General features: G+C 67.3%; 117 protein-coding genes, 2 tRNA genes, 1 other RNA gene and 4 pseudogenes. 69 read left to right on the top strand and 55 right to left on the bottom strand.

Going from position 1 to position 112551, the window contains the following annotated elements; all coding sequences use genetic code 11:
- Positions 1-229 precede the first annotated feature (229 nt).
- Positions 230-1237: a YdcF family protein gene (locus APZ21_RS12260; RefSeq protein ID WP_054813423.1), complete on the top strand. Its 1008-nt coding sequence runs from the start codon at positions 230-232 to the stop codon at positions 1235-1237.
- Here APZ21_RS12260 and APZ21_RS12255 read toward each other — a convergent pair.
- Together APZ21_RS12255 and APZ21_RS12250 are read right to left on the bottom strand one after the other, a co-directional pair.
- Positions 1234-1974: a glucose 1-dehydrogenase gene (locus APZ21_RS12255; RefSeq protein WP_054813401.1), complete on the bottom strand. Its 741-nt coding sequence runs from the start codon at positions 1972-1974 to the stop codon at positions 1234-1236. The two genes, APZ21_RS12260 and APZ21_RS12255, sit on opposite strands and share 4 nt — an antisense overlap.
- 67 nt (positions 1975-2041) lie before the next feature.
- Positions 2042-3442, bottom strand: a complete 1401-nt coding sequence (locus APZ21_RS12250; RefSeq protein ID WP_054813400.1) for a WS/DGAT/MGAT family O-acyltransferase — start codon at positions 3440-3442, stop codon at positions 2042-2044.
- 155 nt (positions 3443-3597) lie between these two features.
- On the opposite strand from APZ21_RS12250, the gene APZ21_RS12245 reads away from it, so the two are divergent.
- Together APZ21_RS12245 and APZ21_RS12240 are read left to right on the top strand one after the other, a co-directional pair.
- Positions 3598-4500 (top strand): metal-dependent hydrolase, encoded by a 903-nt coding sequence (locus APZ21_RS12245; protein ID WP_054813399.1) that lies wholly within the window; start codon positions 3598-3600, stop codon positions 4498-4500.
- On the top strand, positions 4497-5600 hold the full coding sequence (locus APZ21_RS12240) for a PDR/VanB family oxidoreductase (RefSeq protein ID WP_054813398.1): 1104 nt from the start codon (positions 4497-4499) through the stop codon (positions 5598-5600). The genes APZ21_RS12245 and APZ21_RS12240 overlap by 4 nt, the downstream gene beginning before the upstream one ends.
- A gap of 14 nt (positions 5601-5614) precedes the next feature.
- Here the strand turns inward: APZ21_RS12240 and APZ21_RS12235 are convergent, their stop codons facing one another.
- Positions 5615-6166: a glycine-rich domain-containing protein gene (locus APZ21_RS12235; RefSeq protein WP_054813397.1), complete on the bottom strand. Its 552-nt coding sequence runs from the start codon at positions 6164-6166 to the stop codon at positions 5615-5617.
- Positions 6167-6245: 79 nt separating this feature from the next.
- On the opposite strand from APZ21_RS12235, the gene APZ21_RS32930 reads away from it, so the two are divergent.
- The 3 genes from APZ21_RS32930 to APZ21_RS33965 all read left to right on the top strand — a co-directional run bounded on the left by APZ21_RS32930 (position 6246) and on the right by APZ21_RS33965 (position 7975).
- Positions 6246-6650, top strand: coding sequence for a hypothetical protein (locus APZ21_RS32930; protein WP_082393034.1), 405 nt, complete (start codon positions 6246-6248; stop codon positions 6648-6650).
- A gap of 108 nt (positions 6651-6758) precedes the next feature.
- Positions 6759-7751, top strand: coding sequence for a zinc-binding dehydrogenase (locus APZ21_RS12225; protein ID WP_054813395.1), 993 nt, complete (start codon positions 6759-6761; stop codon positions 7749-7751).
- A 62-nt stretch (positions 7752-7813) separates the two neighbouring features.
- A complete protein-coding gene (locus tag APZ21_RS33965; protein ID WP_156371028.1) occupies positions 7814-7975 on the top strand; it encodes a hypothetical protein in 162 nt (53 codons plus the stop codon).
- A 4-nt stretch (positions 7976-7979) separates the two neighbouring features.
- Here the strand turns inward: APZ21_RS33965 and APZ21_RS12220 are convergent, their stop codons facing one another.
- Positions 7980-8411: a nitroreductase family deazaflavin-dependent oxidoreductase gene (locus tag APZ21_RS12220; protein WP_054813422.1), complete on the bottom strand. Its 432-nt coding sequence runs from the start codon at positions 8409-8411 to the stop codon at positions 7980-7982.
- 118 nt (positions 8412-8529) lie between these two features.
- Between APZ21_RS12220 and APZ21_RS12215 the strand changes: the two genes are divergently transcribed.
- The 3 genes from APZ21_RS12215 to APZ21_RS12205 all read left to right on the top strand — a co-directional run bounded on the left by APZ21_RS12215 (position 8530) and on the right by APZ21_RS12205 (position 10228).
- A tRNA-Ile gene (locus tag APZ21_RS12215) sits at positions 8530-8603 on the top strand.
- 97 nt (positions 8604-8700) lie between these two features.
- The gene (locus tag APZ21_RS12210) at positions 8701-9633 is read left to right on the top strand and encodes a tyrosine-type recombinase/integrase (RefSeq protein ID WP_054813394.1); all 933 of its coding nucleotides are present in this window, start codon (positions 8701-8703) and stop codon (positions 9631-9633) included.
- Entirely contained in the window at positions 9581-10228 is a 648-nt protein-coding gene (locus APZ21_RS12205) for an HD domain-containing protein (protein WP_082393033.1), read from the top strand. Before APZ21_RS12210 ends, APZ21_RS12205 begins: the two co-directional genes overlap by 53 nt.
- On the opposite strand, the gene APZ21_RS12200 is transcribed toward APZ21_RS12205, so the two are convergent.
- Both APZ21_RS12200 and APZ21_RS12195 read right to left on the bottom strand, forming a co-directional pair.
- Positions 10216-10686 (bottom strand): NUDIX hydrolase, encoded by a 471-nt coding sequence (locus APZ21_RS12200; protein ID WP_054813392.1) that lies wholly within the window; start codon positions 10684-10686, stop codon positions 10216-10218. The genes APZ21_RS12205 and APZ21_RS12200 overlap by 13 nt on opposite strands.
- Entirely contained in the window at positions 10673-11434 is a 762-nt protein-coding gene (locus APZ21_RS12195; protein ID WP_054813391.1) for a helix-turn-helix domain-containing protein, read from the bottom strand. The genes APZ21_RS12200 and APZ21_RS12195 overlap by 14 nt, the downstream gene beginning before the upstream one ends.
- Positions 11435-11575: 141 nt before the next feature.
- Between APZ21_RS12195 and APZ21_RS12190 the strand changes: the two genes are divergently transcribed.
- The 16 genes from APZ21_RS12190 (at position 11576) to APZ21_RS12120 (ending at position 23387) form a co-directional block, all read left to right on the top strand.
- The gene (locus APZ21_RS12190) at positions 11576-11788 is read left to right on the top strand and encodes a helix-turn-helix domain-containing protein (protein ID WP_054813390.1); all 213 of its coding nucleotides are present in this window, start codon (positions 11576-11578) and stop codon (positions 11786-11788) included.
- Entirely contained in the window at positions 11785-12048 is a 264-nt protein-coding gene (locus tag APZ21_RS12185) for a hypothetical protein (protein ID WP_054813389.1), read from the top strand. Before APZ21_RS12190 ends, APZ21_RS12185 begins: the two co-directional genes overlap by 4 nt.
- Positions 12048-12197 (top strand): hypothetical protein, encoded by a 150-nt coding sequence (locus APZ21_RS33960; RefSeq protein ID WP_156371027.1) that lies wholly within the window; start codon positions 12048-12050, stop codon positions 12195-12197. Before APZ21_RS12185 ends, APZ21_RS33960 begins: the two co-directional genes overlap by 1 nt.
- The gene (locus APZ21_RS12180; RefSeq protein ID WP_054813388.1) at positions 12194-12649 is read left to right on the top strand and encodes a hypothetical protein; all 456 of its coding nucleotides are present in this window, start codon (positions 12194-12196) and stop codon (positions 12647-12649) included. Before APZ21_RS33960 ends, APZ21_RS12180 begins: the two co-directional genes overlap by 4 nt.
- Positions 12646-12996, top strand: coding sequence for a hypothetical protein (locus tag APZ21_RS12175; protein WP_156371026.1), 351 nt, complete (start codon positions 12646-12648; stop codon positions 12994-12996). Before APZ21_RS12180 ends, APZ21_RS12175 begins: the two co-directional genes overlap by 4 nt.
- A gap of 253 nt (positions 12997-13249) precedes the next feature.
- On the top strand, positions 13250-13615 hold the full coding sequence (locus APZ21_RS12170; RefSeq protein WP_054813386.1) for an RRQRL motif-containing zinc-binding protein: 366 nt from the start codon (positions 13250-13252) through the stop codon (positions 13613-13615).
- The gene (locus APZ21_RS12165) at positions 13612-14364 is read left to right on the top strand and encodes a hypothetical protein (RefSeq protein ID WP_054813385.1); all 753 of its coding nucleotides are present in this window, start codon (positions 13612-13614) and stop codon (positions 14362-14364) included. Before APZ21_RS12170 ends, APZ21_RS12165 begins: the two co-directional genes overlap by 4 nt.
- A 2-nt stretch (positions 14365-14366) precedes the next feature.
- Positions 14367-16442: a type IV secretory system conjugative DNA transfer family protein gene (locus APZ21_RS12160; RefSeq protein ID WP_156371025.1), complete on the top strand. Its 2076-nt coding sequence runs from the start codon at positions 14367-14369 to the stop codon at positions 16440-16442.
- 29 nt (positions 16443-16471) lie between these two features.
- Positions 16472-17023: a hypothetical protein gene (locus tag APZ21_RS12155; RefSeq protein WP_156371024.1), complete on the top strand. Its 552-nt coding sequence runs from the start codon at positions 16472-16474 to the stop codon at positions 17021-17023.
- Positions 17024-17025: 2 nt separating this feature from the next.
- A complete protein-coding gene (locus APZ21_RS12150) occupies positions 17026-18621 on the top strand; it encodes a hypothetical protein (RefSeq protein ID WP_054813382.1) in 1596 nt (531 codons plus the stop codon).
- Positions 18622-18643: 22 nt separating this feature from the next.
- Positions 18644-19321: a hypothetical protein gene (locus APZ21_RS12145; protein ID WP_054813381.1), complete on the top strand. Its 678-nt coding sequence runs from the start codon at positions 18644-18646 to the stop codon at positions 19319-19321.
- Between the two features lie 76 nt (positions 19322-19397).
- Positions 19398-19931, top strand: a complete 534-nt coding sequence (locus APZ21_RS12140) for a hypothetical protein (protein WP_054813380.1) — start codon at positions 19398-19400, stop codon at positions 19929-19931.
- Positions 19928-20377 (top strand): hypothetical protein, encoded by a 450-nt coding sequence (locus APZ21_RS12135; protein ID WP_156371023.1) that lies wholly within the window; start codon positions 19928-19930, stop codon positions 20375-20377. The genes APZ21_RS12140 and APZ21_RS12135 overlap by 4 nt, the downstream gene beginning before the upstream one ends.
- Positions 20374-21159: a DUF2637 domain-containing protein gene (locus APZ21_RS12130; protein ID WP_082393032.1), complete on the top strand. Its 786-nt coding sequence runs from the start codon at positions 20374-20376 to the stop codon at positions 21157-21159. Before APZ21_RS12135 ends, APZ21_RS12130 begins: the two co-directional genes overlap by 4 nt.
- Positions 21160-21254: 95 nt before the next feature.
- Entirely contained in the window at positions 21255-21710 is a 456-nt protein-coding gene (locus APZ21_RS12125) for a hypothetical protein (RefSeq protein WP_054813377.1), read from the top strand.
- Positions 21711-22868: 1158 nt separating this feature from the next.
- Entirely contained in the window at positions 22869-23387 is a 519-nt protein-coding gene (locus APZ21_RS12120; RefSeq protein WP_156371022.1) for a restriction endonuclease, read from the top strand.
- Positions 23388-23716: 329 nt separating this feature from the next.
- Here the strand turns inward: APZ21_RS12120 and APZ21_RS33955 are convergent, their stop codons facing one another.
- The 9 genes and pseudogenes from APZ21_RS33955 to APZ21_RS12080 form a co-directional block, all read right to left on the bottom strand.
- Positions 23717-23884, bottom strand: a complete 168-nt coding sequence (locus tag APZ21_RS33955) for a hypothetical protein (RefSeq protein WP_156371021.1) — start codon at positions 23882-23884, stop codon at positions 23717-23719.
- A gap of 45 nt (positions 23885-23929) precedes the next feature.
- A pseudogene (locus APZ21_RS32925) lies at positions 23930-24752 on the bottom strand (ISL3 family transposase); the annotation flags it as partial.
- Positions 24753-24856: 104 nt separating this feature from the next.
- Positions 24857-24961 (bottom strand): annotated as a pseudogene (locus APZ21_RS36305) (HNH endonuclease); the annotation flags it as partial.
- Between the two features lie 247 nt (positions 24962-25208).
- On the bottom strand, positions 25209-25523 hold the full coding sequence (locus tag APZ21_RS12105; protein WP_054813374.1) for a hypothetical protein: 315 nt from the start codon (positions 25521-25523) through the stop codon (positions 25209-25211).
- Positions 25524-25533: 10 nt separating this feature from the next.
- A complete protein-coding gene (locus APZ21_RS12100; protein WP_054813373.1) occupies positions 25534-26994 on the bottom strand; it encodes a hypothetical protein in 1461 nt (486 codons plus the stop codon).
- Positions 26991-27281, bottom strand: coding sequence for a WXG100 family type VII secretion target (locus tag APZ21_RS12095; protein ID WP_054813372.1), 291 nt, complete (start codon positions 27279-27281; stop codon positions 26991-26993). The genes APZ21_RS12100 and APZ21_RS12095 overlap by 4 nt, the downstream gene beginning before the upstream one ends.
- 33 nt (positions 27282-27314) lie before the next feature.
- A complete protein-coding gene (locus APZ21_RS12090; RefSeq protein WP_082393031.1) occupies positions 27315-27647 on the bottom strand; it encodes a WXG100 family type VII secretion target in 333 nt (110 codons plus the stop codon).
- A 122-nt stretch (positions 27648-27769) separates the two neighbouring features.
- Complete coding sequence (locus tag APZ21_RS12085; protein WP_156371019.1) at positions 27770-28231, bottom strand: hypothetical protein; 462 nt, start codon at positions 28229-28231, stop codon at positions 27770-27772.
- Between the two features lie 14 nt (positions 28232-28245).
- Positions 28246-29019 carry an IS5/IS1182 family transposase gene (locus tag APZ21_RS12080; protein WP_054813369.1) on the bottom strand — a complete coding sequence of 258 codons (774 nt, stop codon included), beginning with the start codon at positions 29017-29019 and terminating at the stop codon, positions 28246-28248.
- A gap of 253 nt (positions 29020-29272) precedes the next feature.
- Here APZ21_RS12080 and APZ21_RS12075 point away from each other — a divergent pair, with 253 nt between their 5' ends.
- Complete coding sequence (locus APZ21_RS12075) at positions 29273-30208, top strand: MBL fold metallo-hydrolase (RefSeq protein ID WP_174553644.1); 936 nt, start codon at positions 29273-29275, stop codon at positions 30206-30208.
- Positions 30209-30434: 226 nt separating this feature from the next.
- Here the strand turns inward: APZ21_RS12075 and APZ21_RS12070 are convergent, their stop codons facing one another.
- Positions 30435-32249, bottom strand: a complete 1815-nt coding sequence (locus APZ21_RS12070; RefSeq protein ID WP_054813368.1) for a CocE/NonD family hydrolase C-terminal non-catalytic domain-containing protein — start codon at positions 32247-32249, stop codon at positions 30435-30437.
- A 302-nt stretch (positions 32250-32551) separates the two neighbouring features.
- Between APZ21_RS12070 and APZ21_RS12065 the strand changes: the two genes are divergently transcribed.
- Positions 32552-33796: a vWA domain-containing protein gene (locus tag APZ21_RS12065; protein ID WP_054813367.1), complete on the top strand. Its 1245-nt coding sequence runs from the start codon at positions 32552-32554 to the stop codon at positions 33794-33796.
- Here APZ21_RS12065 and APZ21_RS12060 read toward each other — a convergent pair whose 3' ends face one another.
- Complete coding sequence (locus tag APZ21_RS12060; protein WP_054813366.1) at positions 33797-34087, bottom strand: hypothetical protein; 291 nt, start codon at positions 34085-34087, stop codon at positions 33797-33799.
- Between the two features lie 222 nt (positions 34088-34309).
- Between APZ21_RS12060 and APZ21_RS12055 the strand changes: the two genes are divergently transcribed.
- The 3 genes from APZ21_RS12055 to APZ21_RS12045 all read left to right on the top strand — a co-directional run bounded on the left by APZ21_RS12055 (position 34310) and on the right by APZ21_RS12045 (position 36939).
- Positions 34310-34603: a hypothetical protein gene (locus tag APZ21_RS12055; RefSeq protein WP_054813365.1), complete on the top strand. Its 294-nt coding sequence runs from the start codon at positions 34310-34312 to the stop codon at positions 34601-34603.
- A 331-nt stretch (positions 34604-34934) separates the two neighbouring features.
- Complete coding sequence (locus APZ21_RS12050) at positions 34935-36164, top strand: cytochrome P450 (protein WP_054813364.1); 1230 nt, start codon at positions 34935-34937, stop codon at positions 36162-36164.
- 37 nt (positions 36165-36201) lie between these two features.
- On the top strand, positions 36202-36939 hold the full coding sequence (locus APZ21_RS12045; protein WP_054813363.1) for a TetR/AcrR family transcriptional regulator: 738 nt from the start codon (positions 36202-36204) through the stop codon (positions 36937-36939).
- An 84-nt stretch (positions 36940-37023) separates the two neighbouring features.
- Here APZ21_RS12045 and APZ21_RS12040 read toward each other — a convergent pair whose 3' ends face one another.
- Positions 37024-38817, bottom strand: coding sequence for a TerD family protein (locus APZ21_RS12040; RefSeq protein ID WP_275426200.1), 1794 nt, complete (start codon positions 38815-38817; stop codon positions 37024-37026).
- A 134-nt stretch (positions 38818-38951) separates the two neighbouring features.
- On the opposite strand from APZ21_RS12040, the gene APZ21_RS12035 reads away from it, so the two are divergent.
- The gene (locus APZ21_RS12035; protein ID WP_054813420.1) at positions 38952-39446 is read left to right on the top strand and encodes a hypothetical protein; all 495 of its coding nucleotides are present in this window, start codon (positions 38952-38954) and stop codon (positions 39444-39446) included.
- On the opposite strand, the gene pabB is transcribed toward APZ21_RS12035, so the two are convergent.
- A complete protein-coding gene (pabB, locus tag APZ21_RS12030; RefSeq protein ID WP_054813361.1) occupies positions 39443-41533 on the bottom strand; it encodes an aminodeoxychorismate synthase component I in 2091 nt (696 codons plus the stop codon). The genes APZ21_RS12035 and pabB overlap by 4 nt on opposite strands.
- An 89-nt stretch (positions 41534-41622) precedes the next feature.
- On the opposite strand from pabB, the gene APZ21_RS12025 reads away from it, so the two are divergent.
- From APZ21_RS12025 to APZ21_RS12010, 4 genes are all read left to right on the top strand, one after another.
- Positions 41623-42678, top strand: a complete 1056-nt coding sequence (locus APZ21_RS12025; protein ID WP_054813360.1) for a phosphotransferase family protein — start codon at positions 41623-41625, stop codon at positions 42676-42678.
- Positions 42679-42920: 242 nt separating this feature from the next.
- Positions 42921-44051, top strand: coding sequence for an NDMA-dependent alcohol dehydrogenase (locus tag APZ21_RS12020; protein ID WP_054813359.1), 1131 nt, complete (start codon positions 42921-42923; stop codon positions 44049-44051).
- Positions 44052-44261: 210 nt separating this feature from the next.
- A complete protein-coding gene (locus APZ21_RS12015; protein ID WP_054813358.1) occupies positions 44262-45092 on the top strand; it encodes a serine hydrolase domain-containing protein in 831 nt (276 codons plus the stop codon).
- 97 nt (positions 45093-45189) lie between these two features.
- Complete coding sequence (locus APZ21_RS12010) at positions 45190-45726, top strand: DUF3145 domain-containing protein (protein WP_054813419.1); 537 nt, start codon at positions 45190-45192, stop codon at positions 45724-45726.
- 181 nt (positions 45727-45907) lie between these two features.
- Here APZ21_RS12010 and APZ21_RS12005 read toward each other — a convergent pair whose 3' ends face one another.
- Positions 45908-46558 (bottom strand): class I SAM-dependent methyltransferase, encoded by a 651-nt coding sequence (locus APZ21_RS12005; protein WP_204249092.1) that lies wholly within the window; start codon positions 46556-46558, stop codon positions 45908-45910.
- 188 nt (positions 46559-46746) lie between these two features.
- Positions 46747-47691 (bottom strand): alpha/beta fold hydrolase, encoded by a 945-nt coding sequence (locus APZ21_RS12000; RefSeq protein ID WP_156371017.1) that lies wholly within the window; start codon positions 47689-47691, stop codon positions 46747-46749.
- Positions 47692-47721: 30 nt separating this feature from the next.
- On the opposite strand from APZ21_RS12000, the gene APZ21_RS11995 reads away from it, so the two are divergent.
- Positions 47722-48597, top strand: coding sequence for a sigma-70 family RNA polymerase sigma factor (locus tag APZ21_RS11995; RefSeq protein ID WP_054813356.1), 876 nt, complete (start codon positions 47722-47724; stop codon positions 48595-48597).
- 160 nt (positions 48598-48757) lie between these two features.
- Here APZ21_RS11995 and APZ21_RS11990 read toward each other — a convergent pair whose 3' ends face one another.
- A complete protein-coding gene (locus APZ21_RS11990; RefSeq protein ID WP_054813355.1) occupies positions 48758-49069 on the bottom strand; it encodes a hypothetical protein in 312 nt (103 codons plus the stop codon).
- A gap of 321 nt (positions 49070-49390) precedes the next feature.
- Here APZ21_RS11990 and APZ21_RS11985 point away from each other — a divergent pair, with 321 nt between their 5' ends.
- From APZ21_RS11985 to APZ21_RS11975, 3 genes are read left to right on the top strand one after another with little or no spacing between them, the layout of a single operon-like run.
- The gene (locus APZ21_RS11985) at positions 49391-50455 is read left to right on the top strand and encodes a trypsin-like peptidase domain-containing protein (RefSeq protein ID WP_082393028.1); all 1065 of its coding nucleotides are present in this window, start codon (positions 49391-49393) and stop codon (positions 50453-50455) included.
- Between the two features lie 4 nt (positions 50456-50459).
- On the top strand, positions 50460-53804 hold the full coding sequence (locus APZ21_RS11980) for an SUMF1/EgtB/PvdO family nonheme iron enzyme (protein WP_162240331.1): 3345 nt from the start codon (positions 50460-50462) through the stop codon (positions 53802-53804).
- 2 nt (positions 53805-53806) lie between these two features.
- A complete protein-coding gene (locus APZ21_RS11975; RefSeq protein WP_054813352.1) occupies positions 53807-54667 on the top strand; it encodes an AAA family ATPase in 861 nt (286 codons plus the stop codon).
- Positions 54668-54730: 63 nt separating this feature from the next.
- On the opposite strand, the gene APZ21_RS35085 is transcribed toward APZ21_RS11975, so the two are convergent.
- Entirely contained in the window at positions 54731-55465 is a 735-nt protein-coding gene (locus APZ21_RS35085) for a hypothetical protein (RefSeq protein ID WP_204249091.1), read from the bottom strand.
- Between APZ21_RS35085 and APZ21_RS11970 the strand changes: the two genes are divergently transcribed.
- Entirely contained in the window at positions 55451-56812 is a 1362-nt protein-coding gene (locus tag APZ21_RS11970) for a hypothetical protein (protein WP_204249090.1), read from the top strand. The genes APZ21_RS35085 and APZ21_RS11970 overlap by 15 nt on opposite strands.
- Positions 56813-56889: 77 nt before the next feature.
- Positions 56890-57174: a hypothetical protein gene (locus APZ21_RS11965; protein ID WP_156371012.1), complete on the top strand. Its 285-nt coding sequence runs from the start codon at positions 56890-56892 to the stop codon at positions 57172-57174.
- 171 nt (positions 57175-57345) lie between these two features.
- Here APZ21_RS11965 and APZ21_RS11960 read toward each other — a convergent pair whose 3' ends face one another.
- Together APZ21_RS11960 and APZ21_RS34710 are read right to left on the bottom strand one after the other, a co-directional pair.
- Positions 57346-57699 (bottom strand): DUF4870 domain-containing protein, encoded by a 354-nt coding sequence (locus APZ21_RS11960; RefSeq protein ID WP_239476590.1) that lies wholly within the window; start codon positions 57697-57699, stop codon positions 57346-57348.
- 398 nt (positions 57700-58097) lie between these two features.
- Positions 58098-58307, bottom strand: a complete 210-nt coding sequence (locus tag APZ21_RS34710) for a hypothetical protein (protein ID WP_054813348.1) — start codon at positions 58305-58307, stop codon at positions 58098-58100.
- 222 nt (positions 58308-58529) lie between these two features.
- On the opposite strand from APZ21_RS34710, the gene APZ21_RS34705 reads away from it, so the two are divergent.
- Positions 58530-58787 (top strand): hypothetical protein, encoded by a 258-nt coding sequence (locus APZ21_RS34705; protein WP_054813347.1) that lies wholly within the window; start codon positions 58530-58532, stop codon positions 58785-58787.
- Positions 58784-59092, top strand: a complete 309-nt coding sequence (locus tag APZ21_RS11945; protein ID WP_162240330.1) for a type II toxin-antitoxin system PemK/MazF family toxin — start codon at positions 58784-58786, stop codon at positions 59090-59092. Before APZ21_RS34705 ends, APZ21_RS11945 begins: the two co-directional genes overlap by 4 nt.
- A gap of 18 nt (positions 59093-59110) precedes the next feature.
- On the opposite strand, the gene APZ21_RS11940 is transcribed toward APZ21_RS11945, so the two are convergent.
- The 4 genes from APZ21_RS11940 to APZ21_RS11925 all read right to left on the bottom strand — a co-directional run bounded on the left by APZ21_RS11940 (position 59111) and on the right by APZ21_RS11925 (position 60916).
- A tRNA-Val gene (locus APZ21_RS11940) sits at positions 59111-59182 on the bottom strand.
- A gap of 31 nt (positions 59183-59213) precedes the next feature.
- Positions 59214-59678 (bottom strand): peroxiredoxin, encoded by a 465-nt coding sequence (locus APZ21_RS11935; protein WP_054813416.1) that lies wholly within the window; start codon positions 59676-59678, stop codon positions 59214-59216.
- 72 nt (positions 59679-59750) lie between these two features.
- A complete protein-coding gene (locus APZ21_RS11930) occupies positions 59751-60173 on the bottom strand; it encodes a DUF3052 domain-containing protein (protein WP_054813415.1) in 423 nt (140 codons plus the stop codon).
- 185 nt (positions 60174-60358) lie between these two features.
- Positions 60359-60916, bottom strand: a complete 558-nt coding sequence (locus tag APZ21_RS11925; RefSeq protein WP_054813346.1) for a hypothetical protein — start codon at positions 60914-60916, stop codon at positions 60359-60361.
- Between the two features lie 312 nt (positions 60917-61228).
- Between APZ21_RS11925 and aceE the strand changes: the two genes are divergently transcribed.
- The 7 genes from aceE (at position 61229) to APZ21_RS11890 (ending at position 70210) form a co-directional block, all read left to right on the top strand.
- A complete protein-coding gene (aceE, locus tag APZ21_RS11920; RefSeq protein WP_371852372.1) occupies positions 61229-64024 on the top strand; it encodes a pyruvate dehydrogenase (acetyl-transferring), homodimeric type in 2796 nt (931 codons plus the stop codon).
- Positions 64025-64035: 11 nt separating this feature from the next.
- On the top strand, positions 64036-65370 hold the full coding sequence (locus APZ21_RS11915) for a PucR family transcriptional regulator (protein WP_054813344.1): 1335 nt from the start codon (positions 64036-64038) through the stop codon (positions 65368-65370).
- A 128-nt stretch (positions 65371-65498) separates the two neighbouring features.
- A complete protein-coding gene (locus APZ21_RS11910) occupies positions 65499-66413 on the top strand; it encodes an ACP S-malonyltransferase (protein WP_054813343.1) in 915 nt (304 codons plus the stop codon).
- 121 nt (positions 66414-66534) lie between these two features.
- Positions 66535-66834 carry a meromycolate extension acyl carrier protein AcpM gene (gene acpM, locus APZ21_RS11905; RefSeq protein ID WP_054813342.1) on the top strand — a complete coding sequence of 100 codons (300 nt, stop codon included), beginning with the start codon at positions 66535-66537 and terminating at the stop codon, positions 66832-66834.
- A 10-nt stretch (positions 66835-66844) separates the two neighbouring features.
- Entirely contained in the window at positions 66845-68095 is a 1251-nt protein-coding gene (locus tag APZ21_RS11900) for a KasA/KasB family beta-ketoacyl-ACP synthase (protein ID WP_054813341.1), read from the top strand.
- A 110-nt stretch (positions 68096-68205) separates the two neighbouring features.
- Complete coding sequence (locus tag APZ21_RS11895) at positions 68206-69639, top strand: acyl-CoA carboxylase subunit beta (RefSeq protein WP_054813340.1); 1434 nt, start codon at positions 68206-68208, stop codon at positions 69637-69639.
- Between the two features lie 100 nt (positions 69640-69739).
- Complete coding sequence (locus APZ21_RS11890) at positions 69740-70210, top strand: winged helix-turn-helix transcriptional regulator (RefSeq protein WP_054813339.1); 471 nt, start codon at positions 69740-69742, stop codon at positions 70208-70210.
- Between the two features lie 7 nt (positions 70211-70217).
- On the opposite strand, the gene APZ21_RS11885 is transcribed toward APZ21_RS11890, so the two are convergent.
- Entirely contained in the window at positions 70218-70661 is a 444-nt protein-coding gene (locus tag APZ21_RS11885) for a hypothetical protein (RefSeq protein ID WP_054813338.1), read from the bottom strand.
- 153 nt (positions 70662-70814) lie between these two features.
- Complete coding sequence (locus APZ21_RS11880) at positions 70815-71510, bottom strand: nitroreductase (protein WP_054813337.1); 696 nt, start codon at positions 71508-71510, stop codon at positions 70815-70817.
- 170 nt (positions 71511-71680) lie between these two features.
- On the opposite strand from APZ21_RS11880, the pseudogene APZ21_RS36180 reads away from it, so the two are divergent.
- Positions 71681-72277: pseudogene (locus tag APZ21_RS36180) on the top strand (Eco57I restriction-modification methylase domain-containing protein); the annotation flags it as partial.
- Between the two features lie 1110 nt (positions 72278-73387).
- Here APZ21_RS36180 and APZ21_RS11870 read toward each other — a convergent pair.
- From APZ21_RS11870 to APZ21_RS11855, 4 genes are all read right to left on the bottom strand, one after another.
- A complete protein-coding gene (locus APZ21_RS11870) occupies positions 73388-74008 on the bottom strand; it encodes a TetR/AcrR family transcriptional regulator (RefSeq protein WP_054813336.1) in 621 nt (206 codons plus the stop codon).
- Positions 74009-74184: 176 nt separating this feature from the next.
- Positions 74185-74421, bottom strand: a complete 237-nt coding sequence (locus APZ21_RS11865) for a hypothetical protein (protein WP_239476589.1) — start codon at positions 74419-74421, stop codon at positions 74185-74187.
- 128 nt (positions 74422-74549) lie between these two features.
- Positions 74550-75104 (bottom strand): gamma carbonic anhydrase family protein, encoded by a 555-nt coding sequence (locus APZ21_RS11860; RefSeq protein ID WP_054813335.1) that lies wholly within the window; start codon positions 75102-75104, stop codon positions 74550-74552.
- Positions 75101-76084: a GlxA family transcriptional regulator gene (locus tag APZ21_RS11855; protein WP_054813334.1), complete on the bottom strand. Its 984-nt coding sequence runs from the start codon at positions 76082-76084 to the stop codon at positions 75101-75103. The genes APZ21_RS11860 and APZ21_RS11855 overlap by 4 nt, the downstream gene beginning before the upstream one ends.
- 71 nt (positions 76085-76155) lie before the next feature.
- Here APZ21_RS11855 and APZ21_RS11850 point away from each other — a divergent pair, with 71 nt between their 5' ends.
- Positions 76156-76923, top strand: a complete 768-nt coding sequence (locus APZ21_RS11850; RefSeq protein ID WP_054813333.1) for an MBL fold metallo-hydrolase — start codon at positions 76156-76158, stop codon at positions 76921-76923.
- Positions 76924-76975: 52 nt separating this feature from the next.
- A complete protein-coding gene (gene ald / locus APZ21_RS11845; protein WP_054813332.1) occupies positions 76976-78091 on the top strand; it encodes an alanine dehydrogenase in 1116 nt (371 codons plus the stop codon).
- A gap of 24 nt (positions 78092-78115) precedes the next feature.
- Here the strand turns inward: ald and sigJ are convergent, their stop codons facing one another.
- Both sigJ and APZ21_RS11835 read right to left on the bottom strand, forming a co-directional pair.
- The gene (gene sigJ / locus APZ21_RS11840) at positions 78116-79075 is read right to left on the bottom strand and encodes an RNA polymerase sigma factor SigJ (protein WP_054813331.1); all 960 of its coding nucleotides are present in this window, start codon (positions 79073-79075) and stop codon (positions 78116-78118) included.
- 88 nt (positions 79076-79163) lie between these two features.
- Positions 79164-79586: a PPOX class F420-dependent oxidoreductase gene (locus tag APZ21_RS11835; protein WP_054813330.1), complete on the bottom strand. Its 423-nt coding sequence runs from the start codon at positions 79584-79586 to the stop codon at positions 79164-79166.
- Positions 79587-79661: 75 nt separating this feature from the next.
- Here APZ21_RS11835 and APZ21_RS11830 point away from each other — a divergent pair, with 75 nt between their 5' ends.
- Positions 79662-80594, top strand: coding sequence for a cobalamin biosynthesis protein (locus APZ21_RS11830; RefSeq protein WP_054813329.1), 933 nt, complete (start codon positions 79662-79664; stop codon positions 80592-80594).
- On the opposite strand, the gene APZ21_RS11825 is transcribed toward APZ21_RS11830, so the two are convergent.
- Both APZ21_RS11825 and APZ21_RS11820 read right to left on the bottom strand, forming a co-directional pair.
- Entirely contained in the window at positions 80591-81451 is an 861-nt protein-coding gene (locus APZ21_RS11825) for an SURF1 family cytochrome oxidase biogenesis protein (RefSeq protein ID WP_054813328.1), read from the bottom strand. The genes APZ21_RS11830 and APZ21_RS11825 overlap by 4 nt on opposite strands.
- Positions 81451-81951 carry a low molecular weight protein-tyrosine-phosphatase gene (locus tag APZ21_RS11820; RefSeq protein ID WP_054813327.1) on the bottom strand — a complete coding sequence of 167 codons (501 nt, stop codon included), beginning with the start codon at positions 81949-81951 and terminating at the stop codon, positions 81451-81453. Before APZ21_RS11820 ends, APZ21_RS11825 begins: the two co-directional genes overlap by 1 nt.
- Before the next feature lie 44 nt (positions 81952-81995).
- On the opposite strand from APZ21_RS11820, the gene cobC reads away from it, so the two are divergent.
- From cobC to APZ21_RS11790, 6 genes are all read left to right on the top strand, one after another.
- The gene (cobC, locus tag APZ21_RS11815) at positions 81996-83039 is read left to right on the top strand and encodes an Rv2231c family histidinol phosphate aminotransferase CobC (RefSeq protein WP_054813413.1); all 1044 of its coding nucleotides are present in this window, start codon (positions 81996-81998) and stop codon (positions 83037-83039) included.
- A 73-nt stretch (positions 83040-83112) separates the two neighbouring features.
- Positions 83113-84237, top strand: a complete 1125-nt coding sequence (locus APZ21_RS11810; protein ID WP_054813326.1) for a Nif3-like dinuclear metal center hexameric protein — start codon at positions 83113-83115, stop codon at positions 84235-84237.
- A 139-nt stretch (positions 84238-84376) separates the two neighbouring features.
- Positions 84377-85021 (top strand): hypothetical protein, encoded by a 645-nt coding sequence (locus tag APZ21_RS11805; protein ID WP_054813325.1) that lies wholly within the window; start codon positions 84377-84379, stop codon positions 85019-85021.
- A gap of 150 nt (positions 85022-85171) precedes the next feature.
- Positions 85172-85909: a zinc ribbon domain-containing protein gene (locus APZ21_RS11800; protein ID WP_054813412.1), complete on the top strand. Its 738-nt coding sequence runs from the start codon at positions 85172-85174 to the stop codon at positions 85907-85909.
- 119 nt (positions 85910-86028) lie between these two features.
- Positions 86029-87168, top strand: a complete 1140-nt coding sequence (locus APZ21_RS11795) for a bifunctional RNase H/acid phosphatase (protein ID WP_054813324.1) — start codon at positions 86029-86031, stop codon at positions 87166-87168.
- Positions 87169-87467: 299 nt separating this feature from the next.
- Complete coding sequence (locus APZ21_RS11790; protein ID WP_082393027.1) at positions 87468-88172, top strand: chymotrypsin family serine protease; 705 nt, start codon at positions 87468-87470, stop codon at positions 88170-88172.
- Positions 88173-88356: 184 nt separating this feature from the next.
- On the opposite strand, the gene APZ21_RS11785 is transcribed toward APZ21_RS11790, so the two are convergent.
- From APZ21_RS11785 to APZ21_RS11775, 3 genes are all read right to left on the bottom strand, one after another.
- Positions 88357-88848, bottom strand: coding sequence for a hypothetical protein (locus APZ21_RS11785; RefSeq protein ID WP_156371010.1), 492 nt, complete (start codon positions 88846-88848; stop codon positions 88357-88359).
- Between the two features lie 7 nt (positions 88849-88855).
- Positions 88856-89242: a hypothetical protein gene (locus APZ21_RS11780; protein WP_156371008.1), complete on the bottom strand. Its 387-nt coding sequence runs from the start codon at positions 89240-89242 to the stop codon at positions 88856-88858.
- Between the two features lie 122 nt (positions 89243-89364).
- Positions 89365-90252 (bottom strand): alpha/beta hydrolase, encoded by an 888-nt coding sequence (locus APZ21_RS11775; protein WP_054813411.1) that lies wholly within the window; start codon positions 90250-90252, stop codon positions 89365-89367.
- A 75-nt stretch (positions 90253-90327) separates the two neighbouring features.
- Here APZ21_RS11775 and rnpB point away from each other — a divergent pair.
- Positions 90328-90752, top strand: an RNA gene (gene rnpB / locus APZ21_RS12305) — RNase P RNA component class A.
- A gap of 52 nt (positions 90753-90804) precedes the next feature.
- Here the strand turns inward: rnpB and APZ21_RS11770 are convergent.
- Positions 90805-91200, bottom strand: coding sequence for a hypothetical protein (locus tag APZ21_RS11770; RefSeq protein WP_054813320.1), 396 nt, complete (start codon positions 91198-91200; stop codon positions 90805-90807).
- 373 nt (positions 91201-91573) lie between these two features.
- Between APZ21_RS11770 and APZ21_RS11765 the strand changes: the two genes are divergently transcribed.
- On the top strand, positions 91574-91963 hold the full coding sequence (locus tag APZ21_RS11765; protein ID WP_239476588.1) for a hypothetical protein: 390 nt from the start codon (positions 91574-91576) through the stop codon (positions 91961-91963).
- Positions 91964-91966: 3 nt separating this feature from the next.
- On the top strand, positions 91967-92248 hold the full coding sequence (locus tag APZ21_RS35565; RefSeq protein ID WP_063125192.1) for a hypothetical protein: 282 nt from the start codon (positions 91967-91969) through the stop codon (positions 92246-92248).
- On the opposite strand, the gene APZ21_RS11755 is transcribed toward APZ21_RS35565, so the two are convergent.
- The 4 genes from APZ21_RS11755 to panB all read right to left on the bottom strand — a co-directional run bounded on the left by APZ21_RS11755 (position 92245) and on the right by panB (position 95549).
- On the bottom strand, positions 92245-93129 hold the full coding sequence (locus APZ21_RS11755) for a CHAD domain-containing protein (protein WP_054813317.1): 885 nt from the start codon (positions 93127-93129) through the stop codon (positions 92245-92247). The genes APZ21_RS35565 and APZ21_RS11755 overlap by 4 nt on opposite strands.
- Before the next feature lie 4 nt (positions 93130-93133).
- Positions 93134-94096, bottom strand: coding sequence for a prolyl aminopeptidase (gene pip, locus APZ21_RS11750; RefSeq protein WP_054813410.1), 963 nt, complete (start codon positions 94094-94096; stop codon positions 93134-93136).
- On the bottom strand, positions 94096-94557 hold the full coding sequence (locus APZ21_RS11745) for a hypothetical protein (protein WP_054813316.1): 462 nt from the start codon (positions 94555-94557) through the stop codon (positions 94096-94098). Before APZ21_RS11745 ends, pip begins: the two co-directional genes overlap by 1 nt.
- A gap of 134 nt (positions 94558-94691) precedes the next feature.
- Entirely contained in the window at positions 94692-95549 is an 858-nt protein-coding gene (gene panB / locus APZ21_RS11740) for a 3-methyl-2-oxobutanoate hydroxymethyltransferase (RefSeq protein ID WP_054813409.1), read from the bottom strand.
- 208 nt (positions 95550-95757) lie between these two features.
- Between panB and APZ21_RS11735 the strand changes: the two genes are divergently transcribed.
- The 5 genes from APZ21_RS11735 (at position 95758) to APZ21_RS11715 (ending at position 104620) form a co-directional block, all read left to right on the top strand.
- Positions 95758-97302 (top strand): alpha/beta hydrolase, encoded by a 1545-nt coding sequence (locus APZ21_RS11735; protein ID WP_054813315.1) that lies wholly within the window; start codon positions 95758-95760, stop codon positions 97300-97302.
- A gap of 155 nt (positions 97303-97457) precedes the next feature.
- Positions 97458-98798: a glutamine synthetase family protein gene (locus APZ21_RS11730; RefSeq protein ID WP_054813314.1), complete on the top strand. Its 1341-nt coding sequence runs from the start codon at positions 97458-97460 to the stop codon at positions 98796-98798.
- A 56-nt stretch (positions 98799-98854) separates the two neighbouring features.
- A complete protein-coding gene (locus APZ21_RS11725) occupies positions 98855-101884 on the top strand; it encodes a bifunctional [glutamine synthetase] adenylyltransferase/[glutamine synthetase]-adenylyl-L-tyrosine phosphorylase (protein ID WP_054813313.1) in 3030 nt (1009 codons plus the stop codon).
- Between the two features lie 177 nt (positions 101885-102061).
- Complete coding sequence (locus APZ21_RS11720) at positions 102062-103012, top strand: endonuclease/exonuclease/phosphatase family protein (RefSeq protein ID WP_239476587.1); 951 nt, start codon at positions 102062-102064, stop codon at positions 103010-103012.
- Positions 103013-103171: 159 nt separating this feature from the next.
- Positions 103172-104620 carry a neutral zinc metallopeptidase gene (locus tag APZ21_RS11715; protein ID WP_054813311.1) on the top strand — a complete coding sequence of 483 codons (1449 nt, stop codon included), beginning with the start codon at positions 103172-103174 and terminating at the stop codon, positions 104618-104620.
- Between the two features lie 19 nt (positions 104621-104639).
- On the opposite strand, the gene APZ21_RS11710 is transcribed toward APZ21_RS11715, so the two are convergent.
- The 5 genes from APZ21_RS11710 to APZ21_RS11690 all read right to left on the bottom strand — a co-directional run bounded on the left by APZ21_RS11710 (position 104640) and on the right by APZ21_RS11690 (position 110029).
- Positions 104640-105107 carry a 6,7-dimethyl-8-ribityllumazine synthase gene (locus APZ21_RS11710; RefSeq protein ID WP_054813310.1) on the bottom strand — a complete coding sequence of 156 codons (468 nt, stop codon included), beginning with the start codon at positions 105105-105107 and terminating at the stop codon, positions 104640-104642.
- Positions 105108-105116: 9 nt separating this feature from the next.
- Positions 105117-105956 carry an alpha/beta hydrolase gene (locus APZ21_RS11705; RefSeq protein WP_156371006.1) on the bottom strand — a complete coding sequence of 280 codons (840 nt, stop codon included), beginning with the start codon at positions 105954-105956 and terminating at the stop codon, positions 105117-105119.
- Positions 105953-107368 (bottom strand): M20/M25/M40 family metallo-hydrolase, encoded by a 1416-nt coding sequence (locus tag APZ21_RS11700; RefSeq protein ID WP_054813309.1) that lies wholly within the window; start codon positions 107366-107368, stop codon positions 105953-105955. The genes APZ21_RS11705 and APZ21_RS11700 overlap by 4 nt, the downstream gene beginning before the upstream one ends.
- On the bottom strand, positions 107365-109056 hold the full coding sequence (locus APZ21_RS11695) for a CocE/NonD family hydrolase (RefSeq protein WP_054813308.1): 1692 nt from the start codon (positions 109054-109056) through the stop codon (positions 107365-107367). The genes APZ21_RS11700 and APZ21_RS11695 overlap by 4 nt, the downstream gene beginning before the upstream one ends.
- Before the next feature lie 94 nt (positions 109057-109150).
- Positions 109151-110029, bottom strand: a complete 879-nt coding sequence (locus APZ21_RS11690) for a hypothetical protein (RefSeq protein WP_054813307.1) — start codon at positions 110027-110029, stop codon at positions 109151-109153.
- Between the two features lie 227 nt (positions 110030-110256).
- Here APZ21_RS11690 and APZ21_RS33935 point away from each other — a divergent pair, with 227 nt between their 5' ends.
- The gene (locus tag APZ21_RS33935; protein ID WP_156371004.1) at positions 110257-110409 is read left to right on the top strand and encodes a hypothetical protein; all 153 of its coding nucleotides are present in this window, start codon (positions 110257-110259) and stop codon (positions 110407-110409) included.
- A gap of 216 nt (positions 110410-110625) precedes the next feature.
- Here APZ21_RS33935 and APZ21_RS35560 read toward each other — a convergent pair.
- The 3 genes and pseudogenes from APZ21_RS35560 to APZ21_RS11675 form a co-directional block, all read right to left on the bottom strand.
- Positions 110626-111080 (bottom strand): annotated as a pseudogene (locus APZ21_RS35560) (IS1634 family transposase); the annotation flags it as partial.
- A 186-nt stretch (positions 111081-111266) separates the two neighbouring features.
- A complete protein-coding gene (locus APZ21_RS11680) occupies positions 111267-111590 on the bottom strand; it encodes a hypothetical protein (RefSeq protein WP_054813305.1) in 324 nt (107 codons plus the stop codon).
- Positions 111591-111606: 16 nt separating this feature from the next.
- Positions 111607-112551: RHS repeat-associated core domain-containing protein (locus tag APZ21_RS11675; protein WP_204249089.1), on the bottom strand; the 945-nt coding region annotated here is incomplete at its 5' end.

Below are 112551 nucleotides of genomic sequence, written 5' to 3'. Positions count from 1 at the left end.
CCACCGCGGCCCGACCCGCCGATGCGGGGTAGCGGGTCGATAGCCACCTTAGAACGCCCACCGGGGCGCTCTGGCGAATATATAGGATTTCAAACCTATTTACTGCCTAAGGTCCCGAATCGGACACGCGGAGGTCCTGACTCGGGCGTAGCAAACCGGTCGGTTGCGGGAGTTGCCTTGTGGGAGTGCGGATCGCCGCACGGGCGCCGCGGGCGGCTACGGTGTCGTGGTGATTCTGCTCGCCATCGGCCTCGGCCTGCTCGCGGTGTTCGCGGTGCGTTTCCTCACCGACCGGCGGCGGCTGGGCAACGGGTTATTCCTGCTACTCGGCGCGATTTTCACCGGCGTGTGGGCGCTGACCCTGGGCAACGGGTCGGCCCTGCCGCTGCTCGCCCTGGTACTGGTGATCCTCGCGCCGCTGCTGATGATGGCGCCGGCGGGTTCGTTGCTGCTCAATGGTGTGCAATTGGTGCGGCGGGAGGGCATTCGTCCGCACACGGTGTTGCCGGTGGGCGCCGCCGCGGTCTTCCTCGTGCCGTATGCGCTCTACGTCACCGCGTATGTCCTCGGGAATTCGTGGTTCACCGTCGTCACCGCCTCGGTGACCCTGGTGGTCGGCTACTTCGGCCTACTGCTGCTAGCCTTCCTCCTCTACGCCTACCTGTACGGCCATCTCGGTTACCGTGCGGGCATGGACGCGATCGTCGTGCACGGTTGCGGACTCGTCGATGGCCGGGTGTCGCCATTGCTGGCGAGCCGCCTCGATCGGGCGGTAGCGGTTTACCGCGCCGAAGTCGCCGCCGGTCGCACCCCGGTCATCGTGACCAGCGGCGGCAGGGGGCCCGACGAAGAGGTGGCCGAAGCAGAGGCCATGTCGGACTACCTGGTCGCGGGCGGACTCCCGCCGGAGGTGATCCTGCGCGAGGATCGTTCCACCGACACCAGGGAGAATCTGCTGTTCACGGAGGGATTGCTCACCGAGCGGGGTGGTACCGCTCGTCTGGTGTTGGTCACCAGCAATTTCCATGTCCTGCGCACCGCGATCCTGGCGCGCGAACTCGGTCTGGACGCCGAGGTGATCGGCGCCCGAACCGCCCTCTACTATCTGCCCACTGCGATCTTGCGCGAATTCGTCGCCTTGGTCGTGCGATACAGGTGGACGAATATCCTCGCCTGTCTGGTCCTGGCGGCCTTGCCGCCGATCGCCGTGCTCGCAGTCGGGGATGCCGCGGCCTAACCGCTCTTGTGGGGCACCCCGACGGTGAGTCCGCCATCGATGATGAATTCCGCACCGGTCGAATACGAGGATTCGTCACTGGCGAGGAAGGTGACCAGCGCCGACACCTCGGACGGGTCGGCGCCGCGGCCCAGCGGAATCTGGAGGAAATCCGACGGTATGCCCTCGGTCATCGGCGTGTTGATGAATCCCGGATGGACCGAGTTGACGCGAATTCCGTGCGGCGCCAATTCGAGTGCCGCGGATTTGGTGAGTCCGCGCACCGCGAATTTGGTCGCCGTGTAGCCGTGCAGTCCGGGGCTGCCGCGCATACCTTCCACCGAGGAGATATTGACGATCGACCCGCCGCCCGCCTCGATCATGGGCGGCGTCGCGGCCTGCATGCCGAAGAAGGTGCCGGTCAGGTTGATGTCGAGAATGCGCTGCCATTCGGCGGTTTCGAAATCGACGAGGCGGTTGCCGTTGACGATGCCCGCGTTGTTCACCAGGATGTGCAGTCCACCGTAGCGGGCAACGGCCTCGGCGACCGCGTCGAGCCACTGCTGCTTCTCGCGCACGTCGAGATGGACGTAGACCGCGGAATCGCCTAGTTCGGCGGCGAGCGCGGCACCCGGTTCGTCGAGGATGTCGCCGATCACCACGCGGGCACCCTGTGCCACCATCGCCCTGGCGTGCGCGGCGCCCATGCCGCGGGCCGCACCACTGATCAATGCTACTTTATCGGTCAACCGCCCCATCGCGGACCTCCGTCTCTCGCCGATTCATGTACTGGAACACGTTACAGAACCGGTGCGGGAAATCCGATCAGCGGTGCGATTCGCGTGCCGCGAGAAGCAATTCGTCGACGGCCGCGGGGACCGCGTCGGCGAGTGCGGCGATGTCCGGCACCAGATCACGGCAGGCGATGAATCCGAAGTCCAGATGACCGTCGAGCGACAGTACGGTCACCGTGAGCCCCGCGCCGTGGAATACCGGTCCGAACGGGTACATGCCCGCGATCCGTACGCCGAGGAAGTCCAGCGGGTTGGACGGACCCGGGACATTCGATACCACCAGGTTGTGCACCACCGGATGGTGTTCGGCCAGCCCCAGATCCGAATAAAGGCGCGCGGCGAACTGGAAGATATTGGGCGGGGCGTATGTGGACCAGTCGCGCAGGAAGTCCGCGCCGACCTTCTCGTGCTCGGCCTTGGCGTGCCGATTGGCCGCGGCTACCGCGCGCAGCCGGGCGCTCGGGTCACCGATATCGGTGCCGAGCTCGGCGAACAGCGAGGAGACCTTGTTGATACCGTCGCTGTGCCGGGTCCGCCCGTGCACCGAAACCGGAACCGAGGCGATGAGCGAGCGATCCGGCAGTTCGTCGTGCTCGAGCAGGTAGTCGCGCAGTACCCCGCCCACGACCGTCATCACCACGTCATTGACGCTCACCCCGAACGATCTCTTGATCTCGGTGACCGTATCCAGGTCTGTCCGGGTGAAGGCCACGGTGCGCCGTGCGGTGATGGTCTTGTTCAGCGGCGTGCGCGGGGCGGTGAGCGGTAGCGCCATGCCGCGCTGGTTGTTTCGCCTGCGCTGGACGAAACCTGCCAATACGCCGAGGGTTTTCGGTACCATGCCGAGCACGCCCGCCTTGGTCGGCAACCGCACCGCCGCGTCGGTCAGCAGTTTCCACCTCGCAGGCTGCGGTTCCGGCTTCCACTGTCCGTCCGCCTCGTCGCCGGCGGCGTCGTGGCCGAAGTCGCACAGGCTCAGCAGCATGTCGGCGGCCGTGACACCGTCGACCGTGGCGTGGTGGTATTTGCAGACGACCGCGATATCGCCGCGGGCCAGACCTTCGACCACGGTCATCTCCCACAACGGACGCGCGCGGTCCATCGGAGTGCTCACGATGTCGGCGACCAGTTCGGCGAGTTCGTGCGACTGCCCGGGGGTGGGCAGGCCTACGCGGTGGATGTGGTTGTCCAGGTCGAATTTCGGGTCGTCCACCCACACCGGGTGATCGAGATTGAGCGGGACCTCGCGGATGCGCCTTCGCATCTGCGGGATCAGGGGTAGTCGTCGGCTCAGTTCTTCTTTGAACGAGTCGTACGAGTAGGGACTACCACCCGAACGAGGATCGAGGATCAGCAGCGCGCACACGTGCAGGTGCTGGGTCGGCGTCTCCAGATACAGAAAACTGGCATCCAATCCTGTCAATCGTTCCATAGCGAGATTCTACTAGAACGTGTTATAGCCCTCATTTCAGCAGCTCATTGCGGGAATCGGTGGTCGAAATATGTGTGTTACTCGAAGTTCTATGTATGTGTATGATCATTGCTACAGCCGCGCAGGAATCGTTGCGGTGAGATCGAGGAGTACCGATGAAGCTACTTCGCCGAGACAGGCGGCGGATCGATACCGATCCCGGTGAGGTCGCCCTGCACGCGCGCGACGTCCGATTCGACTGGGCCGACACTCCGCTGCACTGGATGCCCGCCGAACCGGTCGCCTCCCATCTGATCAACGCGCTCAATTTGCTTCTGCCCGAAGGGGAGCGCATGTTCTGCGCTGCCTATACCGAGGCGCTGCCGTACGTGCGGGACGAGAAACTGCGGGAGGCCATGCTCGGCTTCATCGGGCAAGAGGCGATGCACGCCCGGACCCACGACAGGGTATTGCACGACGTGCTCGCCGCCAACGGTATCGATCCCGAACCGTATCTGCGCCAAGCGGAGTACCTGTTCCGTAAGACGCTCGGTTCCGTCGGGTCGGGGGATGTCGGCGGTCGCCAGCACATGGTCGAGCGACTCGCATTCATCGCCTGCCTCGAACACTTCTTCGCCTACCTCGGCGACTGGGTCCTCAATGCCGATCTGGAACGGTTCGAGGCCGACCCGCGGGTGGCCGACCTGTTCCGCTGGCACGGGGCCGAGGAGGTCGAACATCGCCACGTCGCGCACGACGTCGCCGGGTATTTCGGCACGGGCTACGTGCGGCGCGCCGCCATCATGACCATCGTGTTCCCGATCTTCCTGACCCTGGTCGTGCGCGGCGCCAAATTCCTTGTGCACCAGGATCCGGCGCTGCCCGATCTCGGCTATCCGCGCCTGCTGACGGAGGTGTTCGGTGCGATGTGGCGCGGAGCGCTGCCCGGTGTGCCCTCACTGCTGCGGAGCGCGCTGTCGACCTTCAAGCCCGGCTACGATCCGGGTTCGGTGGGTTCCACCGCGCAGGCCGTCGCCTACCTGGCCGTCTCGCCCGCCGCCCAGGCCGCCGCCTCGTGAACCCGGCGCCGATTCCCGAGGGTTTGCCGGCCGATCTGTTCGGCAGGCGCGATCGAGACCGGGCCGTCCGGGTGCTCGACGCGGTAGCCACCGCGCGCTTGAAATGGACCACGATCGTCAATCGGCACGAGGTCGCCTCGACCGTAGATGATCGCCGAATCGCTCTTGTGGTCACCGACCGGCGCGTCGAGGCGCACGCCGAGGAGGTGGTGAGCCTGCGATTCGAGGGCGCGGACCGGCGGGAACTGCCGCGCTGGCGACCCGGCGCCCACCTGGATCTGGAACTGCCCTCGGGACGGCTGCGCCAGTATTCGCTGTGCGGCGATCCGGCCGACACCCGCGGTTACCGCATCGCCGTACGTCGCATCCCCGACGGTGGCGGCGGTTCGGCCGAGGTGCACGACTCGCTCTCGGTGGGCACTCCGATCACGGTGCGTGGACCGCGCAATGGCTTCCCATTCGCGGTGCCGGGTCACGGATCACCGGCCGAGCGCGTGCATTTCGTCGCCGGCGGCATAGGGATCACGCCGATCCTGCCGATGGCGCGACTTGCGCACCGACTCGGCCTGGACTGGTCGATGGTCTACACCGGACGCGATCGCGACACCATTCCCTTCCTCCGGGAGGTCGAGGGATTCGGCGGCCGGGTGACCGTGCGGACCGACGAAGAACACGGTCTGCCTGACGCGTCGGCGCTGCTGCCGGGCGTGCGACGCGGTACCGCGGTCTACTGCTGCGGACCGGTGGCGATGACCGCGGTCGTCGCCGATGCCGTGCGGGACCGGGGGATCGAACTGCATTCCGAACGGTTCTCCCCACCGCCGATCATCGACGGCGAACCCTTTGACATCGAAATCGCCTCCACCGCAGAGGTATTCGAGGTCCCGGCGGATCGAACCGCGCTGGACGCCATTCTCGACCGGCGTCCCGACCGCCCGTACTCGTGTCGGCAGGGTTTCTGCCGGACCTGCGCGGTGCGGGTGCTCGCCGGACCCGTGGACCATCGCGACCGGGTGCTCACCGACGCCGAACGCGATGCGGGTGACATGCTCGTCTGCGTATCACGATCGGCGGGCGGGCGCCTGGTGCTCGACCTGTGACAGCAGTACATCGATCAGCGGTGATGATCACGCTCATCGACGTCGACGGGCCGGGTGAGTTCGGCTTCGATGGCGGTGACGCGGGCAGCGTCGATACCCCACGGGTGATCGACGCCGACCTTGCGGTCCAGATCCCACAGCACGGCCTGTTCGCCCGGCCTCGCCACCAGGGACCAGGCGACCACCGTCCGGCCGAGTTGTTCGGACATCGAACCCGGTCCCGGTCCCGGGTGCGTGCCGGGGCGAACGAAATTGTCACCGTCGGGGAAATGGTGCAGGAATCGTCCGTAGGCCGCCGTGCAGAAGGCCGCGTAACGCTCGGTGCACAGGATAAGCCCGTGCCATGCCTCGTCGACGGCGTGCGAGGGCATACCGATGACCTGACCGTCGCGCATGGCCGCGCCGCAACAGCGCAGCCACTGCCGCAATCCGGTGTCCACCAGCTCTCGCGGCTGCCACGGACAGGTCTTGAACACCGCCTCGGGCAGTTCCAGCGCCGCCACCGCCCGCTCGACCTCACCGAGATCGATGCGGCGGTGCGCTCGGCCGCGTGCACGTAAAAGCATCACGATTCACTGTACGGCGACCCATCGCCCGGTAGTTCGCCACGCGGAAATTCGCCGCCATTGACGCTACCATTCCGGCATGGTCATAGCCCTTGCCGTCCTGGCCTTCGTATTGTTGCTGCTCGCAGGCGTCGTGGCCTTCATCGTCTACATGATTCGCCGGGTGACCCAGCCATTGCGACCGGGTGCCTTCCCCGGCGGCCAGTTCGGCCGCTGGTCGGCAGGGGAGTCCGGGATGGACTTCGATTCCGGCTCCACGACGTCCTGCTCGGGCAGTTCCGGATTCAGCGGTTTCGGCGGCGACTACTCCGGCGGGCACGATCACGGCCACCATCACCACGCTCACGGTCACAGCTGCGGCGGGGGCAGTTCCAGCAGCTGTGGTGGCGGCAGCAGCAGTAGTTGCGGTGGTGGCAGCAGCTGTGGTGGTGGCAGCAGCAGTAGTAGTTGCGGTGGCGGCAGCAGCTGCGGCGGCGGCTCCTGATCCGAGTTCGCTCGCAGCGAAAGATTCCGCTCGCCCCTTGACCTCGAGTTCACTTCGGGTTCCATGCTCGATTCCGTAGCAATGACACGGAATCGATGGAGGTAGCTCATGCGGGCGGTGCAGGTGCGGGAATTCGGCGGACCGGATGTTCTCGAGATCGGTGACATACCCGATCCGGCGCCGAGCGCCGGGGAGGTGACGGTCGAGGTCGCCGCGGCCGATGTCATGTTCCTCGACACCCGGTTGCGCAGCGGTTGGGGAACCGAGTTCTTCAAGGTGGAGCCCCCGTACGTGCCCGGCGGGGCCATCGCGGGCGTGGTCACCGGGGTCGGCGCGGGGGTGGACCCCGGGTGGGTCGGCAAACGGGTCGCCACGGCGACGGCCGCCAGCGGTATCGGCGGTGGCCTGCCCATCGGTGGCTACGCCGAATACGCGACCGCCAAGGCGCAGACCCTGGTCGAGGTTCCCGAGGCGCTCGGCCTCGAGACGGCGGTCGCGCTCACCCACGACGGGCGCACCTCCTTCGCCGTCTCCGACCGGGCCGCGGTGCGTGCCGGCGAAACCGTGCTGATCACCGCGGCGGGAGGCGGACTCGGCACCCTGCTGATCCAACTCGCCCGTGCCGCGGGCGCGAGGGTCGTCGCCGCGGTCCGAGGCGAGGCGAAAACCGAACTCGTCCAACGCCTCGGGGCCGACACCGTCATCGACTACGGCGATCCCGATTGGGCCGCCCGGGTGCGCGCGATCACGGGCGGTGTGCAGGTGATCCTGGACGGCGCGGGCGGAGAGCTCGGTGCGAGCGCCACCGAAGCGCTCACAGACGGCGGAAGATTTCTCGGATATGGCTCTGCCGCAGGCAATTTCGCCGCTCTCGACCGCACCGCCCTCGCCGCGCGCGATATCGAGACCATCAGCTTGTTCGACATCACCGGCGCGGGCGTCGACTGGCATTCATTGGCGCTACGCGCCCAATCGGCGGTACTCGACGGCCGCCTCGAAGTCGTGATCGGCCAGACCTTCCCCTTGGACCGCGCCGCGGACGCCCATTCCGCTATCGAAGCGCGAACTGCGGTGGGGCGCACTCTGATTACGGTGAGGTAAGCCGCGATGTGATCTACGTCGACCGGCTGCGATTTTTCGGCGGCGACCGCTAAAGTGCCTGCGTGCAAACACTCATAGTCGCCGGCGTGGTCGCCGTCGTACTCCTGCTGGTCTTCGCCGTCGTGCAATTCGCGAGCAGGCCCCCGCAGGACGTAAGTCGTTGGGACAGTATGGATCCCGGCGACCTCGACTGGGACGACGGCGCACCGCGCATCGCCGACTGACCCACTATTTCGTCGGGGTCAGAACCACTATCGAAATAGGGCGCTTGGTTTGCTTTTGATAATCCGTATAGCGCCCCCGATTAACCCTGTCCACGATCTGCCAATGACGGTCGTAATCGGGATCACCCGGATACGTCGCCCGCGCGGTCACCGGAATGCGGCGCGTCCCCACCTGGATCTCGCATCGCGGCCCGGCCTTCACATTGGCCAGCCACCCCGGCGGCCGCGGCGACCCGCCATTGGACGCCGTCACCAGATAATCCCCGCCGTCCCGCCCGTACGTCAGCGCCGACGTACGGCTCCTACCCGTCTTACGCCCCACGGTCCGCAACAGCAACGTCGGATTCCCGAACAGGAGCCGATGCCCTACCACGCCGCGGCTGTGCTCATACACCCACTGATGCGCCTTCAAGACGTTCACGAACACACTGCCCATGATCAGACCCTCCGCAGACGACGAGGTACGCCCCAACCCTAACGGGCCCGAGCCCCCCGATTGGTCCGCGCACCACCCCAACCGGTAACATCCCCAAGGCCGCGGTATCTGCGGAGGAGGGGCGGTAGCTCAGTCGGTTAGAGCCGTGGACTCATAATCCATTGGTCGCGGGTTCGAGCCCCGCCCGCCCCACAAATGCCCGCTGACCAGCGGGTTTTTGTTTTTCTAGAGAGGTTTCGATCTAGAATAGCGCTTCTCCACGAATAGATTATGGAGGTAGCATCGAGGCATGGGGAGCACTTCGCTAGACGACATCCGCGAGTTGGCGGATGACTTCGCGACCGAGCTACGGCGGAAGAACCGAGCCAAGAAGACCATCGAGGTGTACCAGGTCCACATCGGCTACTTCGCTGAGTACCTGCTGTCGGAGGCCCTGCCGACCGAAGCGCCCGACATCACCCGCGACCACATCGGCGGGTACATCGAGGAGTTGCTGTCGAGGACGAACCGGCGGACCGGTGAACCGCTGTCACCGCAGTACGCGCGCAGCCAGTACCGGAGCCTCCAGCAGTTCTTCAAATACTTGGCCGCCGAGGAGATCATCGCCGCGAACCCGTTCGACAAGATGAGCCCGCCGGATGCGCCGGACACACTCGTGCCGGTTCCGAGTATCGAGTCCTTGAAATCGTTGCTCGACGGGTGTGCGGGAACGGACTTCGACTCGCGTCGTGACAACGCGATCATTCGCCTGTTCGCTGACACCGGTTGCCGCTGCGGCGAAGTCGCCAATCTGAACGTGGACGACCTCGATTTCGAGGAGGACACCGCGCTGGTGATCGGCAAAGGGAACAGGCCGCGGACATCGCCGTTCGGTGACAAGACACGTATCGCCCTACGCCGATACCTGCGTGCGCGTGCCCAGCATTCGTTCGGAACGCGAAGCGAGCGGCTGTGGCTCGGCAGACAGGGACCGATGACCGACCACGGCATACGGCAGATGCTCGAGCGCCGCGCGAAAGCGGCCGGAATCGAACACATCCACCCTCATATGCTCAGGCACTGGTTCGCGCACAACTGGCTCGCCAACGGCGGCCAGGAGCAGGATCTGATGATGCTGGCGGGGTGGCGTTCGCGACAGATGCTCGACCGCTACGGAAAGTCGGTCGCCGATGAACGCGCGAAGTCCGCGCACCGCCGCGCCCGGTTGGGCGACAAGCTGTAGAGACCATCCGGACACGTCACAACGGGATATCGCTGGCGGTACGGTGGGTGTTGTGAACGAGGACTTGGCCGGTTGGGCCGAGCGGACCGCCCGCGATCACCTGAGCGATCTACCGCGGCGACTCGCCCATGTCGAAGGGGTGGCGTCCCGCGCTGAACACGTGGCAGATCTCGTGGACGACCACACGATGCTCCTGGCTGCGGCGTGGCTGCACGATATCGGCTACAGCGCATCGCTCGCCCGTACCGGATTTCACCCAGTCGATGGTGCGACTTATCTGCGCGACGTAGGCGCGCCCCCGCGGTTGTGCGCCCTGGTCGCGAACCACACGTGTGCTCGCGTCGAGGCGCGCCGACGGGAACTGACCGTTGACTGGCCGGACGAGGACAGCCTGCTGCGCGATGCCCTGTGGTGGGCGGACATCACGACCACCCCCACTGGGGAAGAGACCACAGTTCGGACGCGCATCGCTGAGGTCCGGGAACGGTACGGTCCCGATGACATCGTGTCGGAGTCGGTCGCGGAAGCTGAGCCGGAATTGATCGCCGCCGCTGAACGGATCGAGGCAGCGCTACGTGCCGCTCACGTGAAGTAAGGCTCGGCGCTTTCCTCGGCCGCGCGACTGATTCGCAGGGAGATCGACGGGTGGATATCCAGATCGGTCATTCGTTCTGGAGTAACCCACTCGACGCGCTTCGACTCCGCGCTGGTGCGAAGCTCACCGCCTGTCGGCACGGCGCGAAAGCATATCGAGAATTCCTGGCGTACCTCGCCGTCGTCGTACGCGATGACGTGCTGGGGATTCGAGAAGATGCCGACGAGCCCCGTTACTTCTACGTCGATTCCAGTCTCCTCTTTGACCTCGCGGACTACCGCGGCGGCGACGGTTTCCCCGGCCTCCAGCGCGCCACCTGGAATCGAGTAGAGGTCGTTGTCGGTCCGGTGGATCATCAGCACGCGCCCGCCGGGGTCCCGGACAACCGCACTGACCGCGACTTTGATCGAATTCGCCTTCGGAGCCATCGGGTCGTCCAAGTAGTCAGTTCGCGCCATCGCCTCCGCCCTTGTTGGTCGTTGCCTCCGACCATACGTGCTCGAAACTCGTCATGTAGGTCTCGAACAATTCTCCCTCGGGAAGACGTCGAAGGTGCAGAGCGGGGGCGTGAGCGCCCGGGGCACCGTAGACGTGATTGTTGACAATCATCTCGTCATCGAATCGGAAGATCGAGTTGTAGAGGGTCGTGTCGTGGTAGCGAAGCTCGACTCCGTCGAGGTCTGCCAGCGGTTCTACAAGCGCCAGCGCATTGCTGATCCTGGCTGGGACCGTGCCGTGGGCTAGGCGCTCCTCTGCGCTACGTTTGTTCGCCTCTGCGGCGGTCGGGCGGCCGAATAGTAGTCGGACTTTCAGTCCGTCGCGTGTCTTCCTTCGGATGGTTCGGGCGAATTCGGGTTCCTCGGCGAGGAAAAGCCCCGCCAGAACCAGGACATCGAGACGCTGGTTCGTTGCTGTCAGAAGTCGTCGCCAGATATCGGAAGGAATCGCGCTGCGGTGCGGGTACACCGTGAGCACTTCTGATTCGGTTACGTCCGTTCGACGTTCGGCAGGGACAGCGTCCGGCCACAGGTAGTTGGTGCTTTCGCCGACCATCTTCGCTATCGCGTGGCGATGGCGCGGGTAGGGGGTGCGACCTTGCGTAATCCACCGTTCGACGGTTTTCGGGTCGACTCCCGTCGCCTCGGCCACCTGTATCAGATCGAGACCGTTGCGGTGGAGTGCGCCGCGTAGGCGTTCGTTCGCCATCTCTCCTCCAAGGGACGTCTGGGGACGACTTACGGTAACCCAGATGTCTCGTCCTGTCCATGATGTGCGGTCAAGACGGCCCGTTTTTCCGCGAAAAGTAGGGAATTGCAAGCGATTTCCTAACTCAAGGAGACGAAACCAATGGACAAGGCTTCGGAGAAGCTCCGGAATCTGATCAGTCTCAAAACTGCGGCAGCGCTGGTCGATGTCGACGCCAAGACGATTCGGAACTGGATCACCGCAGGCGATATCACCGCCTATCGCGTCAACGGCCGGCTGCTGCGCGTCGAGCGTGACGAACTGATGTCGCTGGTCCGTCCGACGACGGGCGTGACCCAGGGCGGTGCGGCATGAGCACCCCGGCGGAGCGGACGTTGAAGGCCCGAATCGCGGCTCACGAGTCGTGGGCGAAAACGCCGGATCGGACGGCGCGCACGGCGAAAGGCCGAGAGGCACTGCTGACGAAGTTCGACCGTCTGGTCGATCCGGATGGGCTTCTGTCGGCGGAGGAGCGTTCGTATCGGGCCGCCCAAGCGCGCAAGGCGCACTATTCGAGGCTTGCGCTGCGTTCGGCGCAGGCGCGGCGGCGTCGCCGTGATGGCGGTGAGCGGTGATGCGGGCGCGGACGTTCGGTCTCGCGGTCGTCGCGGTGGCGGTCGGCTATGTGCTGCTGACGGCGCCGCAGGTCGTGGGTTTCACGGTGATGGTGTTGGGCGCGTTCGCGTTCTGGCGGCTGGTGCGTCGGTCGGGGGTGCGGCGATGAGCACGAACGAACCGTTGCACGATCCGGTCGATTTGCTGGATGAGCTGGACGCGATCACTCGTGAGCAGGAGTTGTTGCGGCAGCGCGTGGTTGCGTTGCGCGCCAAGTACCGGTCGCTGGAGTCCTTCGCGGACGCGGGTGGCTTCGACAAGTTCGGACGGTACGAGTTCGTGCCCGAGGAGTTCGGCCGGGTCAACGTCGATGCGGTGAGCACCAGGCTGGAATACACAGCCGATGCGTTGCGCGCCCCGGACAAGTGGTTGCGGTCCGCGCGGGAGTGCGCGGTCAAGGTGCGGGAGTATCCGCGCGAGAGCCGTGAATCCGGCCGTGAAGACGCCGCGGGCGGTGTGGACGAGCGCGGGGTCGAGTCGGCCGGTGCGTGGTCCGGTATGGCGAGTGTTCTAGCCGATCACTGGTCGGGTACGGAGTCCGAGTCGGGGTGGTCGCGGTGAGCGGCGGGTGGCGGCAGGAGCCGCCGGTTCAGCATTCCTACACCGTCGCGCACGTCGACCGCGGTGGTCGTGGTGCCGGGCACCACGCCCTGTCGTCGATGGCGGGTCCGGAGTTCACCGGTATCGGTGCGGTGTACGCGCCGCTGGGTGCGTTGCCGGTCGTGCCGCGCCTGGTGGTGCTGGCGGTGCTGGTGCTGGTCGGTATGGGCGGGTGCACGGTGGCGTGGATCGACCAGCAGCACTATGTCCCGTCGCCGGATATCTGCCGTCCGGATCAGCTTCCGGACGCGCGGCGGTTGGGATGTGTTGCCCCGCAACATGCTCTGCGTACGGGGGTGGTGCGGTGAGCCGCCGTCGTACGGTGCGGGAAGTTCCCGCGGACAGCATTCCGACTCCGATCACGCAGATCCCTCAGTTAGCCGCTGCGGCGCGGCGTCTCGGCCAGACCGACCGCGTGATCATAGTCGATCGCGCTGAGCCTCAGCAGATCCACACCCCGGGTGGGCAGCTGGGTCGGTGGTTCGTGTCGGGGGCCTCTCTTCCTGACCACGGGTGGTCTGACGGTGGCTGGTCGGGCAGTGAGCGGGACGGGGTCGAGCGGTGAGCGAGGGGATCGAAACCTACGAGTGGCGGATGGCGCCCGCGCATCTGCGGACTCGCCGCCAGCTCGCCGCGGAGGGGCTGCGTCCGAACGGGCAGGACATCGCGGGCCGGGTCGAGCGCCCGCGTCGCCGCGGTGAGCCGTTGGTCGCGCACCTGTACGACGTGCGGCTGGCCGCGCCGAAGCGCCCCGCCTCGCCCGCGCAGCTGGCCGCGCTGGCGAAGGCGACCCGCGAGCACCAACTGCGCGCCGCGGAACGGCACGGCGTCGATCGCGCGGAGTTCACCCAGGAGCTTGCCGACCCCGGCCCCGCGTGGGGTGGCAGCGGGTGGGGCACCGATCGAGACGAGGAGTACGAGCGATGACACAGCTGTCCCCGCGTGACATGGTCCTGTTGACGATTCTGGTCGAGATGTACGGCGCACCAGTCGATCTCGTGACCTCCATGCTGGGTCTGTCGCAGCGCCGGACGTATTACGTGCTGGCCAAGTGGACCGCCGCGCAGATGATCTCGCCGCATCGTGTGAAGCCGGTCGCGGGGCCTGCGTGGGTGTACCCGACCCGTGCGGCGGGTGAGGCGCTGACCGGGCGGCGGATGCGGGCGTGGATGCCTACTCCGAAGATGGCCGCGCACGTCCGTACGGTCCTCGAGGTCCGGCTGGCGTTGGTGGGTCTGGATCTGGATCGCTGGCTCTCGGAGCGGGCGATGCGCTCCGAGCAGCCGCCGACGCGCGTCGATGTCCCCCGTGTCCACGTGCACGACGGTCGCTACCTCACCGCCTCCGGGGACTGGTGGGCGGTCGAGGTCGAGCTGAGCCCGAAGGACATCCGGGCCGCGAAGACGGCGGTCGCCCGCGCGGTGCAGGTCGCGAAGTCCGCCGACTGCGCCGGGCTCACCTACTACTACCGAGGCAAGCCAGTGGAGAACGTGATTCGTTCCGCCGCTGAGGGTTTGGCGCTGGACGGTCTGCGTCTGCGTCTGGCCGATGTGGACGAACTACTGGCTAAGTCTCCGTTCTCCGCTGCGCGACCCGGGTTCCGGGTGATCGCGGGCGGGGCCTCTGATCACGAAATCTCCAAGGTCGCAGACCGAAACACTGGAAAGGGGGTCTGATCATGACCTGTACTCCGATCCTGACTCCGGGCGATTGTGCCTCGCACGCACCGACGCCTGTGGAAACCCCGTCCACGACGGTCGAGCAGCCGGGTATCGAGATCGATCCGACCATGCCGCCGATCGGGTTGAAGTCCGATCCGTTGGGCTGGTTGCCGGATTTCTCGTCGTGGTCGTGGGACAGCGTTGGCGAGGGTTCGTTGTTGGCCGCCGCGGTTGTGGTGACGGTCGCGTTCGGCACCGCCGCGATGCTGGTTCCGGCGACGCTGTTGGGTTGGAAGCCCGCGAGGTTGCGGAACTGGTTGTTCGCGTCGGTGCTGGTGATGCCGGGTGCGTCGGCGCTGTGGGCGTGGGATGCCCTGGTTCCGGTGCACGATTTCACCCAGGCTGCGACCGAGTTCTTGGCCGGGGACTATGTGGGTGGGCTGATCGGTATGGGACCGGCGCTGATTCCGGTGGCGTGGTTGACCGCGGCGATCCTGCACACGCGTCGGCGTGTGCAGTTGGCGACGGTCGGTCTCGGCTCGCCGGTGCGCACCGAGCGTGCCCTGTACATGCAGGCCCAGCGTGAGCAGCGGGCCGCGGCTCGCCTGTCGCAGCGGCACATCCCGCTGACCACGGGCGGTTCGGCGCCGGATCTGGTGATCGGACGCCTGGCGGTCGAGCACGATCAGGCCCCGACCCGGTCGGTGGTGCGTCAGTTGGCCGGCCGCACCGAGACTCGGCTGGTTCTGCCGTGGATCAATGTCGCCGAGCACGAGACCACGGTCGCGGGTTCGGGGTCGGGCAAGACCACGTTGGAGCAGCGGGTGCTCGTGTCGTGGATGGCCGCGACGTGGGAGCGCCATCGCAAGTGGTGGCGCAAGGAGCGGCCGGGTCGGCCGCTGGTGATGGTCGTGGACTGCAACGGCGGACCGGACTCGCGCAAGGTCGCCGCGAAGATGCGGACCTGGTTCGAGGCGTTGGGGGTGCGTCCGGAGCGCATCGGTGTCTTCCCTGACGATGTGTCGCTGAGCATGTGGGATGCCTCGGTGGATGATCTGCGGTCGATCCTGACCGCGATGGTTTCGGGTGGGAACACGCCGACGACCGATACCGAGAAGTACTTCCACGAGATCCGCGAAACCCTGATCCATCTGGTCGTGGACGCCCCCGCCCGTGTGGAACTGATCGACGGGATCCCCACGCCGATCGGCGCGAACCCGCCGCGGTCGTGGATCGAGTTCCTGTCGCGGTTCGAGCCGAAGAAGTTGGCGCGGATGTGGGGCGGGGAGTTCGGGCAGGACCCGTGGCTGGGTGTGCCCGGTGCGGACCTCGAGATCCGCTCGACGGTCGAGGGCAAACAGCCGGTGCTGTCCTCGGCGCTGGCGGAGTTCGCGAACCTGTATCGGGCGCTCGGACCGTCGTTCGACGGAACCAAGCAGCTGACCGACTTCGACGTGCTGTACATCATCTTGGAGGGCGTCAAGACCCCGGACCGCGCCCGGTCGCAGTTCGGGGCGTTGGGCTGCATGTTCGAGCAGTTGGCCGACCGCCCGCACGGCCGGACCGCGATTCTCGCGGTGGACGAGTTCTCGGCGGTCGCCGACGGCAAGACCCGCGCGGTGAAGTGGGTCGAGCGGCTGCGTAAGGCCGGGATCGGGACGTGGTGGATCGCGCAGTCCTGGGAGGGTCTGGGCTACGACGACGACAACCGCACCGCGCTGGTCTCGGCCGGCTCCGGCGGGTCTCTGTTGATGCGTTCGGCAAATCCGCAGCAGATCGCGGAGATCTACGGCACCCGCCCGAAATTCGAGCTGTCGCGGAAGTTGATCGGCGGGAACCGGGACGGGGACGAGGGCAACGTCCAGGTGAGCGACCAGTTCCTGATCCCGCCGAACCGGCTGCGCGCCATGGCCAAAGGCGACGTGGTCCAGGTCTCCGGCGGGCGTGCCCGCTGGGGCCGGGTGTCCCCGTTGACCGAGGAGGAACTGGCCCGGGTCCGTCCGCTGCCCGGGATCGGCAACGTCATCGAGGTCGACACCGCCGAGCCGCTGGCCCCGGTGATCGCTTTTCCTCCGCGTCGTCGTCACGCCTGAATCGCACACTATCGCAAGGAGTTTCAGTTATGGCTATGCCGAATCCGGTCGATCCGGAAGACCACGGCGAGGAGCTGGGCGGTACCCCGTCCACCGCCCGCGAGAAGGAGATCCTGGCCGCGTTCGCGGTCGAGTTGGCCGATTCCCCGGTCGCGGAACTGGCGAAACAGTTCGTCGTACCGGTCGTCCAGGACGGCGGCGCCCTGGAGACCGCGGTCGCGCCGACCCTGGCGCGTCTGGCCCGGATCCGCGCCGCCGCGAGGCTGTGGGGACCGGCTCTCGCGGCGACTCTCGGCGCTGGAACCGCGGTCGCGGTCCTGCCACTGCCGGGTCCACTGGCGCTATACGTCCTGGCCCTGGCGGCGTTTGCGTGGTGGCACTGCGCCGGACGCCCCGGACCGGTCGAAACCGTCCGCGTGCTGGCCTACCTCGCCGGTGACGGCGCGAGTTGGGTCCGCCACCACGTCGAGGCCCTGGCCGCACGCCGCGCCCGCTACGAGATCCGCCGCACCAACCAGGTCCACCGCCTCACCGTTTCCGACTCGGCCGACCCGGCCGAGAAAACCGAGAAGGAGAAGTGATCATGTCCGATCCCAGTGTCGAAGACGAGATGCGCAACGAGATGCGGCAATTCAGTGCCGCGATGCGCGCCGCGATGGCCCAGCACGCCCAAGCCGCGAACTGGCTGGACCGGCGTAAGGCCCGCAAGGAGATCTCGCGGTTGATCCGCGCCGAGCAGCGCGAGCAGGACATGTTGCGCCGCCACCAGCTGGCCTACACGAACCAGGCCGTCGACCGGTACCGGGTCTACGCGAATACCGTTGCCCAGCGTGCGAACGACCCGCGTGTGGACCACACGCGCCGCGCCGCGGACGCGGCCGGGCTCAGAGAGCAGCGCGACCGCCTGGCCGCGACGTTCGTCACCAACGGCCATCTGACCCCGGTCGAGCGCGGTATCGCCCTGGACGGGTTGGACGCGGCGACGGTGTTCCCGGAGTTCGAGACCGGGAACCTGTTCGCCGGCGCCTCGCGGGTGAAGGGTACCGAGGCCCTGCGCTACCGGGCGCTGGTCGCCCGGGAGGTCGCCGCGGTGCGGGAGCGGTCGGGTCTCGGTGCCGAACAGCGGCGCGCCGCCGCGCCGCGGCGGGTCGAGCAGACTCCGCGTGAGCAGGTCGAGGACGCGTTGTGGGCCAAGGCCCGTGCCCAACGCGACGAGCAGGCCCGCTTGGACCGGATCGAGGCGTCGGCGCCGGAACCGAACCGGTACCGGGCCACGGTCGCATCGACCGACCGGACCGGTGTCACCTCGTCCAAGTCCGAATCGTTCGGCACCGAGTACGCGGCCACGCGGTGGATGCGCAGCGATCCGGAGCAGATGCTGAGCCTCGGTGACCGCGTGCACGTGCAGACCTGGGACAGCCACGACGCCACCGCGCCGCTGTATTCGCACTCGGGACGCCAGCGCGCGGTGATGGCCTCGCTGACCGGACGCGAGCAGGCACTCGCCCGGGAAACCCTGCGCCAGGACGCCGAGCGCCCGCCGCGGGAACCCGACACCGCCAGGATGCAGATCGAGGTGGACCGAGACGCACGACCTGCCGCGCAGGTCGCCGCGGAACGGGATTCGCTGAAGAAACGCCTGGATCTGTCGATCGAGCACAACGGCGAGTTGACCGACCGCAACGCGGATCTGACCCGCCGGTTGACCGCGACGACCGCGCAGCGCGATCAGCAGGCCGCGCAGCTGCGCGACGCGCGGGCCGAGCGGGACCGGCTGCGCGCCGAGCGTGACGAGGCGGTGCGGAAGCTGGCCGAACGGACCCCGGCCGCGCAGCGCTACGGCAGCCCGGAACGACAGGCCGCCGCCGCGACGGACACGGCGAGGAATTCGAACGAGACGGTTCGAACCCCGCAGCAGCGCGCCGAGAAGCAGCAGGCCGACAGGGACGCCCAGGAGTACGAGGACTACCTGGGCCACGTGGTCGACGGAGAAGCCGAGTCCGAGGTCCGCAGGGATCCGGTACCGGCGTCGAGCACCACCGCCGAACGTCCCGACCACAAGCAGGCCGGGTGGGGGCGCGGTTTCGCCGAGGTCGCCGCGGACTTCCAGTCCGGACGCAACGGCCACAACCACGACCACGACCACGGTCGCGACCGCGACCGCGACCGCGAGTACTGACAACCCGAAAGGAATATGACCGATGACCGAAAACCCCAGGATCAACAGCGATCTGAGGGCCGAACACGACCCGGCTGATCGCGCCGATGCGCACTCGACCCGCACCGGCTACGGCCTCACCGCCGAGGTGGCCGACGCGGTCATGAACCGGATGGACGCCGAGCAGATCCCCGCCACCGACGAGACCCTGCGCGACGCCGCCGCCACGGCGGCCGAGTCCGACACCGAGATTCGGATGCGCGCGGACTACATGCAGGCGCGCGGGCTCGGTGACCGCCTGCTCGAGGAATACGACCCGGGTGACGAAGTGGAGCGGGCGGCGTGGACCCGTCCGTGGAACGGGGCTTTCGACCAGGGGTGGGCCGGGCACTGGTCCTACCTGGAGCAGGCCACCAAACGGTGGCGCACCGACCCGGTCGCCGCCGAGCAGGCCCGCCGGGACGCGACCACGTTGTCGCCGATCCAGCAGCGCAGCGAGGACCAGGCCCGCCACATCGCCGAACACGGCATCACCTACGACCCGCAGGGCCGGATCACCTCGCACTACGTCACCCGCGTGAACGACCGTCCCGACCTCGCGGCCCTTCCGCCCGGCCCGCCTCGGCCGGTGACCGAGAAGGCGGCGTGGGGACGGGGTTTCGGCGAGGTCGCCGCGGACTTCCAGTCCGGGGACGGCCATGAGCGGACCCGCGAGCACTGACCGAGAAAGCCCAGGCCGGGCGTGACAGCGCCCGGCCTGGATCGGCCCGAACCCACTGAGAGGAAAGAACGAACCGATGACCGAGAATACCGAGCCCGAACCGTACGAGGTCGAGACCGACGCCGAGATCCGGATGCGCGCGGACTTCATGGAAGCCCGCGCGATCAGTGACCGGATCGCCCGGGATCCGGAGTCCTACGATCCCGCCGACTCCGCCGACATAGGCGATTACTCCAACCCGTGGCTCAGTGGCCCGGACCGGTGGACCTCGGACTGGCTGTATCTGTCCGAGGCGACCGAGCGGTGGCGCGAGGACCCGGAGACCGCCGCGGCGGCGTTGACCGTCCGCGCGTCGGCGTTGTCGCCGATCGAGCTGCGCAGCGAGGAGCAGGCCCGTCACATCGCCGAACACGGTTTCGAGCAGGACAGCAGCGGGATGCTGACCTCGGACTACGCGACCCGCGTGTGGGAACGCGAGGGCGGCTACTACGGCTTGGCGACCAAGCCGGTCACCGAACTCGACGGCTACGACACCGCCCCGACCTGGGGCGACAGCAACGCCGCAGCAGGGTGGGGAGCAACCAACGCGCGTGACGGGATGCAGTGGTGAGCGCCCCGACCAGCGAGGCCACGATGCCCGCACGCGCCGGTTACGACGACGCGGTGGATCGGCTGTTCGAGCCGCTGCGCCGCGCCTGCCTGAGCCCGCGCGTCGCCGCCGCGGTCGAGTCGACCCCGGGCGCCGAGGCGGCGCCGAAGACGCCGACGATCCAGCCCGGCCTGTCGGCGGCGGAGCTGGAGGCGCGGTTGCGCGCCGCGCAATCCCGCATCGCCGTACTGGAGACCCGCCTGTCCGCAGCGGAGCGGGCGTGGGCGGGCGCGGAACGGCGCGCGACGGATCTGGAGGCCCGTAACCACGAGCTTGCCGCTGATCTGGACAACGCGCTGGATCAGCTGTCCGGCCACGCCCTGCACGCCGAACAGGAACGCCTCGTGCACCCGCCCGCCTGGGGCGCGTGGACGAACTCGACCGGCCGAGAGGACTACTCGCGATGAACTCGACACCCACTGTCCAGCCCGTCCAAGGGCCGTCTACCGGGCGGATGGATCTGGCGGAGTTGACCGCGTTGGCGATGACGATCGTGATCGGTCTCGGCGCGTTCGCGTGGTCGTTCGCGGCGCTGACCGAACTGAGCGTGATGGCCGGGATCACGCCGCGTCTAGCGTGGGCGGGACCGATTTTCGTGGACGGCGCGATCGTCCAGTCCGCTGTCGCGCTGGTCTCGCTGCAACGCCGGGCGCGGCAGAACATCGCGATCCCGGTCGGGACGAAGGCGTTCTTCTGGGGTGAACTCTTCACCGCCGAACTGATCTCCGTGATCGGAAACGGCTTGCACGCTGCGGAATCCGGTCAACGCATCCTGCCCGCGACGATCGCGGCGTGCGTTGCCGGCGCGGCACCGCTGTTCGGCCTCGCAGCCACACACGGGCTCACCGCGTTGATCGAGGTTCCTCGAACCCAATCCCGGTCTCAGCCCGGGGACTGGACGCCGGTCCGCACAGAGGCGACACGACTGGACAGCGACTCGACACGACTGGACACCGACCTGCCAGCGCTGGACGCGGAGGCGACAGCGACCGTCGAGGCGGTGGACACCGACCCGATCGCCGAACGCGACGCGCAGATCCGGCGCCGTCACGCAGCCGGGGAATCACTGCGCGCCATCGGCGCGACGGTCGGGCTGTCGCATCAGCGGGTCGCCCAGATCGTGCACGCCGCCACCGTCCAGGACGAGGGCGACGACGACCGCGGGGAGGTGCTGAGCCTGGTTCGCTGACCGATCACCCGACCGCCACCCAGGGGCGGGACTTCCCGCCCCTGCTCTCTACGACACCGACTTCACGCACACCGAATTCCCACGAGGAGAACATCATGACCACCGCACTCACCGACCTGGACCAGATCAACACCGAGTTGATGACCCAGGGCGCCCGCAATCCGTTCGGCCGCGACATCGAGCCCGGCACGATGGTCTCGGGTGAGATCCTCGCCGTCGTCCGCAAGCACCGCCACAACAGCAAGGGACAGCCGCTTTTCTGGGTCAACCGGAAACCGATGGTCGCCACGGCCGGGGACCCGGTCATCGACTCCGCGCTGGTCCTCGAGATCGAGGAGCAGGAACGTGACACCCCCGACGAGGAGGGCCTGCGCCTGATCACCCTCGATCGCGACATCCAGCGCGCCATCAATCGCGGCGTGCGCCAGGCCCGCGCCGGCGGAATCGCGCTCGGCGGCAAACTCGACGGCCTGATGTACGTGGGGCCGGTCGAGGGCGGCGGCTACGGCCGCGTCTACAGCCTCGACGCTTACACCCCGCCCGCCGAGTAGACCCAACCCACAACCGAAGCCCCGGCCGAAATCTCGGCCGGGGCTTCGTCGTGTCTTCAGCCGGTCTCGTCTTCCCCGACTGTTCCCCTGGCCCTTCCTCCGAAGGCGAAACGAGTCCGGATCGCTGGTCGCTCAAGGGTGGCCGAAGGCCATCGGCGTAGCCGACGCGACATCGGAGCGCCCTTGAACGAGCAGCGATCCGGACTCAGACTATCCGGCCGAGGAAGGGCATCCCGCCGTGGATTCGGCGGTAGATCTCGACGTCCCGATCTCGGCAAACGAGGCAGCAAAAGCCCAGCGAAGAACTACGCGGAAACTGTTCCACGCATGGAACAGCTTCAGCCGCACTCAACCACCACCCCAACCCGCCCGTGAGCTGCGGTTAAGAGCGGGATTTCTGCTCACTCCCACCCCCACCCCTGTCCGACATCTCATACCCACTTCGTGTGCACGAGATGTCGGACAGGGGTGGGGGTGGGAGCAATCAGAAATCAAAAAAAGAGTGAGGGTGGGTTGGGGTGGTGGTTGAGTGAAAAAGACATTGGTTGCGTTGGGTGGTTATCGGAAAGTTTGCGGGCGTGGTGCTTTGGGATACGGCGTGGTTGGTGGCGTCATGTTGTGGAGGCTGCGGTCTACTGCACGCGGTTGGCGTAGGTCGTGAGTTGTGGCGCGTGTGCGGTGGGTTCGGGGTTCCGCGACCGGTGGTCGCGCGGGTCTGCGCGCGGGTGTGTCTGTTCCCTCCGGTTGGGCCTGAACGGGGCTATCACACGGTCACCGAACATCAAGGGCGCCTGCGGCGTCGGCAAGCCGATGGCGCAAGCGCCACCCTTGACGCCCGGCAACCGTGTGATCTGACAGCCCCAGGCCAAACCGGAGGGAACAGACACAGTCCCAACCGAACGCGCTCCGAACCCGAACAGCCGCGCGCCCTGGAGGGCGCGTAAAAGCACCGCTCGCCGCGGGGCAGACCGCCCAGAGGGGCCAGGGCACACAGGGATCCGATCAACAGCCCTGGAGCTGTACGCGGCATCGCGTACCGGGGCCGAGTCGAGATGCTGAGGAATTGACGTTGGCGTATACCTATACGGCGTTGATCAGGCCATCAGGCAGTCGCCGCATCCAGGTAAGACGGTATCCAGGGGTAGGGGGTATGGAGCAGTGGGGCTCGACGCAACGGAACGACTCTGGCGTCGATACGAAGAGTCGGTCGCTACCTTGCTGGCGGCCATGGACGGGGACGCGAGCGTCGTTCACGACGTTGCTATCCGCGGCGACCTTAGTGGTGCAAGCCGTCAGATTGATGTGTTGGTGCAGGGGTCGATGGTTGGTCTTGAGATCACTGTGGTGGTTGAGTGCAAACGACACCGCCGTCCGGTAGATATCGGTGTCGTCGACCAGTTCGTTGGAAAGCTGTTGGATGTCGGCGCTGATCGTGGAATCCTGTACGCCTACTCGGGTTTCACGAACTCGGCAGTTGCACGTGCAGTTGGCGCGAGGAATCCGCATGTGATGGCCGTTGCGCTTGAGACGCCTGATGTCGTGAAAGGACCACGGGCTGCGGGCTTTCCCGTTGATTTGCTAGTTCAGGACTGCCCCCCGCAGTGGGTGGAAGAACTAGACGATGTCGCCTTCGTACGCTTTTTAAGGGATGGCGACTGGTCGAAGTTTTGGAGTTGAGCGTTCATCAGAGGGACAGTTGTGACCAATAGATTATGGTGAAATGCTCTCTGACATGCAGGTTCTTCACTGGTAAGCACAGCGCCGAGAGTGTTTGATCTCATAATCCATTGGTCGCGGGTTCGAGCCCCGCCCGCCCCACAAAACTGCTGGTCAGAGGCTTGTGGTGGTGCTCTGAGACGGGCGAAACCGCCCAGGTCGACATTTACTCGTCATTTTCAACTGGAATCTTCTTGTTGGTCGTGCGGCGGCTTCCGCTGGTCAGGAGGTGAATCAGCGGAAGCCGCCGGTTTGCTACGTCGTTGTTCTTCGGTGGTGTTCGGCTGTGTTCAGTCGGTCTGTGCGGTGGGGCTGCGTTCCTCGGGTAGAGCGAAGGCGTCGAACCGGCTCCGTGCGTCCGGCCCGCGGTGAGTGCGTTGGACGTAGTGGCGGCGGGTGACCTCTTCGGTGTTGCCCAGTTGTGCGGCAGCCACACCGATGTCGGATGGGTCTGTCAAGCTAACGGCTCTGTCCCACTTTCGGTGGTAGCGCCAAATCATGTCTCATCCCAATAGAATTCGATGCCTGAGAAGGGGAAACCCTGCGCTCCTGTACATTTGGCGTTTGATCAGCTTCGTTTTGTCGTATTGACGCCTTCGGTGGGGCCATTGCTGTAGGGCAGCGTGAGTCCGGCGACGACGGCGTCGTGGTCTTGGTCGAGCCCGGTGAGGAACGGTTCGAGTTCGACTAGCCCGGCCTCGCGGACCTGTTTGATCCAGGCGTCGATGTCGGCTCCGCGGTGTTCGGTCATCAGCTGCGCGAACTCGCGCACCACCTCGACCAGCGCGGTCATCTCCGGCCAGGCGGCCAGCAGTTCATCGAGATGAGCGCGTCGTCCGGCGGGCAGGTTGTCTCCGGGCGGGTCAGAATCCAGCGGGTCACCCGCCGTGGCGACGGTGTGATCCGGTCGCCGTCGAGTCGTGCCTGGTTGATGTAGCGGTAGAGCAGGTTCTGGCCACCGGTGTAGCCGAGTGCGGTGATCTCGGCGAGCAGCCGCAGCACCGGGACGCCGGGCTCGGCGGCGCGGCGGGCGCGTAGGTGGTCGCGGTAGGGGTCGACCAGGCAGGCCCGGTACTGGGGTGGGCGGCGTAGCCGCTGCGGTTCGGGGACCCGGGAGTAGCGTTTCATCGTGTTCAGCGAAAGTCCCAGTCGTCGTAAGCAATCCAGCAATCCGACCCCTTGGTCGAGGAGGCCGTGGACGGCACGCCAGCGTTCGATGGTGCTTTTCTCCCGGACCAGTGATTGCCGCTTCGGGGCGGCGGCGGCCCAGCAGCTCGAGTGTGCGGCGACCACCTTTTCGGCTGCCTGCGCCAGCCCGTGCCACAAAGTACTGGTGGGCCGTCGGCGAGGTGCCTGCTGAGCAGGTCCTTTTCCCACGGCCCCAGCCCGAACGACGCATGCGACTTTCACCGCACGTCGCTCTCCAGTGACTATTCCGTGAGTGCTGGGACAGATTTCTTGCCGTGGATGGCTGCGTGGCAACTGCCGCAGACCACAAGGGTTTTGCGGTGCCGTGCGGCCATGAGATCTGCCCACGGGGCTGGCTTTTGCGAGGTCGGTGAGCTTGGCGATGTGGTAGACGGCGCGGTTGTAGTGGATCTGGCGTTCGTCGCGGGTCGGGGCCGGTGGTCCGGCTCGGGATGGCGGTGACGTTGTGCTCGCTGCCGTGGCTGGGGGTTCGGGCCGGACGAGGTGACTGGGCGCCGCCACGGTCGCCCTGGTCAGGACGCGAAAACGGCGGGCCGAACGGCCCGCCGTCCTGTGCTAGGCGCTGACTGCGGCTCAGTTGCCGGGGTTGGCGTCGCGGTCGTGGCTGGTGGGGTGGCCGTCCTTGTCGTACCACTGGCCGTTCGCGTCGCGGGTCCAGCCTTCGAATTCGGTGCCGATCAGGCTGTCGACCCCCCAGCGTTCCCCCAGGCCGAGTGAGGGGGACTGTGCAGGTTCGGGCGGGGCATTGCGGCGTTTCTCGTTGAATGCGGCAAATATTTCGTCAGCGCGCGCTAGTTCTTCATCAGAGGGGATCAAGCCTCGCGCTTCCGATTCTTCGCGACTGTAGAAGGTGAAGCGGCCGACTTTTTCCGCGTCTGGTTCCGGCATGGGGTGTCTCCTATGGTTCGATCAGCGTGATAATGGTGCGACCCGTTTGTGGATCGGTCACTTTGCTTTTGCAGTAGAATTCGGTTCCCGTCTTGAACATGACTTCGTCGGGAGTCCCCCCGTAGTCGTGGACTTGTCGCCCGCTCTTGCTCAATATCTGGAATTCGGTGTTCGTGCTGTTGGTCATGAGTTCGTTACCGGCGCGGCTGGAACTATTCATGAACCCGTTCACCGGCCCTGCTTCTCCGGGCTGGAATCGGGCGAGTTCCTCGGGCGTCATCTGAATATGCCGGGTCACCGGGCCTTGGTACGGGGGTAGCTTGTCCAGTGCGACGTTGATTCGGAGGGCTTCGGCCTGCTGATCGGCGGTGAGGTTCCCTTCACGCAGCCCGCGAATCAGGTCCCGGCTGGGGCCGCGGGTCAGCACCCATCGTTCCTCGGTGGACATTTCACCGGCGAACTGTGTCGGTGCCGTTTTCGGTTCCACCTTCGGCGTCGCCTTGGCCTTCAAACCCTTGATGCGTTTCAGTTCTTTGGCATGTTTGGCAAGGGTCTGTTCCGACTTCACCCCTTTGCCGAGTCGGGCGGCCTTGAAAGCATCGATTAGCGCGCGAATCGGGCGTGCGAATCGGGCGGCAATAGCCACGACACGCGCGCTGGCCACGGCGGCGCCGATACCGAAGGTCACCACGCTTGCCGCGATGGCGATTGCCACGGTGATGAGCAGCTCTTTGAGCAGCTCTTCGCCCAGATCCTCGAGGACCTTTTTCATGTTTTCGCGCAGCTCGACCAGGCCGTCGTGGTGGTCTTTCGCGCTGGCGGACAGTTCATAGAACGCGGCGGTGGTGGTCAGGGCGGCGTCACGCAGGGCGCGCAAATCTTCATCGATGTGATCGTATTCGGGGCTAACAATCGCCTCGAACGACCAGGCGACCCGTTCCAACTCCCCCGCCATCTTTGCCACCGGTCCGGCGTCGGCGATCTTGGTCCAGGTGTCGGCGGCGCGCGCGAGTAGATCGACATTCCCGTCCGGGATGGTGATCCCGATGGCTTCGGCCAGTTTCACACCGCCATCGATCAGGCCCTGGCCGGGTCCTCCGGCGCTCGGCAGCGGCACCCGGCACAGGTATGCCACGGGGCCGGGGGTGGCCGGCTTATCCGGCGCCGGGGTATCGGTGCCGACCGTCGCGTTGTATTCGGCAACGGCGTGGTTGTAGCCGATTTCCAACAACACGCACCCGTAGGCGTGCACCGCTTCGGCGAGGTCGTTGGACATGTCCAATAGCTCTTCGGCGCGCATGTCGTAGGTCTTGGCCCATTTCGTGGCCTCGTCGTAGGACCCGGTCATGGCCTGGCATTGGTTGAAGGTCGGCCAGAACGAATCAACGGATGCGAACCAGTCGGCGGCAAGCGAGACGAGCTTGTTACCGGCGTCGTAGTAGACGCTGGTGTCGACATCGAGAACGGTCACGAGCGGCCCAGAGCGCGCAGGTTCTCGGTGACCGCGTCGTTGTAGGCGGTGTGCGCGGTACGGGCCGCGGCCTGCATGGCCTCGATCCCCTCCCGAACCTCTTGCGCCGCAGTAGCCCATTCCCGGTGCGCTTCGGCTTGCTTGTCGGCGGCGTTGCCGTTCCAGCTCTTCTGCATCGCGGCCATGCGTTCATCGATCTCGCGCAGTGATTCCCGTAGGAAATCGTTCAGTCCGCCGATGCGCGTGGTTACGTCGTCCAGGTGGTCGAGATCGACCTGATACCTCATGTGCCACAGTCCTGCTCGGTTACGCGGAATCAGCTACGGGAGATCGAGTGAGGATTGCCGCAGCGCGGTGGTGTTGGTGGTGTCGGTGCTGGTGTATTCGACCGCTGCCACACCGAGCAGTTCAGCCATGGTGTTCAGGGCCTCGAGTACTTGTAGGGCGCCGTCGCGGGTTTCCTCCCACCCCGCCGCATAGGCGTTGGCCGCAGTGCCTTTCCAGCTCGTCATCAGCCCCTGCACGTCCGCGTCGGCCGATCGCACACCGTTGACGAGAGTTTGCGCGGTCCGCTGCACGTACTGTCCGGCATCCGAAACATGGTCGGGCACAATCGCAAATGGTGAGCTGGCGGCGGATGAATCGTCAGCCATGCACACTCTCTCAGTTATCGGTCGTTGTTGGTCTCAGTAGGTTAGACGTGGGCCATGCATGTTCGGTTCCATCAGAGATCTCTCGATCCGAACCATGCATCGGTGGCCGCTTGTGGAACAAGCTAGTCGCCGGATAGGACTACAATGCCGGTGGTCTGAATCTTCAAGGGCGGCCGTGGATATCGGTTCGTCGCCGCGAGTGCGCGGATGAGGTCGGAGACGAGCTTGCGTTGTTCGCGTCCCAAGAGGGCCGCCTCCGGCGGTGCGACGAACGGCTCATCGAGTTCGAGTGCGACGCCAGACCAATGCGCAACATCGCGCACATCGAGTTCGAGGGCCTGCGCTACGGCGCGGATCGGTTCGAGCGATGATGGGTGCTCGGGGTTGTCGATCAACCGGCTGACCGTGGTCGCGTGGATGCCGGCGAGTTCGTTGCGGTTGTTGATATCCGCGCGGCCATGGCTGAGGCCCACGGCTCGGGTATGGCGCGCTTGCGTGGCATGTCCGCAAGGGTAGGCCATATGTCCATGCCAGTAGAAGCGTCGATGCGAAATATTCCGATGCTGTGCAGGTTTATTGTGCATTCAGTGAGCCTTTTTCATCCTCGGCTGGTGTGAATCTCACGCTCTTGTGGGACGTGGATGGCCTTGACCAGCGCCCCGGCCTTGTGCGGGCAGCAGCGCAGTTTGTGCAGTATCTTCCAGCATTTGAGCTGCGCGTTCGCGCGTTCACCAGGCGCCCGCAGTTTCGCGTGGGCGCGGTTCGCCCGCTTCTGTGATTCCGGTTTTCCGCGTCCCTTGTACGGGGTGATCAGGCCCTCGACACCGTGATAGCCCTTGTCCGCCAACACGATCAGCCCGCATGCCTCGAGTTCGCGCATGATCTGCCAGATCCAGGCGGCCTTCGAATCGTGCACGCTGGCGGGCAACGCATCCGACACCCACGCGATGTCTCCGTCCGGTGTGGCGATGACCTGCACGTTCATGCCGTGGTGGCGGTGCTTACCCGAATAATAGGGCCGATCCGCGGCCACCCGGTCGATCGCTATCACGGTGCCATCGAGTACGAGGTAGGCGTGCCCCCGCCGCTTGGCTCGCCGCAGTGCCGAACGCAGTGTCGGCGCGCGGGCGGCCAGCAATTCCACGGTCTCTTCGACATACCGCCACGCGGTCGTCGTCGATACCTCGAATCCCGCGCCGAGATCGCTGAACGTCTCGGCTCTGCGCAGGTAGGCCAGCACGAGCAGGGCTTGGCGGCTCGGGTCGAGCTTGCGCCACACCGAGCCGATCCCGGTGCGGTGCCGGCGGATCAGTCCGGCGACATAGGTGAGGGTCTGACGTGACAACGGCAGCGTGGAACGGTAGAACAGCATCGGAGCCCTTGGTGTACAGCGGTTTTGGTCGACAGCTGATCTACCAGGGGCTCCTTCCTATCCGGCGACGACACGCCGCACCGATCGCGTTGCTGCCCAACGCATCTCACCGAGGATGAAATAGCTTCAGTGTGCCTAGCTGGATGAATTAGCATCGCTTGTTTTCATATGAGTAGACACCTATGGGCGCCATTCTTGCTTCGGCTGCGATGTGGTTGCGCCACACTCATCTTCACTATCGGAAGGGCTCGTCATGTTGACAACATCCTCGACCGCTACGGCTCTCGGTGAACGGCTGCGTCGTCCGCCGCAGCGGCGTACCATCCGGCTCGGACTCCTGCGCCTGACCTACGTCCCCGATGGCTACGTCGCTCTCAAACCCCGCGGCTGGCTGCCGACGGCCACCGACGACGACTGGTCGGCGCACGCCGATCATCTCGACGAGAACGGCAACCTCGTGGCGGGGCTCGGCGGACTGCTCGTCCGCCGCGGGCGGCGCGCGCTGCTCATCGACGCGGGCGCGGGGCCGATCACCCTGCCGGACCATCCCGACAATCACATGACGGGCGAAATGCGTTCGGGCGCACTGCTCGAGGGCCTCGCGGGCATCGACGGACTCGGCCGCATCGAGGCCGTCGCCATCACACATCTGCATTTCGACCATCTCGGCTGGATCCTGCATTCGGCGCCCTCGGATGCCGCCACGCCCTTCGACTCCGCCCGCTACTACATTCGCGAAACCGAATGGGACTGGTGGCGGTCGCTCACTCCGGCCATGATCGATACCTTCCCCGAGTGGGCCAGGGGCGGCCTCATGAACCGGCAGATCCTCGATGTCCTCGCCCCGCGCGTCCGCACCATCACCGAACACAGCCGCCTCTTCCCCGGCGTGCGCGCGATCGCCCTGCCGGGGCATACCACCGGCCACACCGGATTCGTCGTGCGCTCGCTCGGTCGCCGCCTGGTCGTCTTCGGCGACGCCTTCCATTCTCCGGTCCAGATCCGGCATCCCGACTGGATTTCGGCCGCCGACTACGCCCCCGAGGATGCCGTGGCGCATCGGCGCGAGCTCGTCGACGACCTCGCCGACAGCGGTGACCTCGCCTTCGGCCTCCATTTCGCCGACGTCCCCTTCGGGCGCGTGCGCCGCGACGAGAACGGTCACACGTCCTGGGTGCCCTGTGACTGATCGGTAGTCGTCGCGGCACTCCGTGTGCGCCGTGGTCCCGGTTGTGGGCGGCGGCGAAACAGTTGGGCCGATGCCGGGGCGCCCGAAGCGTTCCACGTCGAGTGTTCCCGCGCGGTGCGGAACCGGGCCGGCGTAGTCGGCTAACGCATTTGCGCGAGTGCGGTATCCCGGTGGCCTCGGATGGTTCGAAGGTCGCGGCCCGGCCGGTGGCCGGGCCGCGACGAGGTCAGCCGAGGGGTAGTTGGAGGCGGGAGGGGATGCCGGGCGGGGCGGTGATGGTGATGGTGGTGTCGACGCGGTTGGCGGTGGAGTAGAGCGGGTCGGCACCGTCGAGGACGAGCATGAGGCGGTGGCCGTCGGGCATGTCGTAGGCGGCGGCCTGGAGTTCCCATTCGAAGGTGGTGGGCTCGTCCACCGGGAGGGTGACAGGTTCGTGGGTGATGATGCGGCCCGCGCCGGTGGGGGCGACGTCGAGCAGATAGGCGACCACGGTGGCGGTCGGTTCGGTGCTGGCGATGGTCAGGCGCAGGCGCGGAATGCCGCGGATACGGCGGGCGGTGTCGCCGCTTTCGGGAGCAGACAGCGGCGGGGTGGACCAGATCAGCACCTGGCTGCGGTCGAACTCGGTGGTCGGGTAGATCTTCGGATTGCCGGACCATTCCTGCTGGCCGGTTGTCATGATCTTGTCCATCGCGACGATCGCGGGTTCCTTGCCGACGGTGAAACGGCGCTGCCACCCGGAGACGGTGTCGGCGGTGAGCACGCCGTCGCCGTCGCCCTGTTCCTCGGTGAGGACGAATTCCTCGAATTCGAGGCAGACCTCGGACCAGGTGGCGCGTTCCTCGCGCCGGGCCGGTTCGATGATCGTGTGCTCGCCGGTGACGACATCGGGTTCGGTGACGTAGGTGAACATGATCTGATTGCTCACCTGCGGCCAGGCGTCGACGCCGTTGTCCGTGTCGAGCAGGTGGTGATCGAGCCAGGCGTAGGCTTCTCGCAGTGGAAGATTCGGTTCCGCGCCGGGCAGCGGCGGCGCGATGAGGCCGGGGCCCTCGGGCACGGCGTGGTCGCCGATCCACATGTTCAGGCGTTTGGGGCCGCGCAGTTTCTCGAAGGTCGGGATGACCTGGTTGACGGCGAAAAGTCCCTCGTGCCACGTGTTGGAGAAGAACGTCGGGATCGCGCGGACGTCGGGACCGTCGAGGTAGGTCTCGGGCGCGCGCTCCGTGCCCCACGCGACGACATCGTCCATATCGCGGCCTTCGAAGAACTTCCGCAGGATCTCCTCGGCGTCGGCGTCGAACTTCTCCGCGCGGGTGCCGCCGGTCAGTCCGATGAGGCCCTCGACGGCCGCGAGATGGCGGGTGCCGTTGGCGTAGAGGCTGGTCGCGAGATTTCCCCAGGTGCTGAGGGCGACCACGACGTCGACGCGCGGATCGTGCGCCGCCACCAGCTGACTGATGCCGGACCCGTAGGACTCGCCCATGAAGGCGATACCGCTGGGCGCGACGGCGTCGATGGCGTGGGTGAGCACCCGCGAGCCGTCCTCGCGATCTCGCGGCCCGGCCACGTCGACGGTGCCCTCGGAGGTGCCGAACCAGGGCAGGTTCGTCTCGGGCAGGCGGGTCCAGCCGATACCGCGCGGGGTGTAGGCCAAGACGTGGTAGCCCTTGGCCGCCAGTGTGAGATAGGCGTATTCGAACAGTGGCCAACCGACCGGTGTCCACCCGGCGGGTATGACGATCAGTGGCCGCGGCCGTGCGGTGGTCTGGCGCAGCAGATGCGCCGACAGTCGGTAACCTTCGGCGGTCTCGATGCGCGGGAACGACGGTATCGCGACGTTCAGCGCCCGGCCGACGAGCTCGTCCACGGTATCGGGCACCAAACCCTTGCCGCTGCGGGTTTCCAGCGCCCGCACCAGATTCGTGGCGAAATGCACCGCCTCGGGACGAACCGCTCCCTGCTCGTCCCACATACCGCCGGTCGATATCCGGGCGACCTGCTCGGCGGTGATGCCGATGGTGGAGTCGTATTGTGCCATGAGTATCGCAATCCTTCCCCTGCTGGTATTCGGAGAACTGCATTGCGGACATAGCGTGGCACGGCGTGGGAGCCATTGTCGCGGAATTGATCGCGCGCCGGGAAAACGGACTTCGCGCCCGTAATCATCGGATTATCGCAACTGACCGATTCGATCGCGGCGACAGGTTATGGAAGATGGCGATCCATCGCCGCGGAATTGAAAGTCGCTGCCGCGCTGCGATATCGCCGTCGCCAGGGTCCAGCTACGGCCGCCGGGCGATCGCTGACGTAGGCTGGGCGCGGCGAGGACGGGAGACACAGGTGATCGGTTCGCTGGTGAAGGGGCAGAACGCGGCGCTGGAGGTGGCCGCGGTCGCGGTGTCGGTGGGCGTCGAGGCCGACGCGGATGTGTCGGCCCTGTTGGTCACCGCGGCCGGGAAGGTTCGTTCGGACGCGGATTTCGTCTTCTTCAATCAACCCGCCGCGCCCGGCGTGGAATTGCGCGAGGGCCGGTTGACGGTGTCGTTGGCCGCGGTGCCCGCCGAAATCGCGCAGGTTCGGGTGGTTGTCACCCTCGACGCCGAAGGCGCGACATTCGGGCAGTACCGGCCGCCGGTGGCGACCGTGGCCGATATCGCGGGGAACGCCCTGTACGAGTACACCGTCGACGGACTCGGCGGCGAATCGGTGGTGATCGCGCTGGAACTGTACCGGCGCGGGACCGACTGGAAGGTGCGGGCGGTCGGGCAGGGATACGCGGGCGGATTCGCGGCGCTGGTCACCGATCACGGAGTGAGTGTGGACGACGGTGAACCCGCCGCGACCGAACCGGAACCGCCGGTGCGGACCGTGCCGGGGGAGGCCACGCTGTCGATGGAGAAACGCACCCGGCTCGACCTGCGCAAACGCGAGGTCGCCAAGGTGCTGATCGGCAAGTCGGCGTGGGGGATTCGCGCGCGAGTGCTGCTGGTGATCGACAAGACCGGCAGTATGCAGCGGCTCTACGGCAAGAAGGTCGTGCACCGGGTGGTCGAGCGCGTGATCCCGATCGCCACCCAGCTCGACGACGACGGCACGCTCGAGGCGTACTTGTACGCGCGGTCGTTTCTGAAACTCCCGGATATCGAAGTCGCGCACGGTGAGCAGTGGTCGCGAACCTTCCTGCATCTGTCCGGGACGCACGAGGGGTTCGACTACGACGGCATCGGCGCGCGCAATGACGAGTTGCCCATCATGCGCGACATCATCGACGGCCTCGGAGTGGGCGGCCGACCGACGCTCGTGCTGTTCTTCACCGACGGTGGGTTCGCCAAGAAACGCGAGATAGCCGAATTGATGCGGGAAGCGTCCCGGTTGCCCGCGTTCTGGCAGTTCGTCGGTTTGGGGCGCGCGAATTACGGCGTGCTGCGCACGCTCGACGAGTTGGACGGGCGCGTTGTCGACAATGCCGGATTCTTCGCCCTCGACGATATCGACGTTGTAGACGACGCTGAACTGTATGCCCGCCTGCTCGGTGAGTTCCCGGACTGGCTGCGTGCCGCCCGGGCCGCGGCAATTATCGCCTGATCAGCCGATCACGGCGTTCATGATGGTGCCGGCGCTGGTGGCGACCACGCCGCCGATCATCGCGCCCGCGACCATCTTCGGGGACTCGAGGCCGCCGCCGGACCACTTCTCCCACGCGAACTTGCCACCCGCGTAGATGATTCCGCAGATGCCCGACAACAGCACGAACCATGTCAGGTAACGGACCAATTGGAGGAACTTGTCGGAGATCGGCGGCGCCTCGGGAGACGGGTTGCCGATCTGTGCCAGAACGTCGTATGTGGTGACCAGTATCATTGGCGTGCTGCTCATTCTGACTCGGGCGGGGTATGGGACATCCACCGAGAATGGTATCGGTTTCCGGGGTGTGACGCAGTCACCTGGTTGCGTGAGTCCCGCGCGCTCGGGATGATGGATTCGCGCGGCGGTCGAGGGTCCGGTCGCCGTGGCCGGTGTTTCCGCCCGGCGGCGCCTCGCCCGATGTGGCGGTACCCGAGTTGTTTTCGGCCCTCGCGGGCACAGGAGGATCTGGCGTTGAGTATCGTGCTGACTTCGATCGGCGATTCCGTCGCGACGCTGGCGCAGTTGGGGAATCCGACGCCGGAGGCGCCGCCGCTGTCGGACAAGATCATGCAATTCGTTCGGTACGCGACCTGGTTCGCCATGCTGTCGGGCATCGTGGCCATCATCTACGCGGGCGGCAAGTTCGCCTGGGAGAAGTGGCAGGGGAGCGGGCTCGAATCGCCGAAGATGGTCGCTGGTGCGATGATCGGCGGTGTCGTCGCGACGAGCGCCGGCACCATCATGAACGCCGTGATCGGCGCCTGATCGGCGGGTTCCCGCTCGCGGGCACGACTTCCGCGCGCAACCGTCGATAGGACGGGTTGTCGCCGTACTCTCCGAGTGGTCGAGCCGCGTTCCGTATCGATCGGGACCGCGCGCTCGCGTCCGGGCCGCCGGGCGACGACTTCCGTAACCGATAGCTGATGGCTACCGCCTTGCAGAGGCTGTGCGCCAAAGAAAGTTAACAGGTTTTACTAAACACTGTTCACGAACCTCGGTTCTGTGGTTCCATCTCCTTGGATGCGATCCGACGCGGTGTTCGGCAGACGGACTGGACCGCGCCAGGTGGTCCGCCGCCCAGACCAAGGAGACAGCCGTGACCCTTACCTCGATTCCCGCCGGATTCGACTTCACCGACCCCGACCTGCTCGCCGCCCGCCTGCCTGTTCGCGAATTCGCCGAACTGCGCCGAACCGCCCCCGTGTGGTGGTGCGCGCAGTCCGGCCGCGCGGGCGGATTCGACGACGGCGGCTACTGGGTGATCTCCAAGCTCGCCGACATCAAGGAGATCTCCAAGAACCCCGACGTGTTCTCCTCCCAGCGCAACACCGCCATCATCCGGTTCGACGAGGCAACCACCCGCGACGAGATAGACATGCTCGGCTCCATGCTGCTGCTGAATCTCGACCCGCCGCAGCACACCAAGGTCCGGCGCATCATCTCCAAGGGCTTCACCCCGCGCGCGGTGGAGAATCTGCGGGCCGCGCTCACCGAACGCGCCGCGCGGATCGTGCACGAGGCCAAGCAGGAGGGTCGCGGCGATTTCGTGGAACAGGTCGCCTGCGAATTGCCGCTCCAGGCCATCGCCGAACTCATCGGCGTGCCCCAGGACGATCGCAAGAAACTGTTCGACTGGACCAACCAGATGATCTCCTACGACGATCCCGAATTCGGCGGCGACCATCACGCCGCCACCGCCGAGGTCATGGGATACGCGTGGAATATGGCCGAACAACGGCGCGCGTGCCCGGCCGAGGACATCGTCACCCAGCTCATCAATGCCGATATCAACGGCGAACAGCTCGGCTCGGACGAATTCGCCTTCTTCGTGATCCTGCTGTCGGTGGCGGGCAACGAAACCACCCGCAACTCGATTACCCACGGCATGAAGGCGTTCGTCGACAACCCCGAGCAGTGGGAGTTGTACAAGGAGCAGCGGCCGCGCACCGCGCCCGACGAGATCGTGCGGTGGGCCACCCCGGTCACCGCGTTCCAACGCACGGCCACCGCGGACACCGTGGTCGGCGGCCAGGAGATCGCCGCGGGGCAACGGGTCGGATTGTTCTACAGCTCCGCCAATTTCGACGAGGACGGCTTCGAGGATCCGTACACCTTCGACGTGCTGCGCAACCCGAATCCGCACGTCGGCTTCGGCGGCACCGGAACCCACTATTGCGTCGGCGCGAATCTGGCCAGGTTGCAGATCGATCTGATGTTCAACGCCATCGCCGATGCCATGCCGAATCTGCGGCAGGTCGCCGATCCGGTTCGGCTGCGGTCGGGCTGGCTGAACGGGATCAAGCGCTGGGAGGTCGAATACGCTTGATCGAGAGCGCCCTATCGGGCGACAGGGAGGCGGCGATGTGGACAGGACCGACGGGCAGCCGAAACCAAGGGGCCGCGCTCCGGTCGTCACCGATGTCGACATCCGCCGCGTCGCCCGGGAACTGCTGAGCGAATTCGGTCCCGACGCGCTCACACTGCGCGCGATCGCCCGCGCGCTCGGCATCACCGCGCCCGCGCTGTATCGCTACTACCGGTCGCGCGAGGATCTGCTCGAGCGCCTGCGGCAGGAATTCTGCGCGGATCTGGCCGCGGAACTGACCGCTGAGATCGCGACGCTGCCCGACGACGGCGTGATCCAATTCTTCGCGATCTGCCGCGGGTTCCGACGCTGGGCGCTGGCGCACACCCGGGAATTCACCCTGGTCTTCGCCTCGACCGGCACCGACGGCGCGCCCGTGCCGCGCCGATTCGACGAACCGTTCGGCCGGGTGTTCCTGGCCGCGGCGGGCCGCCTGCTGGCGACCTACGACATCGTGACCCCGCCGACCGATGTCATCCCCGCAGACCTGCGCGAGGACCTGGTGCTGTTCCAGACCGAACTGCTCGCGGCGCTGTCGGAGTCCGGGCAGAAATTCCCGGCCGAGAAACTGGATCTCGGCGTGACCTATCTGATGATCCAGATATGGGCCCGCCTCTACGGGCACGTGACCCTCGAGGTGTTCGGCAACTATCCGATCCCGCTGTCGAATCCTGAGATCCTGTTCGACGCCATGCTGGCCGATCTGGGCCGTACCGCCGGACTGGTCGGCGACTGAATCCGGTGCGCGATCACCTGCGCGTCCTCCTCCTGCGCGCGCACGGGCTCGTCCGGGCGTCCGGGGGCGCGCGGAACGGCCCGCTCAGATGCGCGCCCCCTTGGCGCGATTGCAGGCGCGGCACAGGATCTGGAGGTTGGAACTGCTGGTCGCGCCGCCGCGGCTGAGCGGGATGACGTGGTCGAACTCCAGATAGTGGCCGCTTCCGCATTCGACGCAGCGGCCGCCGTCGCGCTGCCACACCTCGGCCTTCACCTCCTGCGGGATGCTGCGCGAATCCCGCTGGCCCGGGGTGAGGACCAATCGCTTGGCCACTCGCAGCGCGCCCTCGAGCGCGGCGGCCACATAGTCGGGGTCATCGACGGTGAAGGTGGCGCCGCCGCGCGCCGAGGTCGCCGCGATCACCACCGCGCCCTGGTCGACCCGCACGGAAACCACTCGATTCCAAGGCAGTTCGGTTCCCGCGCCCGCGCCGACGAAACGCAGCTTCTTGTTGCTGGCGATGAGACGGCCTCCGGTGAGTCTGGGCCCGCGGGCGAGATGGCGGATATGGGTGGCAGGCAGGTCCAAATGGACGCGCTCCTCCGGGTCCAAATGCAGGTCCGGCGTGCGCAGCAGCGGCAGCGCGCCTTCCCGCAGGCGCGACAGGGTGCGCCCGCGCCGCATGTGCCCGCGTAGCTCCTCGACCAGCGGGCCGTTCAGCCACAATTCCGCGACGGCGCGCTCGAAGGCGTCGTATTCCTCCTGCGCGATCTCCCCGTCGGCGAAGGCGAAGGTCGCCAACCGCTCCACGTGTGCCAGTCCGATATCGCGCAGCGACCGCCGTCCCGCGGCCTCGTCCACGCGCTGATAGCGCAGCGCCGCCCACAGCGCTTCCCAGTCGGGTCCGTGCGGACCGGCGCTCGCCAGTACCCGGGCGGCGCGGCCGTGCCAGTGGGTGAGAAATTCCTCGGCGCGCTCGGCGCAGGTGCGGCATTCTGCCGTGCCGCCGAAGAGTCTGCGGCGCTTGGCGTATCCGCATCGGTCGCATTCGCGGGCGTGCGCGGGTGCGCGACGGTAGGTCTCCGAGGTCCATTCCGAGCCGTCCCACCAGCGCATCCGGGCGGGGTCGTGCGGATCGAGATACCAGTCGGCCCGCTGCGGGTCCGGCGGTGGCGGCGGGAGGGCGGGCAGTTCGGCGCGCCGGGTGAGATCGACCGGTCGGCTCGTCGGGGAGCCCTGCGAGGTCGGCGCGGACTCGGCCGGAATATCCGGCGCGGTGGTCAAATTCGTCAGTACGGCAGCCATTTCGGGACCCGGGGGAGCCAGGCGCGCCAGCGTATGGGAATTCGTCCGTCCGGGCCGAGCGAAGGGATTCGACGCGCGTACGGACCGGTTCGGCGGCTCGTCGACGCGCACACCGAATTCGGTGACCAGACCGGCCAGACCGGAGCTCCACCCCTGTCCGATGGCGCGGAACCGCCACAGACCGTCACGGCGGTAGAACTCGCCGAACATCATGGCGTCGACCGGATCACAGTCACCGAGGTCGAATCCGGCGACCGGACCGCTCGCGTCGTGCACGGTCACCGTGAGATCGGCGACATCGCCGAAGGTGCCCTCGTCCAGCGATCCGCTCACCACGATCCGCCGCACCTCCGATTCGGTGCGCGGCAGCGACACGCTCAGCCGCGCGGTGCCGGGCTGTGGCTCCTGATCCAGCGTCACCGCCTGGGATATGTGTCGGGGTGCGTTGAAGAAGACCAGATCGCGGTCAGAGCGCACCCGGCCCGACTCGGTCAGCAACAGCGCGTGCGCATCGACGGCGTGGTCGGATCGCCATGAAACAACCACGGCTAGAAGCGATGTCGGTACCGCTGTATTGGCGCCCTTGCTCATTCTCATCGTGCTCGAATAGTGCCACGCCCCTCCGACACGCCGAGCGGCCCGGCCGACCGGCCAGATGGCGCGACACAGGATCCGGTGGCCGGATATCCCGTGCTTCGGGCCGCTGGTCCGGCACAGTGGTGCACATGACCACCCCGAAAGGGCAGGCAGGAGGGTCTTCGAGCCCGAAACCGCCGCATTCACGGGTACCCGGCACGGCCGAAATCCTCGCCGCCGCGCAAGCCGCGGTCGAGGCCGCGCAGGCGGCGGCAGGCCAGGCGCTGGAATCGGCCCAACTCACCGCTGGTCACGCCTTCGAGGCCGCGGTCCGGCTGCCGCCCGCCTCGGCGCAGCTGGCCACGCAGTTGCCCGACCTCATCGAGAACCTCTCGGCCGCCGTCGACCGGCTCAACTCGACCCTCGATCGCCTCGACCGCACGTTGGCCCTCGCCGATCCGGCCTTCGCCGCCTACGATCGGCTGCTGCCGCGCCTCGAGGCGATGATCTCGCTGGGCGAGGACGTCCTCGGCGCGATGTCACGGCTGCCGGGAGCGTCGATACTCGGGCGGGTCACCGGAATGGGCGGGCGCTCCCGGCCCGAGGAGCAACCGCCGCCGCCCCCGAAGAAGCGACGGCGTTAGCGCACCGCGGTCCTGACCAGCAGCGCACGGTATGTCGCGGCGGCCTTGAGCAGGATCTCCCGGTACTCCTCGGACGGATCGGAATCGAGCACGATGGCGCCGCCCGCGCCGATGCGCCAGCGGCCGTCGTGGCGCACCGCGGTGCGGATGACGATATTGAGATCGGCCGTGCCACCGAGGCCGAGGAAGCCGATCGTGCCCGAATACACCCCGCGCGCTTCGGTTTCCAGCTCGTCGATGATCTCCATCGTGCGCAGCTTGGGCGCGCCGGTCATCGAGCCGCCCGGGAAACAGGCACGCACGCAATCGATCACGTCGACCTCGGGACGCAGTGTGCCGCGCACCGTTGACACCAGTTGATGCAGTGTCGTATAGGTTTCGGTCGCCATGAGCTTCGGCACGTGCACGCTGCCGATCCGGCACACCCGTCCGAGATCGTTGCGCAGCAGATCGACGATCATCAGGTTCTCGGCCCGCGTCTTGGCGCTCTCGGTCAGCTCGCGCCGCAGCCGCTCGTCCTCGGCCGGTGTGGCCCCGCGCGGGGCGGTGCCCTTGATCGGTTTGCTCTCCACCGTCCGGTCGCGATCGACCTTGAGGAAGCGCTCCGGCGAGGAACAGGCGATATCGAGTCCGTCGAATCGCAGATAGGCGGCATACGGCGCGGGATTGCAGCGGCGAAGCACCCGATAGAAGTCGAGACCGTCGGTGTCGGCCGCGGGCACGGACGCGGTGTCGGTGAGACAGATCTCGTAGGACTCGCCCGCCCGCAACTTGTCCAGGCAGCGAACGATATCGGCGAGATAGCGCTCGCGGCCGCGGGTGAACAGATCGGTGAGGGAGCCCGGATCCGAGGGCGGGTCGAGGGACGGCGGATTCGACCAGGTGGGCAGCGAATCCAGGACGGCGCTGGTGTCGCGCAGCCAGGTCGGTGCCGCGTGTTCGTCGGCGGGATCGGCGAGGGTCAGCAGGTGGGTGCGGCCCGCGACGTGGTCGACCGCGACCAGTCGATCGGCGAATATCCACTGCGCGTCCGGGGTGGCGGCGCGGTGGATGGCGGCGGCCCCGCAGTCCGCCTTGACCTCGTAGCCGAGATATCCGACGTAGCCGCAGGCGAAATCGAAAGGCAGATCGGGGATCTCGACCGTGCGACGACGCAACTGCTCGGCCAGGTAGTCCAGGATGCCGCCCGCGACCGTGCGCCGGTCGCCCGCGGAGTCCGCGACGACGACGTGGCCGTCGCCGACCCGGTAGCTGACCACCTCGGCCAGCGGGCCGCTCGCGTCGCCGAGAAAGGAGAATCGGTCCAAGCCGGGCTCGACGTGTTCGCTGTCGAGCCAGAAGGCGGTCGGTGAATCGCCGTAGAGGTGCGTGAACGCGGCCTCGGTGTCCACCGCCCGGTCGATGACGCGGTGGTGCAGTCGCCATCGTTCGGCCGGTTTCGGGATACGGGTCCCGGCGCCACGCGCGGTGCGATCCGACAGCCGCGGCGGGGTCGCGGGCGCGCGGTGGCGTGCGGTCTGCTCGGCGAAATTTCGCAGCAGCGCCGCGCCGTGTTCACCGGCGACGGATTCCGGGTGGAACTGCACGCCCCATTGCGGTCGGAGGCGATGGCGTACGCCCATGATCACCCCGTCGGGGCAGGCGGCGGTGACCTCGAGGACTCGCGGCAGCGGGCCGTGCGCGCACAGCGAGTGGTAGCGCACGGCGGTGAAATTCTGCGGAAGCCCGGCGAACAGGTCGCGTCCGTCGTGGGTGATCGGGTCGAGGTGACCGTGGCGGGCCACCGGGGCGGGATCGACGCGACCGCCCGCGCCCACCACGATCGCCTGATGTCCCAGGCAGACACCGAGCAACGGCAGGTCGGTCCGCGCGATCACCTCGGCCGAGATGCCGATATCGCGCGGGTTGTCGGGTCGTCCGGGGCCGGGGGAGATGACGACGTTGTCGAATTCGGCCGTGGCGAGTTCGGCCACGGAACCGAACTCGTCATTGCGCACGACCACCGGTTCGATCCCGTTCACCTCGCTGATCAGCTGATACAGGTTGTAGGTGAACGAGTCGTAATTGTCGATGAGCAACGTGCGCATGGTGAGCAGAACCCTACGCCTGGCCGGTGAGCGATAACTGTTGTCGGCTGCCTTCAGTCTTGGTGCCCCGGTCGTGCACAATATGTCACATGTCTGTTGCGCAGCCGGTGGAAGTGGATCGCGAGGTCGTCGACTTCGCGATCGTCGCAAAGTGGATGGATGAGCAGGGCTTACCGGCCGGCGAATTCGAGAAGGTGACCCCGCTGGGCGGCGGCACCCAGAACATCATGCTGCGCTTCGTGCGCGGCGGCCGCGACTACGTGCTGCGGCGCGGACCGAAACACCTGCGCGCCAAGAGCAACGATGTCATCCGCCGCGAGGCGCGACTGCTCGGCGCGCTGGACGGGGCCGAGATCCGCGCCCCCCGGGTCATCGCGGCGTGCCCGGACGAGTCGGTGCTCGGCGCTGTCTTCTATCTGATGGAGCCGATCACCGGTTTCAACCCGCAGACCGAACTGCCGCCGCTGCACGCGGGCGATCCCGAGGTCCGGCGGCAGATGGGCCTGTCGGCGGTCGAGGCCATCGCGCGACTCGGCGCGCTGGACTACAAGGCGCTGGGGCTGTCGGACTACGGCAAGCCGGAGGGGTTCCTGGAGCGTCAGGTGCCGCGCTGGCTCGGCGAACTCGAGTCCTATTCGGCCAATGAGGGCTACCCCGGTCCGCAGATTCCGGGCGTCGCGCAGGTCGGCGACTGGCTCGACCGCAATCGCCCACAGCGGTGGACCCCCGGCATCCTGCACGGCGATTGCCATTTGGCCAACATGATGTTCTCCTACGACAGCCCCGAGGTCGCCGCGATGGTCGACTGGGAGATGTCCACCATCGGCGATCCGCTGCTCGACCTGGGCTGGCAGATCGCGACCCGGCCCGAGCCGGGCACCTCGCTGTCGTCGCTGATCGGCAAACTCGGCCAGGTGGGCGGGCTGCCCACACCCGCGGAGATGGTCGAGCACTACGGCCGCTTCTCCGACCGTGACCTGAGCGCCGTCCCTTGGTATACCGTGTTGGCCTGCTTCAAACTGGGCATCGTGCTGGAGGGCACCTACGCGCGCACCTTCGCGGGTAAGGCGCCGAAGGACGTCGGCGAATTCCTGCACGCGATCACCCTCGAGCTGTTCCGTCACGCGCTGACGCTGGCGCAGTGATCGTTCGTGCCGCCGTCATGGTCGCCGTCGGTGTGCCGTCCGCGGCGACCGGGATCAGGACGGGGGCGAGGTGGCCGGGCGCGGCTGAATTCGGGACACAGTTCTGCAACGTGTTCCGGCCCCCGCGATCGCCGCATCGCTGAATTTCCGACACGACATTAGAACACGTTTCATTTTTCTCGCCGATCTCGTACTGTGGGTGCAGTCACATAGAAGCACCTGCATGCGAGAGGTCGACACGAATGAAGACGAAGGGCGCGATCCTGTGGGGGATCGAGGAGCCGTGGTCGGTGGAGGAGATCGAGATCGGCGACCCCGTCGCGGGCGAGGTGCAGATCCGCATGGAGACCGCGGGTATGTGCCACTCCGACCATCACATCGTCACCGGCGCGACGCCGATGCCGTCCTACCCCGTCATGGGCGGTCACGAAGGCGCGGGCGTGATCACCAAACTCGGCCCCAACTGCCCTGCCGATCTCCAGGTCGGCGATCACGTCATCCTGTCCTTCATTCCCGCCTGCGGTCGCTGTCCGGCTTGCGTGTCGGGAAATATGGCGCTGTGCGATCTCGGCGCGGGTCTGCTGCTCGGCCAGGCCATCAGCGACGGCACCTACCGCATCCAGGCCAAGGGGCAAAACGTCATTCCCATGTGCCTGCTCGGCACCTTCGCGCCGTACATGACCGTGCACCACACCTCTGTGGTCAAGATCGACCCGAGCATTCCGTTCGAGGTCGCCTGCCTCGTCGGTTGCGGTGTGCCCACCGGATTCGGCTCGGCCACCCACGTCGCGCAGGTCGCGCCCGGCGAGACCGCCGTCATCGCGGGCATCGGCGGCGTCGGCATGAGCGCCTTGCAGGGCGCGGTGCTCTCCGGCGCCTCCAAGGTGGTCGCCATCGACCCCAACCCCTGGAAGCGTGAACAGGCCCAGAAGTTCGGCGCCACCCACACCTACGCGTCCATGGCCGAGGCCATCATGCCGCTCATGGAGGCCACCGAGGGCCGGATGGCGGAGAAGGTCATCCTCACCATGGGCGAGATGCACGGCGAATACATCGAGGAGGGCCTGATCCTCACCGGTAAGGCGGGCACACTGGTGGTGACCGCGATGGGTCGCATGGACGAGAACGACGTCAAGCTCAACAGCTTCCTGCTGTCCATGCTCCAGAAGACGGTGAAGGGCTGCATCTTCGGCGGTGGCAATGCCCGCCAGGACGCACCGCGCCTGCTCTCGCTGTACAAATCGGGTCAGCTCAACCTCGACGACATGGTCACCCGCAGCTACTCGCTCGAACAGATCAACCAGGGCTACCAGGACATGCTGGACGGCAAGAACATCCGCGGCATCATCCGCTACACCGAGGCCGACTGGTAACGGTTTCGGCGCCGGGCGAGTCGGGCTCCGACCTCGATCACGAGGTCGGCGCCCGGCCTCGCCCGATGGGAAGCCCAAGATGCCCGCACCCGCCCGATGTGGCCGAAGCCTCGGCCGCATCGCCGTGGATCGTTGGTGCGGTAATGGTTCGAATACGGTACTGCCGGTAACGGCATACGCCCCCGGTGCGCCGTCCCTTACGCTCGCGGTGTGGGTGCACTCGAACAGATCACGCAATGGCCGGTCCGCCACGCGGCGGCCGCGATCGTCACCGACGACGGCACGCGTATCGAAGGCGACGGCGAGCGTGTGTTCCCGCTCGCGTCGGTGACCAAGCCGCTGGTTGCCTACGCGGTGCTGATCGCCGTCGAGGAGGGCGCGATCGAACTCGACCAGCCGGCGGGTCCGCCCGGTTCGACCGTGCGCCACCTGCTCGCGCACACTTCCGGCCTTGCCTTCGACACCACCGACGTCGTGGCCGAGCCCGGAACGAAACGGATCTATTCCAGTACCGGATTCGAGATACTGGCCGCCGTCGTCACCGAGTACACCGGCATCGCCTTCGACGAATACCTGCGCGAGGCGGTCTTCGAGCCACTGGGCATGACCACCTCGACACTGGCGGGCCCCGCCGGTCACGCCGCCCGATCCACCGCCGCCGACCTCGCGCGTTTCGTCGCCGAACTGCGCCGACCCCAACTGATCTCCGAACAGACCCACGCCGCGGCGATCACGGTCCAGTTCCCCGGTCTCAACGGCATACTGCCCGGCTTCGGATCCCAGCGCCCCAACGATTGGGGACTCGGATTCGAGATCCGCGACGGCAAACGTCCGCACTGGACCGGCGCGGCGAATTCCCCTCGCACCTATGGGCATTTCGGACAGTCGGGAACTTTCCTGTGGGTCGATCCCGTTAACCGGGTGGCGTGTCTCGCGTTGGCGGACGAGAATTTCGGTGACTGGGCGCGCGCCGCCTGGCCGGCTCTCAGTGATTCGGTCATCGCTGAAACGACACGCGGAGGCGACACACTCACGAAGTAACACCCGTAACACCGGGCACTCCAGTACACTCAGGCAACGCCAGCAGTGGACGGGTCGTTGGGGAAGACGTTCCTCGTCGAAGCTGGAGGTGTTAGTGGTGCGCGCATCAAGTCAGTTCGCGGACGCGACGGCGGGTGTGGTGTGGATCCACTCGTCGCCTGCCGCGCTGTGCCCGCATATCGAGTGGGCACTCACCTCGGCCCTCGGTTCCCCCGCCAAACTGCGGTGGACCACGCAACCCGCCGACGGACAACTGCGCGCAACCAGCGACTGGGTCGGCCCCGTCGGCACCGCCGCCCGAATTGCCCAATCCTTGCGGTCGTGGCCGGTATTGCGTTTCGAGGTCACCGAGGACCCGAGCGACGGCGTCGACGGCGAACGCTACAGCTTCGTCCCCGCCCTCGGCCTCTGGCACGGCTCCACCTCCGCAAGCGGCGACGTCACCCTCGGCGAAATGCGCCTGCGCGCCATGCTCCAAGCTTCCCGAGAACTGGGCAAGTACACCACCTACGACCTGGCCTCCGAAATCGATCGCGCCCTCGGGACGGCCTGGGACGAGGAACTCGAACTGTATCGCTGCGGAGTGGACTCCATCGGCGCGGAGGTCACCTGGCTCCGCCGCGACGTCGGCTGAATTCCGCCGCCCTGCCCGATCGCCGAGGCGCTCACCGCGCGGAACCCGGACATCCCTCAGCCGCTCGAGTCCAGTCCCTGCCTGCCATCGGCCTCGTGGTCGATCAGCCGACAATCGGCATTCCTGTACGTTCCTCGGCCCTGGGGCGGTTGGCATTTCGTGGCGAGCACAGCCGTGACGACTAGCGCTGGTAGTGCGAGTTGACGCAGTCCTGCCCGGTGTAGTTCGGTCCAGCGTGGGCGTCGGCGCCGAGATAGCGCAGCTCCCAACAGGGCAGGCCGTGTCCGGTGCGAGTGAGTCGGTGGTTGCGTGCGTCGTAGCGGAATCCGTTGCGACGAAGCGAGGTGGTGAATGACCTACCGATCAGTGAGCCGTCGGCCCACCGGATCGAGGAGGCGTCGAAATTGGCGACGAGTTGTCCGTCGGTGGTGAGCCAGGATGCCATCCGGGTCAGCGCGGCGATCTTGTCGCCGACGTAGTGCAACACATGGACGGCTGTGACGAGGTCCACCGGCGCCTCCGGCTGCCATGTCAGCACCGATCCGGTGATCAGATCGACTCCGGGACGGGCGGGACCGGCGAAGTAGCCGACGAGGTCCAAGCCGATGATCTCGACGTGTACGGACACAGACGCCGCGGCATCGAACAACGCGCGACCACTACCGCATCCCACATCCAGCCACCGCTGTGGCGCCTGCCGTGCTGTCAGCCATGCGACCGGATCGAGTCCGAGTTCTCGGCGATACGCGTCGATGCGGCGCTCGCGGTTCATCTCGGAGTTCGCCACGACCGCGGTCTGTTCCAGGTCGGCGTCGTCGAGAAACTCGGTCACATCGACATCGTTCCCGGAAAGTCGAACGAATGCACGCCCGACACCGATGTCGTGTATGAAAAGCGACGTTCGCCCGGGTGACATGCCGTCCGGATAGCTCGGTTCGCGGCATTACCGGATGTCCGGGACCGAGCGGTCGATTCGGAGGAGCCACCGGCGAGTTCGGTTTCTGCCGGAGGTGCTCGTCCTCAGGTCGATCGGCTACCGCGGGATCGGGTATGCCAGGTGTGCACCGCCGTGGCGACGAGCGCGGGATCGTCGCATTGCGGGAAGTGCAGGCCACGGGGGACGGTCGTGTCGGTCAGGTCGGGACGGAGCGTGCCCCAGCCACGTCGGAAGCGGAAGTAGTCGCCGAACTGACCGAGTATCGTCAGTGTCGGCCGATCGGTGAGCAGCGCCATACCGCGCTCCGCGGCGGTCGACAGCTCGCGGTCACCGGTCACGTCGGCGAACATTCGGTGCGGAAATCGACGCCTGTCGTGGTCACGCAGGCCGCGTCGCCATGCTCGCTTCGTGGCGCGGTCCCAGTGTCGGCCTGCACCGAACCGGGTGGCACTGGCCCAGGCCAGTATTCCGGTGCGCGCCATCGTCTCGCGCATCGCGGTCGAGCCGAAGAACCGCAGGGCGAGGCGCAAAATGCCACGGGGTGTCCAGCCGAAGGTGTTGACGGCGACGAGTCCGGTGACCCGCGCGGCCCACGCGGCCGACGAATCGACCGCGGCGAGGGTGGCCCAGCCGCCGGTGTCGTGCACGACGAGAGTGACCTCACGCAGGTCGAGATCGTCGACGAGCCGTACGATCGCCGCCGCCGCGCCCGACAGCGACGGCGGCGCTGGGTCGGACAGGCCCGATCCGGGAACGTCGAGGGTGAGGCAACGGTATCGGTCGGCGAGTTCGGCGATCATGCCCTTCCAGAGCAGGGACCACAGACCGACATGCACCATGAGCAGGACGGGACCGTCGCCGCCGGTGTCGGTGTAGACCATACGGCGACCGTCGACGTCGACGGCGCGCAAAGGGTAGGGCCAGACGCTTTCGGGCAGCCATTCGGGGCGGATGCTGTGGCGATGCTGTTCGATGTCGAGTTCCATACCCACTGAGGACGGACTACCCTGCCAGAGTGTGACGGTCACATCGGGGTCACCTCGTACGTCCTGTTGGATATGACCGAACCGACCGTGGACATCGCCTGGCGTCGGCACCGCAAACGCGTGCTCGATGTCTGCTACCGGATGCTCGGGACGCTGACCGATGCCGAGGACGCCGTTCAGGAAACCTTCGCACGGCTCACCCGCACCGGCGTCGACGGCATCGACGATGTGGAGGGTTGGCTCGTCAAGGTCGCGGGACGGGTCTGCCTGGATGTATTGCGGGCCGGTTCGACGCGAAGGAAATACATCGGTCCCTGGCTGCCCGAACCGTTGGTCGAGCCCGTGGGCGACGAACCGGATCCGGGTGATCGGGTGACTCTCGACGAGAGTGTGCGACTGGCGCTGCTGGCGCTACTACGGACCCTCGCGCCCGCCGAGCGGGTCGCGTTCGTGCTCCACGACGTATTCGGTCTGACCTTCGAGGAGATCGGCGAGATCGTGGGCCGGACACCGACCGCCGCGCGCAAATTGGCCAGCCGTGCCCGCGCGGCGATCCGCGACGACGCCGAACCACGCTTCGACGTGCCCGCCGCCGAGGCCACGAGGGTCGCGCAGCGGTTCGCGGATGCCTGCGCGGACGGTGATCTCGACGCGCTGGCCTCCGTCCTCGCCCCGAATGTGGTCGGCGAATTCGATTCCGGGGGCCGGATCCCCTACGCTCCGCAGGTTCCGCAGGTCGGATCGGAGTTGGTGTCCGTGGTACTGGCGGCCGCCTTGTTCGGTGCCGCCGCGGACTTCCGGGTCGCCCGCGTCAACGGCGGGCCCGGTGTCGTCGTCTCGCTCGCGGGCCGGGTGATGGCGGTCATCGGTCTCGAAACCGACGGCAGGCTCGTCCACGCGATCCACGCGGTAGGCAACCCGGACAAGCTCGCCCACCTCAATCGTTGACGAGCGACCCGATCCGACCTCGCCCCGGGGTCCGGCGATGGTTGGACTTCCCGCGCGCCCTCGACCGGATCGGCCCTTCGCTGCAAGGTGAGTTGTCGTGCGATGTGTCGAACGGATGAGAATGAAATCCACCGTTCGGCGAGAGCAATGCGGGCAAAGCTCAGTCCTGGATTGCCCCCATGCCCTTACGCCCTGTTGTGCGCCAGTAGCTACCGCCGTAGAAGTACCAGGATTGGGACTCGAGGAATTCGGCTGCGGTGTACGGAGTCAATGACTCGACCATCTCGGCTGCGATGACCGCGCGGTACCACTGTCCGGATTCCCGGTACGACTCGTGCTCGTAGAAGTAATGGAGCCATTTGGTACCGCAGTGGGCGCAGGTCTCGATCGTCACGTCGGCATATCGCCAGCTCGAGTCGTCGACACCGACGTAGTGGGATTCGTAGTCGCCGGCATTGAATGGTGGTGTCATGCAACGGCATTGGGGCACATCGGCACTCACGGTCGACCTCCGGCGGGATCTTCGGGGACGGAGACATTGTTGGCGCGGAAGCGACCGGCCCCGAAACCACTGCAACCGCGGCACCGCGCCGAGAGTCCTCGGTGCGCCCACGTGCGACGCGAACCACGGTCGAACCGCCGATAACACTCGGACGCGACCGCCGCCACCGGATCGGCGGCCGATTATCCTGTCTCCTCACTCCAGTCCCGCAACGTCACCGGCATCCAAACGCGTAACACGGGCCCCTTCGACGCGATCCACAGGTAGGGTCAGCGCTACGGAGGGGGACCAATGACTATCAACCTTGTGCCACGGGATTTTTCACGTGTTGTCGAGATCCTCAGTGCAATGCCGGATTTCCGGACCGTTCAGTCCCGTGTGGATCTGGTGACGGATGTTTTCGCCGGGACTTCACGATCCGACGACGTGGTCACCACGCTTGATCTCGACGGTCCGCCGCGGGCGGTCGCGGTCCGGGTGGTGCAGCGCTTGCAGTCGTTCGGGCAGGACGAACCTGGACAAGAGACGTTGGGCGTGCTCATCAATAAGATGCTCGCGTACCTGGGCGCGGGTGAGCAGGCCGACGACCTTCGCGATGTGCTGGCACGGTATCCGTTCACGACCACACCGACCGCGGATTCGCGCACCATAACCGGATGGTCCGGCCGGGAATCGCCCGCCGCGGTTCGCGAGAGGATCATCGGTGAGAACACCCTCCGCGACGTCTACATGTTGGAAATGGCCTTGGACGCGGCCCGAGCCGTCGTGAGAATCCGCACCCCGACCGCGCTGGGCACCGGTTTCCTGGTCGCCCGCACGCTCGTGATGACCAACAACCACGTGATTCCCGACGCCACCACCGCGGTGCGCAGTGAATATGCCTTCAACTACCAGATCGACAGACATCACCGGGAAATGCCGGGCACCATATACGCAGCCGAGCCGGACGGGCAATTCTACACGAATCGGCAGCTGGATATTACGGTCGTCGAATTGCACGGCGCGGACGACATTCGACCGCTGAAGTTGCGGCCTCAGCGAGCTGTTCGCGGCCAGCGGGTGAATATCATCCAGCACCCCGGCGGGCACTACAAGAAGATCTCGATGCAGAACAACTTCGTCGCCTATGCCGATGAAAGGCTCATCCAGTACACCACTTCCACCGAACCGGGCTCCTCCGGGTCGCCGGTGTTCGACAACGCGTTCGAGGTCATCGGTGTCCATCACGCGGGTGGCATGCTGGCCGAGCCCGGGAGCACCGAGCGATATCTGCGCAACGAGGGGATCAGCGCGGTCGCCATCCTCGCGGATCTGGCCGCCCATGCACCGCGGCTCGCCGCGACAATCACCGGGTGACGCGATGGCCGATCTCGAACCGGGCCTTTCGTTGGATGTGCAGCGCTGGCTGCGTCCGCACCTGATCACGGACGACCAACGCGTCGTTGCGCTCACGCACTTGCTGAGCCAATGGCCGGGACGGACCGACCTGCGCTGGGGAGCGCCCGCCGGCGCCTTCACCGCGGAGCTGGTGGACCTGTTGCCGAACGAAATGCTCATCGAGGTGCTGAGTGCGGTGGGCGCTGGGCTCGGCGTCGAGCAGCACCGCGCCGCCGAGGAACTGTGCGCACGCGTCGACGCAACGACTGCCGCGGCTCGCCACGGGTCCTTGCCCGCCCTCCGGATCAAGATGGCTCCTGCCCGGCGGGCAGACGTCGGCGGATCCGTCCTGTTTCGCGCCGCGGACCCGGCGGAGCCGGAGACGACGCTCTCGATCGAGGCCATTCGCGCCGCATGGCGGGGACTGATCGTGTTGGTCACGGACTTTCCGCTGGATGCCGAACAATCACTGGCGGCCCTCGCCGAGGCAGATGGTCCGACACTGTGGATCGCGGGCGAAGATCTGCTGAGCCCGGACCCACCACCGCGCTTCGCGAACGTCGACGACGGCCGCAGACTGGCGGATTCTCCGCCGGGTTCACTCCTGGTGGACTTTTCGGCGGTTCGTCCCGAGTGGGCCGAGGACGAACCCGGCCGGGCAGCCGAAACGCTGCGAGTGCTGCTTGCGTGGGCCGAGGCGAAAGGTCACCGGGTCGCGCTCGGTGTACCACGTTACGTGCTGTCGCTGCTGGGTCCGGATTCGCCGCACCGCTGGTACGGGCAGGTGTACCGGGCGGCGGAGCTGTTCTCGTCCCGATACGCGCACCGCGCGGAGCACTGCGAACAACTGCTCGGGGCACCGCTGCCGCTGCGCGAGATCCTGTTTCCGTTGCTCTCGGCCAACAGCGTGTGCCTGCCCCGGCAGGTCGCCGAATTGCTCGCGCGCGGATCTCGTCGCAGGCCCCGCACGGAGCCCGACGAGATCGCCCTCGCCCTGAGACTGGCGCGCGGCCTGACGGCGTACGGATTCTACGAGATCGCCTACCGGCTCGAGGTGCACTGCCGGACGAGATCGATACGCACCGGGGCGATTTCGCTCGCGGTCGATCTGCTGCCCGCCCCGGGAAGTCCGGAGAAGGATCGCGTGGTCGGCTTCGTGTCCTCGACCTCCGAGTTGCCCGCCAGTGTGCGGCGGGCAGCCCTCACCGGTCCGACGGGCGTGGGCAAGTCGATCGCGCTGGGTGACATCGAGAATCGGTGGTCGATACCGCGCAATGGCGAGCTCGACGAGTGGATCGTCCCCTACCTGCCGCTGTATGTGTCGTTGAGCGGGGCGAGCAGTCCGCGGCGCAGGATCGATGAGCACATCGCCGGTGACGGGTTCCGGTGGTTCGCATACGGCGAGGAACGATTCGAGCTCGGCTGTCACACGCTGATCGGGCGTCTCGGGTCGCTGGAGGCGATGCGCCGCCTGTTCGGTTCGCCCGTGCTGCTGCTCTTGGACGACGCCGACGAGGTCTCGGTCGATGCTGCCGGCGATCTCGGGCTCGACACGAGATCCAAGCACGACATGGGTCTGCTGCTGGCGTCGCGCGGCAATCGCCTCGGACACGCGTTGCGGCTCAAGGAAGCTCGGATTCGCGAGCTGGACGAGGAGCGGGTATCCCTGCTTGTCCAGCGGCAGCGGGGCGATCCGTCGTTGATTGGGCTCCTCGGTGCGCACGGTCGTGCGATCACGCGGCACCTGCGCAATCCTCGTTTGCTGACCCTGCTCTGCGAGCTGGAGCTGACCGGGGACGATCTCGCCGACGCCAACCTCGAGATGATCATCGAACGATTCGTCACGCGCCGGTCGACCGAGAACGGCTCCGCGCGGGCGGCCGGTGAACATCCCGAGCGGCTGACACGGTGGCTCGCCGACGTGGCATACGAACTTCTGACGGCCCCGGGCCGGATACGGCGTGCCACACCGGAAGAACGCGCACTGGTCGCCGACGTTCGTGGCCGGGGCCTGTTACGAGAGCACGCGGACCGCGACCACATCGAGTTCGGCTTCGAAACACTCGCCGACTATTTCGCCGCCCGGCGACTCGCCGCCGACATCGGCCGGCGAGGGGTGAACTCGGTGGTAGAGCCTCACATCCGACAGATCGTTGCCGACTCGCCGACCCGATGGCGCGATGTCTGCCGGATTCTCGCCGCCCTGCTGCGGGAGCAGGACGCACACAGGTTCATCGAACTGCTCGCCCGGCACGACCTGCGGCTCGCTCACGAATGCGCCGTCGAACTCCCCGCTGAGCGCGGCAGGATCGGCGCCGATACCGCCGCTCTCCTGGTGCGCCGCATCGTGGCGGACCGCGACACAGACGACCGTGTCGAGGATGCCAGGGCACTGGGCAGGCACGACCCGCGGATCGATGTGGATGCACCGCTCTTCGGCCTGGTCGAAGTCCCGGCCTCGGAACGGCAGGGCCCGTACCGCATCGGGAAGTATCCGGTCACCACCATGGAGTTCGCCCGGTTCGTCGCGGATGGTGGGTATCGCACGCCTGCCTGGTGGAGCCGTGCAGGGTGGACGTGGATCCAGAAGCACCACATCGCCTTTCCGAGGTACTGGCACAACCATGTGATCAGCAGGCCCAACCATCCCGTGACGGGAGTGAACTTCTTCGAAGCCGGCGCGTACTGCGCGTGGCTGACCAGCCGTCACCGAAACCTGGTCTTCCGGCTGCCATCGACCCTGGAGTGGGATCGGGCGGCACATGGCGACGAACGCGTCCTGCGACTGGTGCTCGACATCGCCTCCGGCGCGTCGGGGCCCGAGGTCGGACAACCGGCCGGGCGCGGACGGCGCGGCCGTTCCCGAGAGACGCACGGGAATGTGCCTCCGGCCGTTGTGGACGACTTCGCGATGGCCGGCGAACTGCGCGGGGATATGGATCGTGTACGACAAGTCACCTCGATCATCGAGGAGTACCTCGTCCCGCACCAGGAGCAGCTGCGATACGAAGTGCCCGCGCCGGTCGGTGTTTTCGCGGCCAACGGCCTCGGCATCCACGACCTCTTCGGCGGTGTGTGGGAATGGTGCAACACCGCAATTGCCCAGGTCTCACAGACCGAACGACTGTACGAAGATCTGTCCCACAATCCGTCCATAGCCAACGGCGTCGCGGTGGCCATCAAGGGCGGCGGAAGTCCCTCGGGGGCCTACAATCCGATCTGGCTGCTCATCGGCGGCTGGTTCGATCCGCTGGTGCGCTCGCATCGGCTTGGCTTCCGCGTGACGTGCCATCCCGAAATCGCCGGGGCGAGTACGAGAACGAGGTAACCATGGACCGAGAAGCCATCATCGACCGGACCCAATTCTGGCTCGCCGAGCCCGCTGTCGTGCCCGAGCGCCGCTTCGTCGGGCGAAAGCACGAACTGCTCATGTGCCAGATCGCCTGGGGCGTCAGCGACGACGGCACGCGGCTGATCGACAACGGAGTCCCGCCACTGAGCTTCCGGCTGGAGGGGCCACCGGGATTCGGCAAGAACGAAATCGTCTACGAGATCGCGCGCCGACTCGACATGCCGCTCTATATATTGCAGGGCCACGAAGAATTCACGCCCGAGGATTTGGCGCTGCTGCTGACACCCGACCCGAATACGGTCGAAGGTGACCCGCTCAGGTTGGTCCTTCGCGCCAGCCCCCTGGCAACCGCGTTGTACGAAGGAGGGCTGTTCTTCTTCGACGAGATCAATCGCGTCCCCGAGCGCGCGTTGAGTCCGCTTGCGTCGGTGCTCGACGGCCGGCAGTACATCTACTCGGCCATCACAGGCATCAATATCGGCCCGCAGGACGAGGAGGCCAGGGCACGGTTCCGGTTCTGCTGCGCGCTCAATCCGTCGCTGAGCAACGCCGGGCACGTGCTGCCGGAGTACATCGAGCAGCGGACCCTGCCGGTGATCGAGATATTGAAACCCCCCTACGAGGATCTGCGTACGATCATCCAGACCGCCCTCGACCCGTCGCCGGAATTCCTCGACGCCTTCGAATCGTGGTACACGCAGGAAGAACGCGACGATGTGTCGGTGCGGCAAGTGGTCGCACTCATGAGATACGCGATGAACTACGCGGACAAGGTCGGCGGAGACAAGCTCGGGATTCTGCACAAGGTGTCGTCACTGATCTTCGGTCGCAAGAGCTGAATCGGCGGGGCGACCATGAACAGGTTGTACATCGAACAGGGCAATATATTCATAGTCCCCGTCCTACGGCACCGGCTCAATTTCGCGGTGCAGGTGCAACGAGTCGCCCACGATATCGAGCTCGGCGGGCGCGATATCGTCGCCGTGGCCCTTCCCGAATCCGCCCGTGTGCGAATGCTGGAGGCAATAGCCAAACTTCCACAGGTCTCCCTGGTCATCTCGTCGGTGAGCGATGCGGACCAGCGCGAAGTCTTCCCGGTCACGCCCGCCGATGGCATTGTCGAGGCCGTCCGCATCGCCATCGAACGGCAGATCCCGCTGCGTTTCATCGATCAAGAGGTCGCACCGGGGCACTTGATCGACCATTTCTGCGTGAGCGACGAAGACTGGCCGGACGACGGGTACGCCCTCGAGCGCGGTGCGCAGAAATGCCTCGACCTGATCGGCAAGCGGCTCACTCACCAGCCGGCGCGGTTCGAGCCGGTGGACAGCTGGAGGGAGCTGCACATGGCCGCTCAGCTCCAGGAGATGGCAGGCCGATATCGTCGAGTCCTGTTCGTGTGTAACGCGACCCATGTCGAACCGACCCGCAGACTCATGCGCAAGCCGGTCCCGCCCGCCGACGCCGACCGTACGCCGCTGCCGCGCCTGGACTACCAGATCAGGCAGCCGAGCCTGGTAATCCTCATGCGCTATCTCGATTACATTCCGCGTCTGGTCGAGGCATACGAGCGGCAGCGGGCACGGGGAAAGGCGCACCTGTTCGATAAATTCGGCGCACTCGTGGCGATCATGCACGAACTCAACGACGAGTCGACGGACCTGAACCTCTCCATCCGGCACTACCAGGCGTTCGCCCGGATCTTGACCGGGCTGCTGGACAGCATGGGGCGAATATCCCCGGACTTCGATACCGTGGTGTGGGCGCTGGAAACGTGCTTCCCACCCGTTTTCCGCGAACGGACGCAACGCCACCTGCTCGGATACTTCGACCAGGTGAAAGTCGAGCGGATCGGCCGGATCAGCGGTTCCAAAGAGCCCGTATTCCAGATGAATACGGCCGCGCAGAACACCAGCCGGAATCTCTATGTCGCCCGCAGTTGTACACAACTGGATCACTACTACGAATATATTCGCGTACCCGGTGAGCGGTCCCCCGACGATATACCCGATACCGCGCCGGATATGTCGCCGGGCGTCACCATCGACCTCGATCCCCCGGCACCACCCCCCGGTGCGAACAAGAGATCTGGTGACTGGAACGAGACTTGGCCGCCCTCGGATGTCTTCAGAATCGATATGCGACACAAGGCATTCCGGCTCGCCGGACTACGGAACACCAGCCGTGTGAAGTCGCACGAATTTCGCGGCTCGATGCAGGACGGCCTCGACCTGCGCAGAACACTGCGCAGTTACTACCGCTCACAACCTAGACTCTATGTCAAACAGGAGATGCGCGTCCGACGACAAATCATCGATCTCGACGAGCCGGTGCTGTGGCTGTTCGACGACTATGCCTCGGTGGATTTCGACAAGCCGGAATACGATTCGAGATACACCTGGGCAGGTGAGAGAAATCCGGAGCGCGTACTCGAACTGTACGTGCTGGATATATCACGAAAAGTCATCCCCTTCGAGGACCGGTCGGGGGCGCCGGCCGAGATCCGACTCGACCCTGTCCACGCCCTACTCACCTTCATCGACTGGAATTTCGAGCTGCCGACCGAAGAGAACTTCCGACGTCTGGGTAGACAACTCGACCAGCGGTTGCCGCTGGTCGACGAGGTGCACGATTTCGGTGATCTCTGTGCCGATATGTCCGTGTCATATCAGCTCAACCTGTCGAATGCCCGGTGGTGGGAAGTGCTGCTCGCAACGGCACTGCACCACGCGAAGGATCGGGTCGTGCTCGTGGCACCGCAGAAGTTCATCGTCCCCGAGGCAATCGCACGACGTTTCGCGGCCGAGCGAAAAGACATTGTGCGCATATCCATGAACGGCTTTACCCGTGACGAACTTCGGCTTCTACAGACATACCATTCGCTCGCGCACATCCATGAGCCGGTCGGCGATCCGTCGGCCCCCGAACACCGCGCCTTTGTTACTGATCACTTCGGCGACCTCATGAAACGGTTCTGGGCCTGACCCGCTCCATGTCATCAACGCGGCTGGTCGACAAGCCTCCGCATTGAACGCTCGAGTTCGCCGCCTCCGGAATTGCCTTGGGAACACGGCTGGACGTCACCAGGGTAGTATTCGGCAGTGCCGTTGCGATTGCGGGCCCTACCGCCGAAGATCCGCGCGTGGAAGGGCGTGGTGGCGGAACGATCCAACCGCTGGCGATTCCGTCGATCCAGCCGCGAAGCGAACAGGCCCCTGCAAAGGCGTGCCAGCAGTTTTCGCCACCGATCGGCTCGAGTGAGTCGGCCAGCGAGCTTGCCGTCGCCGAAGACGAGCTGAACGCGTTGACCGAGTCGATTCGCGATTTCGTCGTCATCCTCTCGTAACGCGACAGCCGCGGATGTCCGGTAATCGGCATAATCGGACGTTCCGTGCGTACGCCAACGGCCCGAGATAGCCTCGGGCCGTCGATCTCCTGACTGTCGCATCTGGCCCCCGGCGGGGGTTCCGACAGCATCCTCGATTATGAAATCCGACTGGGGACTTCGAATATGCCGCTACTTGACCGAGTTGGCCAACTGATCGGCATATGGGGCGGTGAATTTTCCGACAATGGGAAGCTCTGCGCGGACACCGCCGGTGTTGTTCGCCTGGACCATGGCCATGATCCAGACCACGACCGCGAAGACCGCTACTACCAGTCCGGCGAGGCTGACGATTATCCCCAGGGCTCCGAGGAGCGAGCCGACGATGCTCAGAACGATATTGACCACCGAGACCGCCCCGAAGAAGACGATCGATTGCGCGGCATGGAATTTCACATCGGGATCGTTCTTTCCGACGAATAGGAAGATGATTCCGGTGAGCCACCCCAGTGCGTACGAAAGGATCGCGCTGGTCTTCTTGTCCAAGCCTGCGGACTGCGGTTGGTTCGTGGGAGGTTGAGAAGATGTCATGGGATGAGTAGATGCCGGCCGCGCCACCTACCGATCCCAGGTTTCAGCGACATCGAGTGATTCCGAGGGGCCGGCCGACATCACTCGTCGGACAGCCCTCGGCTGTCGGAGCGGCTGGAGGGTCTGGCGCGTAGCTGGTCGTCGGGCCGGATCGACGCCGGAACTGGCCGAGCTGGTCGCGGAGAACCGCAACCTCGCCCAGCAGATCCATGACGGATTAGGCACGGTGCGGCTGCCTGACGAGGGCGGTGTCGATTCTGACCACCGGGTAACGCCCGCGTCGCGGCGCCACCCGGCGGTCAGGCGCCTTCCTCAGCGGCGCGGACCTCAACCCAGTTCCTGAGACACCACACCTAGTTGTGCTCGTCGGTGTCCGGCAACGGGCTGGCGTAGTGCAGGACACGGATGAATTGGTATTCGGTCCGTTTGCGCTCGCCGAAGCGGTCGGAGCTCTTGACCGTGCGCACCTCGATCCGCAGATACACGTCCCACGGAAGGGTCTTCGCTTTCTCGGGCGGTACTTCGACAATTTCGAACTTCCGCTTGTTCTGGCGCAACTGCACCTGTGCGAACTCGTTGCCGAGAGTGGCGCCCGCGAGGTACCCAGCTTCTGTTTCTACCTCGACTGTTCCTTGTGGTTCGAACAGGCGGTTTGCGCGGCTGCGGCCGCGGCTGATGAGTCGAGACTTCCGTCGTCGCCATCGCCGGTCTGCTCGCGGACCCGAGAGCGGCGCGACAATATTCGACGTTGCACATATGTTGCACGCCAGCCTACACTCGATGCCATGACCACCCAGGCGAGGAAGAAGACCACAGCTTCGGGCACACGCAGATCGGCGAGCTCCACCACCGGCATCCGGTTCAGTCAGGCCGACAAGACCTTGGTGGCCAAGCTGGCCAAGCCGGACGAGACCACGGCCGATGTGATCCGCCGCGCCCTCCACGCACTGGAACACCAGGAATGGATCCTCGCGGCCCAGCACGAAGCCGAACGGATCGATGCCGCGGGCGAAGACCTCAACAAGGAACCCGACGCCTGGTGATCCGCGCCGCCGTTCATCGGATCGACTTGGGGCGCAACGATCGAGGTCGAGAGCAACAGGGCAAACGCTACGGCGTGATCCTGTCCGAGGTCGATTGGTCCATGGTCACGGTAGTGCCCACCTCCACCTCCGCCCAACCATCCCGATTCCGCCCACAGATCGAACTCCTGAGCCAACCCACCCTTCTCCTGGTGGACCAGATCCGATCACTGGACAGCCGATACGTTGGAGAAATGGTCGGCTACCTACCCAGAGAAGACATGAAGCGACTCGAGCACGCCATCACGCGCTATCTCGGACTATGACAAGTTCGTGCCATGCTGTGGGCGCAGAGGGGATCGAACCCCCGACCGCTGGTGTGTAAAACCAGTGCTCTACCGCTGAGCTATACGCCCGGAACCATCGGCGGGATTCCGACGGTGCGGCTTATGAATCTAGCGCGGCGAGCGCATTCTCCCAAGCCGCCTGGTCACGGGGCTCTCCGGGGCCGTTCATCTCGGCGAAACGGATGATGCCGTCTTTGTCCACGACGAAGGTGCCGCGGTTGGGGAACCCGGTTCTGTCATTGAAGACGCCGTATGCCTGGGCGATGGCGCCGTGTGGCCAGAAATCGGACAGCAGCGGGAAGGTGTAGCCCTGTTCGGCGGCCCAGATCTTGTGGGTGGGCGGGGGGCCGACGGAGATGGCGAGGATCTCGGCGTCGTCGTTCTGGAACTTGGGCAGTTCGTCACGGACCTTGCAGAGCTCGCCCTGGCAGATGCCGGTGAAGGCGAGCGGGTAGAAGACGATCAGGACGTTCTTCTTGCCCCGGAAGTCCGACAGGCTGACTTCCTGGTTGTTCTGGTCCTTGAGGGTGAATTCCGGTGCGACAGTGCCCACTTCGATCGGCATACGCGAATCCTCCATCGGGTCGGGTTCCCACCGGGCGATGCGACACCGCCCGGCGAAACCATAGCGAAAAGATCAGCGCTGCTTCGAAGGCGCCTTCGGCTGAACCAGTCGGCTGCCGATCCACCCACCGAGGCTGATCGCGGAGGTCTGCGTCAGGCCCGCCGTTGGGGCGGCTTCGGCGATCTCGCTCGGATCGACATGGCCAGGCTGACCGGTCTTGGGGGTGAGAACCCAGATGAAGCCGTCGTCGGCGAGCGGGCTGATGACTTCCATCAACTCGTCGGCCAGATCGCCGTCTCCTTCGCGCCACCACAGCAGTACGGCGTCGACGACCTCATCGGAGTCCTCGTCCACCATCTCGCCGCCACTGGCGTCCTCGACATCGGCCCGCAGGTCGTCGTCGGTGTCCTCGTCCCAGCCCAGTTCCTGGACAACCATGCCGTGAGTAATGCCAAGCTTCTGAGCGTAGTTCTGCGCGTCCGCCGCGGCGACCACGGTGGTGTCCTCCTCAACTCCCGACAGTAGGTAGTTGCAAGCGAACATGGTTATCGGCCCGAGCGCAAGCCGATCGACCGAAATCCCACCGAATGTCGCGCGGCGAAGCGTGTGATCTCACCGTGTGGGACGGATGGAGGCGTTCGGGTGGGGCGGTTCGGCTACGGCGCGGCGCCGGCGACCGCTCAGCGTTTGGGACAGGCGTCGCGGACCGCGTTGCGGGCGTCGTTGACCCGTCTGCTGGCGTCGTTGAGCGGTCCCACGGGGGCGGTGTAGGTCATCTTCCTTGTCTCGACGGCCAGCTGCCGCGCCGCGGCGACGTATTCGGTGAATTTGGCCGACAGGTCGTCGGGCAGTGCGCCGCCTGCGGTGCTGACCCCGCTCTCGACCTTGGCCGCGGCGTCGTCGAGGGTGGTCGCGGCCGAATCGCGCTTGGCCGCGTAGTCGGGGGCGTTGGAGTCGTGGGCGTCGACGAAATCGTTGTACGCCTTCACGCCCACGCCGGTGGTGGTGGGGAAGTTCCCGCAATTGTCGGAGACGGCTTGGGCCTGGGCCGCGGCGCGACGGGAGGAGGTCGCAGCCGCAGAGGATGCGGCGGCTTCGGTTTTGTACGAGGCTAGATCCGTGGCGTTCGGGTTGGCGGTTCCCTCGATCCGATCCGCGCATCCCGCGACGGTCACACCGGCGACGACCGCAGCGGCCGCGCACACCAATCCGAACCCGCGTGGGTCCAGCACGTTCATCGTCCTCCCCGCTCGTGCGGAAAAACTACCGGGTAACCCATTGCCGAGGAAACCGTACTGGATTTCTTGCTGACATGATGACCGGGGACGCACCTTCGGCAAGGATGGGAGGTGCGCCCGAACCGTCGTAACGGGTGGTGCGCCAACCAAGCGCTCCGCCCGGGGAAACAGACGCCATCAGCTTGTCCGACCCCTGTACGAGGAGCAGCTTTGACCGACGTGATCCATTCGTCCGCTCCAGCGAAATCCGCTGGCACCGATTCCGTCCCCGCGGCCAACGGGGCGCAGGCGCAACCTGCGGGTCGGGTCAGGGTGATCCGCGAAGGGGTGGCGTCCTATTTGCCGGATATCGATCCGGAGGAAACGAGCGAATGGCTCGAATCCTTCGATGAAATGCTCGATCGGGAAGGGCCCGGCCGCGCTCGCTATCTGATGTTGCGCCTCTTGGAACGCGCCGGTGAACGTCGGGTAGCCATTCCGTCGCTGACGTCCACCGATTACGTCAATACGATCCCAACCGAGAACGAGCCGTGGTTCCCCGGCGACGAAGAGGTCGAGCGTCGCTTCCGCGCCTGGATCCGCTGGAATGCCGCGATCATGGTGCATCGCGCGCAGCGTCCCGGCATCGGTGTCGGGGGCCACATTTCGACCTACGCGTCCTCGGCGGCGCTGTACGAGGTCGGCTTCAACCACTTCTTCCGCGGCAAGGACCACCCCGGCGGCGGTGACTCCATCTTCATCCAGGGCCACGCCTCGCCCGGCATCTACGCGCGCGCCTTCCTCGAGGGCAGGCTCGGCGCCGATCAGCTCGACGGTTTCCGGCAGGAGTACAGCCACGGCGGGCTCGGGCACGGTCTGCCCTCGTATCCGCATCCGCGCCTGCTGAACAACTTCTGGGAATTCCCCACGGTGTCCATGGGCCTGGGTCCGATGAACGCCATCTACCAGGCCAGGTTCAACCACTACCTGCACGATCGCGGTATCAAGGACACCTCCGATCAGCACGTGTGGGCCTTCCTCGGCGACGGTGAGATGGACGAACCGGAGTCGCGCGGACTGGCGCACGTGGCGGCGATGGAGGGGCTGGACAATCTGACCTTCGTCGTGAACTGCAATCTCCAGCGCCTCGACGGCCCGGTGCGCGGCAACGGCAAGATCATCCAGGAACTGGAGTCGTTCTTCCGCGGCGCGGGCTGGAATGTCATCAAGGTGATCTGGGGTCGCGAGTGGGACGCGCTGCTCGGCGCCGACCGCGACGGCGCACTGGTGAATCTGATGAACACCACGCCCGACGGCGACTACCAGACATACAAGGCCAACGACGGCGCGTACGTGCGCGACCACTTCTTCGGTCGCGACCCGCGGACCAAAGCGCTGGTGCAGGATCTGTCGGATCAGGAGATCTGGAATCTCAAGCGCGGCGGTCACGACTACCGCAAGGTCTACGCCGCCTACGCCGCGGCGATGGCGCACAAGGGCCAGCCGACGGTGATCCTCGCCAAAACCATCAAGGGCTACACCCTCGGCAAGCACTTCGAGGGCCGCAACGCCACCCACCAGATGAAGAAGCTGACGTTGCAGGATCTCAAGGACTTCCGCGACCTGCAACGCATTCCGATCTCCGACGCCGAATTGGAGAAGGACCCGTACCTGCCGCCGTACTACCACCCGGGCGCCGACACCCAGGAGATCCAGTACATGCTGGACCGGCGCAAGGCACTCGGCGGGTTCCTGCCCGAGCGTCGGACCGTGGCAAAGCCTCTGCAACTTCCGGGCGACGAGGCGTACCGATCGGTGCGCAAGGGTTCGGGCAAGCAGAACGTGGCCACCACGATGGCGCTCGTGCGCCTGATGAAGGAGCTGCTGCGCGATAAGGAGATCGGCAAGCGGATCGTGCCGATCATCCCGGACGAGGCCAGGACCTTCGGCATGGACTCGTGGTTCCCTTCGTTGAAGATCTACAACCGCAACGGGCAGTTGTACACATCCGTCGACGCGGAATTGATGCTTGCCTACAAAGAGAGCACTGTCGGGCAGATTCTGCACGAGGGCATCAACGAGGCCGGTTCGACCGCGTCGTTCACCGCGGCGGGCACCTCGTACGCCACCCACGGCGAGCCGATGATCCCGCTCTACATCTTCTACTCGATGTTCGGATTCCAGCGCACCGGCGACGGACTCTGGGCCGCCGCGGATCAGCTCGCGCGCGGGTTCGTGCTCGGAGCAACCGCCGGGCGAACCACGCTGACCGGTGAGGGCCTGCAACACAACGACGGGCACTCGCTGCTGCTGGCCTCGACCAACCCCGCGGTGGTCACCTATGACCCGGCCTTCGCCTTCGAGATCGCGCACATCGTGCGCGACGGTCTGCGGCGGATGTACGGTGGCGGGACCACCCCCGAACACCAGGCGGCGCTGCCCGGCACCGAACCGGTGCGCCGACCGGACGACAGCTTCGGCGGCGAGGACATCTTCTACTACATCACCCTCTACAACGAGCCGTATCAGCAGCCCGCCGAGCCCGACGGCCTCGATGTCGACGGTCTGCTCAAGGGCATCTACCTCTACAAACGCGGGGGCGAAGGCGATATCCGGGCCCAGATCCTGGTTTCCGGCGTCACCGTGCCCGACGGCCTGCGCGCCCAGGCGCTGCTGGCCGACGAATGGGGCGTGCAGGCCGATGTCTGGTCGGTGACCTCGTGGGGCGAACTCCGCAAGGAAGCGCTGGCCAAGGAGATCGCGGCGCTGCGGAATCCCGGCGCGGCGCCCGCCGTGCCGTATGTCACCGAGGCGCTCTCGCGGGTCGACGGTCCCTACGTCGCGGCGACGGACTGGATGCGGGCGGTGCCGGATCAGGTGCGCAAGTGGGTGCCGGGCGATTTCACCACCCTCGGCACCGACGGGTTCGGATTCTCCGACACCCGACCCGCCGCACGCCGGGTCTTCAATGTCGACGCTCAGTCGATCGCGGTGGCGGCGCTGGAAGGTCTGGCCCGCACGGGCAAGATCGACAAGGCGCGGGTGCTCGCGGCGGCCGACCGGTATCGCATCCACGATGTCGACGCCGCGCCGAAGCCGGCCGCGAGCGCGGACGAAGAACTGGCATAGCGGACTATTGGATGGTGGACCGTAAACCGCCGCGGCCTCGTCGGATCTCCGAAGGCTCCTCCGAGCACGAGGTATATCTGCCGACCGGCGCGCTCTCCCCGAACCGGCAGACCCGCGACCCTCTCCCGGACACGCTGCTCAAGCGCGTGAAGCAGTTCTCCGGGCGACTGTCCACCGAGGCGGTCGGGTCCATGCAGGATCGGTTGCCCTTCTTCGTCGATCTGGACGCGGCCCAGCGGGCGGGCGTCCAGATGCTGGTGCAGACGGCGGTGGTGAACTTCCTGGAATGGCTCCAGGACCCGGACAGTGACATCCGGTTCAGCCTGGACGCCTTCCAGGTCATTCCGCAGGATCTGGCGCGGCGGTTGACGCTGCGCCAGACCGTTGACATGGTCCGCGTGGCCATGGAGTTCTTCGAGCAGTGGCTGCCCGCGCTGGCGCGCAACGACCGGCAGTTGGTCGCGTTGACCGAGGCGGTGCTGCGATACGGGCGCGAGCTCGGATTCGCCGCCGCCTCGGTGTACGCGAGTGCGGCGGAGTCGCGCGGCGCGTGGGACACCAGGCTGGAGGCCCTGGTGGTGGACGCCGTGGTGCGCGGCGACACCGGTCCCGACATGCTCTCGCGGGCGGCCACGTTGAATTGGGACGCCACCGCGCCGGCGACGGTGCTGGTGGGGACGCCGCCGGGGGATCAGGGCGTGTCGATGGTTGGCGCGGTGCACACGATCGCCGCCCGGCACGGACGCGCGGCGCTCGCGGTGGTGCAGGGGTCGCGGCTGGTGATGGTGGTCAGCGGCAATCTCGGCGAGACCACCTACATATCGCCGTTCCTCGCGGATCTGCTCGGCGAGGTGTTCTCCGAAGGCCCCGTGGTCATCGGTCCGACGACCCGCACTCTCGGCGCCGCGCACGCGAGCGCGGTGGAAGCACTGGCCGGGATGGAGGCCGTGGTGGGCTGGCGGGGTGCGCCGCGTCCGGTCCATGCGGCAGAATTGCTGCCCGAACGCGCGCTGCTGGGTGACCGGGCTGCGATCGACGCGCTGAACGAGTATCTTGTCCTCCCGTTGGCGGCGGCCGGTTCGGCCCTCGCCGACACCCTCGACGCCTATCTGGATTGTGGCGGAGCGGTAGAGACCTGCGCGCGTCAGCTGTACGTCCATCCAAATACGGTTCGGTATCGACTCAAGCGCATAGGCGAGATAACCGGGCGTGATCCGATGAATCCGCGCGATGCCTATGTGCTCAGGGTTGCGGCAACAGTGGGTCGATTGACACGAACTCGTAACGAATCGTCAACAACTGCATCGGAGGCCCCTCACATCCCAGTGAGTTCCGAGGGGATGTAACGCGCTCCGCCTAACGGTCGATCGGAACGACCCACATGGCCTTTTGTGGGACCTCCACAAAAGGCGTCCGCAAGCTTCATTCGCGTCGACATCTCGTGCGACCCGCCTCACAGTGTTTTCTTAGAGACGTGATCGCGTTGCTCGCCCCAGGACAGGGGTCCCAGACACCCGGCATGCTCGCGCCTTGGCTCGACCTTCCCGGCGCGGGAGAACGCCTCGCACTCTGGTCGAAGGCCAGTGGCCTCGATCTGGTTCGTCTCGGTACAACGGCGACGGCTGACGAAATCGTCGATACCGCCGTTACCCAGCCGTTGGTGGTCGCGGCCGCGCTGCTGGCCTTCGCCGAAATCGAGCCGAACTCGCTTACGGACGCTACGATCATCGCCGGGCACTCGGTCGGCGAGTTCGCCGCCGCCGCGGTCGCCGGGGTCATCTCTCCCGACGACGCGGTCAAACTGGCCGCCATCCGCGGAGCGGAAATGGCCAAGGCGTGCGCGCTGGAGCCGACCGGAATGTCCGCGGTGCTCGGCGGTGACGAAGCCGCCGTGCTCGAGCGGCTCGCGGAACTCGATCTCGTCCCGGCCAACCGCAACGCGGTGGGACAGATCGTGGCGGCGGGCAAGCTCGAGGCATTGGCCGAACTCGCGGCCGATCCGCCGGAGAAAGCGCGTGTGCGCGCGCTTCCCGTCGCGGGCGCCTTCCACACCGTGTACATGGCCCCGGCCAGGGACGCGGTGGCGGAGGCCATCGGCCGGATCGCGCCCAACGAGCCGACCCGGGTGCTGCTGTCGAATTTCGACGGTCAGCGGGTCGCCTCGGGACAGGACGCGATCGACAAGCTCGCGGCACAGGTCACCCGGCCCGTGCGCTGGGATCTGTGCACCGAGACCATCCGCGCCGCGGGGGTTTCGGGGGTGGCGGAGCTGCCACCGGCGGGCACTCTGGTCGGGATCGCCAAGCGGGAACTGAAGGGCACGCCCACGCTGGCCCTGAAAACTCCCGAAGACCTCCCCGCGTTGGCCGGTCTCACGGCCTCCGGCTAACTTTCCTCCGCGACAGTACGGCGAAAACCGCACGGTCGCGACGGATCCGTGGTAACCATCTGCGGCTTCCATTCGAAATAAACATTGAACGCCCTACAAGCAACAAGAAGGGAGCCACAAGGTGGCCGCTCTGACCCAGGAACAAATCGTCGAGGAACTCGGCAAGATCATCGAAGAGGTGACGGGTATCGAACCCTCCGAGGTGACCCTCGAGAAGTCCTTCGTCGATGACCTGGACATCGACTCGCTGTCCATGGTCGAAATCGCAGTGCAGACCGAGGACAAGTACGGCGTGAAGATCCCGGACGAGGATCTGGCCAGCCTGAAGACGGTCGGCGACGCTGTCGCCTACATCCAGAAGCTCGAGGCGGAGAACAGCGAGGCCGCCGCGGAGCTCAAGGCCAAGTTCGACGCCGAGTAGGGCCGAAACAGTGACCACTCCTTCCACCTTGAACGGGAATTTCCCCAACGTCGTCGTAACAAGCCTGGCGGCGACCACGTCGATCGCGGGTGACGTCGATGCGACGTGGAAGGGACTCCTCAACGGCGAGAGCGGTATCGACGTTCTCGAGGATTCCTTCGTCGAGGAATACGATCTTCCGGTCCGCATCGGCGGACACCTGAAGGTTCGGCCGGACACCCTGCTCAGCAGGGTCGAATGTCGGCGCATGGCCTATGTGGAGCAGCTCGCGACCGTGCTCGGTCGTGAGGTCTGGCGTAACGCGGGCAGCCCCGAAGTCGACCCCGAGCGACTGGGTGTGGCCATCGGCACGGGGCTTGGCGGCGGTGACGCCCTCATCGATTCGGTCGACAAGCTGAAGAACGGCGGCTATCGCAAGATCTCGCCGCTGGCTGTTCAGATGGTCATGCCGAACGGCCCTTCGGCCGTCGTCGGTCTCGAACTGAAGGCCCGGGCAGGAGTGGTCACTCCGGTCTCGGCATGCTCATCCGGCTCCGAGGCCATCGCCAACGCGTGGCGAATGATCGTCATGGGTGACGCCGACATCGTCGTCACCGGCGGCGTCGAGGGTTTCATCGACGCGGTGCCGATCGCGGCGTTCACCATGATGCGTGCCATGAGCACTCGTAACGACGATCCGCGAGGGGCATCGCGTCCCTTCGACAAGGACCGGGACGGATTCGTGTTCGGCGAGGCGGGCGCACTCATGGTCATCGAGACCGAGGAGCACGCCAAGGCTCGCGGCGCCACGATCCACGCCCGCCTGCTCGGTGCGGGCATCACCTCGGACGGTTACCACCTGGTCGCACCGGATCCCGAGGGCACCGGCGCCGCGCGCGCCATGACCCGGGCATTGCAGACCGCGGGACTGTCCGCCAAGGACATCACCCACATCAACGCCCACGCGACGGCCACGCCGATCGGTGACACCGCCGAGGCGAGGGCGATCAACAAGGCCGTGGGCAACCATCCCTCGGTCTATGCCCCGAAGTCGGCACTCGGACATTCGATCGGCGCCGTCGGCGCGCTCGAATCCGTGCTGACGGTGCTCAGCGTCCGCGATGGCATCGTGCCGCCGACGCTGAACCTGGAGAACCAGGATCCCGAGGTCGACCTCGATGTGGTGCACGGCGAAGCCCGTCGCCAGGAGATCGAATACGCGATCAACAATTCGTTCGGTTTCGGTGGGCACAACGTGGCGCTCGCCTTCGGTCGCGCATAGCCGCTCGGCCGTCTGCACAACGAACCGGTGGGAGCCGAAGACCCGGCTCCCACCACGGTTCGACATACGCAGCCGCAGTAGCGGCATTCATCGATTGAGGAGAAAACGCGATGACGATCATTGCTCCCGCGTTTCAACAAGAGACGGCGACCGATCCGCGTGACCCGCTGGGCCGTCTACAGCGATTCTTCGATCCCGGCACCATCCTGCCGCTACATCCGCGTGACAAGTCGGGCGTCCTCGCCGCGATCGGCGAGGTCGACGGTGTCCGCACCGTCGCCTACTGCTCCGATGCCACCGTCATGGGCGGCGCGATGGGGGTCGAGGGCTGCAAGCACATCGTCGACGCCATCGACACCGCCATCGATTCCGGTGTGCCCGTGGTCGGCATCTGGCATTCCGGTGGCGCCCGGCTCGCGGAGGGCGTCGAGGCGCTGCACGCGGTCGGCCAGGTCTTCGAGGCGATGGTCCGCGCGTCGGGCCTGGTCCCGCAGATCTCGGTGGTGCTCGGTTTCGCGGCCGGTGGCGCCGCCTACGGCCCGGCGCTGACCGATATCGTGATCATGGCCCCCGAGGGCCGGATCTTCGTGACCGGTCCCGATGTGGTGCGCAGCGTCACCGGCGAGCAGGTCGACATGGCCACCCTCGGCGGTCCCGAGACCCACGGCAAGAAGTCGGGTGTGACCCACATCGTCGCCGACAGCGAATCCGACGCCATGCACCGCGGCCGCAGGCTGGTCTCGATGTTCGCCGAACAGGGCGAGTTCGATCTGGCCGCCGCCGAGCACGGTGACGTCGACCTGAAGGCGATGCTGCCGGAGTCGGCCAAGCGCGCATACGACGTCAAGCCGCTCGTGCACGAGTTGCTCGACAACATCAACGGCGAATCCACTTTCGAGGAATTGCAGGCCGGATACGCGCGCAGCATGGTGACCGGTTTGGGTCGCCTCGGCGGTCGCACGGTGGGCGTGCTGGCCAACAACCCGCTGCGGCTCGGCGGCTGCCTCAACTCCGAGAGCGCCGAGAAGGCGGCTCGGTTCGTGCGCCTGTGCGACGCGTTCGGCATTCCGCTGATCGTCATCACCGACGTGCCCGGCTACCTGCCCGGCGTCGGCCAGGAGTGGGAAGGCGTGGTGCGCCGCGGCGCGAAGCTGCTGCACGCATTCGCCGAGGCCAGGGTGCCGCGGGTCACGCTGGTCACCCGCAAGATCTACGGTGGCGCCTACATCGCGATGAACGCTCGTTCGCTCGGCGCGACCGCGGTGTACGCGTGGCCCGGTTCCGAGGTCGCCGTCATGGGCGCCAAGGCCGCGGTCGGCATCCTGCACAAGAAGGCGCTGGCCGCCGCGCCGGAGGAGGAGCGGGAGGCCCTGCACGAGCGTCTGACCGCGGAGCACGAGAAGATCGCGGGCGGCGTCGAGCGCGCCATCGCGATCGGGGTCGTCGACCAGGTCATCGAGCCGGCCAAGACCCGAAGCACCGTCGCCGCGGCGCTGGCCGCCGCGCCGTCGCGGCCCAGCCATCACAAGAACATTCCGCTGTGACGCGCTGTTGGTGAATCGAACACACGTGGGCCCCGGGAGTTTCCCGGGGCCCACGTCGTCGTGCCTGCGTCCGCTCGTCGGTGCTGGGTAGCATCGGGGAGTGCGTTACGAGGAGCTTGCCGAACAGCCGTGCTCGATCACGCGGCCGCTGGTGATTCTGGGTGACCGGTGGACACTGGTCATCCTGAAGTACTGCTTCGCGGGCGTCCGCCGGTTCAACGCCTTCCAGAGCGCGTTGGGTATTTCGCGCAGCCGATTGCAGGATCGACTGGATCGGCTGATCGACCACGGGATTCTGGTGAAGCAGAAGGCCGCGGTCGGCGCCTACGAGGAATATCGGCTCACCTCGAAGGGGCACGACATCTATCCGATTCTCATGGCGATTCGGGATTGGGGCGACACCTATATGGCCCCGGAGGGGCCGCCGGTGGAATACCGGCACCGTGGGTGTTCGGGCGCGGCGCATGTGCGTCTCGAATGCGATTGCTGTGCCGAGGAATTGACCGCGCGCGATATCGAACCGGAGCCGGGTCCGGGGTTGCGGTTCGCGGCCGGTCAGGCGGCGGGGTGAGCACGGCTCAGAGGCCGAGGCGGATGGTCTGGGCCGGGTCGTCCTTGTCGACGCACTCCCGGGTCGGGGTGGCGCGGCCCTGGACCGCGCGGCATTCCCAGACTCCGGCGCCGACCGCGACGGTGATGACGACGTCCCCGCCGTGGGCGCCGGACTGTGCGAGGTAGACGCCGAGGACGGCCGCCGCCTCCGCGCAGGCGGTGTCGACCGCCCTGCTGACGGTGGTCATCTCGAGTCCGAAAGGTCCTGCTCCGCAGGGGATCTCGACCACGAAGGGGATGGCGGGCGCGGTGGTGGTGCCGCGCGTCGGCGGTGGCGCGGCGGAGGTCGTCGGCGTCGGGGTCCGGGCGGTGGTGGCTTCGGCGGCGTCGTCGGACGGGTAGGCGCAGCCGGACAGCCCGGCGACGAGCACGGCCGCGGCGGCCGCGGAGAACGCGCCGATGGAACGCATACAGTTCCTCCCGTCCGAGCGTCCGTCGGCGCATCCCGGATGCGGTGCGCCCGCCGTCGCCCGGCACACAACCCTAGCGTGGGCCGAGTCGCCCGAGAGGTCGACGCGCGCCATCTCGGTCCCGAGACGGCCGCGGGCGGGTGTTGGTTCGTATCAGTCGGTGTGCCAGGTGGCGACCGCGTCCAGTTCGGCACGGGTGGTGTGGAAGCCGTTGATCGGGTGATCGGTGTCGGGATAGCCGAAGGAGATGGCGACGACGACCTTGCGGTTGTCGGGTATGGCGAAGTGCTCGCGCAGGAAGGGCGCGTAGGAGGCGAGTGCGGCCTGCGGGGCCGCGCCGAGGCCGAGACTCTGCGCGGCGAGCAGGAAGGCGCCGATGTAGAGGCCGCAGTCGACCGCGCCGTAGACGCCCAGATCGGCCTCGGAGGTGATGATCGCGACATGCGGCGCGTCGAACAGTTCGAAGTTGCGCATGGCCTGGCGCATGGTGCCCGCGTGGTCGCCCTTGGCGATGCCGACGCTGTCGTAGAGTTGCAGGCCGCATTCGCGGCGGCGATCCCGGAATACACCGGCGTACTGCGCGGGGAAGGGGAAATCCGGGGCGGGCGCGGCTCGAGCGACATGGTCGAGCAACGCCGTGCGGAACCGTTCGGTGCCCGCGCCCTCGGTGACCGCGACCTGCCACGGCTGGGTGTTGCACCAAGAGGGCGTGCGCTGGGCCAGTCGCAGCAGCGACTCGATGGTGGTGCGCGGCACCTGCCGGTCGATGAACTGGCGGCAGGTCCAGCGCTGGTCGAGTATCCGCTCCAGTGCCGTGTGGGTCTCGGTGCGCGTATCGGTCGGGCTCATCGGCCATCCTCCGTCAATCGGTCTTGTTTCAAGACCGAACGCTAGCATTAGTGGTCTCTTTTCGGAACTCCTTGGTGACGGGCGCGGTCGGGCGGCCACCGCGTGATCCGTGCCGAGGCCCACATCACAAAACCCGGTGGGGGGCGCGGGCGTACGGCAGAATCCGACGCATGGGGTCCGAAGGGGCCGAGTCGTCGCGACCCGGACGGGCCGAGACCCGCGCCACCCGCAAGCGCAACGGCAGGCACTACACGCCGCCCGCGCTCGCGCAATTCCTGGCGCGCCGGCTGCTGGCCAACCTGCCGCGACCGGACTTATCGGGTTCACTGCGCGTCCTGGACCCGGCCTGCGGCGACGGGGAGTTGCTGCTCTCACTGCATCGCGAGGTCACGGCACGATTACCCGGGGTCCGTATCGAACTGACGGGGTTCGACACGGACGAGACCGCGCTCGCGGTAGCCCGCGACCGCGCCGCCGCCGCGCGCATCGATGCCATGTGGCATCCGGGGGATTTCCTGGCCGAGTCGGATCGGCTGGCCGACAACAGTTTCGATGCCATCATCACCAATCCGCCGTATGTCCGCACCCAGCAGATGGGCGGCGCCACCGCGCGACTGCTCGCCAAACGCTTCGGGTTGCGCGGGCGTATCGATCTGGCCCACCCGTTCGTGGCCGTCGCGCCCCGCCTGCTGCGCCCCGGCGGCGTGCTGGGACTGCTGTGCGCCAATCGCTTCCTGACCACCCGCGCGGGGGCGAATATCCGCGCGATACTGCGCGAGGAACTCGAGCCGGTCGAACTCTACGACCTTGGCGACACCAAACTCTTCGACGCGGCGGTACTGCCCGCGATCACCATCGCGACCCGCACCGACATCCGACCTCGGTGCCGTTTCGTCTCCGCTTACGAGACGTTCGAATCCGCCCCCGACTCCGATGCGGACCTGTTCGCCGCGCTGACCGGCGACGCGGGCGTCCGGGTCGCGCACAACGGCCGTGTCTTCGCGGTCGAGGTGGGCAGTCTGTGGTCCGGTGCGGCCCCCGATGCCCGCGCGACCGAGGGCACCTGGCGGATGTCGCGGCCGACCCTGGACACCTGGCTGGCGGGCGTCGCCGATCACACCTGGCGCAGTTTCGGTGAGGTGGCCCGTATTCGAGTGGGTATCAAGACGACCGCGGATCGGGTGTTCATCTCCGACCGCTGGCACGAGGCGCGACCGTGTCCCGAACCGGAATTGCTGTTGGATCTGATCACCCACCGGGATCTGGCGCCGTGGCGGATCGCGCGGACCCGCGACACTCGCGTCCTGTATCCCTATGACACCGCCGCGACCCGGCGCACCCCGGTGGATCTGGCCGAATTCCCCGGTGCCGAGGCATATCTGCGCACCCACGAGCCGACCCTGGCCGGTCGGCGCTACGTGCTCGACAGCGGGCGCGACTGGTTCGAGATCTGGGTGCCGCAGCGTCCGCATCTGTGGCGAACGCCCAAACTCGTCTTCCCGGACATCAGCGAACGGCCGCGTTTCGCCCTCGACCGGTCGGGCGCGGTGGTGAACGGGGACTGCTATTGGATCTCGCTGGCCGACCTGGCGGGGGAGCGGCTGGGCTATCTGCTGATGGGCGTGGCGAATTCGGCGCTCGGGGTGCGCTACTACGACGCGGTCTGCGGCAATCGGCTGTATTCGGGCAGACGGCGCTGGATCACCCAGTACGTCTCGCGGCTGCCGCTGCCCGATCCCGGTTCGGCGATGGCGGGGGAGATCGTCGCGCTGGTCGGGGAACTGGTCGAGGGGCGGGTGCTCGACGAGCCGACCCAGGCGCTGCTCGATGAACTGGTCGGCTCGGCATTCGGGGCCGTGTCGGACCCTGTGCCCGGATCAGGCGCCCGCGCGGCCGGACACCATCGGCAGCAGGGTGCGGCGGGAGAATTCGCGGGCCGCATCGATATCGTCGAGGGGGATCAGACCGTCGGGGGTGAGGGCCAGCGACAGGGCGAGGCGGGCCATGATCTCGGCGACCAGATCGGGGTCGTAGTCGCTGTCGGCGGGGCGCAGTTCCCGTAGTTTCTCCGCCAGATAGGTACGGCCGACGGCGAGGATGGGACCCGCGTCGGTGGTGAGGCGCGGCAGGATGAGATCGGGTTCGGTGCGCAACAGCCTGCGCAGCAGTTCGTTGCGCGCCATCGAGGCGATGAAGGCGACGAAGATCTCCACGAGTTGATCCTCGGCGCTCTCCCTTGTCTGCACGCGCTTGTCGATCTCGCTGACCAAACGTTGCGCCTCACGCATGCTCACGGCCTCCACCAAGTCGTTCTTGGATTCGAACCGGCGGTAGAGGGTGGCCGGACTGATACCGGCGCGTCGCGCGATCTCGCCCATGCTGGTGCGCTTGATGCCGAAGTCGAGGAAGGCCGACAGCGCGCTTTCCAGCAGCTTCTTCTCACCGTCGTTGACGGGCGTGTCCAGGATCCGCTGGAGCATGGACGGGACGGTGGGCATCGGATCTCCAGTCGGTCGGGTGACGCCGGCGCGGTGGGGCGGGTGTCGAAGGGCGGGCGTTCATTATTCCACCGCCGTGCGACGTCCCGTTCGAGTTCGATGATTCATTGAGGTGAAGCCGGATGAATCTTCTCACTCTATCACCGCGCGCCATGATCCGAGTGGCGCGTGTACCCTTATGAACCCGGTAGATCCGAACTCGGTTGTTCCGAACTCGGCAGATCCAGATCGGCCATTTCCTGCTCGATGGCATTTGCCGCGAAATCGACGCCCTTGGAACGCAGTTCGTGAACCCTACGCTGTAGTGCCTCGATGCCGCCGGGTTGTGCCGCGATGTCCGCGACGCTGATCCGCCCCTTCGGCCGGTGCATACTCGAATTGCCGTACGCCACCGTGATACCTCCTGCCTGCACGCAACGCCAGGCCACCCCGGGGGCGGGCTCACCTCTGCGAATTCACACAGCGAATTCACAAAGCGAATCGCTGGACGAAACGTCTCGGCAAGAGCCCCCGGGACGCCGGGCACGCAGGCAAAATGCTATCAGCCCATCCTGCTGGACATTTGATCAGTGTGCGGTGTATCACAGACCTTCGCGCTGCGGTGCATCTGCGTGTTGTGTAGGTACACAGCGCTGTTGAGGCGGATGCCCTCGCGGTCGGCCGCCGTCAGTTCGCGCCGGACCTTGCCGGGCACTCCCGCGACCAGCGAGCCGGGGGGAATCCGTGCGCCCTCGGGAATCAGCGCGTTCGCCGCGATCAGGCTGCCCTCGCCGATCACCGCGCCGTTGAGCACCGTCGCGCCCATGCCGACCAACACTTCGTCGCCGATGGTGCAGCCGTGCAGAATCGCGTTGTGTCCCACCGAGACACCCGCGCCGACGGTCAGCGGGAAACCGGGGTCGGCGTGCAGCACGCAGCCGTCCTGGATATTGGTGCGCGCGCCGATGGTGATGTCCTCGATGTCGGCGCGCACCACCGCTCCGTACCAGATGCTGACCTGTTCGGCCAGCTTCGCCCGCCCGAGCACGATCGCGGTGGGTGCGATCCAGGCGCTGTCATCGATCTCCGGCACGATACCGCCGACCTCCATAATCATGTAGGCAACTTAGCCGCAGCCGGCTCGCGGTACCGGCCCGCGGTGCGGAACAGCGCGCGATGCGCGGCGGGACTGGTGCCCAACAGACGCTGGAAGTGGTGACGCAGGCTCACCGCGGTACGGAACCCGGTGTCGGCGGCGATGCGCTCGACGGTGTCGTCGGTGGATTCGAGCAGCAGCCGGGCACGGTCGACGCGCTGGTGCAGCAGCCAGCGCTGCGGACTGTCGCCGGTGCGTTCGCGGAAGCGGCGGGTGAAGCTCCGCCGCGACATGAGGGCTACGCGCGACCAGCTGTCCAGGTCGAGCGGGTCGCCGAGATGCGTTCGGGCCCAGACCATCGCGCGTTCGACGGGATCGTCGTCGGCGTCGTCGGGCACGGCGACCGGGATGTACTGCGCCTGCGAACCGCTGCGATGCGGTGCGGTGACCAGCGTGCGGGCCAGTTCGGTCGCCTCCCGGCTGCCGAGGTCGGCGCGCACCAGATGCAGGCAGCAGTCCAGTGCCGCGGCCACGCCCGCCGAGGTGACCACGTCGCCGAGATCCGACCACAGGGAGTCGGCGCGCACGCGCACGGCCGGATACGCGCGGGCCAGATCGGCGGCGGCCGACCAGTGCGTGGTGATCTCGCGGCCGTCGACGAGTCCTGAGGCGGCTATCGCCCACGCGCCGAGGCAGAGTCCGACGACGCGCGCTCCCCGCGCGTGCGCGGCGACGAGGGCGGCGCGCAGGTCGGCGGAGATGCCGAGGCCCGATGACCAGCTGGGGACGACCACGGTCTCGGCGTCTTCGAATGCCTCGAGTCCGTGTTCGACGTGGATGTCGAATCCGGCGGGGGTGGACAGGGTTCCCGGACTCTCGGCGCAGACCCGCACGCGGTAGGGCGCGTCGCCGTGCGAACCCACCCGGCCGAAGACCAGTGCGGGCACCGACAGATGGAACGGGCTCACGCCATCGAAGGCCAGAACCGCCACGGTGTGCATGGCCCGATCTTAGCGATAGATGTCCTCCGGGCCACTGTCGATGACATCCGTCCGCGCGCACGATCGACCACATGACCGAGACGATCACCGACACCGCCGTCGAAGCGCTGCACATCGGCGGCCCCACCCTGCGACTGCGCTACGCCGGACTCACCTTTCTGACCGACCCGACCTTCGACCCGCCCGGCGACTACCCGGGTCCGGTGACCCTGCACAAACTCAGCGGCCCCGCCCTCGACCCGGACGCGGTCGGTCCGATCGACGTGGTCCTGCTCTCGCACGACCAGCACGCCGACAACCTCGACAACGCGGGCCGCGCCTTCCTCACCCGGGTGCCGACCGTGCTGTCCACCCCGGACGCCGCGGGCCGCGTGAACGGGGTTCGGGGACTGGAGAACTGGGAGACCGTCACGATCGGAGCGGTGCGGGTGACCGCGGTGCCGGCCCTGCACGGCCCGCCCGGATGCGAAGCGTTCAGCGGCGTGGTCACCGGATTCGTGCTCGCGGCCCCGCGACAGCCGACGGTGTACGTCTCCGGCGACAATGCCTCGGTGGCGGTGGTGGCAGAGATCGTCGACCGCGTCGGAGCCGTCGACATCGCGATCCTCAATGTCGGGGCCGCCAATGTCGGCCGCTTCGAGGACAGCGACGCCACCTTGAACGCGCGGACCGCGCTGCTGGCCGCGGAACTGCTCGGCGACGCGGTCGTGGTCCCGGTGCACGGCGAGGGCTGGGCGCATTTCAGCGAGACCCTCGACCATCTCGCCCGGGTCTTCGAGTACGGCGGGCGTGGCGCGCAACTGCGGATTCCGCCGTCGGGGCACACGATCCGGCTGTGACCTCGGGCGCGCCGTCATGGCGAACCGGTCATGGGTGGGTCACCATGGCGTCATGAGGATCGGAGTTCCACGCGAGGTCAAGGAACAGGAGTTCCGGGTGGCGCTGACGCCCGCGGGCGCGGGGGAACTCGTCCGGCACGGGCACGAGGTGCTGGTCGAGACCGCGGCGGGCGCGGGCTCGGGATTCGCCGACGCCGATTACACGGCGGTGGGCGCGCATTCGGCGCCCACCGCCGAATCGGTGTGGCGCGAGGCCGAACTGGTCTTGAAGGTCAAGGAGCCCGTCGAACCGGAGTACGGGCGGATGCGACCGGGACAGGTGCTGTTCACCTACCTGCATCTGGCCGCGTCGCGGGCCTGCACCGAGGCGATCCTGCGTTCCGGGATCACCGCCATCGCCTACGAGACCGTGCGCGCCGCCGACGGATCGCTGCCGCTGCTCGCGCCGATGAGCGAGGTGGCGGGCAGGCTCGGAACGCAGGTGGGCGCTTACCATCTGATGGCTCCGCTGGGCGGGGCGGGCATCGTGCTCGGCGGGGTGCCGGGAGTGCGGCCCGCCGAGGTGGTGGTGCTCGGCGGCGGGGTGGCCGGGACCAACGCCGCGACCGTCGCGGTGGGCATGGGCGCGCGGGTGACGGTACTGGACACCAACGCGGTCCGCCTGCGCGATCTCGATGCCCGCTTCGACGGACGGCTCACGACATTGGCCTCCAATATCGCCGAGATCGAGAGCGCGGTCCTGGCCGCCGATCTGGTGATCGGTTCGGTGCTGGTGCCGGGCGCGCGTGCGCCGAAACTGGTCTCGACCGATCTCGTCGCGCGGATGCGTCCTGGTTCGGTCCTGGTCGACATCGCCATCGACCAGGGCGGCTGCTTCGAGGGCTCGCGTCCGACGACGCACGCGAACCCGACCTTCCGGGTGGCGCATTCGCTGTACTACTGCGTGGCGAATATGCCGGGCGCGGTGCCGCACACCTCGACGGTGGCGCTCACCAACGCCACACTGCCCTACATTCTCGCCATGGCCGAGTCCGGCTGGCGGGCGGCGTGCGCGCGGCATCCCGATCTGGCGCACGGACTGACCGCCGACGCGGGGCGACTGCTGTCGCCGGAAGTCGCCGCCGCACACGGGTTCACGGCGGCGCGGATGGCCGAGGCGCTCGGATGAGCGCACGGCCCGCCACGACCGTCGTCAGTCGGCGTCGCCCGGATCGTTGAGATACCAGTCGGGCAGGCCCCCGGACGGCAGGTCGTGCAGTTTGTCGGGATTGCGGACGACGTTGATCGTGACGATGCGGCCCGCGTCGATCGTGAAATCGAAGACCCCGACGTGGTGACCGTCGAAGACCACGAGCCCCGGCCTGCCGTTGACCAGCACCGCCCGTCCCCACGCGCCCTTCGCGGCGGGTGCGTGGTACCAGCCGAGCAGCAGTTTCGCGACGAGTTCGGCACCGAACACCGGCTGCCGGATGGCGGGCACCTTGCCGCCGCCGTCGGCGGTGAGCCCGACCCGGGCGTCCAACACGCCGAGCAGGGCGCTCAGATCACCCGACCGCCACGCCAGCGCGAAGGCCGTGACCACCTTGCGTTGCTCATCGGCCGAGGCGGGGAACCGCGGCGTGCCGTCCTCGACCCGCTTGCGCGCCCGGGAGGCCAGTTGCCGCACCGCCGCGGGGCTGCGCCCGACGACCTCGGCCACCTCGGGCCCACTCATGCCGAACACGTCCTGGAGGACGAACGCGGTGCGCTCGGCGGGCGAGAGCGATTCGAGCACCACCAACAGTGCGGTGGTCACCCGCTCGTCCTGACTCACCCGATCGGCCGGATCTTCCCAGGCAGTGACCTCCGGTTCCGGCAGCCATTCGCCTACGTACTGTTCGCGGCGGGCGCGTGCCGAACCCAATTGGTCCAGCGCCAGCCTGCCGGTGACGGTGGTGAGCCAGGCCCGCAGGTTCTCGATCTCGCCGACCCGGCCCGCCTCATGGTGGCGCTGCAACCGCAGCCACGCCTCCTGCACGACATCGTCGGCGTCGGTCAGGCTGCCGAGCGTGCTGTAGGCGAGTCTGCGCAGGTACGCGCGGTGTTCCTCGAATCGGCGAGCCAGCTCGGCGGTCGCCGGATCGTGGGGTGCCGCCGGTTCGTGGAATGTCATGACTACCGCCGTTCGCTCGTCTCGGATACGTCATCGAGATGACGTCGCGGGGCCGCGCCGTGTGACATCACCCCGCGGCATCGGCGACTCAGGAGGCCCAGGGCCCGATACCGCCGACCTTGTCGATACGGATGTGGGTCAGGACACCGGGCGGTGCGCCCGCGGGCGGGAAGTCGGCGTCGGGACCGACGAGTGTCTTCGCGAGTTCGGCGAGCAGTTCCGGCGCACCGCCCTCGGTGATGCGCGCGGTGCCCGAAACCGCGAGATAGGGCCGCATGATCCCGCCGGCCTCGGTGGACAGGATGGTCACCGCCACCCGCGGATCGCGGCGGACATTGCGGACCTTCTGGTATTCGCCCAGGTGTGCGGTGACGAGTTCGTCGCCGTCCGTGGTGGATCGCAGCGCCACCCACACGACGCTGACCTGCGGGCTGCCGTCGGGGTTGAGGGTCACCAGCGTCGCGTTCGCGCCGCCGCCGATGAGTGCGCGGGCGGTGTCGTCGAGTCTCATACCGGTGTCTACCGCCGGGGCGCCGATTTCATTCCCCGCCGCGCCCGCCGACAACGCGACCGATACCCTCGCCGGGTGCGGAAGGGGACATCGACGGCGGCCGGCCTGCTACTCGGATTCGCGCTCGATCGCGTGCTGGGCGATCCGCGCCGTGGCCATCCGGTGGCCGGATTCGGTTCGGCGGCAATGGCACTCGAGCGGCGCACATACGCCGACCGCCGGGGCGCGGGTGTCGCGCACGAGGTGATCGCGGTGGGCGCGGTAGTCGGGATCGGTGTGCTGGCTCGCCGCGGCGGAATGCTCGCGACCGCACTGGCGACCTGGACCGTGCTCGGCGGTCACACGCTGGCCGAAACCGGCAGGCGGATGGCCGACCGACTGGAATCCGGTGACCTGGCCGCGGCACGGGCGTTGCTGCCCGCGCTGTGTGGCCGCGATCCCGAGGTCCTCGACGCCGACGGTTTGGCCCGCGCCGCACTGGAATCCATTGCCGAGAACACCTCCGACGCGACGGTCGCCCCGCTGCTGTGGGGTGCGGTCGCCGGGGTGCCGGGGCTGCTCGGCTATCGGGCGGTCAATACTCTCGACGCCATGATCGGCTACCGCGACGAGCGCTACCTGCGGTTCGGCTGGGCCGCGGCGCGCACCGACGATGTGGCCAACCTGGCGCCCGCGCGGATCACCGGAGTGCTCACCGCGGCCCTGGCTCCACTGGTCGGCGGTGCGCCCGCCGCCGCGTTGCGCGCTTGGCGGCGCGACGCGGCCGGACATCCGAGTCCGAATGCCGGAGTGGTCGAGGCGACGATGGCCGGGGCGCTCGGGGTGCGACTCGGCGGCCGGACGCAGTACCGGCACGGTGTCGAGATGCGGCCGGTCCTCGGTGCGGGGCCCGCGCCCGCGGTTCCCGATCTGCGACGGGCCGTGCGGATGTCGGAAGCGGTGCAGGTCGCGGCGGTTCTGGTCGCGGCAGGGATCGCGCTGGCCGGTGGGCGAATTCGCGGACGCTAACCGCCGTCGCGTCCGTAGCGGTCGGCGAGTCGGTCCCGCGGCGCGGTGTTGGCCGGTTCGGTCGCGGTCGGTTCGGTGGGGGTGGCGGGCGCGGCGGCCACCTTCTCCTTACGGCGTTCCCGTATTTCGGCGTAGACGAAATAGCCGAGGCCGAGCGGGGCCATGATGCCGAAGGCCAGCCATTGCAGGCCGTAGGACAGATACGGTCCCGCGTCGAGCTGGGGCAGCGGGGTGGGGGTGAACGCGCCCGGCTGCTGCTCCGACAGTTGCAGATAGCCGCCGCGGTCACCGGCCGGAATCGCGGTGAGCGGTATCTCCATGACCGTCATCGCCTGGGTGGTGTCGATGGAGTACACCTGACGGAAACCGTCCTGGGTCAGCGGTTCCCGCCCCGGAGTCACGCCTTCGGAGACCCGTACGCGGCCCTCGAGCCGCTGCGGCCCGGACGGCGGGTCGGGGATCCGCGGCGGGCGCGCGGTGCCGTCAACGCCTGCGACGAGTCCGCGGTCCACCAGCAGAATGCGCCCTTCGGTCGTCTTGAAGGCGGCCAGCACCGAATAGCCGGGCGCGCCGTCGAGATGGCGCAGCCGTACCAGCACGGTCGAGTTCGGCAGATAGCCGCCCTCGGCGGTGACCCGCCGCCATTCGGTGCCGCTGCCGGAGCCGCCGAACAAGGTGCTGACGTCTATCGGGTCGGCGCGCACGGAATCGGCGATGGCCTGGTTGCGATGCGAGGTCGCGGTGTTCTTGCCGAGTTGCCACGGGGCGAGCACGGTGAAGCACAGGTAGGCGAAGGCGACGACGACCGCGGCCAGGATGAGCCAGCTCGGGCGCAGCAGGAAGGTGAGTCTGCGCATCAGCGGGGACCGTCCGTGACCGGTTCGGCGAGTGCGGCGTGCACCCAGTCCAGCAGACCCGGGACGGCCGCTTCGATCTGCGCGCGGACCCGTTCGAAATCGGTGGCGTCGCCGTAGTAGGGGTCGGGCACGTCGGGGCCGTCGGCGGTCGGGTCGAAACTGCGCAGCAGACGACGGCGCTCGGCCGGGACGCCGAGGCGGGCCAGTTCGCGCTCGTGGCCGCGGTCCAATGCGATCAGCAGATCGGCGCCGTGGTGATCGGGGCCGAGCGCCGCGGCCTCGTGACCGACCGGGTAGCCGTATTTGCGCAGGGTCGCGGTGGTGCGCGGATCGGCGTCGTCACCGACGTGCCAGCCGCTGGTGCCCGCGCTGGTGACCCGCACCCGGTCGGCCAGCCCCGCCGCGGCCAGTCGGTGCGCGAAGATCTTCTCCGCCATCGGCGATCGGCAGATATTGCCGGTACAGACGAACGAGATGTGCAGCTCACCCACGACAGCCATTCTGGCCGGTCGCGCACCCGGGCCGCCACGTAGGGTGGGTGATCGTGCCCACCGACCCCGTCTATCTCGCGAAACTGCGCCACCACGGCGATGTGGACGCGCGCACGGGCATGCTCGATTTCGCGGTGAACGTCCAGGGCGGCGGCCCGCCGGACTGGTTGCGCGCCCGCCTCACGGCGGTGCTCGACGATCTGGGCCGCTATCCGAGCGCCGCCGCCGACGTGGCCGCGCGTGCCGCGGTGGCCGCCCGGCACCGGCGCAGTACGGAAGAAGTGTTGCTGCTCGCGGGCGCGGCCGAGGGGTTCGCACTGCTGCCGAAGCTCACCCCGCGCCGGGCCGCGGTGATCCATCCGTCGTTCACCGAACCCGAGCTCGCGCTGCGCCAGGCCGGTGTCGACGTCACGCGGGTGGTCCTCGACCCGCCGTACCGGCTCGACCCGGCCGCGGTGCCTGCCGACGCCGATCTGGTGGTCGTCGGCAACCCGACCAATCCGACCTCGGTGCTGCACCCGGCCGACACCGTGCGGGCGCTGCGCAGGCCCGGGCGGGTGGTGGTGGTCGACGAGGCGTTCGCCGACGCGACCGTCGGGGAACCGGAATCGGTGGCCGCGACCGCGACGGCGGACGTCCTTGTCCTGCGCAGCCTCACCAAGACCTGGGCGCTGGCCGGTCTGCGTTGCGGTTACGCGCTCGGCGCACCCGATCTGCTGGCGCAACTGTCCTACGGACGGCCGCATTGGCCGCTCGGCGCTCTGCAACTGGAAGCGATCGCCGCCACGGCCGAGCCTGTCGCCGTGGCCGCCGCCCAGCGCCGCGCCGCCGAGATCGGCCGCGAGCGTGAGTCCATGATCGCGCGACTCACCGACCTCGGCATCCACGTCCACACCCCCGCCGACGGCCCGTTCCTGCTGCTCCGGGTCCCCCACGGGGAATTGCTGCGCGCACTCCTCGCCGAGCGGGGCGTCGCCGTCCGCCGCGCCGACACCTTCCCCGGACTCGGCCCGAACGACCTGCGCGTGGCGGTGCGCGCCGCCCCCGAGGTCGATCGCCTGATCGCCGCCATTCGCGCCACGGGGCTGATTCGGTAGTCGGACCGGGCCGCGGGTATGCGGAAGGATCGTGGGGGACGGAGCGGACCCCGGATGCACGAGGGAGAAGGCGATGGTCACGACACTGGCGCAACTCATCGGGGTGCTCGATGCCGCCTATCCGCCGCAACTGGCCGAGTCCTGGGATTCGGTGGGACTGGTGTGCGGTGATCCCCGCGACGAGGTGACCCGCGTGCTGATCGCCGTGGATGCCACGGCGGAGGTCGTCGCCGAGGCTGTCGACTGGCGGGCGCAGGCGCTGGTGGTGCACCATCCGCTGCTGTTGCGCGGGGTGGATTCGGTGGCGGCCGACACCCCGAAGGGCGCGTTGATCCACCGGCTCGTCCGGTCGGGGTGCGCGTTGTTCACCGCGCACACCAACGCCGATTCGGCCGCGCCGGGTGTGTCCGACGCGCTGGCGGCGGCGCTGGGTCTCACCGTGACCGGTCCGCTCGATCCCAAATCCGCCGACGCGGTGGACAACTGGACGGTTCAGGTGCCGCGGGCCGATACCGACCGGGTGCTGGATGCGCTGTTCGCGGCGGGGGCGGGGGGCACGGGTCACTACCGCGACTGCGCGCTTCGGACACCGTCGGTCGGCCAGTTCCGGCCGGTGGCGGGTGCGGAGCCCGCGACCGGCGCGATCGGTGAACTCGAGCGGGTCGAGGAGGATCGTATCGAGGTGGTCGCACCGCCCGGGGCGCGCGCGCGGGTGCTCGCGGCGCTGCGTGCCGCCCATCCGTACGAGGAACCGGCCTATCACGTCACCGAACGCGCGCCGCTGCCCGCGGGCGTCGGCATCGGGCGCGTCGGCACACTGCCGCGACCGGAGACGTTGCGCGCCTTCACCGCCCGCGTCCGCGCCGCACTGCCGCGGACGGTCTGGGGTGTGCGCGCCGCGGGTGATCCCGACCGTGAGATCTCGTCGGTGGCGGTGTGCGGTGGTGCGGGCGATTCGTATCTGAGCGTGGTGCGTCGGCTCGGCGTCGACGCCTACGTCACCTCCGATCTGCGTCATCATCCGACCGACGAACATCTGCGGGCGGGCGGGCCCGCCCTGGTCGACGCCGCGCACTGGGCCACCGAATTCCCTTGGTGCGCCCAAGCCGAGGCGATCGTACGCACCGCGCTGCCCGCCCTCGAGACGCGGGTATGCCTGGTGCGCACCGATCCGTGGACCGTCGACGGCACGCATTGAGCGCGGCGCTGCACGGGCGCCGCGGCGGCCCGCGCCGATGGTGAAGTGGTAGGCGCGGAATCCTTTTCGTAGCGCGTGTTGCCGGTGTGTCGCGAAGTTCGGGTCGAATCAGATCCCATGCAGCGGGTACAACTACCGCATGAACTACCCGGTGGATTTCGGGTTCGTGCAGATCGGCCTGATTCTGCTGATCCTGATCGCGTTGACGTTGATCATCTCGGCGCTGGTAATGGTGCGCAAGGTCGGACCGCGAGTGCTGCTCGGACGAGGTATCGGCGGTACGGCATTGCTGCTGGTCGCGGTGGGATTGCTGTGGGTGGCGACACTGATGCAGACCTATCTCGGCCTCAGCGGTGAGATCAAGGCCGCGCACGTCGCGGTGAAACAGGTTGGCGGACAAGATCGTCAACTGGATGTCGAACTCACCCTCTACGGCGACGACGGCGTGACCGACAGCCGGGAGAAATACCGGGTCCAGGGCGATCTGTGGGTGCTGCAAGCAAATATCGTCGAACTGGAGCCGTGGGTGAACGCGCTCGGCTTCCACTCCGGATACCGTGTCACGCGCCTGTACGGCCAGCGCCTCGACGGGATCGCCACCACCCAGAACCAGATCTTCGTCAATGGCGAGGACAGCGACTTCTTCGACGATATGCGCGACGGCAAGTGGTACACCGAACCCTTCGTGCGCTCCGCATACGGCAATGCCGTCATCGCCACGCCGGGCGAATACGACGTCTACATCTCGCGCGACGCCATCAAGACCCGCGCCGCGGGCAGTTAGCCCATCGCATGCCCGACACGTGCCCCGGCCGCGTCGGGCGGTCGCACCGTCCATCCGGCACACCGCGGGGTACGGTTGAGGATCGGTGTCCGCACCCCTGCGGGTGCGGCTGCCTCCCATCCGTCCACAGTGTTCAGGAGTTTGTCCGCGTTGAATGTCGAACCATCGATCCAGGTCAAGCTGCTCCAGCTCGCCGCTGTCGACGCCGAGCTGACGCGGATCGCCCATCGCCGGACCGTACTGCCCGAGCAGCAGGAGGTCGCGCGCTTGGAGGGGGAGCGCAACGCGCACAAGGACGCCGCCGTCGCGGTGGAGATCCGTATCGATGACCTCGATCGCGACATCAAGAAGTTGGAGGGCGAGGTCGACGCGGTGCGCAAACGCGAGGAGCGCGATCGTGGCCTGCTCACGGCGGGATCGGTGAACGCCAAACAGCTCTCCGAACTCCAGCACGAACTCGGCAGCCTCGAGCGGCGGCGCTCGGTGCTCGAGGACGAACTGCTCGAGGTCATGGAGCGCCGCGAGGCTGCCTCGGCCGACCACGATCACGCGGGCGCGCGGCTGAGCCGCACCGAGGAGGAACTCGAGGACGCGCGGCGGCACCGCGACGAGGCGCTCGCTGATCTGGAGGTGGCGCAGAACCGCTGCCACACCGACCGCACCGGACTTGTCGCGCTGTTCCCCGACGAACTGCTCGCGATCTACGACCGCAAGCGTGCCGAACACGGTGTCGGCGCGGCGCTGCTCCAGGCCCGCCGCTGCGGCGCGTGCCGGATCGAACTGGACCGCGGCGAGATCGCCCGCATCGCCAAGACGGCTCCCGATGTCGTCGTCCGCTGTCCCGAATGCGGGGCGGTCCTGGTGCGCACCAAGGAATCGGGGCTGTGACCGCGATGTGGGCCGTTTCGGTCTCCCTCGGTCTGCCGGGTCGATAGGTTGACCTCGGGGTCGAGCGGCGCGGTGGCGCCGCGTTCGACCCGCGGAAGTCGGGAAGAGGAGTTCGGGCAGTGGGCAACGAGCACGTGATCGTCGAGGCGGACGGAGGCTCGCGGGGCAATCCGGGACCGGCCGGATACGGTGCGGTGGTCTACGACGCCGAGCACGCGGCAGTGCTCGCCGAACGCCGGGAATTCCTCGGAGTCGCGACCAACAATGTCGCCGAGTATCGCGGGCTGATCGCGGGTCTCGAGGCGGCGGCCGAACTCGGTGCGCGCGAGGTGGACGTGCGCATGGATTCCAAACTGGTCGTCGAGCAAATGACGGGCCGCTGGAAGGTCAAGCACGCCGCGATGGTGCCGTTGGCCGAGCGGGCCCGCGCCCTGGTCGCCGATTTCGACCGGGTGCGCTTCACCTGGATCCCGCGCGCGCGGAACGCGCACGCCGACCGGCTGGCCAACGAGGCCATGGACGACCCGCCCGTGGTCGAGGAGGTCCGCGCGGCCCGCGCCGCCGGACAGGGCATCTCGTCGAGGCTCGCGCCGAGTCTCGCCGCGCCCGGCTGGACCGGGGCCGAGGGTCGCCCGACCAGACTGCTGCTGTTGCGGCACGGCCAGACCGAGCTGTCGGTGCAGCGCCGGTATTCGGGCCGGGGCAATCCGCCGCTCACCGAGGTCGGCCGCGAGCAGGCCGCGCGCGCCGCGGCCATGCTGGCCGACAAGGGCGACATCGCGGCCGTGGTGAGTTCGCCGCTGGGCCGCACGCGCGAGACGGCGGGCGCGGTGGGCGCGGCACTCGGCGCGGACGTGCGGGTGCTCGACGGGCTCATCGAGACCGACTTCGGCGAATGGGACGGGCTCACCTTCCTCGAGGCCGCCGAACGCGATCCCGATCTGCACACGCGCTGGCTGGGGGATTCCTCGGTGGCCGCGCCCGGCGGGGAGAGCTTCGACCAGGTGCGCGAACGGGTGGAGGGGGTGCGCCGTGACCTGGTGGCGCTGCATCCCGGGGCGAACGTGGTGGTGGTGAGTCATGTGACGCCGATCAAGACGCTGCTGCAACTGGCGCTGGGGGTCGGGCCGTCGTTGCTGTACCGTCTGCATCTGGATCTGGCGTCGCTGTCTATCGCGGAGTTCTATCCCGACGGCGGTGCGTCGGTGCGCTTGGTGAACGACACCTCGTATCTGAATCGACCGGTCGCTGGGAATTGACCGCGGCGGCGGAACCGGAATATCGTGAACCGCCGGTCGAAGATCAAGTGGGGTAGGACATTTCGAGATCGAGTCGTCCGGGTGTCGGGCCGGCATCGCCCGTTCGAATCCCGGTATCCCCTTGTTCACCGGAAGTCGGGGGTCGGTGGGTCCGCCGTTCGCGGAGAGCGCGGCTGCGGATGTCTCACGCGCGCACGGTCACCGTATCCGGTGGCGGCGGGCGCGCCACGGTGTGATTGGTCCGCGATCGGCCGAATTCGATTGCAGACCTGTGTTTTTCGAAAAGGAGAGTAGTAGAAGTGAAATTCAGAGGGTTGGCGGCCGCGGCTGCCGTCGTCGCCGGTCTCGGCGCGGCGCTGGCCGGTGTCGCGCAGGCCGCGCCCGCCAAGGTCGTGCTCGGAGGTAGCTCCGGCATCGTCTTCGACAACAACTCCGCGTGCTCGCTGACCGCCATCGGCTACGACGGCGCGGGTCGGCTCGTCGGGCTCACCGCGGGCCACTGCGCGCCGACCGGTGCGCGCCTCGGCGCCGAGCAGGGGCTCGAGGCGGGCGTCGTAGGCGTCGTGGCCTACTCCGACAACGGGGAGGGCCTGGATTTCGCGGTCCTGCTCTTCGATCCCGAGAAGGTCACCCCGGTCCGCAATGTCGGCGCCACCACCATCAACGGCATCGGCGCCCCGCCCGGACCCGGCACCACGGTCTGCTCCAACGGCCGCACCAGCGGACCGGGCTGCGGTGTGGTCTGGGGCAATCTGGACGATTCGGTCACCGTCAACCAGGCGTGCTCCAAGCCCGGTGACTCCGGCGGCCCGGTCACGGTCGGTGATCAACTGGTCGGCATGAACCAGGGCAGGCTCACCGGCCTGGCGGGTATCGGCTTCGACCTGCCGTGTGCGTCGGCCGCCAACCCGATCCACTCGCCCGCCTTCTTCGCGCCGATCGACGTCATCCTGGCCGCGGTCAACGCCAGGGGCGGCGTCGGAGCGGGATTCCACACCCTCTGACCCGATCCGTACCGCTCACCGTCGCCTCCCACCGGTCGCGACGGTGAGCGGGTGTGGTCGCGCCTGTCAGGCGTGAGCGCGCCGCGGCCATCGACGGGGACGGAATTGCTCGGTGCGGTAAGGGAATCGACCGCCGCCTGAAAAATCGAACGCTGGAGTCTAGCCCCCTACCCGCGAGCGTCGGCTATCGGTGCTGACCGTTGACGACCTGCGCGTATCTATGGGCCAGCCATTCATGAGCTTTCTGTAGATCCCATATGGTCCGCGAGATGTCCACCAGGTAATCGGGCTGGATGTCCGTTGTGTGCCACCAGTCGGAGTCGACACTGTTCTGGGGGCTGCGGACCGCTTGATCGATTTCCACGGCCGAGTTGAGCAGCACCCTGGACCAGTGCAGCTCGTCGTCGAGGAGGAACGGTCGGTTGCGGATCAACAGCATGTTGATCTCGGCGATATGCGGCCTGTAGTCGTACGCGCTGTCGTCCTCCCCGGTGATTCTCTGCCGAAGCCGTTCCTCGAGTGCGCACAGGGCTCGCCACGTCTGTGCCAATGCGGCAACGCGTTGCGCCTGGTACTCGTTCCGGGGTGGCGGCGGCATGTTGATGGGGGCGTAGTTGGGGCCGGCGATGTTCACCTGCCTGCTCCGGTTCCAGGCATTGGGACGAAAGTTGAACATCGGGTCGTCACATAGTGATCGGTCCGAGGTTGTCACCTCGGATATTGACCTGCTTGGCATTGTCGAACGCTTGGGCCGTGAATGTGTCCACCGCCGGGTCCCGGCGCGCAACCAGCACCAGCTGTTCGACTCTGGCACCGAAATCCGGATCCGCGCGAACGGCATCGGCGATGCGCCTGGTCACCAGCGAGCGGGCTTCCTCCGTGGGAGCCTGGTCGAGAGTGTCCATCGCGCTTTCGGTTTCCCGATCCCCACGGAACTTCGCGGCGACCAACTCCCGCAGCCTCTTGACCGCCGTCAACGCGCCCTCGCCCGCACCACGGGCGAGCTCCTCCCCGAATTTGGATGCCAGCAGCGCCGCCGCCGCGATTCCGACCGATACCGGGTCCACCATGTCCATGTCCTCCCGCCGGATGGTATCGACAATTCGAGATTACATGTGCCGCCTGATCTCAGGAGCGGTGTCGAGGGGGATATCCACTCGCAGACCCGGCGCCGCGGGTCCCGCCGGGTCGGTCACGGGCGCAGCACCGAGACCAGGAACTCGGTCTGGTCGTAGACCGCCTGCTCGAACGCGTCATCGAAGTACAGGTCGAAATGACCCACCGGATACCGTTTCACCACAGCGTGTTTGGTGCGTTCGGCGGCCCGAAGCGTCGGCTTCGGCGGCGCGACCGAATCATGGTCGGCGATGGCGTAGAACACCGGCATCTTCAAAGCCTTCGCGCGGCGGCCCGGTGCGTCGAAGAAGGCGGGAAAGGCGATGCGCGCGGCCACCTTCGGCTCCCAGCTCTCGCTCTCCTCGGCCAGGCGCCCGTAGCCCTCGGGCACATCGGAGGCACTCATGAGCGCGGCCGCCCGTTTGCGCCCGGCGAGCTTGATGCGCACCGGTTTCCGGCGCAGCGGCCCCACCAGCAGGTCGGCGGCCGCGATCGTGACGACCTTGGTCAGGCCGACCGGCCCCTTGGCCATACCGGAGGCCCATCCGCTGGTGAAGGGCACCTGCGCCACCACGGCCGCGATGTAATCGTCCTCCGGCGCCACCGACAGGACGTGGCCGCCGCCGAAGGATGTGCCCCACAACGCGATCCGGGTCTTGTCGATACCGCGCAGGGTGCGGGCGAAGGCGATGGCGTTGCGCCAGTCCTCGCGCTGGCGCGCGATGTGCAGCAGCTGGCGCGGAGTGCCCTGACTCGCCCCGAAATGCCGGTAGTCGAAGATCAGCACGGCCATCCCGGCGGCCGCGAATCTGCGTGCGTACCGGTCCAATCCCATCTCCCGCGTGCCCCCCAGACCATGACCCATCACCACCAGTGGACGGGGCTTGGGGACGCCGTCGGGAGGATAAAGCCACGCCGCGCATTGCTCCCCGCCCGACGTGAAACCTACCTCGACACGTTCCATGAACATTTACCGTACTGGGTCGGTAGCGGGCGTGTGGATCGGTGGTTGCCCGATCGCGTACCCTGGGTGCGCGGACGAGCCGACCGGGCGGCCGCGGCGTCGGGAACGGGCACGATGTGCCGCCGCCCGGCATCGAGGAAAGTCCGGACTCCACAGAGCAGGGCGGTTGCTAACGGCAACCCGGGGTGACCCGCGGGACAGTGCCACAGAAAACAGACCGCCCGTGGCCGCGCATTGCGGTGCACGGCCACGAGGTGAGGGTGAAACGGTGCGGTAAGAGCGCACCAGCGCCCCGGGTGACCGGGGCGGCTAGGTAAACCCCGCCCGGAGCAAGGTCGAAGGTCGCACCGCGTGCGGTGCGGCTGCGCAGGTGTTCGAGGGCTGCTCGCCCGAGCCTGCGGGTGGACCGCTCGAGGCACCCGGCGACGGTGTGTCCAGATGGATGGCCGCCCCCCGGTCTCGACCGGGGACAGGATCCGGCTTACAGGTCGGCTCGTCCGCCCGCGAACGAGGACGGCCGCTCGCCGCGTGGCGAGCGGCCGATATCGCGCGTTACGCGCACATCAACTTGACCATTTGGTAGATGGCCTGCGCTTCTTCCTTGGTCGCCTCGACCGAGCCGTTCTTGGCGTGCGCGGCGACCGCCGTGACGGTCGCGTCCTCGGCCTTGCCCGCCTTGATGTCCGCGCAGGTCTGGTTGAGGATCGTGCTGATCTGGGCGTCGGTGCGGCCCTGCGACAGCTTGGGGAAAGCGGCCTTGAAGCTGACCACGAAGGTGCCCGCCTTGGTGCTGTCGACGATCTGCGCGACGTCGCCCGCCGCCTTGGCTACCGAGGACGCGGCGCCGGATGCCGACGAGGAGGAGTTGGAGGTGTCGTCATTGCAGCCGGCGAGGAGCAGCGCGAACACGGTGGCACTGGCCGCGAGAGCGGCGGTAGTTCTTGTCACGGTGCGGATGCTAGCGGCGCCTGACGAAAGTCGCCTCCCGTCAGGTTAACGGGAGGCGACCAGTGTGTGGACCGAAACTGTGAGGTCAGACCGGTTCGATCAGGAATACCTGAGCCCAGTAAGCGGCCTGCTCGGGACCGAGCAACGGCGTCAGGTAGTCGAAGATGATCGATGACATCAGTGCGGTACTCCCAATTGTTCGACGTACGGGTTACTTCGGAGCGTTCGTCGGTGAACCGTGGCCCGCCCCGACCGGGAACGGTAGCAGCCGCGCGCGGCGCGCCGGAGCCGGGCGGGTCGGCGCGCGAATTGCCCCGCGAACTGGCCTAGAACGTGATCGACGTCATAGAGTGGTCGCCGTTGGCAAGACTCGTTGCAGCGCAGCGGCGGGTCTTCTCGTTCATCGATCGCGGAAGCAGGTCTCAACTCTATGCGGGTAGTTCGTTCTCTGGTCGCCGGCGCTCTGATCGCCGGGGCCGCATCGGTTTTCGCCACGCTTGGCGCCGGATCCGCCGGCGCGGTCGCGGTGACCCCGCTGCCGGGTGGTGTGCAGGTCGACCTGAGCCCTGCCGATACCCAATGGGTGCATCAGTCCCATATCGGTCAGGCTATCGCCGGTCTTCCGCACCCGTCGGCGGCGTCGTTCGGCCAGGCGCTGGATTCGGCGGCGGCGCTGTCGTCGAATTACCCGACCGGGCGGGTCACCTTCACCGTCTTCGGTCCGTTCAACGAGCTGAACGGCACCATGCTGGCGTTGCAGTAGCGCGTGCGACCGCGCCGGCGGATCGTCTCGGCATCGGTGGACTTCCTCGCCACCAGATCCGAACTCGGCTCGGCCTCGGCCTATCCGGCCGAGGCCACCGCGGAAGCCCGCGATGCGTTCGACGCGTTCGCGGGCGGCCGGATCGATCGCACCGGTATCGCCTTCACGCCCACCGCCCGGCCGAGATATTCGTGGCGAATCCGCCGGCGCCGGTCCGTGCGGGTGCGGTTGGTCGCCGCCGACCCCGTCGCGCGCAGGATCGGGCTCCCGGCGTGCTCGCGCTAGGCCCGCGTTGTCGAGAGTGCCTCGGCCGCCGCCGCGTAACGGTCGAGTTGGTGTTCGGCCGCGACCTGTTCGGCCTCGGCGAGGCGGTCGTAGACGCCAGTCGGTTCGCCCGCTGCCGCCGCTTCGCTGGACCGTTGGAGGATGACCTCGCGGGATTCGACGGCGTCACGGTGATCGCCGAGCACCGTCTGGAGTCGTTTGGCGCGTGTGCCGGGCGTTCTCGCGTCTTCGGCGAGTACGGCCTCGGCGGCCTCACAGGAGTAACGCAGCCGCTTGGCGCTCTTGCGGATGTCGTGCAGCAATTCGACCCGGTCGGCGGGGGAGACGGTCGGCTCGGCGCGCACCAGCGCCTCGACTCGCTCCTGATCTCGGGTGAGCACCACGGCGAAGAAGTCGACGGCGGGCACCGCGGCGCGGGCGGCGCGCAGCGGTGGGTCGGTGCGCCAGCGGACGAGCCGGTCGCGCAGGGTGCGGTAGCGCTTGTCGTCGAGGGCGGCCAGGATGGCGGCGTGCGCGGATTCGTACCGTGACCGTTCCGCGGTGACCAGCCGCGCGGTGGCCGCCTCGACCTCCGCGGCGGGAGTCCGCGCAGGCAGCCGATCGGTGAGCAGACCGGCGAAACGATCCGCGCGCACCTCGGCGTCGCGCGCCACACCGAGCAGTTCGCCCAGCCATTTCAGCTCGTCGTTCATCTCGGCGACCGGCTCCTTGCGCAGCAGCGTCCGGTAGGAGCGCAGCACACTGCGCAGCCGCCGGGTCGCCACCCGCATCTGGTGCACGGAATCGTAGGCGTCCGCACGCACCTCGGGCTCGGCGGCCAGCAGCCGATCGACATCCTCGCCGAGCGCGGTGACCAGCGCTGTTCCTGCGGAGACCCCCATGTGATCAACTCACTTTCGCGAAATGGTCGGTCGCCGCGACCAGGTGATGGGTGATGCCGGGTTCGTCGGCGGCGTGTCCGGCGTCGTCGACGACGTGCAGTGTCGACCCCGGCCAGGAGCGGTGCAGATCCCAGGCGCTCACCGCCGGGCAGACGATATCGTGGCGACCCTGCACGATGACCCCGGGAATGTGGGAGATCGTGTCGATATCGCGCAGCAGTTGCCCCTCGTCGAGGAATCCGCCGTGGCGGAAGTAGTGGTTCTCGATGCGCGCGAAAGCAAGCGCGAAACGCGGCTGCGCGGTCTCGGCGACCCGATCCGGTTGCGGCAGCAGCGAACTCGTCGCGCCCTCCCAGCTCGACCAGGCCACCGCGGCCGCGGTGGCGACCTCGGGATCGGGCGAGTGCAGCAATCGGTGGTAGACCTCGACGAGGTCCTCGCCGCGTTCGGCGAGCGGCACCGGCGCGAGGAACTTCTCCCACTCCTCGGGGTACACGTAGCCGGCCGCGCCGTTGTAGTACCAGTCGATCTCCTTGCGCCGCAACAGGAATATGCCGCGCAACACCAACTCGGCGACCCGGTCGGGGTGGGTCTGGGCGTAGGACAGCGCCAGGGTGGAGCCCCAGGAACCGCCGAACACCTGCCAGCGCTCGACGCCGAGATGCGTGCGCAGCGCCTCGATATCGGCGACCAGATGCCAGGTCGTATTGGTCGCCAGATCCGCGCCGTCGGCCAGATGCGGGGTGGAGCGTCCGCAGCCGCGCTGATCGAACAGCACGATGCGATAGGCGTTCGGGTCGAAGAATCGGCGGTGGAACGGTGCCGTGCCGCCGCCGGGTCCGCCGTGCAGGAAGACCACGGGCTTGCCGTGCGGATTGCCGCTGACCTCCCAGTACAGCGACTGGCCGTCGCCGACGTCGAGCATGCCGGAGTCGTACGGATCGACGGGTGGGTAGAGCGTGCGCATCACAGACCGACGATCACCGTGGCGAGGTCCGGCGTCGACAGCGCCTCCAGGGTCTGGCGGCGGACATCCGGGCAGCTCTCGGCAGTCACGGTGTCCACGACGGCCTTGTTGCCCAGTACGTCGATCCCGTTCTGCACGCCCCATGGATGCACGATGAGGTTCAGTCCGATCCGGCCGAGCGTCGGTCCCTGCACCCGGAAATTCGACAGTTCGGGGCGGATCGCGTCACACAGCGCGGTGGCCGCGGCGGAGGTGACCTGCGGCGGTGTCGTCCGGGCGCCCGTGGGCTGCGCCCCCGTGGCGGGGACGGCGGAACGGGTGGTCGAGGTCAACGATCCCGCCGAGCCGGTCGGATTCGGGTCCTCGGCGGTGCCGCACGCGGTGAGCACGGCGGCGAGAACGGCAGCGAGCACGGCCGTCGCCAGCGGTGCGCGCGGGGACAGCCATCGGCGATGGGGCATCGGTACCTCTGATCGTTTCGAATTGTCGGCTTCGAGTGTGCCATTTTTTCGGCGCCCGCAAGCGGGCACGATCGGCCGACAGAGCGCGGACCGGCCGGGACGGTGCGTGGAGGGCCCCGGCCGATCCGATTCGATCAGAAGCTGTGTTCCGCACCCGGGAAGGTGCCGCGCCGCACCTCCTCGGCGTAGGTGGCGGCCGCGGTGCGCAGATCGCCGCCGAGATCGGCGAAGCGCTTGACGAATTTGGCGGTCTTGCCGCTGGTGTAGCCCGCCATGTCCTGCCAGACCAGCACCTGGGCGTCGCAGTCGGGGCCCGCGCCGATGCCGACGGTCGGGATGGTCAGCTTGCGGGTGACCTGACCGGCCAACTCCGCGGGAACCATCTCCATGACGACCGCGAACGCGCCCGCCTCCTGCACCGCGACGGCGTCGGCGATGAGTTGTTCGGCGCCGTCGCCGCGGCCCTGCACCCGGTAGCCACCGAGGGTGTTGACGCTCTGCGGGGTGAAACCGATGTGCGCCATCACCGGAATGCCCGCCGCGGTGATGTGCGCGATCTGCTCGGCGGCCCGCTCGCCGCCTTCCAGCTTGACCGCGTGCGCCTGCCCCTCCTTCATGAAGCGGGTTGCGCTCGCCAGCGCCTGCTGCGGGCCGGACTCGTAGGTGCCGAACGGCAGATCGGCCACGACCAGGGCATGGGGCGCGCCACGCACGACGGCGCGGACCAGCGGGATCAACTCCTCCACCGTGATGGGCACGGTGGTGTCGTAGCCGTACACGACATTGGCCGCGGAGTCGCCGACCAGCAGCACCGGGATTCCGGCCTCTTCGAACAGGCGCGCGGTGGAGTAGTCGTAGGCCGTGAGCATGGACCAGCGCTCGCCCTCGGACTTCATCTGCTGGAGGTGATGCACCCGTGTCTTGCGTGCCCGCTTCTCGGGCTCGGCCGCAGCGCCGCCGTAGGCAGGGGTTTCCGATTCGGATACGGACATCATCGTCCCTTTCGCTACTTGTCGCCTCGAGGCCCGAACGGGTCCCCGGGTTGTTTGACGGCTCCAGTGTGCCACCCGCCTCGAGGGCGGACCAGGGCCGGTACCTGGTGCAATTGGTCACAGAAGCGCGCCCGTCGACGCGCGGCGCCCGCGGGGCGGGCATCGGCTGATGCCGGCGGCGCGGCAAACTCCTGGCAGTATCGTCGTCATGGGTCGGGTACGAAGCGGGCGCGCGTCGCTGGGGCGGGTTCTGGCGGCGGTGGCACTGCTCGTGTTGTCGGCCGGTTGCGCGGCGTCGCGCGACGAGCCGGTCCCGCGGCCTCCCGCGCCCGCCGGACTGGAGCGCTTCTACAGCCAGGTACCGCAGTGGGGTTCGTGCCAGGACTTCGGCGACGCGGACGACCGGTTCCCGCCGAGTGCCCGTTGCACCCGGATCACGGTGCCGGTGGACTACGCCCGCCCGGAGGGCGCGACCGCCCAGCTCGCGCTCTCGCGTATTCCCGCCTCCGGGCAGAAGTACGGATCGCTGCTGCTGAATCCCGGCGGCCCCGGCGTATCGGGACTCTCGATGGTCGGCATCGCCGGGCGCACGCCGCTGGCCGAACACTTCGACCGGGTCGGTTTCGATCCGCGCGGGGTCGGCTCGTCCACGCCGTCGATCGTGTGCCTCACTCCGCGCGAGGCCGACGCCGAACGCGCCGAGACCCCGCCGGACAACACCCCGGAGGGCATCGCCTACGCCGAGGCCGACAACCGGGACTACGCGGGCAAATGCGCCGAGCGGACCGGAGTCGATTTCCTCGCCCACGTCGGCACCCGCGAGGTGGTCCAGGACATGGACGTCATCAGGTCAGTCCTCGGCGACCCGGCGCTGAGCTATCTCGGCTACTCCTATGGCACCCGCCTCGGCTCGGCCTACGCCGAGAAGTTCCCCGACCGCGTGCGCGCGATGGTCCTCGACGGCGCGGTCGACTCCGCGCAGGATCCGGTGCAGGAATCGCTGCGCCAGGCCGCGGGCTTCCAGGGCGTGTTCAACGCCTATGCCGCCGACTGCGCGACGAGATCGGACTGCCCGCTCGGCGCCGACCCGAGCGCCGCGGTCGCGCGATTCCGGGAACTGGTGAACCCGTTGCTGACCAAGCCCGCGGCGACCGAGGACCCGCGCGGTCTCGGCTACGGCGACGCCATCACCGGCGTCCAGCAGGCGCTCTACAGCGACGAGATGTGGCAGGTGCTGACCACGGGGCTGGACGAACTGCGCTCCGGTAGGGGCGACACCCTGCTGCAACTGGCCGACATGTACGACGGTCGCCGCGCGGACGGCAGCTACGACAACACCCAGGACGCCTTCAACGCGATTCGCTGCGTGGACGATCCGCGCGTACTCGATCCGGCCGTGGTGGGTCGCCAGGACAGCGAATACCGCAAGGCCGCGCCGTTCCTGGACGACGGCCGCGGCACCGGGGCCGCCCCGCTGGAACTGTGTGCGAGCTGGCCGGTGCCCAACACCAGCGACCCGCATCGGCTCTCGGTCGCCGGATTGCCGCGCACGGTGGTGGTCTCGACCACCGACGATCCGGCCACCCCGTATCAGGCGGGCGTCGACCTGGCCCGGCAACTGAACGCCGTCTTGATCACCTATCGTGGCAACCGGCATACCGCCGCGCTGGTCGCCGGTGACGAATGTCTGGACGGCGCGGTCATCGCCTACCTCACCGACCTGGTCGAACCCTCGAGCGGACTGACGTGCTGAGGTCGGGCCCGCGGGCGTGTCCGTTCCGCGTCGAACCTCACAATCGTGACTGTTCGGGCGCGAACTTCATACCGGAAAGCCGCTCGGGCACCGTCATCGCAAACCTGAGCCTGTATGTAACACGGATTTAACGCCGGGTCTTTACTCTCGCGGACATGGATCGCCAGAAGGAATTCGTGCTGCGGACGCTCGAAGAGCGGGATATCCGCTTCGTGCGGCTCTGGTTCACCGATGTGCTGGGATATTTGAAGTCGGTTGCCATCGCGCCCGCCGAACTGGAAGGCGCGTTCGAGGAGGGTATCGGTTTCGACGGTTCGGCCATCGAGGGCTTCGCTCGCGTGTCCGAAGCCGATATGGTCGCCCGCCCCGACCCGTCCACCTTCCAGGTGCTGCCTTGGGCCAGCAGCAAGGGGCACCAGCATTCGGCGCGCATGTTCTGCGACATCACCATGCCCGACGGGTCGCCGTCCTGGGCCGATCCACGCCATGTGCTCCGCCGTCAGCTCAACAAGGCGGGCGATGTCGGCTTCAGCTGCTACGTCCACCCGGAGATCGAATTCTTCCTGCTCGAGAACGGCCCGCGGGACGGCACGCCGCCGCGGCCCGCCGACGCGGGCGGCTTCTTCGACCAGGCCGTGCACGATTCCGCGCCGAATTTCCGCCGCCACGCCATCGACGCACTGGAATCGATGGGTATCTCCGTCGAGTTCAGCCATCACGAGGGCGCGCCCGGCCAGCAGGAGATCGACCTGCGCTACGCCGACGCGCTGTCGATGGCCGACAATGTGATGACCTTCCGTTACCTGATCAAGGAAGTCGCCATCGACGAGGGCGTGCGTGCCACGTTCATGCCCAAGCCGTTCGCCGAGTATCCGGGTTCGGCCATGCACACCCACATGAGCCTGTTCGAGGGCGAGGCGAACGCCTTCGCCGATCCCGACGACCCGATCAACCTCTCCGGCACCGCGCGCGCCTTCATCGCGGGCATCCTCGAGCACGCGCCGGAGATCAGCGCCATCACCAACCAATGGGTGAATTCCTACAAGCGCCTGATCCACGGCGGCGAGGCGCCAACGGCGGCCTCCTGGGGTCGTTCCAACCGCTCGGCGCTGGTGCGCGTGCCGATGTACACCCCGAACAAGTCCTCTTCCCGGCGTGTCGAGATCCGCAGTCCTGATTCGGCCTGCAACCCGTACCTCGCCTTCGCGGTCCTGCTCGCGGCCGGTCTGCGCGGCATCGAGAAGGGCTATACGCTGCCGCCGGAGGCCGAGGACGACGTGTGGTCGCTGACGGTCGCCGAACGCCGCGCCATGGGCTTCCGCGAGCTGCCGGGCACCCTCGACGAGGCGTTGCAGGCGATGGAACGTTCCGAACTGGTCGCCGAAACCCTCGGTGAACACGTCTTCGATTTCTTCCTGCGCAACAAGCGCCGGGAGTGGGCGGATTACCGCAGTCAGGTGACACCGTACGAGTTGCGGGAGTACATCGGGCTGTAAGGCCGGGTCCGACGGCGGAGCGCTCCTGACGCGGTCGACCCTGTAATTTGGGTGTCATGGTCCGGCCACCGTCTGCCCGCTCCGCTGTGCCAGGTGTCGGTCGGCTCGGATTGCTCGAGCCGACCGCGGCCGATTCGCTGCGCGAATTGGGCTGGGACAATGTGGAAGCTGTTCCCGTTCTCTGGGCGCTGTCGCGTTCCCCCGACGCCGATCTCGCGTTGCACACTCTCATGCGGTTGCGCGAGCACCTCGGAACCGACTGGGCCGCACTGGATTCGGCCATCCGCACCGATACCTCGCTGCGCGGTCGGCTTTTCGCGCTCGTCGGCTCGTCCAGCGCCTTCGCCGACCACTTGGTCGCCGATCCGTCGTCCTGGCACATCCTCGAACGCAAGACGCTGCCCGATCGCGACGAACTGCGGGCCGAACTGCTCGACGTGGTCGCCGCGGTGCCCGAACCCGCGCCGCCGACGCCGGACGGCCGGGCGCCCGAGTCACTGCTGTATCGCGCGGGCGACGCCGATCCGCAGGTGCCCGAACGGCTGCGCAGGCGCTACCGCGACCAATTGATGCTGCTTGCCGCGCTGGATCTGGCGGCAACCGTGGAGAACGAGCCGGTGCTGCCGTATCAGGTCGTCGGACAGCACTTGACGGATCTGGCCGATGCCGCACTCACCGCGGCGCTCGCGGTGGCGGTGGCCCGGGTGTGCAAGGACGGACCGTGCCAGGTGCGTCTGGCCGTCATCGCCATGGGCAAATGCGGCGCCCGGGAACTGAACTACGTCAGCGATGTCGACGTCGTCTTCGTCGCCGAACCCGCCGATCCCACCGCGACCAGGTTGGCCGCGGAGATGATGAGCGTCGGCAGTCAGGCGTTCTTCGAGGTCGACGCGGCGCTGCGGCCGGAGGGCAAGGCCGGTGCGCTGGTGCGCACCCTGGACTCGCACCTGGCCTACTACAAGCGGTGGGCGCGCACCTGGGAATTCCAGGCGCTGCTGAAGAACCGCCCGATGACCGGCGATCTCGAACTCGGCCGCCGGTACCGCGAGGCGCTCATGCCCATGGTGTGGTCGGCCTCCGAGCGCCCCGATTTCGTCGCCGACGTGCAGGCCATGCGTCGGCGGGTGGAGGATCTGGTTCCCGAGGATCTGCGCGAGCGTGAACTCAAACTCGGCCACGGCAGCCTGCGCGATGTCGAATTCGCCGTGCAGCTACTGCAATTGGTGCACGGGCGGGTCGACGATTCGCTGCACGTCCCGGGCACCGTCGAGGCGCTCACCGCGCTGGCGGCGGGCGGCTACGTCGGCCGCGACGACGCCGCGAACCTGACCGCCTCCTATCAGTTCCTGCGCCTGCTCGAACACCGGCTGCAATTGCAGCGCCTCAAGCGCACCCACACTCTGCCCGCCGCCGACGACGAGGAGGGTATGCGGTGGCTGGCCCGCGCCGCCCACATCCGGCCCGACGGCCGCCAGGACGCGGTCGGTGTCCTGGGCTCGGAGATCCGCCGCAACGCGGTGCGGGTGCGGCGGCTGCACGCGAAGCTGTTCTACCGGCCGCTGCTCGAGTCGGTCGCGAAACTGGATTCCGACGCTCTGCGCCTGAGTCCCGACGCCGCGATCCGCCAGTTGGCCGCCCTCGGTTACGTGGCGCCGGAACACGCGCTCGGACATCTCAAGGCGCTCACCGGCGGCGTGTCCCGCAAGGGCCGCATCCAGGCGCTGCTGCTGCCCACTCTGCTCGAATGGCTCGGTGACACACCGAATCCCGATGCCGGACTGCTGGCCTACCGCCGCGTCTCGGAGGGGTTGGACGACCAGATCTGGTTTCTGCGCGAACTGCGGGACGAGAGCGCCATCGCCCAGCGGCTCATGATCGTGCTCGGTTCCTCGGAATATCTGCCGGATCTGCTGATCAACGCGCCCGACACCATCCGCATGTACGCCGACGGCCCCACCGGACCACTGCTGCTCAGCGCCAAGACCGAGGACGTCGCCCGCGGAATCCTCACCGCCGCCGCGCGCTACGACGACCCCAAGCGGGCGGTGGCCGCGGCGCGGTCGCTGCGACGGCACGAACTCGCGCGGGTGGCCTCGGCGGATCTGCTCGGCATGCTCGACGTGCCCGAGGTCTGCCGCGCGCTGTCCTCGGTCTGGATCGCGGTGCTCGATGCCGCGCTGGCCGCGGTGATCCGGTCCGACGAGGCCGAGAACGGTGAACCCGCCCCCGCGGATTTCGCGGTCATCGGCATGGGCAGGCTCGGCGGACACGAACTCGGTTACGGATCGGACGCCGACGTGCTGTTCGTCTGCGATCCGCGCCCCGGCGTCGACGAGACCAAGGCCGTGAAATGGTCCAATTCGGTCGCCGAACGGGTGCAGCGGCTGCTCGGGGCGCCGAGTACCGACCCACCGCTGCACGTGGACGCCGGATTGCGCCCCGAGGGCCGCAACGGCGCGCTGGTGCGCACCCTGGCCGCCTATGCCGCCTACTACGAGCAGTGGGCCCAGCCGTGGGAGGTTCAGGCCCTGCTGCGCGCCCATCAGGTCGCGGGGGATCAGGAACTGGGCGTGCGCTTCCTGCACGTCATCGACGAGGTGCGCTATCCGCGGGGCGGTGTCTCCGCCGAGGCCGTCCGGGAGATCCGCCGCATCAAGGCGCGGGTGGATTCCGAACGGCTGCCGCGCGGGGCGAACCCGGCCACGCACACCAAGCTCGGCCGCGGCGGACTCGCCGATATCGAGTGGACCGTGCAGCTCATGCAGCTGCGTCACGCGCACCGCATCGAGGGACTGCACAACACCTCGACGCTCCAGTCGCTGGATGTCATCGAGGAGAACGGCCTGCTCGACTCCTCGGATGTGGCACTGCTGCGCGAATCCTGGCTCACCGCGACCAAGGCGCGCAACGCACTGGTCCTGGTGCGCGGCAAGGCCACCGACCAACTGCCGGGCCCGGGCCGTCTGCTCTCGGCGGTGGCCCGCGTCGCGGGGTGGCCCAATGACGACGGCAGTGAGTTCCTGGACAACTACATGCGCATCACCCGGCGCGCGAAAGCAGTGGTGGAGCGCGTTTTCGGAGCCTGACCGGACGACGTGCCCGGCTCCGTCATCGCCTACGGGTCCGTGGTGGATTCGGAAGGATTGATCAGGCGCGCAACAACTCTCGCAGTCGGGTGACGAAGGCGCGCAGCGCCGCGTGAGGTGTCTGGGGCATACGGGTGTCGATCACCACTCTCCACTAACGCATCTAGAGTTCATACCGTGGTGCGAATATGGATGAACCGGGCGCTGCTCGGTCTGGGGTGGGGCGCCGTCGTCACGGGAGTCGTAGGGATCGCCCTCTATTTCGGTGCGGGCAGCGGGCGTCGGCTACCGGTATTGCTGGCCTCCGGGGCGTCGTATCTCATGCTCGGCGGGTTCGTCGGCCTGCTGTTGTTCCTGCTCGCCCGAGGTTGGCGCAGTGCGGCGGCGGCCGCCGTGGTGGTCGCGGGTGTGCTGTGGACGCAGCTGCCGCTGTTCGTACCCGACGGGCGGGCGGCGGGCGGTCCCGTGGTCACCGTCCTGCAATCCAATCTGCTGTTCGGCCGGGCGGACGCGACGCAGATCGTCCGGGCCGTGCGTGACGATCAGGTCGACCTGCTGACCGTGGAGGAATTGACCCCGGAGGCGGTGGTCCGCCTCGACGCCGCGGGCCTGGCCGACCTGCTGCCCCACCGATACGTCGAACCCGGCAGCTGGGGTTCGGGCACCGGCATCTACAGCCGGTATCCCTTGCGCGACACCAGGAAATACGACGGTTTCGTCATGAACAATCTCGGCGCGGTCATGGACCATCCGCGGCGCGGCCCGGTTGCGGTCTTCGCCTTCCATCCCATGCCGCCGCCACTGGATTTCGCGGCCTGGAGCGTGGAGATGCGCCGAATCCGCGAGATCCTCGACGCCACCTCGGGTCCGGCGCTGGTCGGCGCGGATTTCAACGCCACCCGCGACCACGCGGCATTCCGCGACCTGCTGCACGGCCGCTTCGCCGCGGCCGCCGAATTGGTCGGGGCGGGACCGCTTCCCACCTATCCGACCGACAGACGCTGGGGTCCGGTCATCGGCATCGACCACATTCTCGTCGCCGACGGCACCGCCGAGGACATTCGGGCGTTCACCGTCGCCGGCTCCGATCACCGTTCGGTGCTGGCCCGAACCCGGCTCAGCGGGTAGCCGCCGCCCGAGGCCGAACCTTCGCGCTGCGCGTGGCGCGTGCTCTGCGATTACCATGGGTACGCTCGATCGGTGGATGCCCGCATCCGCCGGCGGGACCGCGAATGCGAGGTCCCGCCGCGAATGCGAGGTCCCACAGTGGATTCGGGGAGGAACCTGATGAGGACGGCACGATTTCGCCTCGGGGTGGTCGCGGTGCTCGCCGCGGTGGGCGCGGCGCTGAGCGGCTGCGACGCGGTCACGACCGTCACCGACGATACGGCGATCGCCGATACGGATAATCCGTGGGAATTGGCCGGTGCGGCATCCACATCCGGGACCAGCGGTCCGCGCTCCGGCGTGGCCGACGCGCCGATCACCGCCGAGAACGGCGACGGCGGCGCGATCGACAGGTTGGCCCTCAACGCCGTCGCCGATATCGAGGCGTACTGGAAGACCGAATACGGCAAGACATTCCCCGGTACGTTGAAGCCGGTCGACAGGTTCATCTCCTGGGACGCCACGGCGCCTCGGGCGCGGTCGGTCCAGTTCTGCCGTTCCGACACCTACCACGTGGTCAATGCCGCCTACTGCTCGGTCGACCACACCATCGGCTGGGATCGCGGCGTGCTGCTGCCCGAGGTCGAGGAGAAGTTCGGCGCGATGGCCGTGGTCATGGTGCTGGCCCACGAATACGGCCACGCCATCCAGGGCCAGGCCGAGATCGCCGGATTCCTCACCCCGGTGCTGGTGCAGGAGCAGCAGGCCGACTGTCTGGCGGGGGTGTTCCTGCGGCACGTGGCCGAGGGCAACGCACCGCATTTCACCATGAACATGACCGACGGACTCGACGGTGTCCTCGGGGCCACGGTCGCCATTCGCGACACCGATCCAAGCGATCCGAAGAATGTGCACGGTTCGGCCTTCGAGCGCGTGACCGCGGTCCAACTCGGCTACACCGATGGTGCGGCCGCCTGTAAGAAGATCGACCGCAAGGAGATCAAGAACCGCCGTGGCACCCTGCCCACCACCTTCGAAACCGAGGACGAGGAGCAGAATCAACTGCCGGTGGATGTGACTTCGCTGACCAGCGTGAGTCAGGCGCTGGCGAAGGCGTTCCCGGTGAAACAGCCGCCGCGCTTCGACTATTCGGGCGTGGTGAAGAACTGCTCGACCGTCACCTCGACCAAGCCGGTGTCGTACTGTCCGTCCACGAATACCGTCGGCACCGATGTGCCCGGCCTGGCGCGGCGCGCCAAGGCGGCCTCGGGTGAAGAGGAGATCCTGTCGGCGACGGTGGCGGGCGACTACAACGCGTTCGTGGTCTTCGTCTCGCGCTATATGCTCGCCGTCCAACGTGATCGGGGTCTGACGCTGACCGGCGCGGCGACCGCGGGCCTGCGCACCGCCTGCCTCAGCGGCGCGTTCACCACCAAGTTGAGCGAGCCGACCAGCGATCCGCGATTGTCGGCCAAGGATCTGGACGAGGCGGTCTCGGGTCTGCTGTCGGATGGTCTGGCCGCCGCCGATGTCGACGGCAAGATCGCGGTGGGCGGATATCAGCGCCTCGAGGCGTTCCGCACCGGAGTGCTCGACGGCGAGCGGACCTGTCTGACCAAATTCTCCTGATCCGGTCGTGCGCGCCGTCTCACTCCACGGCGGCGGGCAGGGTGCGCAGTGAATTCAGCGTGGTCGCCACGGCGCGCGCGGCCTCGGCACCCTTGGTGACGAAATGCTCGGTGAAGTAGGTGACGTGCTCGCTGTGCTCGTGGAAGTGGTGCGGGGTGAGCACCACCGAGAACACCGGGACGTCGGTGTCGAGTTGGACGCGCATCAGACCGTCGATCACCGCGCTCGCGACGAATTCGTGCCGGTAGATGCCGCCGTCGACCACCAGGGCGGCGGCGACGACGGCCGCATAGCGCCCGGTGCGGGCCAGTCGTTGCGCGTGCAGCGGAATCTCGAAGGCGCCCGGCACCTCGAAGACGTCGATGCTGTCGGCCGCGTAGCCCAGATCGGTGTATTCGGCGGTGAAGCCCTCGAGCGCCTTGCCGACGATCGGGCTGTGCCATATGGCGCGGATGAAGGCGACAGAGCTCGCGGATGTCGTTCCCATTCCGCGATCCTACGGCGCGCGGAGATGACTCTCCAGCCACGATACGACGTCGCCGAGTACCCGATCCTGCTCCGGCTCGTTGAAAACCTCGTGGTAGAGGCCGTCATAGCGAAGCACCGTCAGATCCTTCGATCCGGCGCCGCGTTCGATCATATCGGCGCTCGACGGCGCGGCCAGCGCGTCGGCGCTGCCGTGCAGCACCAGCAGCGGCTGGGTGAGCGTCGCCAGTCGCTGTTTCACGAGATCGGTAACGCGCAGGATCTCCGCACCGGTCCGCGCGGGCACCTTGCCGCGATAGACCAGCGGGTCGTTGTCGTATGCCTCGACCACGGCCCGGTCGCGGCTGATCATGGCCGAGTCCAGCGTCAGCACACCGAGATTCGGGGTGAGCCGGCTCAGCACCGGGGCGAACAGCTTCTGGAGCGGATTGCCGACCGGGATCTCCAGCGGCGGCGCGGACAGCACGATGCCCGCCACCTCCATCGGCGCGCGGGTCACCAGATGCAGCGTGACCAGACTGCCCATCGAATGGCCGAGCAGGAACTTCGGCACATCCTCGTGTTCGCGCGCCGCGAGGGCGAGCATGGCCGAGACATTGTCGGCGGCATCGTCCATCGACCCGATATTCGCCTTGTCACCCTCGGAGCGGCCGTGTCCGGTGTGGTCGAAGGCGTAGACCGTGAAGCCGGACTCGGCCAGGCGGGTGCCCACGTGAGCATAGCGGCCGGAGTGCTCGGCGATGCCGTGCACCAGCACGATCACCGCCCGCGTCGCCGCGTCGGGCAGCCACGCGCGCCACGCGATACGGTTGCCGCCGCCGTGGAATTCGCCCTCTTCGGCGTGGATCACGCGCGCTCCTCTCGATCCGGGTCGCCGGGCGAACCCGGGACCAGCGCCTCGATCAGCCTGCTGTTGAACTCGATCAACCGAGCGTAGTTCACCCGGGAGATGCGCTCGTCGGTCCCGTGAATGGTGTCGAGGTCGGCCTGGGTCAGCACGATCGGCGCGAAATTGCAGCGGGTGTCGGCCAGACCGTCGTAATGCCGTGAGTCGGTGGCGCCGGGCACGATGCCGGTGGTGACGGCGATGCCGGGCACCATGGCCTCGGCGATGCCCGCGATCATCGGGAAGGCCGGGCCGGGGCAACCTGGATGCGAGGGTTCGGAGGACATGCCGACCAGGTCGATGCGCACACCGTCGTCGGAGATCACGCGGCGGCAGTGTTCGAGCACCCCGGTCACCGAATCGCCGGGCAGGATGCGGAAATTGATCAGCGCCTCGGCCCGCTGCGGCAGCACGTTCGCCTTGACGCCGCCGCGGATGACGGTGGGCGCGGTGGTGGTGCGGACCATCGCCTCGGTCTGCGGCCGGGCCGCCATGATCCGGGTGATCAGCGGTGCGACCAGCGGGACCGAGGCGAAGCCGAGTAGTCGGCGGCGCGGTTCCGGCATGGCGTGGCGCACCCGGCTCAGCATGTCGACGGCGGCGGCGGTGAGCCGCAGCGGCATCGGGTGGTCCTGGACGCGGGCGACCGCGCGGGCGATACGGCCGACCGCGGTCTGCCTACCCGGCATCGAGGAGTGCCCGCCCACCTCGCGTACCGACAGCCGGACCGTGGCGTAGCCCTTCTCGCCGAGCATGATCGTGGCCACCGGCCGGTCGACCCCGTCGGCGACGCCGTCGGTGATCACCCCGCCCTCGTCGAGGAGCAGATCGGCGCGCACCCCCTGCTCGCGCAATCGCCGCGCCATCCGCACCGCGCCGTCGTCGCCGAAGACCTCCTCGTCGTGACCGAAGGCGAGATACACCGTGTGCCGTGGCCGCAGCCCGGCCTCCAGCGCGGATTCCACCGCTTCCAGGATCGCCAGCAGGCGGCTCTTGTCGTCGATCGCGCCGCGACCCCAGATATGGGTGTCGTCGACCACGCCGTCGAAGGGAGCGTGGGTCCAGCGGCGCCGATCGTCGACCGGCACCACGTCCTGATGGGCCAGCAGGATCGCCGAGGTCCGATCGGGTTCGCGGCCCGTCCACGTGTAGAGCCTGCTGTGGCCGAAGGTCTCGAGATCGAGTTCGGCGTGCACGCGGGGGAAGGACCGTTCCAGGTGTTCGGCCAGTCGGACGAACTCGTCGTCGGCGGTTTCGGCGGGCTCCTCGGTGGAGATCGTCACGCAGCGCAGCGCCCGCGCGAGCCGTTCGGCCACCGCGTCATCGACGGTTGCGGTCCGCGGCGCCTTCGCATCGCTGCGCGAGGCCGGACTCATCGCGGACCCGTCTCGTCCGGCGGGTGCGTCTCGTTCGGTAGGTGCATGGACACCATTGCATTGTTCATCACCTCCGGCCCGATCGTGGTGGTCTTGTCGACACGCCATTTCGCGTGCGCCTCGCTGAGACCGCCGGTGAGGTCGGGGACCCGTGGTTCGGTGAGCAGCGGCAGATCGAGCCGCGCCGCCTCGACGGTGACCCGCGCGTTGGACGGCGCGTGCGCCCACACGTCGTCCACAATGTCGGTGATCCTGACCCCGAGCCGATGTCCGGCCGCGATCGGCCAGTCCTGGGCGAGCAGCCTGATCTCGGTGGTCGCGGCCACCGGCGCGACCCCGCGGGTGATGACGGTGGCCCGCCCGCCGGGCTCCACATCGAATAGTTCCACCGCCGCCGTAGCCGATGGGGGACCGGTGAGCCGCAGCGTCGCGGTTGGCACGCCCGACAGGTGGGTCACACTGTCGAACGGCCGCGACAGCGTCCATATCTCCCGATCCGTACCCGGCAGATAGCCGCGATCGGTGTATCCGCCGGTGCGCAGCTCGACCGGATACCGTCGCGAGTCGACCGGCGGCCATCGCTGTTCCGAACGCCACCCGCCGTCGAATTGCTGCGCGGTGATCCGCGGCCCCGGCACCTCGATATCGCGCCCGGCCACGTGCCGGTCGAGGAAGGCGCGCATCTCGGTATCGAATTGCGGCGTACCGCATTTGACCGTGCAGTCGCTGTGGCCCCACTGCCCGAACCAGGCACGGTGTTCACCCGCCCCCTGCGCCCGCCACAGTTCGAACACCCGATCCGGCCGGGTGTTGGCGTCGAGGAAACCCTGCCCGAGGAACAGCGGAATCGTATTGCCGCGCACCGCGGTCACCAGATCGCGCGCCACCCAGTCCGGGTTCGCGCCATCGTGGTCACCGGTGAGCGCCAGATATCGCTCGGCGCATTCCGCGGTCATCGACACCGCGTTGGCCCGGTACTCCGGGGAGTCGTCGGGGCGTCCCGGTGTCGACGCGATCGCCATGTGTTCGATGCCGACCTGGTCGGCGGGCCGAATACCGTTCTCGGTCAGCGGTTTTCCCGAGAACTTCCATGACACGCCCCGCATGTACAGATACGAGTACGGGTCGACCACCGGTTCGAAGGCGACCACGGCGGCCAGTCCGCGCGGACGCGCGGCAAGTCCGAGCAATCCGGTCCACGCCTCGTATGAGACGCCGACCATACCGACTCGTCCGGTGGACCACGGCTGACTCGCCGCCCACTCCACCGCGCTCGCCACATCCGAACGTTCCCCTGGTCCGCCGTAATCCGGGCAGCCGTTGGACCCGCCGAAGCCGCGCAGGTCGACGATGACATAGGTGTAGCCCGCGCGCAGCGCCCAGTCCACCGGCAGGAAGTCGGTGGACGGCCCACCCTGAGCGCGCGGCAGGGAGATGTAGGCGGTGTGCGACCGGTAGGGGCTCACCGTGAGGATGACGGGTGTCCTCTGATCGGGCGCCAGCCCCTCCGGGCGCAGCACGTCGGCGTGCAGACGGGTGCCGTCGGGTGCGGTGATGTACTGCTGTTCGTACCGGTGCGGTGCGGTCACCGGGTCGGCGCCGGGTTCGGCGACGCCGAGCGGGGCGGTCGCGCCGAGCGCGAGAACAAGCCCCACCAACGCTCGCACCATTGTCGACACCGAGTTCATCCCTGGACTATCTCCGGCGGCCCGAATGGAGTCCAGCCCCGGAAGCTGGGGTGTGGTGTACCTCGCTGAATCGCAGTTCGCCCTTGACCGGCGGTCATTCGATCAAGCGTGCGCCATTCGGGACATAGGTTTCCCGCACGTCGAACACCGCCAGATGCGAGGTCGGCGCCTCACAGGTGCGCGGCGCGTCCGGGGATGCGATCGCTTCGGCGCGCACCTCGGTAGCCGTGACGAGAAGGACGAGCCGGTCGTCCGGGCAGGCGCGGACCGGGAATGCGTAGCGGCGCACGCCGTTTCCGCGGTATTCGGTCGCGAGTCGCGAGGTCGCGTCCAGAGCCGTCCGAATCTTCGCCGCGTCACCGCCTGCTGCGGCGAGTTCGTCCGCCAGTGCCGTGCGCGGGGCCGGTGCGGTGATCTCGCGTGGCGTGAAAGTCGGTACCGCGGGGGCGAGTTCGACTCGGCTGACGGTCTCCGCGGGACCGCCGCGGTCCACCGGTTCGGAACCGATCGCGGTCACGCCGTCGAGGTCGGCGCGGCGCACCTTGTAGACCACGAATGGCGTGTACGCGCGATAGCACTCCTGATGATCGACGCCGCCGAGCAGATCCGGCCGCAGGGACGCGCCCTCGCGCCGCAGTTCGGCCCGGTCGGGCAGACGGCAACCCGTGGAGGTGATGTAGGCGATATAGGCGTAGGTGTCCAAATCGGTGAGCTTCTCGGGGTGCGCCACCACTTCCGGCAGCGAGGAGGACCTGGCGGCGCGCGCGGCGAACCACCCCGCGAAGTACCGCGCCGCGGATGGCGAGTCCACGACCGCGGCGAACGGCGGACCGTTGAACCCGGACGCGTCGAATGCGACGACTTCCGCATCCGCCGACGGCGCCGTCGGCGGCGGCACCGGTTCGGCGGCGGCGTCACATCCGGTGAGTGCGAGCAGCGTCGCGATCATGCTCGCGCGGATCGAGATCCCCATATCCGTGTATGTCCCCGCGATCGGCCGCCGTTAACCGCTCAGGTCACGCCTCGTCTGCCACCACCGGATTCGAGCGCCCCGTCCGGTACGGCCGGACAAGGGGTAGATTTGCGGCGTACAGGTGTCGCCGGGTAGGAACGGATTCAGGAGAGGCCGCCCGTGCGCCGATTTCACCAACCGATCGCACTGCTCACCGTCGGCGTCGTCGCGGTGGACAAAGTCACCAAATGATGGGCGCAGACGAGTACGGAACCGGCGTGGCGCAACCGGTGCTCGGTGAATTCATCCAGCGGCGTCTGGTCTACAACCCGGGCGCGGCCTTCGGTGTCGCCGCCGCTTACAACACCTGGGTGCTCACGGTCGTGGCAGGTCTCGCCTGACGCGCGCTATCCGAGTCCGGCGACGAACGCGTCCGCCTCCCGGTGCGACCGTACCCGGACGAACGTCAGAACTGACTTGCGCCGGTCTTGGTGTGCCGATCTTGTTCTGATGTACGGGATTTCGAGGTTGTTGAGGATGGTCACGGCGTCGGAGGTGAGGGTCGACGGCGCTGTGGGGTTGTCCGCGATGGTGAGGGTGATTTCTCGGAGCGGATACGCTTCCTGGGCGTTGAGTCTCCGGTTATCGCGGACCACTCGCTTGCAGAGTGCCGCCAGACAGCACGCCATGCTTTTGGGTCTGTATCTGGGTCCCAGACAGGTTCCGCGCGTGTGCCTTTCGGGTTCACCTGCTTTTTCGGGTGACGCGGGTTGACCGTATCGATAATCTGCCCGTCGGTGAAAACGTCACCGTGCCAATGAAAATTCGACGCCGGGTCACCGGGCCCTTTGGTGACGCACGAGGCCACGATGAACGAGCACCCGGCCGCATCGAGGTCGTTGAGGTTGGATGCGGACAGGATGCCGGGCATCGGCGGCGATCACCATCGGCGTGTTCTGCAGGCCGGCCCGGAACCGCTCGATGACCGGCACGATGGTGGTGGTCTCGGCAGTATTTCTCTCGAAAAACCCTATCTCCAACGGAATCCGGTGCGATCGACCAGTACGCCGACCGGCGATGGGCCTGACCGATATCGACCAGCCCGGGGTTGAGGTACCCCGGGCCACCCGACCACGCATTTGCAGTCCCCATCAGCGAGCTGATCGTGCTGAAACTGATCTGACTACCGCCTGCACACCGGGCCTTGCCGCTGTGAGAGCCAGGTGAACTGGTGGCCTCTCACAGCAACTCGGTGGCGCTACTTGCGTGTTGTGAACTCGATAAGGAGTTCGAGCATCTTCCGGATGAGTATCGTGTCGAGTTCGGGCGAGATTTCGCGCAGCCCCGCGTAGCCGAGCAAGGAATCGTCCTCGGAGGCGAGGATCAGATAACTCCAGTGGTAAGGGCTGTGCTTTCCTGCGAAAAACTTGTCGAGCAGATATTCGGGGAATCCCGACAACGGTGCACCGGCTTGTCCTATGTTGAAACCATCGATGAACGCAACAGCCGTGACGTACCTGTCGTCGAGCAGATATGACCGTGGGATGAGACGGAGATATTTGCAGAGTTTCAGCAGGTCCAAAGGCCCACCGTCATCTTCAACCGACCGATTTGAACTGTAGATACTCTCCATAGCCGTCCTTCCACTGAGCCCGGTACGCGTCCATCGGTAATCCTTCGGGACCGGTGAATGCGTCGTATACGATTGGGACTCCGTTCGCATCCTCGATGATCACCACGTAGTGATGATTCCACTCGCCATCGCGGTTGAATATATGACTCGATGGCCCGAGCGACTGGGTGCCGGCCCCTGCGGACGTGACGTGGTAGATCGTGCCTCCTATGATGCCCTGGATTTCTGCGGCGGCCTCCTGACAGCCGCCTCGGGTCGGCGTGGGCCAGCCTGCGGCCAGTGCTTCGATGGGGTTGATTCGTGCTGGCTCGGAGTTCTTGCCGGGGACGGGATAGGGTTGTAGGTTGCCGTAGATATCGTAGTAGTCGAAACCTTCGAGTTTGGGGAAGCCTCTGTTCTTTCCGCTTCCGGGGGGATCGATGCCGTCCTTGCCGCCCTTTGGGGCTTCGCCGCTGAGATCGAGGAAGTTGACGGGGTCGCCGTTGACGTAGTCGTAGTCGTTGGCTGATCCGTGCAGTACGGGGTCTGTTTGCAGGAATCGGCCGAGGATCGGCAGGTAGGTCCGGGCTCCCATCTCGAGGGCTTGCAGGCTGGCGATGTGCTCGACGGGCACGGTGTGTTGGCCGAGCCATCCGAAGTCCATGCCGCCTTCGGCGGTGGACGGGATCGGGATGTCGCCGAACGCTCCGGTCGCGGGATCGATGTTCTGACCGTAGGGGTCGTAGAGGTGGATGGTGCCGGTCCGTGTGCCGGAACCGTCTGTGGTGAACAGGATGTCGCCGTGCACGTTCGGGTAGGACCAGTTGGCCGCGGCTGCGCCCTGGGCACCGTAGGTCTTGGTCAGGACTGCGCCGCCGGGCAGCTTCACGATGCGCTGTCGGAGGCTTCCGGCGGCGTCGAGGACGAAGTC

It is taken from the genome of Nocardia arizonensis (assembly GCF_001310275.1).
GTDB classification, from domain to species: Bacteria; Actinomycetota; Actinomycetes; order Mycobacteriales; family Mycobacteriaceae; genus Nocardia; species Nocardia arizonensis.
Note: the sequence above shows the minus strand (reverse complement) of the source record. Positions and strands in the feature narration are given on the sequence as shown.

Coding starts and splice junctions, on each gene's coding strand:
- APZ21_RS11835 (WP_054813330.1), bottom strand. CDS start 79,586: ATGAGACTCGACGACACCGCCCGCGCACTCATCGGCGGCGGCGCGAAC.
- APZ21_RS12060 (WP_054813366.1), bottom strand. CDS start 34,087: ATGAGCAGCACGCCAATGATACTGGTCACCACATACGACGTTCTGGCA.
- APZ21_RS12220 (WP_054813422.1), bottom strand. CDS start 8,411: ATGGGCAGTGTGTTCGTGAACGTCTTGAAGGCGCATCAGTGGGTGTAT.
- APZ21_RS12255 (WP_054813401.1), bottom strand. CDS start 1,974: ATGGGGCGGTTGACCGATAAAGTAGCATTGATCAGTGGTGCGGCCCGC.
- APZ21_RS11745 (WP_054813316.1), bottom strand. CDS start 94,557: ATGCCCCATCGCCGATGGCTGTCCCCGCGCGCACCGCTGGCGACGGCC.
- pip (WP_054813410.1), bottom strand. CDS start 94,096: ATGCGCACGCTCTACCCACCCGTCGATCCGTACGACTCCGGCATGCTC.
- APZ21_RS11980 (WP_162240331.1), top strand. CDS start 50,460: ATGGCCGATCTCGAACCGGGCCTTTCGTTGGATGTGCAGCGCTGGCTG.
- APZ21_RS12145 (WP_054813381.1), top strand. CDS start 18,644: ATGACCGAAAACCCCAGGATCAACAGCGATCTGAGGGCCGAACACGAC.
- APZ21_RS12160 (WP_156371025.1), top strand. CDS start 14,367: ATGACCTGTACTCCGATCCTGACTCCGGGCGATTGTGCCTCGCACGCA.
- APZ21_RS12250 (WP_054813400.1), bottom strand. CDS start 3,442: ATGGAACGATTGACAGGATTGGATGCCAGTTTTCTGTATCTGGAGACG.
- APZ21_RS12025 (WP_054813360.1), top strand. CDS start 41,623: ATGTCTGTTGCGCAGCCGGTGGAAGTGGATCGCGAGGTCGTCGACTTC.
- APZ21_RS12020 (WP_054813359.1), top strand. CDS start 42,921: ATGAAGACGAAGGGCGCGATCCTGTGGGGGATCGAGGAGCCGTGGTCG.
- APZ21_RS11985 (WP_082393028.1), top strand. CDS start 49,391: ATGACTATCAACCTTGTGCCACGGGATTTTTCACGTGTTGTCGAGATC.
- APZ21_RS11805 (WP_054813325.1), top strand. CDS start 84,377: ATGAACTACCCGGTGGATTTCGGGTTCGTGCAGATCGGCCTGATTCTG.
- APZ21_RS11785 (WP_156371010.1), bottom strand. CDS start 88,848: ATGTTCAACTTTCGTCCCAATGCCTGGAACCGGAGCAGGCAGGTGAAC.
- APZ21_RS11880 (WP_054813337.1), bottom strand. CDS start 71,510: ATGAGCCCGACCGATACGCGCACCGAGACCCACACGGCACTGGAGCGG.
- APZ21_RS12195 (WP_054813391.1), bottom strand. CDS start 11,434: ATGGCGAACGAACGCCTACGCGGCGCACTCCACCGCAACGGTCTCGAT.
- APZ21_RS11780 (WP_156371008.1), bottom strand. CDS start 89,242: ATGGTGGACCCGGTATCGGTCGGAATCGCGGCGGCGGCGCTGCTGGCA.
- APZ21_RS11870 (WP_054813336.1), bottom strand. CDS start 74,008: ATGCCCACCGTCCCGTCCATGCTCCAGCGGATCCTGGACACGCCCGTC.
- APZ21_RS11885 (WP_054813338.1), bottom strand. CDS start 70,661: ATGCGTTCCATCGGCGCGTTCTCCGCGGCCGCCGCGGCCGTGCTCGTC.
- APZ21_RS11730 (WP_054813314.1), top strand. CDS start 97,458: ATGGATCGCCAGAAGGAATTCGTGCTGCGGACGCTCGAAGAGCGGGAT.
- APZ21_RS11895 (WP_054813340.1), top strand. CDS start 68,206: ATGACGATCATTGCTCCCGCGTTTCAACAAGAGACGGCGACCGATCCG.
- pabB (WP_054813361.1), bottom strand. CDS start 41,533: ATGCGCACGTTGCTCATCGACAATTACGACTCGTTCACCTACAACCTG.
- APZ21_RS11755 (WP_054813317.1), bottom strand. CDS start 93,129: ATGGGGGTCTCCGCAGGAACAGCGCTGGTCACCGCGCTCGGCGAGGAT.
- APZ21_RS11710 (WP_054813310.1), bottom strand. CDS start 105,107: ATGGGAACGACATCCGCGAGCTCTGTCGCCTTCATCCGCGCCATATGG.
- APZ21_RS12125 (WP_054813377.1), top strand. CDS start 21,255: ATGACCACCGCACTCACCGACCTGGACCAGATCAACACCGAGTTGATG.
- APZ21_RS11715 (WP_054813311.1), top strand. CDS start 103,172: ATGAGGACGGCACGATTTCGCCTCGGGGTGGTCGCGGTGCTCGCCGCG.
- APZ21_RS12140 (WP_054813380.1), top strand. CDS start 19,398: ATGACCGAGAATACCGAGCCCGAACCGTACGAGGTCGAGACCGACGCC.
- APZ21_RS11850 (WP_054813333.1), top strand. CDS start 76,156: ATGACCGAGACGATCACCGACACCGCCGTCGAAGCGCTGCACATCGGC.
- APZ21_RS11925 (WP_054813346.1), bottom strand. CDS start 60,916: ATGAACGTGCTGGACCCACGCGGGTTCGGATTGGTGTGCGCGGCCGCT.
- APZ21_RS12245 (WP_054813399.1), top strand. CDS start 3,598: ATGAAGCTACTTCGCCGAGACAGGCGGCGGATCGATACCGATCCCGGT.
- APZ21_RS12200 (WP_054813392.1), bottom strand. CDS start 10,686: ATGGCGCGAACTGACTACTTGGACGACCCGATGGCTCCGAAGGCGAAT.
- APZ21_RS12080 (WP_054813369.1), bottom strand. CDS start 29,019: ATGCTGTTCTACCGTTCCACGCTGCCGTTGTCACGTCAGACCCTCACC.
- APZ21_RS12085 (WP_156371019.1), bottom strand. CDS start 28,231: ATGCACAATAAACCTGCACAGCATCGGAATATTTCGCATCGACGCTTC.
- APZ21_RS11775 (WP_054813411.1), bottom strand. CDS start 90,252: ATGGAACGTGTCGAGGTAGGTTTCACGTCGGGCGGGGAGCAATGCGCG.
- APZ21_RS12190 (WP_054813390.1), top strand. CDS start 11,576: ATGGACAAGGCTTCGGAGAAGCTCCGGAATCTGATCAGTCTCAAAACT.
- APZ21_RS12235 (WP_054813397.1), bottom strand. CDS start 6,166: ATGCTTTTACGTGCACGCGGCCGAGCGCACCGCCGCATCGATCTCGGT.
- APZ21_RS11725 (WP_054813313.1), top strand. CDS start 98,855: ATGGTCCGGCCACCGTCTGCCCGCTCCGCTGTGCCAGGTGTCGGTCGG.
- APZ21_RS12205 (WP_082393033.1), top strand. CDS start 9,581: ATGAACGCGCGAAGTCCGCGCACCGCCGCGCCCGGTTGGGCGACAAGC.
- APZ21_RS11700 (WP_054813309.1), bottom strand. CDS start 107,368: ATGAGTCCGGCCTCGCGCAGCGATGCGAAGGCGCCGCGGACCGCAACC.
- APZ21_RS12040 (WP_275426200.1), bottom strand. CDS start 38,817: ATGAGCAAGGGCGCCAATACAGCGGTACCGACATCGCTTCTAGCCGTG.
- APZ21_RS33960 (WP_156371027.1), top strand. CDS start 12,048: ATGCGGGCGCGGACGTTCGGTCTCGCGGTCGTCGCGGTGGCGGTCGGC.
- APZ21_RS12070 (WP_054813368.1), bottom strand. CDS start 32,249: ATGGCACAATACGACTCCACCATCGGCATCACCGCCGAGCAGGTCGCC.
- panB (WP_054813409.1), bottom strand. CDS start 95,549: ATGTCCGTATCCGAATCGGAAACCCCTGCCTACGGCGGCGCTGCGGCC.
- APZ21_RS11820 (WP_054813327.1), bottom strand. CDS start 81,951: ATGGCTGTCGTGGGTGAGCTGCACATCTCGTTCGTCTGTACCGGCAAT.
- APZ21_RS12035 (WP_054813420.1), top strand. CDS start 38,952: ATGACCACCCCGAAAGGGCAGGCAGGAGGGTCTTCGAGCCCGAAACCG.
- APZ21_RS34705 (WP_054813347.1), top strand. CDS start 58,530: ATGACCACCCAGGCGAGGAAGAAGACCACAGCTTCGGGCACACGCAGA.
- APZ21_RS12090 (WP_082393031.1), bottom strand. CDS start 27,647: ATGGCTGACGATTCATCCGCCGCCAGCTCACCATTTGCGATTGTGCCC.
- sigJ (WP_054813331.1), bottom strand. CDS start 79,075: ATGACATTCCACGAACCGGCGGCACCCCACGATCCGGCGACCGCCGAG.
- APZ21_RS11690 (WP_054813307.1), bottom strand. CDS start 110,029: ATGGGGATCTCGATCCGCGCGAGCATGATCGCGACGCTGCTCGCACTC.
- APZ21_RS12180 (WP_054813388.1), top strand. CDS start 12,194: ATGAGCACGAACGAACCGTTGCACGATCCGGTCGATTTGCTGGATGAG.
- APZ21_RS12225 (WP_054813395.1), top strand. CDS start 6,759: ATGCGGGCGGTGCAGGTGCGGGAATTCGGCGGACCGGATGTTCTCGAG.
- APZ21_RS12075 (WP_174553644.1), top strand. CDS start 29,273: ATGTTGACAACATCCTCGACCGCTACGGCTCTCGGTGAACGGCTGCGT.
- APZ21_RS11995 (WP_054813356.1), top strand. CDS start 47,722: ATGACCGAACCGACCGTGGACATCGCCTGGCGTCGGCACCGCAAACGC.
- APZ21_RS12185 (WP_054813389.1), top strand. CDS start 11,785: ATGAGCACCCCGGCGGAGCGGACGTTGAAGGCCCGAATCGCGGCTCAC.
- APZ21_RS11975 (WP_054813352.1), top strand. CDS start 53,807: ATGGACCGAGAAGCCATCATCGACCGGACCCAATTCTGGCTCGCCGAG.
- APZ21_RS11935 (WP_054813416.1), bottom strand. CDS start 59,678: ATGCCGATCGAAGTGGGCACTGTCGCACCGGAATTCACCCTCAAGGAC.
- APZ21_RS12155 (WP_156371024.1), top strand. CDS start 16,472: ATGGCTATGCCGAATCCGGTCGATCCGGAAGACCACGGCGAGGAGCTG.
- APZ21_RS33935 (WP_156371004.1), top strand. CDS start 110,257: ATGATGGGCGCAGACGAGTACGGAACCGGCGTGGCGCAACCGGTGCTC.
- APZ21_RS11860 (WP_054813335.1), bottom strand. CDS start 75,104: ATGATTATGGAGGTCGGCGGTATCGTGCCGGAGATCGATGACAGCGCC.
- APZ21_RS11855 (WP_054813334.1), bottom strand. CDS start 76,084: ATGCACACCGTGGCGGTTCTGGCCTTCGATGGCGTGAGCCCGTTCCAT.
- APZ21_RS12095 (WP_054813372.1), bottom strand. CDS start 27,281: ATGAGGTATCAGGTCGATCTCGACCACCTGGACGACGTAACCACGCGC.
- APZ21_RS11915 (WP_054813344.1), top strand. CDS start 64,036: ATGGTGGACCGTAAACCGCCGCGGCCTCGTCGGATCTCCGAAGGCTCC.
- APZ21_RS12105 (WP_054813374.1), bottom strand. CDS start 25,523: ATGCCGGAACCAGACGCGGAAAAAGTCGGCCGCTTCACCTTCTACAGT.
- APZ21_RS12210 (WP_054813394.1), top strand. CDS start 8,701: ATGGGGAGCACTTCGCTAGACGACATCCGCGAGTTGGCGGATGACTTC.
- APZ21_RS11990 (WP_054813355.1), bottom strand. CDS start 49,069: ATGACACCACCATTCAATGCCGGCGACTACGAATCCCACTACGTCGGT.
- ald (WP_054813332.1), top strand. CDS start 76,976: ATGAGGATCGGAGTTCCACGCGAGGTCAAGGAACAGGAGTTCCGGGTG.
- APZ21_RS11825 (WP_054813328.1), bottom strand. CDS start 81,451: ATGCGCAGACTCACCTTCCTGCTGCGCCCGAGCTGGCTCATCCTGGCC.
- APZ21_RS11810 (WP_054813326.1), top strand. CDS start 83,113: ATGGTCACGACACTGGCGCAACTCATCGGGGTGCTCGATGCCGCCTAT.
- APZ21_RS11735 (WP_054813315.1), top strand. CDS start 95,758: ATGGGTCGGGTACGAAGCGGGCGCGCGTCGCTGGGGCGGGTTCTGGCG.
- APZ21_RS32930 (WP_082393034.1), top strand. CDS start 6,246: ATGGTCATAGCCCTTGCCGTCCTGGCCTTCGTATTGTTGCTGCTCGCA.
- APZ21_RS12150 (WP_054813382.1), top strand. CDS start 17,026: ATGTCCGATCCCAGTGTCGAAGACGAGATGCGCAACGAGATGCGGCAA.
- APZ21_RS12165 (WP_054813385.1), top strand. CDS start 13,612: ATGACACAGCTGTCCCCGCGTGACATGGTCCTGTTGACGATTCTGGTC.
- APZ21_RS11695 (WP_054813308.1), bottom strand. CDS start 109,056: ATGAACTCGGTGTCGACAATGGTGCGAGCGTTGGTGGGGCTTGTTCTC.
- APZ21_RS12130 (WP_082393032.1), top strand. CDS start 20,374: ATGAACTCGACACCCACTGTCCAGCCCGTCCAAGGGCCGTCTACCGGG.